General features: G+C 68.2%; 103 protein-coding genes (1 of these 103 running past the window's edge). 46 read left to right on the top strand and 57 right to left on the bottom strand.

What is annotated here, in order from left to right:
- Positions 1 to 218 precede the first annotated feature (218 nt).
- The 4 genes from NDI85_RS08650 to NDI85_RS08635 form a co-directional block, all read right to left on the bottom strand.
- Positions 219 to 356, bottom strand: a complete 138-nt coding sequence (locus NDI85_RS08650) for a hypothetical protein (RefSeq protein ID WP_166968190.1) — start codon at positions 354 to 356, stop codon at positions 219 to 221.
- A gap of 94 nt (positions 357 to 450) precedes the next feature.
- Positions 451 to 636, bottom strand: a complete 186-nt coding sequence (locus tag NDI85_RS08645) for a hypothetical protein (RefSeq protein ID WP_310915520.1) — start codon at positions 634 to 636, stop codon at positions 451 to 453.
- A 9-nt stretch (positions 637 to 645) separates the two neighbouring features.
- Positions 646 to 1485, bottom strand: coding sequence for an aldo/keto reductase (locus NDI85_RS08640; protein WP_310915519.1), 840 nt, complete (start codon positions 1483 to 1485; stop codon positions 646 to 648).
- 299 nt (positions 1486 to 1784) lie between these two features.
- Positions 1785 to 2072, bottom strand: a complete 288-nt coding sequence (locus tag NDI85_RS08635) for a zinc ribbon domain-containing protein (RefSeq protein ID WP_189000473.1) — start codon at positions 2070 to 2072, stop codon at positions 1785 to 1787.
- A gap of 164 nt (positions 2073 to 2236) precedes the next feature.
- Between NDI85_RS08635 and NDI85_RS08630 the strand changes: the two genes are divergently transcribed.
- Both NDI85_RS08630 and nucS read left to right on the top strand, forming a co-directional pair.
- Positions 2237 to 2668 carry a hypothetical protein gene (locus NDI85_RS08630; protein ID WP_310915518.1) on the top strand — a complete coding sequence of 144 codons (432 nt, stop codon included), beginning with the start codon at positions 2237 to 2239 and terminating at the stop codon, positions 2666 to 2668.
- Positions 2669 to 2677: 9 nt separating this feature from the next.
- Complete coding sequence (gene nucS, locus NDI85_RS08625; RefSeq protein ID WP_310915517.1) at positions 2678 to 3406, top strand: endonuclease NucS; 729 nt, start codon at positions 2678 to 2680, stop codon at positions 3404 to 3406.
- On the opposite strand, the gene NDI85_RS08620 is transcribed toward nucS, so the two are convergent.
- Together NDI85_RS08620 and mutS (NDI85_RS08615) are read right to left on the bottom strand one after the other, a co-directional pair.
- Entirely contained in the window at positions 3403 to 3666 is a 264-nt protein-coding gene (locus NDI85_RS08620) for a HalOD1 output domain-containing protein (RefSeq protein WP_189000482.1), read from the bottom strand. The genes nucS and NDI85_RS08620 overlap by 4 nt on opposite strands.
- Positions 3667 to 3739: 73 nt before the next feature.
- Entirely contained in the window at positions 3740 to 6466 is a 2727-nt protein-coding gene (gene mutS, locus NDI85_RS08615) for a DNA mismatch repair protein MutS (protein WP_310915516.1), read from the bottom strand.
- Positions 6467 to 6555: 89 nt separating this feature from the next.
- Between mutS (NDI85_RS08615) and NDI85_RS08610 the strand changes: the two genes are divergently transcribed.
- The gene (locus tag NDI85_RS08610; protein WP_189000486.1) at positions 6556 to 6888 is read left to right on the top strand and encodes a thioredoxin family protein; all 333 of its coding nucleotides are present in this window, start codon (positions 6556 to 6558) and stop codon (positions 6886 to 6888) included.
- A gap of 38 nt (positions 6889 to 6926) precedes the next feature.
- A complete protein-coding gene (locus NDI85_RS08605; RefSeq protein WP_310915515.1) occupies positions 6927 to 7682 on the top strand; it encodes a hypothetical protein in 756 nt (251 codons plus the stop codon).
- Here NDI85_RS08605 and NDI85_RS08600 read toward each other — a convergent pair.
- A complete protein-coding gene (locus NDI85_RS08600) occupies positions 7679 to 8119 on the bottom strand; it encodes a universal stress protein (protein ID WP_310915514.1) in 441 nt (146 codons plus the stop codon). The genes NDI85_RS08605 and NDI85_RS08600 overlap by 4 nt on opposite strands.
- A gap of 24 nt (positions 8120 to 8143) precedes the next feature.
- On the bottom strand, positions 8144 to 9235 hold the full coding sequence (locus tag NDI85_RS08595; protein WP_189000496.1) for a sulfite exporter TauE/SafE family protein: 1092 nt from the start codon (positions 9233 to 9235) through the stop codon (positions 8144 to 8146).
- 186 nt (positions 9236 to 9421) lie between these two features.
- Between NDI85_RS08595 and NDI85_RS08590 the strand changes: the two genes are divergently transcribed.
- The 3 genes from NDI85_RS08590 (at position 9422) to ddh (ending at position 11000) form a co-directional block, all read left to right on the top strand.
- Positions 9422 to 9604, top strand: coding sequence for a hypothetical protein (locus NDI85_RS08590; protein WP_189000500.1), 183 nt, complete (start codon positions 9422 to 9424; stop codon positions 9602 to 9604).
- Positions 9605 to 9708: 104 nt separating this feature from the next.
- Positions 9709 to 9963, top strand: a complete 255-nt coding sequence (locus NDI85_RS08585) for a hypothetical protein (RefSeq protein ID WP_189000502.1) — start codon at positions 9709 to 9711, stop codon at positions 9961 to 9963.
- A gap of 110 nt (positions 9964 to 10073) precedes the next feature.
- Entirely contained in the window at positions 10074 to 11000 is a 927-nt protein-coding gene (gene ddh / locus NDI85_RS08580) for a D-2-hydroxyacid dehydrogenase (protein WP_189000504.1), read from the top strand.
- On the opposite strand, the gene NDI85_RS08575 is transcribed toward ddh, so the two are convergent.
- The gene (locus tag NDI85_RS08575; protein ID WP_310915513.1) at positions 10997 to 11632 is read right to left on the bottom strand and encodes a DsbA family oxidoreductase; all 636 of its coding nucleotides are present in this window, start codon (positions 11630 to 11632) and stop codon (positions 10997 to 10999) included. The genes ddh and NDI85_RS08575 overlap by 4 nt on opposite strands.
- An 81-nt stretch (positions 11633 to 11713) precedes the next feature.
- Positions 11714 to 12424 carry a hypothetical protein gene (locus tag NDI85_RS08570; protein WP_310915512.1) on the bottom strand — a complete coding sequence of 237 codons (711 nt, stop codon included), beginning with the start codon at positions 12422 to 12424 and terminating at the stop codon, positions 11714 to 11716.
- Positions 12425 to 12622: 198 nt separating this feature from the next.
- Here NDI85_RS08570 and NDI85_RS08565 point away from each other — a divergent pair, with 198 nt between their 5' ends.
- Complete coding sequence (locus tag NDI85_RS08565) at positions 12623 to 13078, top strand: ferritin-like domain-containing protein (RefSeq protein ID WP_189000513.1); 456 nt, start codon at positions 12623 to 12625, stop codon at positions 13076 to 13078.
- A 100-nt stretch (positions 13079 to 13178) separates the two neighbouring features.
- Positions 13179 to 13424 (top strand): PRC-barrel domain containing protein, encoded by a 246-nt coding sequence (locus NDI85_RS08560; protein WP_189000516.1) that lies wholly within the window; start codon positions 13179 to 13181, stop codon positions 13422 to 13424.
- A gap of 67 nt (positions 13425 to 13491) precedes the next feature.
- On the opposite strand, the gene thiD is transcribed toward NDI85_RS08560, so the two are convergent.
- Positions 13492 to 14844, bottom strand: a complete 1353-nt coding sequence (thiD, locus tag NDI85_RS08555) for a bifunctional hydroxymethylpyrimidine kinase/phosphomethylpyrimidine kinase (RefSeq protein WP_310915511.1) — start codon at positions 14842 to 14844, stop codon at positions 13492 to 13494.
- A gap of 171 nt (positions 14845 to 15015) precedes the next feature.
- Here thiD and NDI85_RS08550 point away from each other — a divergent pair, with 171 nt between their 5' ends.
- On the top strand, positions 15016 to 15180 hold the full coding sequence (locus NDI85_RS08550; protein WP_189000523.1) for a hypothetical protein: 165 nt from the start codon (positions 15016 to 15018) through the stop codon (positions 15178 to 15180).
- Here the strand turns inward: NDI85_RS08550 and NDI85_RS08545 are convergent, their stop codons facing one another.
- The 4 genes from NDI85_RS08545 to NDI85_RS08530 form a co-directional block, all read right to left on the bottom strand.
- Positions 15181 to 16203, bottom strand: coding sequence for an AIR synthase family protein (locus tag NDI85_RS08545; RefSeq protein ID WP_310915510.1), 1023 nt, complete (start codon positions 16201 to 16203; stop codon positions 15181 to 15183).
- A 64-nt stretch (positions 16204 to 16267) separates the two neighbouring features.
- Positions 16268 to 18403, bottom strand: a complete 2136-nt coding sequence (locus NDI85_RS08540; RefSeq protein WP_310915509.1) for a peptidase — start codon at positions 18401 to 18403, stop codon at positions 16268 to 16270.
- 40 nt (positions 18404 to 18443) lie between these two features.
- Positions 18444 to 18866 carry a low molecular weight phosphatase family protein gene (locus NDI85_RS08535; protein ID WP_189000558.1) on the bottom strand — a complete coding sequence of 141 codons (423 nt, stop codon included), beginning with the start codon at positions 18864 to 18866 and terminating at the stop codon, positions 18444 to 18446.
- The gene (locus tag NDI85_RS08530) at positions 18863 to 19003 is read right to left on the bottom strand and encodes a hypothetical protein (RefSeq protein WP_189000560.1); all 141 of its coding nucleotides are present in this window, start codon (positions 19001 to 19003) and stop codon (positions 18863 to 18865) included. Before NDI85_RS08530 ends, NDI85_RS08535 begins: the two co-directional genes overlap by 4 nt.
- A 198-nt stretch (positions 19004 to 19201) precedes the next feature.
- Here NDI85_RS08530 and mutS (NDI85_RS08525) point away from each other — a divergent pair, with 198 nt between their 5' ends.
- Positions 19202 to 21904 (top strand): DNA mismatch repair protein MutS, encoded by a 2703-nt coding sequence (gene mutS, locus NDI85_RS08525; RefSeq protein WP_310915508.1) that lies wholly within the window; start codon positions 19202 to 19204, stop codon positions 21902 to 21904.
- Positions 21905 to 21967: 63 nt separating this feature from the next.
- On the opposite strand, the gene NDI85_RS08520 is transcribed toward mutS (NDI85_RS08525), so the two are convergent.
- The 13 genes from NDI85_RS08520 to NDI85_RS08460 all read right to left on the bottom strand — a co-directional run bounded on the left by NDI85_RS08520 (position 21968) and on the right by NDI85_RS08460 (position 30860).
- Complete coding sequence (locus NDI85_RS08520) at positions 21968 to 22384, bottom strand: hypothetical protein (RefSeq protein ID WP_310915507.1); 417 nt, start codon at positions 22382 to 22384, stop codon at positions 21968 to 21970.
- A 77-nt stretch (positions 22385 to 22461) separates the two neighbouring features.
- Positions 22462 to 22854, bottom strand: a complete 393-nt coding sequence (locus NDI85_RS08515) for a hypothetical protein (RefSeq protein WP_310915506.1) — start codon at positions 22852 to 22854, stop codon at positions 22462 to 22464.
- Between the two features lie 170 nt (positions 22855 to 23024).
- Positions 23025 to 23768: a 3-oxoacyl-ACP reductase family protein gene (locus NDI85_RS08510; RefSeq protein WP_310915505.1), complete on the bottom strand. Its 744-nt coding sequence runs from the start codon at positions 23766 to 23768 to the stop codon at positions 23025 to 23027.
- Positions 23768 to 24715, bottom strand: a complete 948-nt coding sequence (locus tag NDI85_RS08505; protein ID WP_310915504.1) for an ACP S-malonyltransferase — start codon at positions 24713 to 24715, stop codon at positions 23768 to 23770. Before NDI85_RS08505 ends, NDI85_RS08510 begins: the two co-directional genes overlap by 1 nt.
- Before the next feature lie 27 nt (positions 24716 to 24742).
- The gene (locus NDI85_RS08500) at positions 24743 to 25204 is read right to left on the bottom strand and encodes a 4'-phosphopantetheinyl transferase superfamily protein (protein WP_310915536.1); all 462 of its coding nucleotides are present in this window, start codon (positions 25202 to 25204) and stop codon (positions 24743 to 24745) included.
- Position 25205: 1 nt separating this feature from the next.
- A complete protein-coding gene (locus NDI85_RS08495) occupies positions 25206 to 26423 on the bottom strand; it encodes a beta-ketoacyl-[acyl-carrier-protein] synthase family protein (protein ID WP_310915503.1) in 1218 nt (405 codons plus the stop codon).
- Position 26424: 1 nt separating this feature from the next.
- Positions 26425 to 26670, bottom strand: coding sequence for an acyl carrier protein (locus NDI85_RS08490; protein WP_189000583.1), 246 nt, complete (start codon positions 26668 to 26670; stop codon positions 26425 to 26427).
- 250 nt (positions 26671 to 26920) lie between these two features.
- Positions 26921 to 27904 (bottom strand): NADPH:quinone oxidoreductase family protein, encoded by a 984-nt coding sequence (locus tag NDI85_RS08485; protein ID WP_310915502.1) that lies wholly within the window; start codon positions 27902 to 27904, stop codon positions 26921 to 26923.
- A complete protein-coding gene (locus NDI85_RS08480) occupies positions 27901 to 28761 on the bottom strand; it encodes a ribonucleoside-diphosphate reductase (RefSeq protein ID WP_310915501.1) in 861 nt (286 codons plus the stop codon). Before NDI85_RS08480 ends, NDI85_RS08485 begins: the two co-directional genes overlap by 4 nt.
- Positions 28762 to 28857: 96 nt before the next feature.
- A complete protein-coding gene (locus NDI85_RS08475) occupies positions 28858 to 29355 on the bottom strand; it encodes a hypothetical protein (protein WP_310915500.1) in 498 nt (165 codons plus the stop codon).
- A 77-nt stretch (positions 29356 to 29432) separates the two neighbouring features.
- A complete protein-coding gene (locus NDI85_RS08470) occupies positions 29433 to 29603 on the bottom strand; it encodes a hypothetical protein (RefSeq protein WP_310915499.1) in 171 nt (56 codons plus the stop codon).
- Positions 29604 to 29664: 61 nt separating this feature from the next.
- Positions 29665 to 30264 carry a class I SAM-dependent methyltransferase gene (locus NDI85_RS08465; protein ID WP_310915498.1) on the bottom strand — a complete coding sequence of 200 codons (600 nt, stop codon included), beginning with the start codon at positions 30262 to 30264 and terminating at the stop codon, positions 29665 to 29667.
- 86 nt (positions 30265 to 30350) lie between these two features.
- Positions 30351 to 30860: a hypothetical protein gene (locus NDI85_RS08460; RefSeq protein ID WP_166968226.1), complete on the bottom strand. Its 510-nt coding sequence runs from the start codon at positions 30858 to 30860 to the stop codon at positions 30351 to 30353.
- Between the two features lie 151 nt (positions 30861 to 31011).
- Between NDI85_RS08460 and NDI85_RS08455 the strand changes: the two genes are divergently transcribed.
- Positions 31012 to 31620: a DUF4397 domain-containing protein gene (locus tag NDI85_RS08455; protein ID WP_310915497.1), complete on the top strand. Its 609-nt coding sequence runs from the start codon at positions 31012 to 31014 to the stop codon at positions 31618 to 31620.
- A gap of 6 nt (positions 31621 to 31626) precedes the next feature.
- Here the strand turns inward: NDI85_RS08455 and NDI85_RS08450 are convergent, their stop codons facing one another.
- Together NDI85_RS08450 and NDI85_RS08445 are read right to left on the bottom strand one after the other, a co-directional pair.
- Positions 31627 to 32883 carry an HAD hydrolase family protein gene (locus NDI85_RS08450; RefSeq protein WP_189000605.1) on the bottom strand — a complete coding sequence of 419 codons (1257 nt, stop codon included), beginning with the start codon at positions 32881 to 32883 and terminating at the stop codon, positions 31627 to 31629.
- A 75-nt stretch (positions 32884 to 32958) separates the two neighbouring features.
- A complete protein-coding gene (locus tag NDI85_RS08445) occupies positions 32959 to 33123 on the bottom strand; it encodes a hypothetical protein (protein WP_189000608.1) in 165 nt (54 codons plus the stop codon).
- Positions 33124 to 33252: 129 nt separating this feature from the next.
- On the opposite strand from NDI85_RS08445, the gene mutL reads away from it, so the two are divergent.
- Positions 33253 to 35391: a DNA mismatch repair endonuclease MutL gene (gene mutL / locus NDI85_RS08440; RefSeq protein WP_310915496.1), complete on the top strand. Its 2139-nt coding sequence runs from the start codon at positions 33253 to 33255 to the stop codon at positions 35389 to 35391.
- Between the two features lie 23 nt (positions 35392 to 35414).
- Here the strand turns inward: mutL and NDI85_RS08435 are convergent, their stop codons facing one another.
- The gene (locus NDI85_RS08435; protein ID WP_310915495.1) at positions 35415 to 36353 is read right to left on the bottom strand and encodes a glycosyltransferase; all 939 of its coding nucleotides are present in this window, start codon (positions 36351 to 36353) and stop codon (positions 35415 to 35417) included.
- A gap of 231 nt (positions 36354 to 36584) precedes the next feature.
- On the opposite strand from NDI85_RS08435, the gene NDI85_RS08430 reads away from it, so the two are divergent.
- The 4 genes from NDI85_RS08430 to NDI85_RS08415 all read left to right on the top strand — a co-directional run bounded on the left by NDI85_RS08430 (position 36585) and on the right by NDI85_RS08415 (position 41181).
- Complete coding sequence (locus NDI85_RS08430; protein ID WP_310915494.1) at positions 36585 to 37712, top strand: ATP-grasp domain-containing protein; 1128 nt, start codon at positions 36585 to 36587, stop codon at positions 37710 to 37712.
- Between the two features lie 80 nt (positions 37713 to 37792).
- The gene (locus tag NDI85_RS08425) at positions 37793 to 38737 is read left to right on the top strand and encodes a sugar kinase (protein ID WP_189000620.1); all 945 of its coding nucleotides are present in this window, start codon (positions 37793 to 37795) and stop codon (positions 38735 to 38737) included.
- A gap of 78 nt (positions 38738 to 38815) precedes the next feature.
- The gene (locus NDI85_RS08420; RefSeq protein ID WP_310915493.1) at positions 38816 to 40057 is read left to right on the top strand and encodes a carboxypeptidase regulatory-like domain-containing protein; all 1242 of its coding nucleotides are present in this window, start codon (positions 38816 to 38818) and stop codon (positions 40055 to 40057) included.
- 38 nt (positions 40058 to 40095) lie between these two features.
- Positions 40096 to 41181 carry an aminomethyltransferase family protein gene (locus NDI85_RS08415; RefSeq protein WP_189000626.1) on the top strand — a complete coding sequence of 362 codons (1086 nt, stop codon included), beginning with the start codon at positions 40096 to 40098 and terminating at the stop codon, positions 41179 to 41181.
- 248 nt (positions 41182 to 41429) lie between these two features.
- Here the strand turns inward: NDI85_RS08415 and NDI85_RS08410 are convergent, their stop codons facing one another.
- A complete protein-coding gene (locus NDI85_RS08410) occupies positions 41430 to 41657 on the bottom strand; it encodes a hypothetical protein (protein WP_189000628.1) in 228 nt (75 codons plus the stop codon).
- Between the two features lie 83 nt (positions 41658 to 41740).
- On the opposite strand from NDI85_RS08410, the gene NDI85_RS08405 reads away from it, so the two are divergent.
- Positions 41741 to 41989 (top strand): hypothetical protein, encoded by a 249-nt coding sequence (locus NDI85_RS08405; protein ID WP_189000631.1) that lies wholly within the window; start codon positions 41741 to 41743, stop codon positions 41987 to 41989.
- Here NDI85_RS08405 and NDI85_RS08400 read toward each other — a convergent pair whose 3' ends face one another.
- Positions 41990 to 43117 carry a geranylgeranyl reductase family protein gene (locus NDI85_RS08400; protein ID WP_189000634.1) on the bottom strand — a complete coding sequence of 376 codons (1128 nt, stop codon included), beginning with the start codon at positions 43115 to 43117 and terminating at the stop codon, positions 41990 to 41992.
- A gap of 101 nt (positions 43118 to 43218) precedes the next feature.
- Positions 43219 to 43668 carry a DUF5518 domain-containing protein gene (locus NDI85_RS08395; protein ID WP_189000637.1) on the bottom strand — a complete coding sequence of 150 codons (450 nt, stop codon included), beginning with the start codon at positions 43666 to 43668 and terminating at the stop codon, positions 43219 to 43221.
- Between the two features lie 107 nt (positions 43669 to 43775).
- Here NDI85_RS08395 and NDI85_RS08390 point away from each other — a divergent pair, with 107 nt between their 5' ends.
- Positions 43776 to 44162 (top strand): hypothetical protein, encoded by a 387-nt coding sequence (locus tag NDI85_RS08390; RefSeq protein ID WP_189000640.1) that lies wholly within the window; start codon positions 43776 to 43778, stop codon positions 44160 to 44162.
- On the opposite strand, the gene NDI85_RS08385 is transcribed toward NDI85_RS08390, so the two are convergent.
- The 3 genes from NDI85_RS08385 to uvrA form a co-directional block, all read right to left on the bottom strand.
- The gene (locus NDI85_RS08385; protein ID WP_310915492.1) at positions 44159 to 45115 is read right to left on the bottom strand and encodes a hypothetical protein; all 957 of its coding nucleotides are present in this window, start codon (positions 45113 to 45115) and stop codon (positions 44159 to 44161) included. The two genes, NDI85_RS08390 and NDI85_RS08385, sit on opposite strands and share 4 nt — an antisense overlap.
- 201 nt (positions 45116 to 45316) lie before the next feature.
- Positions 45317 to 47230 carry a prolyl oligopeptidase family serine peptidase gene (locus NDI85_RS08380; RefSeq protein ID WP_310915491.1) on the bottom strand — a complete coding sequence of 638 codons (1914 nt, stop codon included), beginning with the start codon at positions 47228 to 47230 and terminating at the stop codon, positions 45317 to 45319.
- A gap of 73 nt (positions 47231 to 47303) precedes the next feature.
- Entirely contained in the window at positions 47304 to 50291 is a 2988-nt protein-coding gene (gene uvrA / locus NDI85_RS08375) for an excinuclease ABC subunit UvrA (RefSeq protein ID WP_310915490.1), read from the bottom strand.
- 117 nt (positions 50292 to 50408) lie between these two features.
- Between uvrA and NDI85_RS08370 the strand changes: the two genes are divergently transcribed.
- The gene (locus NDI85_RS08370) at positions 50409 to 50990 is read left to right on the top strand and encodes a hypothetical protein (RefSeq protein ID WP_310915489.1); all 582 of its coding nucleotides are present in this window, start codon (positions 50409 to 50411) and stop codon (positions 50988 to 50990) included.
- Between the two features lie 14 nt (positions 50991 to 51004).
- Here the strand turns inward: NDI85_RS08370 and NDI85_RS08365 are convergent, their stop codons facing one another.
- A complete protein-coding gene (locus NDI85_RS08365; RefSeq protein ID WP_189000652.1) occupies positions 51005 to 51742 on the bottom strand; it encodes an SDR family NAD(P)-dependent oxidoreductase in 738 nt (245 codons plus the stop codon).
- Between the two features lie 72 nt (positions 51743 to 51814).
- Here NDI85_RS08365 and NDI85_RS08360 point away from each other — a divergent pair, with 72 nt between their 5' ends.
- Positions 51815 to 53200 (top strand): hypothetical protein, encoded by a 1386-nt coding sequence (locus tag NDI85_RS08360; RefSeq protein WP_310915488.1) that lies wholly within the window; start codon positions 51815 to 51817, stop codon positions 53198 to 53200.
- Between the two features lie 25 nt (positions 53201 to 53225).
- Here NDI85_RS08360 and NDI85_RS08355 read toward each other — a convergent pair whose 3' ends face one another.
- The 3 genes from NDI85_RS08355 to NDI85_RS08345 are packed head-to-tail and all read right to left on the bottom strand — an operon-like array spanning position 53226 to position 55192.
- Complete coding sequence (locus NDI85_RS08355) at positions 53226 to 54626, bottom strand: DUF402 domain-containing protein (protein WP_310915487.1); 1401 nt, start codon at positions 54624 to 54626, stop codon at positions 53226 to 53228.
- Entirely contained in the window at positions 54623 to 54997 is a 375-nt protein-coding gene (locus NDI85_RS08350) for a hypothetical protein (RefSeq protein WP_189000659.1), read from the bottom strand. Before NDI85_RS08350 ends, NDI85_RS08355 begins: the two co-directional genes overlap by 4 nt.
- A gap of 39 nt (positions 54998 to 55036) precedes the next feature.
- A complete protein-coding gene (locus NDI85_RS08345; RefSeq protein ID WP_166968251.1) occupies positions 55037 to 55192 on the bottom strand; it encodes a preprotein translocase subunit Sec61beta in 156 nt (51 codons plus the stop codon).
- Positions 55193 to 55296: 104 nt separating this feature from the next.
- On the opposite strand from NDI85_RS08345, the gene NDI85_RS08340 reads away from it, so the two are divergent.
- On the top strand, positions 55297 to 55563 hold the full coding sequence (locus tag NDI85_RS08340; RefSeq protein ID WP_166968252.1) for a co-chaperone YbbN: 267 nt from the start codon (positions 55297 to 55299) through the stop codon (positions 55561 to 55563).
- Positions 55564 to 55611: 48 nt separating this feature from the next.
- Here NDI85_RS08340 and fer read toward each other — a convergent pair whose 3' ends face one another.
- The 5 genes from fer to NDI85_RS08315 are packed head-to-tail and all read right to left on the bottom strand — an operon-like array spanning position 55612 to position 58809.
- Positions 55612 to 56301, bottom strand: a complete 690-nt coding sequence (fer, locus tag NDI85_RS08335; protein WP_310915486.1) for a ferredoxin Fer — start codon at positions 56299 to 56301, stop codon at positions 55612 to 55614.
- A 46-nt stretch (positions 56302 to 56347) separates the two neighbouring features.
- A complete protein-coding gene (npdG, locus tag NDI85_RS08330) occupies positions 56348 to 57013 on the bottom strand; it encodes an NADPH-dependent F420 reductase (protein ID WP_310915485.1) in 666 nt (221 codons plus the stop codon).
- 54 nt (positions 57014 to 57067) lie between these two features.
- On the bottom strand, positions 57068 to 57457 hold the full coding sequence (locus NDI85_RS08325) for a hypothetical protein (protein ID WP_189000669.1): 390 nt from the start codon (positions 57455 to 57457) through the stop codon (positions 57068 to 57070).
- A gap of 51 nt (positions 57458 to 57508) precedes the next feature.
- Positions 57509 to 58375 carry a TIGR01548 family HAD-type hydrolase gene (locus tag NDI85_RS08320; protein ID WP_189000672.1) on the bottom strand — a complete coding sequence of 289 codons (867 nt, stop codon included), beginning with the start codon at positions 58373 to 58375 and terminating at the stop codon, positions 57509 to 57511.
- Between the two features lie 35 nt (positions 58376 to 58410).
- Positions 58411 to 58809, bottom strand: a complete 399-nt coding sequence (locus tag NDI85_RS08315) for a UPF0146 family protein (RefSeq protein ID WP_310915484.1) — start codon at positions 58807 to 58809, stop codon at positions 58411 to 58413.
- Positions 58810 to 58848: 39 nt separating this feature from the next.
- Between NDI85_RS08315 and NDI85_RS08310 the strand changes: the two genes are divergently transcribed.
- The gene (locus tag NDI85_RS08310; RefSeq protein ID WP_310915483.1) at positions 58849 to 59370 is read left to right on the top strand and encodes an archaemetzincin family Zn-dependent metalloprotease; all 522 of its coding nucleotides are present in this window, start codon (positions 58849 to 58851) and stop codon (positions 59368 to 59370) included.
- A gap of 82 nt (positions 59371 to 59452) precedes the next feature.
- On the top strand, positions 59453 to 59668 hold the full coding sequence (locus NDI85_RS08305; protein WP_310915482.1) for a hypothetical protein: 216 nt from the start codon (positions 59453 to 59455) through the stop codon (positions 59666 to 59668).
- 66 nt (positions 59669 to 59734) lie between these two features.
- Here the strand turns inward: NDI85_RS08305 and NDI85_RS08300 are convergent, their stop codons facing one another.
- From NDI85_RS08300 to NDI85_RS08290, 3 genes are read right to left on the bottom strand one after another with little or no spacing between them, the layout of a single operon-like run.
- Positions 59735 to 60112, bottom strand: coding sequence for a hypothetical protein (locus NDI85_RS08300; protein WP_189000683.1), 378 nt, complete (start codon positions 60110 to 60112; stop codon positions 59735 to 59737).
- A gap of 41 nt (positions 60113 to 60153) precedes the next feature.
- Complete coding sequence (locus NDI85_RS08295) at positions 60154 to 61992, bottom strand: ribosome biogenesis/translation initiation ATPase RLI (protein WP_189000686.1); 1839 nt, start codon at positions 61990 to 61992, stop codon at positions 60154 to 60156.
- Between the two features lie 2 nt (positions 61993 to 61994).
- Positions 61995 to 62291: a hypothetical protein gene (locus tag NDI85_RS08290; RefSeq protein WP_166968261.1), complete on the bottom strand. Its 297-nt coding sequence runs from the start codon at positions 62289 to 62291 to the stop codon at positions 61995 to 61997.
- 158 nt (positions 62292 to 62449) lie between these two features.
- Here NDI85_RS08290 and NDI85_RS08285 point away from each other — a divergent pair, with 158 nt between their 5' ends.
- Positions 62450 to 62716 (top strand): ArsR family transcriptional regulator, encoded by a 267-nt coding sequence (locus tag NDI85_RS08285; RefSeq protein WP_166968262.1) that lies wholly within the window; start codon positions 62450 to 62452, stop codon positions 62714 to 62716.
- Positions 62717 to 62862: 146 nt separating this feature from the next.
- Here NDI85_RS08285 and NDI85_RS08280 read toward each other — a convergent pair whose 3' ends face one another.
- A complete protein-coding gene (locus NDI85_RS08280; protein WP_310915481.1) occupies positions 62863 to 63027 on the bottom strand; it encodes a hypothetical protein in 165 nt (54 codons plus the stop codon).
- A gap of 276 nt (positions 63028 to 63303) precedes the next feature.
- On the opposite strand from NDI85_RS08280, the gene glp reads away from it, so the two are divergent.
- Positions 63304 to 64521, top strand: coding sequence for a gephyrin-like molybdotransferase Glp (gene glp / locus NDI85_RS08275; protein WP_189000691.1), 1218 nt, complete (start codon positions 63304 to 63306; stop codon positions 64519 to 64521).
- Positions 64518 to 66359, top strand: coding sequence for a molybdopterin biosynthesis protein (locus NDI85_RS08270; protein ID WP_310915480.1), 1842 nt, complete (start codon positions 64518 to 64520; stop codon positions 66357 to 66359). The genes glp and NDI85_RS08270 overlap by 4 nt, the downstream gene beginning before the upstream one ends.
- A gap of 1 nt (position 66360) precedes the next feature.
- On the opposite strand, the gene moaA is transcribed toward NDI85_RS08270, so the two are convergent.
- The gene (moaA, locus tag NDI85_RS08265) at positions 66361 to 67425 is read right to left on the bottom strand and encodes a GTP 3',8-cyclase MoaA (protein ID WP_189000697.1); all 1065 of its coding nucleotides are present in this window, start codon (positions 67423 to 67425) and stop codon (positions 66361 to 66363) included.
- A gap of 109 nt (positions 67426 to 67534) precedes the next feature.
- Here moaA and yqeC point away from each other — a divergent pair, with 109 nt between their 5' ends.
- The 7 genes from yqeC to NDI85_RS08230 all read left to right on the top strand — a co-directional run bounded on the left by yqeC (position 67535) and on the right by NDI85_RS08230 (position 71906).
- On the top strand, positions 67535 to 68254 hold the full coding sequence (gene yqeC, locus NDI85_RS08260) for a selenium cofactor biosynthesis protein YqeC (protein WP_310915479.1): 720 nt from the start codon (positions 67535 to 67537) through the stop codon (positions 68252 to 68254).
- Positions 68255 to 68368: 114 nt separating this feature from the next.
- Complete coding sequence (locus tag NDI85_RS08255) at positions 68369 to 70141, top strand: aldehyde ferredoxin oxidoreductase family protein (RefSeq protein ID WP_396275508.1); 1773 nt, start codon at positions 68369 to 68371, stop codon at positions 70139 to 70141.
- Positions 70138 to 70908 carry a hypothetical protein gene (locus NDI85_RS08250; protein ID WP_310915478.1) on the top strand — a complete coding sequence of 257 codons (771 nt, stop codon included), beginning with the start codon at positions 70138 to 70140 and terminating at the stop codon, positions 70906 to 70908. The genes NDI85_RS08255 and NDI85_RS08250 overlap by 4 nt, the downstream gene beginning before the upstream one ends.
- A gap of 51 nt (positions 70909 to 70959) precedes the next feature.
- Complete coding sequence (locus NDI85_RS08245) at positions 70960 to 71229, top strand: hypothetical protein (protein WP_166968269.1); 270 nt, start codon at positions 70960 to 70962, stop codon at positions 71227 to 71229.
- Positions 71226 to 71372: a hypothetical protein gene (locus NDI85_RS08240; RefSeq protein WP_189000706.1), complete on the top strand. Its 147-nt coding sequence runs from the start codon at positions 71226 to 71228 to the stop codon at positions 71370 to 71372. Before NDI85_RS08245 ends, NDI85_RS08240 begins: the two co-directional genes overlap by 4 nt.
- Entirely contained in the window at positions 71369 to 71716 is a 348-nt protein-coding gene (locus tag NDI85_RS08235; protein ID WP_189001374.1) for a hypothetical protein, read from the top strand. The genes NDI85_RS08240 and NDI85_RS08235 overlap by 4 nt, the downstream gene beginning before the upstream one ends.
- A gap of 46 nt (positions 71717 to 71762) precedes the next feature.
- Complete coding sequence (locus NDI85_RS08230) at positions 71763 to 71906, top strand: hypothetical protein (protein ID WP_189000708.1); 144 nt, start codon at positions 71763 to 71765, stop codon at positions 71904 to 71906.
- On the opposite strand, the gene NDI85_RS08225 is transcribed toward NDI85_RS08230, so the two are convergent.
- Positions 71907 to 73127, bottom strand: coding sequence for a hypothetical protein (locus NDI85_RS08225; protein ID WP_310915477.1), 1221 nt, complete (start codon positions 73125 to 73127; stop codon positions 71907 to 71909).
- A 90-nt stretch (positions 73128 to 73217) separates the two neighbouring features.
- Here NDI85_RS08225 and NDI85_RS08220 point away from each other — a divergent pair, with 90 nt between their 5' ends.
- The 3 genes from NDI85_RS08220 to NDI85_RS08210 are packed head-to-tail and all read left to right on the top strand — an operon-like array spanning position 73218 to position 73867.
- Positions 73218 to 73376 (top strand): hypothetical protein, encoded by a 159-nt coding sequence (locus tag NDI85_RS08220; protein ID WP_189000712.1) that lies wholly within the window; start codon positions 73218 to 73220, stop codon positions 73374 to 73376.
- On the top strand, positions 73366 to 73641 hold the full coding sequence (locus NDI85_RS08215; protein ID WP_189000714.1) for a hypothetical protein: 276 nt from the start codon (positions 73366 to 73368) through the stop codon (positions 73639 to 73641). Before NDI85_RS08220 ends, NDI85_RS08215 begins: the two co-directional genes overlap by 11 nt.
- Positions 73634 to 73867: a hypothetical protein gene (locus NDI85_RS08210; RefSeq protein ID WP_310915476.1), complete on the top strand. Its 234-nt coding sequence runs from the start codon at positions 73634 to 73636 to the stop codon at positions 73865 to 73867. Before NDI85_RS08215 ends, NDI85_RS08210 begins: the two co-directional genes overlap by 8 nt.
- On the opposite strand, the gene NDI85_RS08205 is transcribed toward NDI85_RS08210, so the two are convergent.
- Both NDI85_RS08205 and NDI85_RS08200 read right to left on the bottom strand, forming a co-directional pair.
- The gene (locus NDI85_RS08205) at positions 73868 to 74494 is read right to left on the bottom strand and encodes a molecular chaperone TorD family protein (RefSeq protein WP_310915475.1); all 627 of its coding nucleotides are present in this window, start codon (positions 74492 to 74494) and stop codon (positions 73868 to 73870) included.
- Complete coding sequence (locus tag NDI85_RS08200; RefSeq protein ID WP_310915474.1) at positions 74491 to 76632, bottom strand: hydrogenase iron-sulfur subunit; 2142 nt, start codon at positions 76630 to 76632, stop codon at positions 74491 to 74493. Before NDI85_RS08200 ends, NDI85_RS08205 begins: the two co-directional genes overlap by 4 nt.
- A gap of 243 nt (positions 76633 to 76875) precedes the next feature.
- On the opposite strand from NDI85_RS08200, the gene NDI85_RS08195 reads away from it, so the two are divergent.
- Genes NDI85_RS08195 through NDI85_RS08180 form a run of 4 tightly spaced genes read left to right on the top strand, consistent with a single transcriptional unit; the run spans position 76876 to position 82368 of the window.
- Positions 76876 to 80304, top strand: a complete 3429-nt coding sequence (locus NDI85_RS08195) for a molybdopterin-dependent oxidoreductase (protein ID WP_310915473.1) — start codon at positions 76876 to 76878, stop codon at positions 80302 to 80304.
- Positions 80305 to 80315: 11 nt separating this feature from the next.
- On the top strand, positions 80316 to 80978 hold the full coding sequence (locus tag NDI85_RS08190; RefSeq protein WP_189000728.1) for a 4Fe-4S dicluster domain-containing protein: 663 nt from the start codon (positions 80316 to 80318) through the stop codon (positions 80976 to 80978).
- Positions 80975 to 81355 (top strand): hypothetical protein, encoded by a 381-nt coding sequence (locus NDI85_RS08185; protein ID WP_189000731.1) that lies wholly within the window; start codon positions 80975 to 80977, stop codon positions 81353 to 81355. Before NDI85_RS08190 ends, NDI85_RS08185 begins: the two co-directional genes overlap by 4 nt.
- Positions 81352 to 82368, top strand: a complete 1017-nt coding sequence (locus NDI85_RS08180; protein WP_189000734.1) for a cytochrome b/b6 domain-containing protein — start codon at positions 81352 to 81354, stop codon at positions 82366 to 82368. The genes NDI85_RS08185 and NDI85_RS08180 overlap by 4 nt, the downstream gene beginning before the upstream one ends.
- A gap of 14 nt (positions 82369 to 82382) precedes the next feature.
- Here NDI85_RS08180 and NDI85_RS08175 read toward each other — a convergent pair whose 3' ends face one another.
- A complete protein-coding gene (locus NDI85_RS08175) occupies positions 82383 to 82781 on the bottom strand; it encodes a hypothetical protein (protein ID WP_166968283.1) in 399 nt (132 codons plus the stop codon).
- A gap of 163 nt (positions 82782 to 82944) precedes the next feature.
- On the opposite strand from NDI85_RS08175, the gene NDI85_RS08170 reads away from it, so the two are divergent.
- Positions 82945 to 83127, top strand: coding sequence for a hypothetical protein (locus tag NDI85_RS08170; protein WP_189000737.1), 183 nt, complete (start codon positions 82945 to 82947; stop codon positions 83125 to 83127).
- A 6-nt stretch (positions 83128 to 83133) separates the two neighbouring features.
- Here the strand turns inward: NDI85_RS08170 and NDI85_RS08165 are convergent, their stop codons facing one another.
- A complete protein-coding gene (locus NDI85_RS08165; protein WP_189000740.1) occupies positions 83134 to 84225 on the bottom strand; it encodes a putative sulfate/molybdate transporter in 1092 nt (363 codons plus the stop codon).
- 4 nt (positions 84226 to 84229) lie between these two features.
- The gene (locus NDI85_RS08160; RefSeq protein WP_189000742.1) at positions 84230 to 84937 is read right to left on the bottom strand and encodes a TOBE domain-containing protein; all 708 of its coding nucleotides are present in this window, start codon (positions 84935 to 84937) and stop codon (positions 84230 to 84232) included.
- A 65-nt stretch (positions 84938 to 85002) separates the two neighbouring features.
- On the opposite strand from NDI85_RS08160, the gene NDI85_RS08155 reads away from it, so the two are divergent.
- The 4 genes from NDI85_RS08155 to NDI85_RS08140 form a co-directional block, all read left to right on the top strand.
- The gene (locus tag NDI85_RS08155) at positions 85003 to 86073 is read left to right on the top strand and encodes a substrate-binding domain-containing protein (protein WP_310915472.1); all 1071 of its coding nucleotides are present in this window, start codon (positions 85003 to 85005) and stop codon (positions 86071 to 86073) included.
- Between the two features lie 44 nt (positions 86074 to 86117).
- Complete coding sequence (locus tag NDI85_RS08150) at positions 86118 to 87092, top strand: ABC transporter permease (RefSeq protein ID WP_189000748.1); 975 nt, start codon at positions 86118 to 86120, stop codon at positions 87090 to 87092.
- Entirely contained in the window at positions 87089 to 88057 is a 969-nt protein-coding gene (locus NDI85_RS08145; protein WP_229783173.1) for an ABC transporter ATP-binding protein, read from the top strand. Before NDI85_RS08150 ends, NDI85_RS08145 begins: the two co-directional genes overlap by 4 nt.
- A 102-nt stretch (positions 88058 to 88159) precedes the next feature.
- Positions 88160 to 89835 carry the 5' portion of an aldehyde ferredoxin oxidoreductase family protein gene (locus tag NDI85_RS08140; protein ID WP_189000751.1) on the top strand. 268 nt of this gene lie beyond the right edge of the window, so 1676 of the gene's 1944 nt are visible here — the first part of the coding sequence; its start codon is at positions 88160 to 88162; the stop codon falls past the right edge of the window.

Genomic DNA, 89835 nt, shown 5'->3' with positions numbered 1-89835 from the left:
TGGAGTGCGCGAGCCTCTGGGAAATCTGGTTCGCCGCCACCATTCATACTTTCATCGAGCCTCGCAGAGAGATATCTCTCTGCGGGGCTTTTTGCATGTATAGAGAGCGGCAGCGCTGTCGGCGGCGATGTGCGTCACTGAGTCGTCGCAGAGCGTCGTGCCCGCGACACAGCGACAGCTCGTCGGACGGACTGCGGCAGAATCAGTAGCGGGCGGCGCTATCGTCGGTCTGATTCGGGGTTGTGCTTGCGGCGGTAGGTACCGACCATTTTCCAGAGGGTGTCGTCGATTGTTTCGCCGTCGGCTTCGTCCTCGAGTTGCCGGTACAGGTTCTCCGAGACTTCGATGCGAGGCATCGGGTGTGTATAGCGACCGGGAGTAAATAAATTCTCGCTGACACGGAACCGAGTAAAAGCTTCACGTCTTGTGGTTTCGCGTGATGGCTGAGTGTCACTCGCCGTAGAGCCAGCGCGCGCCGAAGGCGACGAACCAGGCCATCCAGATACAGAAGACGAGGAGCCACGCGCTGTACTGGACCGTCGCGTCGGGGATGAGGACGTACGCGACGACGAGGAGAGCGGCGACGCTCGCGGCGGCCGCGGCGTCCCAGCGACCGGGCGCGGGAGGCGTCACCATCGACTCGGGTTACTGTGAGATGCCGTAGGTGTCGCCCGACCAGTCGCGGGCGGGGAAGTCATACACTGGCTGGTGGTGGTCGATGTCGTCGATGCGCTGGTGGTCCTCTGTGGCGAGGTCCCAGTCGAACAGGTCGCGGTTCGCCCGGACGTGGTCGGGTGAGGAGGACTTCGGAAGCGGGACGACGTCGTTCTCGACGGCCCACTTCAGGATAACCTGTGCCGGCGAGCGGTCGTAGGACTCGGCGATGGCCCGAATCGTCTCGTCGGCGAACACTTCTGTTCGGCCCAGCGGTGCGGCCGCCTCGACGACGGTGTTAGTCTCACGGCAGTACTGTACGACGTCGTCCTGGGTGTTCCACGGGTGGTACTCGATCTGGTTGACGGCGATAGGGACGTCGCTGACGTGGTGGGCGGCGCTGAGCTGGTAGGCGCTGAAGTTAGAGACGCCGACGTTTCGTATCTTTCCCTGGTCGTGGAGCGTAGCCATCGCGTTCAGCGTCTCCCGGAGGGAAATGGTCGGGTTAGGCCAGTGAATCAGGTACAGGTCGAGGTAGTCCGTTCCGAGGCGCTCTAGCGACGCCTCGCAGGACGCGACGACGGACTCGTAGTCGAGGTGTTTCGGCAGGACCTTCGAAGTGAGGAAGACGTCCTCGCGGTCGTAGTCGGCGAGTGCCTCGCCGATAGCGGCCTCGTTGTGGTATCCCTCGGCGGTGTCGACGTGCGCGTAGCCGGCATCTAAACCCGCTCGTACGGAGTCGCCGACGGTGTCGTCGTCGAGGTTCCACGTACCGACGCCGACCGTCGGGAGTTCGTCGCCACTGGGGAGTGTCGTCGTTGGGATGGACATGGTCGGTCGGAGGCCCGCCGACGCTAAAACCGTTTGGACCACGTTCAGTTCCACCCCGCACCCGCGGCTCGAGTTCGGGCTCGCTCGAAACGGTGGTGCCGTGGTATGCAGAACGCCACCGCTCGAACCGAACTCGTCTGCCCCGCCCGACCAGCGGACGGTGGGGCTGTCGCCCACCTCGTCGGTCAGCCGCCGAAGTGGTGTCCCCGCTCGGGGGGTCGCGGGCGACCGAGAAGTCCGACTGGGCGGATGCCGTTCTGGGTTCGGGACGAGAGAATCGCTCGGGTCGTGGCCGCCCGTCAGTAGGGTTGGCTGTGTTCGACCGACTGTCGCTGTGGCGCACCGCTGGAGAGGTCGGCGACGCACTCCCGACAGAACTGGTACCCACGCTCGTTGGTGGCCCCGCAGTGGGCACAGTCGATGGTCTCGACCGCGTCGTCACTGGGGGCCGGCGGCGTCGTTTCGGGGTCGGACTGCGTGGCGCCGGAAGCGGGGTCGCTCTGCCGTCGGTAGGCGTACAGCATCGTCAGTACGTGCAGGCCGACGAGCAGGGCGATGGCGCCGTACAGCCATTCGCTCCCCATCATACGTGATTATACGGTGACGTTATACTTGAGGGTTGTGCATAGTTCACATGCCTCGTCGTCTCTGGGTGCCGTGTGGTGAATGCGGGCCGGGGCGGAGCGCGAGCGTTGAAGTAGGGTGAGGGACCCACCCGCCGTATGTCCACGCTGGAGACCGGTGATCGCTGATGGGTCGTCGGACCCTCGTCCTCGTCGTCCGTGAGGACGGCCGCTTTGACTGCCGGGTCGCACACTGGGGCGTCGACGCCGACCCGTTCGCACAGTCGCGTCCGCTCGGCAGTGCGTGGTCGGCGGCTACCGTCCGAGAGCTGCTCGATGCGACGGTCGAGCAGGTGCTCGTCTGTGACGGCTCGGTCCGCCGGTACTGCGTCTGCTGGCTGGACCCGAGGCTCGCGGACCCCGGGGACGTCGCCCTCGCACGCACCGACGACCCGGCGGCCCTGCGAGCGTGGTGGGTCGAGGAGAAATCTCGGGCCTGTGAGGCCGTCCGCAGCGGCGCCGCCGAGACGGTCCGGGCCGAACTGCTGGCCGCCCTTCGCGAGCGGACCGACGCAGTTCACCTGCCCGACGACGCGCCCTTTTTACGGGGCGCCCGCTAACCGGCAGCCGTGACCGCCGACAGCGCCGTCGAGACACTCAGCTATCCGGCCCCCGACACCGTCTGTGACCTCGTCGAGCGGGCGATAGAGCGGGGGGCGATGGTGACGTTGTTCGGCCCCTGCACTGTCGAGTACGAAGGGCGAGCGGCCAGTTCGCTCGGCCCCGGCGACCGCCACGTGACGCTGAAGCCAGACGGGGCCGCACTGGTCCACACCGACGAGGGCCAGCAACCGGTCAACTGGCAACCGCCGGGGTGTGACCACAGCATCGCCGTCGCCGACGGCGCACTCGTGGTCCGGTCCGAACGGACGACGCCGGAGGAGGAACTCGAGATCGTCTTCGAGACGGTCGCGCACGCGGCGGCCTTCGACGTGAGCGACCCGGAGGAACTGGCCGTTACCGGCACCGAGGCCGACCTGAAAGAGCGGATTCTCGACGCACCGGACCTCGTCGAGTCCGGGTTCACGCCGCTCGCGACCGAACGGGAGACGCCCGCCGGCGCCGTCGACGTCTACGGCGAGGACGCGGCCGGCCGGACGGTCGTCGTAGAACTGAAGCGGCGTCGCGTCGGCCCCGACGCCGTCGGCCAACTCGACCGGTACGTCGAAGCGCTGTGCCGGGACCTACACGCGGACACCGAGGTCAGGGGTATCCTCGTCGCGCCGTCAGTGACCGACCGCGCACGGCAGTTACTGGCCGAGAAGGGGTTGGAGTTCGTCTCGCTGGAACCGCCCTAGTAGACGGCGATGTCGTCGGACGACGAGACGACGACGGTGTGACCGTAGTAGGTAAAGGAGACGTGGCCGACCGTCTCGCTCCCGAACAGCGCGGCTAGTGCGTCCGGGTCTACGGCCGTCGTCAGCGGGGGCAACGCCTCGATAGGGTCGTCTTCGACCGCCGCGACCGCTCGAACGACGGTTTCGGCGACCGAATCCGTCTTCTCGAGCGTCGTCGAGAGGTCCGGCGTGGTCGACGAGGCGTCTGGTGCTGTGTGCATACGTGTCACTAACTGCCAAAGAATAAAACGTGCCTACCTAACTAGTTAGTGGAATGTATTTTCTAACCAACTGTCATCCTCGCTCGACGCTGTGCTTGAGGTCTGCAAGCACGTTCAGCGCCTCGACGGGCGTCATCGTCGCGACGTCGACCTCGCGGAGGGCCCGTTCGAGGCCGTCAGCCGACTTCGTCCGAACCACCTCGGCCGTCTCCGCGCCTTCGTCTGTCGTCCCGTGGCCGTTCGTCGACGGGCGGGTCGCTGTCGGCGTCGAGTCCGGGTTTGCCGGTTCGTCGTCCGGTTCGTCGTCCGCGATGACGGACCGGGATCGCTCGACGACGCTCTCGGGGACGCCGGCCATCTCGGCGACTTCGACGCCGTAGGAGGCCGCCGCCGGGCCGGGTGCGAGTTCGTGGTCGAACACCACGTCGCCGTCCTCCCGACTCGTCTCGAAGTGGCGGTTCGCGACGCCGGCGAGGTCGCTGGCCGCCTCGGTCAGGTCGTGATGGTGGGTCGCAAAGAGGGTGTACGCACCCACTTCGTCGTGAAGGTACTCGGTGACGGCGCGGGCGATGGCCAGTCCGTCGGCCGTCGACGTCCCCCGACCCACCTCGTCAAGCAGGACCAGCGAGTCCGCCGTCGCCTCCCGGAGGATGGTGGCGAGTTCGGTCATCTCTATCATGAACGTCGAGCGCCCGCCCGCGATGTCGTCGCTGGCGCCGACGCGGGTGAACACGCGGTCCAGCACCGGGAGGTCGGCCGACGACGCGGGGACGAAACTGCCCGCCTGTGCCAGCAGACAGACGAGCGCGACCTGTCGCATGTAGGTGGACTTCCCGCTCATGTTGGGGCCGGTGAGGACGGCGAAGAAGGGGTCGAGTTCGTCTGCGTCGGCGTCCCCGAGGGGACCACTCCCGAGGTGGGTGTCGTTTGGGACGAACGCGTCCTCCGTCCGTTCGACGACGGGGTGGCGACCCCGTTCGATGTCGATGCCGTCGCCGCCGATGGTCGGCCGACAGTAGTCGTGACGGGCGGCCACCTCGGCGAAGGAGACGAGGACGTCCAGTCGAGCGAGGCGGTCGGCCAGTGCCTGTACGCGTTCGGCCTCGTCGGCGACGGCGTCCCGGACCCGACAGAACAGGTCGTACTCTAAGTCGTCGGCCTCGCTCTCGGCGCGCAGAATCTCCTCCTCGCGCTCCTTGAGTTCGGGGGTGTAGAACCGCTCGCTGTTCTTCAGCGTCTGGCGGCGCTGGTAGTCCTCTGGCACCGAATCGAGGTTGGCGTTGGTCACCTCGATGTAGTAGCCGTGGACGGAATTGTGGCCGACCTTCAGCGAGTCGATGCCGGTGCGTTCGCGCTCGTCGGCTTCGAGGCTGTCTATCCACTCCTTGCCCGACCGCTCCGTCGAGCGCAGGGCGTCGAGTTCGTCGTCGTACCCCTCGCGGACGACGCCGCCCTCCGTGACCGCCTGTGGCGGGTCGGGGCGAATCGCGGCCTCGATCTCCTCACGCGTCTCCGTCAGCGGGTCCAGCGTCGCGTGGAGGTCCGCCAGCAGGCGGGCGTCGGCGTCGTCGAGGGCGTCGCGCACGTCGGGCACCACCGACAGCGTCGACGCCAGCGAGCGCAGGTCCCGGGCGTTCGCCCGCCCCCGCGAGACTCGCGAGATGAGCCGTTCGAGGTCGTAGACGTCCGCCAGCAGGTCGTGCAGGCGCTCGCGGGTCGCGGGGTCGCGTTGGAGTTCGGCGACGGCCTCGTGGCGCGCGTCGATGCGGTCCACGTCCAGCAGCGGCCGGCGGAGCCAGTCGGTCAACTCCCGTCGGCCGAGCGCACACGCCGTCTCGTCCAGCGTGTCGACGAGCGTGAGGTTCTCGTGACCCCGCACGGAGCGGCGTTCGAACAGTTCGAGGCTCTCGACGGCCACCGCGTCCAGCAGCATGTACTCGCGGGGGTCGTACCGCGTGAGGTGGTTGAGGTAGTCCAGCGTGCGTTCGGGGTCCACGTCGGGGGCGACCGGTTCGCCGTCCGGTCCCACGGCACCCGAACTCCCGCGGGTGTACTCGGCGTAGGAGAGCAGGGCGCCACAGGCGCGTCGCTCGGCGTCGCCGGCCAGCAACCGCTCGGGCGGCCCGAAGTACCGCTCGATGCGGTCCTCGGCCCGTTCGCGCTCGAAGGCGGCGGCGTCGTACTCGGTGACGAGACAGGCCGGGCCGAACACCTCGTCGTCGGCCACGTCGACGTTCGGGCCGACGATGGCCTCGGCGGGGCCGAACCGACTCAGTTCGTCGGCGACGGCCGTCTCGCTGGCGACGCTCGTGGCGTAACAGTCGCCCGTCGAGACGTCGACGAGCGCGAGGCCGTAACCGTTGCCGGCGGCCAGCGCCGCGACGTAGTTGTTGTCGGCCCCGCCGAGCAGTTCCGACTCGGTGAGCGTCCCCGGCGTGACGATGCGGGTGACCGCTCGCTGGACGACGCCGCTGACCTCGTCGGGGTCCTCCACTTGGTCGGCGACGGCGACCCGGTAGCCGGCGTCCAACAGCGTCTCGATGTACGACTCGGCGTTGTCGATGGGGATGCCCGCCATCGGGTACTCCCCGGTGGAGTCGGTGCGCTGGGTGAGCGTTATCTCACAGAGCCGTGCGACTCGCTCGGCGGCGGCACAGAAGGCCTCGTAGAAGTCGCCGACCTGAAAGAGCACGAGTGCGTCGTCGTACTGCTCGCAGAGCTCGTAGTACTGTGCCATCATCGGCGTCAGGTCGTCGTCTAGCTCGGCCATCTGCTCTGGCGGGCCAAGCGCAGCGTCCATGCTCTCAAGGCGGGCCGGGCCGTAGAAATACCCCGCGGTCCGGCCACGCCGCTGTAACGCTTACCTGAATCCACTGCCTACACTCGGGCATGACCACATCCGACCCCGACCGGCCGGTGACGATCCGGACCCGCGCGGAACTGGACGAGTACCTGACCGAGAGCGACCGCGTGCTGGTGATGGTCCGGACCGAGGGCTGTGCCATCTGCCAGTCGATGGAGCCGATTCTCGACAACGTGGTGCGAGCGACAGACGCCACCGTCCTCGTGTTCAACCCTCGCGAGGACTTAGATGCCGTCGCGGCGTTCGACGTCCGTAGCACCCCGACGTTCCTGCTGTTCGTCGACGGTGAGTTGGTCGACCGGCGGGCCGACGGGTTCGTCCCGACGGCGGCCCTCGTCGAGTTCGTCGAGGACGGATGACGGTACGCTTTTAATTTCGCCGGCAGAGTCGGGTACTGATGTCCCTCCGCATCGGTGTCGCGCTCAGTGACGCGGCGACACACCTCGTTAGTCGAACCGGCGCAGTACTTCTCGCGGTGTCTCTCGTCGTCCAGATAGTCACTACGACGATCGTGTACTCGGCGCTCGCGTGGTGGTACGCCAGTCTCGGGCTGGCCGACGCGGCGCGGATGCTCCCGCTGACGGTGGACGTGGCGGCCCCGGTCCTCGGCGCTGGCTACCTCGTGGTGCTCGTCGTCTCGCTGTACAGTTCGGTCGTCGCCGTCCGGACGTTTGTCGCCGGAGCCGGAGCGACGTTCCCGGACGGTGCGTTCACCCGGAACGTCCCGCTGGCGATGGTGAACCTCCTCGTTGGCGGCCTCACGTACAGTCTCGTCGTCGCTGTCGGGTCGCTACTCGTCGTCCCCGGCATCGTCGCCTACGTCGCCTTCCTGTTTATGCTCCCCATCGTCGCCGTCGAGGACCGCAACTTCGTCGACGCGCTACGGGAGAGTTACCGCCGTACGAAGGGCCACTGGGTGCGCCTGTTCGCCCTGATGGTCGTCGTCGTGGCGCTGTCCGGTTTCCTCGGCGGCGTCATCGGCCTCGTCACCTCCCTGTTGCTCCCGTACGAGTTCGCGCTGCTGGCGATAGTGCTCGTACAGACCCCCGTCTCGCTGTATACCGTCGCCGTCATCGCGTCGGCCTACCGGCAGCTACAGGGCGGGACCACTCACTCGTTGGGTGGTCCGAGGGCCGGCGCCGGGCCGGCTTAGTCCTCGGCTGTGAGCCTGACCGTGACGACGGGCACCGGCGAGCGCCGGACTACCTTCTCGGCGACGCTGCCGATGAGGTAGTGGTCTAGCCCGGTTCGACCGTGCGTACCCATCACGACGAGGTCCGACCCCTCGTCCTCGACGTACGCCAGAATCTCCGAGCGCGGGACGCCCTCGACGACGGCCGTCTCGACGGGCACGCTCTCGGGCAGCGCCGAGACGGTGTCGTCGACGGCCTGCTCGGCCCGTTCGCGTTCGGCTTCCGTCCACGCCTCGGCGGAGAGGCCGGCGGTAGGACTCTCGAAGCGGTTGCGCGTGTCGACCACCGAGAGGACGTGGACCGTCGCGTCGAAGCGGTGGGCGAAGTTCCCGGCGTGTTCGGCGGCCGCGGCGATGCCGTCGCTCCCGTCGGTCGGAAGCAGGATGTCGTCGTACATACTCGAAGGGAGAACGTGCCGCGGTTAGAAGGCACCGGCTGCCATCAGGAACAGTGCGACGGCGATGATCGCGAACAGGGCGCCGACGCCCTTCTTGATGAGGCTGGTGTCGAGCGCCGCCGAGACGTAGGGCGCTATCTGGCCGCCGGTGACCGTCGCTGGGACCGTCCAGACGACCATGTTCCACGGCGTCGAGGCGAGATCCATCGTGTGGCCGCCCACGAGGCCGCCGCCGAAGACGTGGACGAGCGAGGCCAGCACTGCGGTCAGCGCGACGACGATGTGGTTCGTCCCGATGGCGACCCGGACCGGGACGTTCGTCCGGAGCATCGAGATGATACCCAGTTCGCCGATACCGAACCCGGCGAGGCCCTGGAAGACCCCACCGATGCTGTAGTTGGCGAAGCGTTCGAGGTAGCCGCCGTGTGAGTAGGTGTAGTCGTTCCCGTCCTTGTCGACGCGCGTGACGGTGCCGTTCTCGTCTTTCTCGACGCCGGCGGGACCGAGTTTGTCGGCGTCGTTCGGAAGGTTGGCGCCGGTGCCGCCGTCCGCGGAGACGCCGGCCTCTTCGTCGCCGGCGGCGCCGGGTTCCTCGTGCCCGAGGTCGGCCTTGAACAACAGGAACGATGCGGCGATGAGCGCGATACCCAGCAGCGCGTGGAACACCGGCGCGGGGATGACGAACGAGAGGAGCGCGCCCGCGACGACGAACGGGATGCCGCCGAGGACGAGGCTGAGCGCCAGCCGGCGGTCGACGAGGCCGTACTGGATGAACGCCAGCGCCGAACTGGAGAGGCCGAACGACTCGCTGATGAGACCGACTTTCACGAGCGTCTCCGGCGTGAGCGTCTCTCCGGCGACGACCGGGAAGACGAAAATGAGGAACGGCACGAACAGCGCCGACCCGCTTATCCCGACCGTGTTGACGATGGTGGCGCCGGTGATGAACGCGAGGAACAGCCACCAGTATTCGAGCCAGTAGCCGGTCCCCGAGCCACTGGTGGGTGCGAAGAAGTACACCCCGAGTACGAACGCCAGTGGTGCGAGGAACACGAAGACGTGCTGGTATTTGAGGAAAGTCTTCTGGATGTGTCCGGACGATGACGACGTGGTCATTGAATCGTGAAACCAGCGTAGAGAATCGGGACTTAAGAGCGTTGTCGTATAGTTCGACGTCTCGGGCGATGATTCGTGACAATTCGACGGTCTGAGTGGACAATAACCATCGTCTCGCTTGCGCTCGCGTGCGCGGTGATAAATCCCTAATGTTTATTGTACCGGGCCGTGTCACTGTGTGACGTAATGAGTTTTCCAGAGGGGCCCACGGAGGCAGAGCAGTCGTACGACGACAGTCACGACGCAGTCGATCGCGCCCCGACGGACGGACTCGTCGCGACGGTACTGCGGGCCATTCGAACCCACGTCGAGACGTGGTCGGACCGCTACGTCGAGATGCGCGTCGAAGCCCGTACCGACCGTCGCTAGCGGCGTCGGTCGACCGTTCTTGCCGACGCTACGCCCGTAGCATCGGGTGTGCCCGCCGCGACGACGGCGACACGACGGCTTTCAGGAACCGCGTAGCCGCTACCGTGACTGTCACCGACACGGTCGGCGGCCGAGATGTCGTCGTCTTCGAAGCCGACGGGTCGCTGTACGCCGACGAGAACGGCGGCTACGCGCTCGAACGAGTTCGCGAAGGGGAAACGAGGTTCGGAGCGGACGAGGCGGTTTGGAGCCCGCTCACGGGCGAGAGCGAGGACGCGCGCTCGCTGCCCCGGCTTCCAGCCCGGACGCTGTTGGCGTGGCAGGACGACCACGGCCCGGACGCGTTCTACGAACCATAACCGCCGTTCTTGGGTCGCTCGACGGCTGTTTCGAAGTCGGAGAGCGACTCTCCGGAGACGACGCTCGCTGGGCGCGAAACCACTAACACGATACTCCCCGAGAAGCCGGTATGGACATCGAGCGCATCGCGGTCCACGAGTCGGCCGGACAGGCGTTCCCCATCCCGGCGTTGGTCGAGTCGCTGTCGTCGCTGTCGGTACCTGTCGAACGGACCACGGACGGCGAGACGTACGGCCCCGGCGACTGCGTCGTCACCTTCTCGCCCCGCGAGGCGTTCCTCGATGCGGCGTGGATCCACGGGGTGCGGGCGGGATACGACGAGTTCGACACGGCGGCCTACGAGGCCAGCGGCACCGCCCTCACCAACAGCACGGGCATCCACGGCGACACGGTGCCGGAGACGGTGGTCGGCTACCTCACCATGTTCGCCCGCCGCCTCCACGTCTACCGGGACCAGCAACGCGAGCGCGTCTGGGACCACGAGGCCTACGAGGTCCCGTTCACCCTGACCGGCGAGCGCGTCTGCGTCGTCGGCCTCGGGACCATCGGACAGGGAGTCGCGCGGCGGGCCGACGCGCTGGGGATGGACGTGGTCGGCGTTCGGCGCTCGGGCGACCCCGTCGACGGCGTCGAGCGGGTGTACACGCCCGACGAACTGGGCGCGGCCGTCGATGACGCCCGGTTCGTCGTCCTCGCCGTCCCGCTGACCGACGCCACCGAGGGACTGGTCGACGCCGCCGTCCTCGACGCGATGCCCGCGGACGCCTACCTCGTCAACGTCGCTCGCGGTGACGTCGTCGTCGAGGAGGCCCTGCTGTCGGCGCTGGCCGACGAATCTATCGCCGGCGCCGCTATCGACGCCTACTGGGAGGAACCGCTCCCCGAGGACCACCCGCTGTGGGGCTACGAGAACGTCGTCATGTCACCGCACTGTGCGGCCTTTACGAACCACTACCACGAGGACATCGCCGGACTCGTCCGCGAGAACGTCGAGCGGGCGATGCGCGGCGAGTCACTCCGGAACCGCGTCGCCTAGGTCCCTTCGACCAGCCGTTCGAGCTGTTCCGGCGGTACCGCCCCGCGAGCGGCGTAGCCGTCGTAGGCGAACGTCGGGACGCCCGTGACGCCCTGTCGCTGTGCGGCGGTGAACTGCTCGCGGACCGTCGCCCGGAGACTGTCGTCGTCGAGCGCCGAGCGCACCTCGTCGGCGTCGACGCCGGCCTCCTCGGCGAGTTCGACCAGCACGTCCTCGTCGCCGATGTCGCGGCCCTCCTGCCAGAGCGCCTCGAAGACGGCCACGTCGAAGTCGAGCCACGTCTCGTAGTCGTAGTGCTCCTCGACGTAGTAGGAGACGACCTGCGCCGGCAGGGAGTCGACGTCGGTGGCGATGTCGAGGTCCATCTCCACGTCGTACTTCTCTTGGAGACGGCGGACGCCCTGCTTGGCCTGCTCGTAGTACTCGTCGTCTTTCCCGTCGTCGACGGAGTGATCGATGGTGCCGTCGGGATTGCGCTTCTGGCTCCGCAGGTCGAACGGGTGCCAGTCTATCTCCAGTTCGGACTCCCGCGTCGACTGGTACTGCCGCAGGGACTCGCGCCCGAGGTAACAGAACGGGCAGACGTAGTCCGAGTACACCGTGATACGCTCGCTCTCCTGTGTCTCGCTCATACCGACGAGGTACCCCCTCGCTCGGTAAGAGCGGGACCCGGTCGTGTCCGAACATCGCACAACCGTGGTGTCGCCCGTCGATCAGTCCCTGAGGTGTGCGGCGACGGCGTCTACGTGGCCCTGTCCGACGACGGCGACCACGTCCCCACGCGCCCGGAGCGTCGTCAGTCGGTCGGCCATGTGACGCTCGCGGGCCGTCGTGCGGACGTCGGCCGCAGGCGGCGGGTCGAACGCCGAGCGCATCGCCTCGGCCGTCTCCATCAGCGCTCGCTCGTCGGCGGCCTGTCGCTCGGCGTCGTCGCTCCACCCGGCGTCGTACACCGTCGGGACGTCGACGGTCACCTGCAACGCCGTCAGCGCGGTGAACGCGGCAGCCACCCGGCGGGTGAATGCCGTCTTCGTGAGTGAGAGAACCGATCGGGCCGTGCTTCTGACCGTCGCCAGCGATGCGCGCTCCCGGTGGAGGGCGGCCACGACGCGGCCCAGAAACGCCAGTGACGGGCCGTCGACACCGACGACTTCCGCGCCGTCGGCCGCCTGTATCGCGGCGCTCATCTCCCCGCCGAAGGTGGGCGGTGTCATCGCGTCGGTCGCGTGGTGTTCGAACAACGGCACCGCAAGCGGCGGGAGTTCGAGCGCCAGTACCGCCGGAGACTCGCGGTCGACCACCGATTGCACGCGGTGTGCGCTGGCCGGGTGGTCGTGGAGCGTCCCGACGAGGACGACGTCCCCGTCGGCGTCGCTACCGGGGACACGGTCGAGACACTCCTCACGGAGGCGGGGGTCGCTCATCGAGTCGTCGCTTGACTGCACTGCGGTAATACTGTAGTATCAGGCCGAACAGAGACATTAACGTTCCGCCACTGTCGTGCGTACTGATAGCAATCCGACCGTGTCTCGGTGGGCAGACGCATCACCGGTCGGTACGGAACGTGAACGTCGATTGTACCGACCCTGCCTTGTATATGCGTCCCGCTCGAAGCCGCCTGCATGGCAGACGACCGCGTCATCGAACTCCTCCGGCAGGCGTACAGCGACGAGATAGAGACGGTGATGAACTACCAGACGAACGCCATCGTCCTCGATGGCGTCCGCGCCGAAGAGATAAAGGAGAGCCTCAAGCAGGACATACAGGAGGAACTGGGCCACGCCGAGCGACTCGGCCAGCGACTCAAGCAACTCGACGCGCAACCGCCCGGCTCCGGCGAGTTCGTCGCGCGGCAGGACTCCCTCCAGCCACCGGCCGACTCGACGGACGTGCTGTCGGTCATCGAGGGCGTCCTCGACGCCGAGAACGACGCTATCGACACCTATCACGATCTCATCGACGCCGCCGAGGCGGCGAACGACCCCGTGACGGAGGACCTCGCGGTCACCCTGCTTGCCGACGAGGAGGCCCACCGGACGGAGTTCCGCGGGTTCCGCAAAGAGTACCGCAACGACTGAGCTAACGCCGCCTTAGGACACGGTAAGGGCGGGTGGTTCGTCTCGCCCGCGCAGTTCTCTCAGTATAACAATACCCGCTGTCTCGGCACAGGGTAGTGCAATGGCACGAAGCAACCTGACCGAACGAGACGAGGGGAAACGAGTCGTCAACGCGGAAGGCGAGGCCGTAGGCATGATATCTGGATTCCGCGGCGGCGATGCCTTCGTCGACCCTGACCCGGGGATCACAGACAAGATCATGTCGCGACTCGGCTGGGAGGACATCGACGAGGACGACTACAAACTCGACCCCTCGAAAGTCGACACCATCACCGACGACGAGGTCCGACTCAAGCCTAACCTGTAGTGGTTCTCACGGACGCCCCGAGGGGGGCGTGGTCCTTCGACCGTTTCTCACGCTCTTACGACCTCGATTATGCCTCCACGGCGTCCAGTAGCGTCTCGACTCGCTCTACTACCGTCTCGCTGTCGACCGCGAGCAGGGTGACGCTCCCGGCGACGCCGACCTCGCCCCGGTCGACGACGGCGACGGGCGAGTCCGCGCTCGCTTCGAACGCCTGCCCGACGCCCCATGCCGTCGCTGGCGTGGCGGCGACGTCGCTCGGTCGGTCGCTCGGGTCGTACCCCGAGACGGAGCCATCGAGGTCGTCGAGGGCCGTTTCCACGGCGTCGGTCAGGCGGCAGTTCACGGCGTATCGCAGGGCGGGGTCGTGTTCGCGAGCGGCAAGCAGGACCTGTGCGACGGTACTCCCTGCGCCGAAACGCACGCCCCGATTCGGCCGGACGCCGTCCATCGTCCGGGTGATGCGGCCCTCGACGGCGGCCACCTCGTCCGGCGTCTCGGCGTAGGGCGTCGCGCCGGCGACGGTCATCCCCACCTCGGGGACCAGCGGCGAGACGTCGCGGTCGACGAGCGCGGAGACGGCCCGCTCGACGGCCTCGCTGGTGTCGTTGCGGGCGGCCTCGTTGCGCGTCTCGACCATGTGGTGGACCGCGCCGGGGCCCTCGCCCACGTCGAGGTTGTACCGCACCGCCCGAGCGAGCAGGTCGATGCCGGCCGCGACGGCGTCGCCGAGGTCGTCGCCGTGGGCCAGTCTGGTGGCGATGGCCGAGGAGAGCGTACACCCCGACCCGTGAGTGGCCTCGGTGTCGACCCGGTCGTGGCGGAACGTCGTCACCGAGTCGTCGGTCACCAACACGTCGACCACCTCGTCGCCGGGGACGTGTCCGCCCTTGACGAGGGCGGCGTCGGCCCCCAGTTCGACGATGTCCCGGCCGGCCGCCTCGGCGTCGCCGGGGTCGTCGATGGTCCGGTCGGTCAGCACCTCGGCCTCGTCGGCGTTGGGCGTGACCAGCGCCGCCTCCGCGATGAGGTCCTCGTAGGCCGCCTCGGCCTCGGGTTCCAGCAGGCGGTCGCCCGACGTGGCGACCATCACCGGGTCGACGACGAGGTTCGGCAGGGGCGTCTCCTCGACCACGAGGTCGATTACGTCGCTCACCGCGAGCATCCCCGTCTTGACGGCGGCCACGTCGAAGTCCTCCCGGACCGCCCGAATCTGGGCCTCGATGGCGTCGGTCGGCAGGAGGTGGCTCCCCCGTACGCCGGTCGTGTTCTGTGCGGTGACGCTCGTGATGGCGCTGGTGCCGAAGGCCCCGCCGGCCTCGATGGTCTTCAGGTCCGCCTGGATGCCGGCGCCGCCGCCCGAGTCGCTCCCCGCGATGGTGAGTACGACCGGCGGCGTGACCGGTGCGTCCGCGCGTGTCATGTTCGAGGGCTGGACCGGCGGCCCCAAAGCGGTGCTGGTCTGGCAGGTCCGCGCGTGACAGCGAGCTGGCGAAACCACCACCCCGTACGCCGTCCTAGTATGCTAATAATACTTCATATCACACCCGAGAAACGCTTATGTATGAGAACCTCCCACACCCGGTGTACGACAATGGAACCGGCTCCGAACGACTCCGGCGAAAACGACGAGCAGTACGGCAGTTTCACGACCGGCGGCGGCGACGTCGTCGTCTACGACACCGACAACCCTGAAGCGTGGCTTCAGTCCAGCTATGCCGTCGAAGTAGGTACCTCGTCGGAGCGAACAAGCGCGTAACTATTCCTGCAGTTTCCCCATGTACTCCTCGAAGGTCCCCCAGAAGGGGTCGACCCCGGGGTGGTCCGTGGGTTCACCGTCGACCACTAACCCGCTTCCCGCAGTGACGACGCCGGCGTCGGCCGCCGGGATGCCCTCCGCGTCGAGTGCGTCCAGCACGTCGTCGACGCCGTCGGGGTCGACGGCCGCCAGCAGGGTCCCCTCGCTGATGGAAATCCACGGGTCGATGCCGAAGAACTCGCAGGCTTCGCGCACGCCCGGCTGGATCGGTACCTTCTCGGTCTCCAGTTCGACGCCCACGTCGGCGGCGCGGGCCATCTCGTAGAGGCCGCCGTAGATGCCACACTCGGTGGCGTCGTGCATCGCGTTCACCGGCCCGGCCGCGGCCGCGGTCAGCGCGTCTTTCACCGGGCTCATGTCGTAGAAGCGGTCGGTGGCGTCGGCGATGTCGTCGGCGTCCATCTCGGCGTCCATCAGCGACTCGAACTGGATCGAGAGCAGGCCCGTCGCCTCGATGGCCGGCCCCTTCGTGACGACGATACGGTCGCCGACCTGCGCGCCGTCCGGTCGGACCAACTGGTCGAACTCGCCGACCGAAATCGCGGTCGCCCCGCCGACCATCGGGTAGTTACATCCCGCGTAGCGGCCGGTGTGGCCGGTGACGACAGAGACGCCCAACTCGCGGGCCTCCGCGTCGAACGTCTCCCAGACCGTCTGGAACTCCTCGTTGGTGATCTCCGGCGGGAGGTTGAAGTCGACGGAGAGGTGCGTCGGCGGCAGGCCCGATACCGCGACGTCACTCATCAGGATGTGGAAGGCGAACCACGCCGCGCGCTCGAACCCGAGCGAGGGCATCACGAACACGGGGTCGGTCGCCATCGCGACGGCTTTCTCGCCCACGTCGACGACGCCGAAGTCGACGCCGTGTTGCGGGCCGAGCGTCACGTCCTCGCGGTCCGCACCGAGGTTCGGGTAGATGTACTCGCCGAAAAAGTCGCGGTCGACTTTACCTAGCTCTGGCATGACGCTGGCTACTACGCGGTGGTACTAAGGGGTGGCTATCGACTGAATCCCGACTGTACGGTCGCTACAGACGGCGACTGACGGCGGCCGCGAGTACCAGCAGGAACGCCACCAGCGACCCCACGACGGTAAAGCCGGGGGCGGACTCGCCGGTCGTGGTAGTGGTCGGCGTCTCCGTCGCCGTCGTGGTCGCGGCCGGCGCGGTCGATTCGTTGGCCGGCGTGACCGTCACCGCGACTGGCGGGGCCCCGTTCGCGGAGAGGAACACGTCGCCCGGCACCGGGAGGGAGACGCCGTTTGCCACACGGGTCGTGTTCTCGGGCGGGAGCGACACCTCGCGGGTCGCCACCGTCTCGTCGTCACGCGTGAACACCACCGTCCCGTCGGCGGGCACCCGCGCGTCGTTGACCACCGTCGCAGTGACGACGACGGACCCTCCCTGTGTGGCCGTGCGGGAACTGACTTCGACGCCGGTGACGCGGGCCTCGGCCGGCCGTTCGACGACGACCGTGACGTTGTCGCCGTCGACGCTCATCACGTACTGGCCGGGCGTGGTGAACGTGTGCGAGAGCGGCACGACCGTCTCGTTGCCGGGGCCGATGCGCCCGTCCTCGCTCGCCACGGTCGTCCCGTTGCGGTCGAGCGTCGCGTTGTAGGTGCCCTCGGTGCCGCCGGCGTTGCGCACTATCGCGTCGACGGTCAGCGTCTCGCCGGTCGCGAGCCGTATCGGCGTGGTGTTCGTGAGAGACGTGGTCCGGTAGGGGCCGCTGACGTGGTACCCGCTGTCGGCGGTCGCGTTGGGGAGGGCGTAGCCGATTCTGGCGGGCAACTGCCCGAACACGCGGGCGTGAACCGTTTGGTTCCACATCGTCACGCTACCCGTCGTCTCCGTGTAGTCGGCCGTCTCCGCCCGCGCGCGGTCGCCGCCGGCCCGTTCGACCGCGCTCAGGAGCGTCTCCTGTGTCACCGGCCGGTTCAGTCCGTTCAGCCGCCTGAACGTCGCCTGGAACGTCGACTCCTTGTCGGTCTGGCGGCGTACCTCCTCGTCGACGCGACCGGCCACCAGCGGGCCCTTGACGTAGTTGGCGTTGCGGTCCCACGTCGAGGGGTCGGAAAGCACCACGTCGGCGTAGACGGCACGCTGGCCGTCGTCCATGGCGTCGCGGAACGCCGCGAAGTCGATGCGGTCCTGTTCGAGCGTCAGGAGCGCCGCGTAGTACACTGCCGTCCCCTCGGTCAGCCAGCGCGTCTCGCGGGTCGTCGTGAACGCCTGCCGACTGTGGACGTACTCGTGAAGCCAGACGTTGTCCGGGGTGTCCAGTGACTCGGTGTCGCGCACCCAGAAGTCCGAGCCACCGGTCTCTAGTCCCCGGACGCCCCAGTCGACGCCGTCTGTCGGGGCGGCGACGACGAACACGTCCTCGTCGCGGTCGCCGACCTGCAGGGCGTCGGAGGCGTTCACGAGCGAGTCGAGTATCTCGGTCGGCGATGTCATCAGTTGGGCTCGCTCGGGCACCGCGAGGCGGAACGTCTGCCCGTTGTCGGTTCGCTCGAAGGTGGCGACCGGGCCGAGATACACCAGTTGCTCGCCGGCGGCGCCCGCCCCGGCCGTCGTCACGTTCTGTCGGAAGACGACGGGGTCGGTCCCGGTGTACCGCCACCGCGTCGGGGTCTGGGACCGGCTGATGAGCGCCCACTCGCCGGCGTCGACCGCGATGTACTGGCCGTCGGCGCCTTCGGGTCCGCTCTGCTCGATGGTCCGGTTGGGTTCGATGCGGTAGTCGATGGTCGCCGCGTCTGTCGTGCCGTCCCACTCGAAGGTGGTCTCGTTGACCCGCTCGAAGCCGTCGGCGTCGACGCTCGTCGCGTTGGCCGGGATCTTCGTCTCCAGAGAGACCACGCGGTCGGGTATCTCGTAGGTCAGTTCGACCGCCACCTCGCCGGGGGTGTCCGGGGTCAGCGCGTAGGTCTGGGTCTGGCGGATGGCGTCCTCGTCGGCGACCTGTGTCGTGGTGGCCGCCGCTCCCGCGGTCGGTGGCGAGACGCTCGCGGGATGCCGCTCCGGGTACTCGACGGCGGCGCTGTCCGGCGGACGCATCTGCTGGGACGCCTCGCCGGTCCCGGCCGCTGGCGCGACCGACGTGAGAACGAGTAGGAGTGCGACGGCGACGGCCACCCCGCCACGCTGCGCCACGCGCATTGTCTCTCTGTACCGTCTCCCCGTTGATATAGCTGACCGCTCAGGCGGTCTCTAACCGGGCTTCGATGTCGTCGAACACGTCGGCGACCCGTGTCTGGATATCGTCACGAATCGCCCGGACGGCCTCGGCGTCCTGCCCGTCGGGGTCGTCCAGCGCCCAGTCGCGGACCTCGACGTCGGCGTCCAGCGAGAGGGTCGAACACCCCATCGTGACGACGAGGTCGCAGGCCTCCAACTCCTCGGTCGAGACTTCGCGCGGGGTCCGCTCGGCGAGGTCGATGTCGAGTTCCCGCATGCTTTCGACGACCTCCGGGTGGACGTGGTCCGCGGGATGCGTGCCGCCGGTGACGACCTCGACGTGGTCGTCGAGGCCGCGCTTCTCGACTTCTCGCTCGGCGAAGGCCGTCGACATCTGGGAACGGCCGGCGTTCTGTACGCAGACGAAGGCGACCCGATAGGTCATCGGTCGCCTCCCGTGGCGACCCGCATCGAGGGTCGCATTCGGGTGCCGGTTCGAGCGAGACGAGACAGGGCTCGTCGCGCCGGCGGCGCGACGGCGTTCTGTACGCAGACGACGGCGACGCGGAACGTGTCGGTCATGATGGTGCCGCGGATTCTCTCCGCGATAGCCGAGGGTTGTTCGACTCGACATATGGCGATTTCGGTGCGCTCCGGTCTCTATACCGCTATCGAGAGCTATATTGTCTGTCCGCGGGTGTCGTCGGACTCGCTCACCCGAACGCCGTCTCCCCGTCCGTTCCCGCAATCCTTACGCCGGGGACGGACGGAGCATTGGCCATGACAGAGGCGACGGGTATCGTCGGGGAGTTCCTCTCGCTCAAGGAGGAGACCGACGCCGACATTCTGACGATGCAGTGCGGCGACTTCTACGAGTTCTTCGCCGAGGACGCCGAACTGGTCGCCGAGGAACTGGACCTGAAGGTGAGCCAGAAGTCCTCCCACGGCTCGTCGTACCCGATGGCCGGCGTCCCGGTCGACGATCTGACGCCGTACGTCTCCGCGCTGGTCGAACGGGGGTACCGCGTCGCCGTCGCCGACCAGCACGAGACGGCCGACGGCCACGCCCGCGAGATAACGCGCGTGGTGACGCCGGGCACGCACCTCGAAACCGGCGACGCCGCCGCCCAGTACCTCGCCGCCGTGGTCCGCCAGTCCGGCCGGGACGGCGACAGCTACGGACTGGCCTTCGCCGACGTGACCACCGGCCAGTTTCAGGTGACCCAACTCGACGACGCCGACCCCGGCGCCGTCCTCACCGAACTGTACACGTTCGCCCCGGCGGAGGTCCTGCCCGGCCCCGACCTGCGGAACGACGACGACTTTCTGGACGCCCTCTCGGAGCGCTCGGACGCCGCCGTCTCGCTGCACGCCTCGGAGGCGTTCGCGCCCGGCCGCGCCCGCCACCGGGTGCGCGAGCAGTTCGGCGCCGAGACGCTGTCGAGCGTGGGCATCGCCGACGACGACGCGGCCATCGCCGCCGCCGGCGCCGTCCTCTCGTACGTCGAGGAGACCGGCGTCGGGACGCTCGCGGCCGTCACCCGGTTGCAGGCCTACGGCGCCCGCGAACACGTCGCGCTGGACGCGACTACCCAGCGGAACCTCGAACTCACCGAGACGATGCAGGGCGGGAAATCGGGGTCGCTGTTCGACACCGTCGACCACACGACGACGGCCGCCGGCGGGCGACTCCTCCGGCGGTGGCTCCAGCGCCCCCGTCGGGACCGCGGCGAACTCCACCGCCGCCAGTCCTCGGTGGCGGCGCTGACCCGCGAGGCGATGGCCCGCGAGACGATTCGGGAGACCCTGTCGGACGCCTACGACCTCGAACGACTGGCCTCCCGTGCCACCTCCGGCAGCGCCGACGCCCGTGACCTCCGGGCCGCCCAGGAGACGCTGGCACTCCTTCCGCAGGTGGCCGACGCCGTCGAACAGACCGAGCGACTGGCCGAGTCGCCGCTGGCCGACGCGCTCTCGGGCGCTGACCGCGAGGCCGCCGCCGAACTGGCTGCGGAACTGGACGAAGCCCTCGTGGAGGACCCGCCGGGCACGGTCACGCAGGGCGGCCTGTTCCGCCGCGGCTACGACGACAGTCTGGACGAGATTATCGACGACCACGAGAGCGCGCTGGAGTGGCTGGAGACGCTCCCCGACCGCGAGAAAGAGCGCACCGGCATCACCCACCTCTCGGTCGACCGTAACAAGACCGACGGCTACTACATCCAGGTGGGGAAGTCCGAGACGGACAGCGTCCCCGAGGCGTACGAGGAGATAAAGACGCTGAAGAACTCCAAGCGCTACACCATCCCCGAACTCGACGAGAAGGAGCGGGCGGTCCTGCGACTGGAGGAGCGCCGCCACGACATGGAGTACGACCTGTTCGAGGACCTCCGTGAGCGGGTCGCCGAGCGCGCGACACTCATGCAGGACGTGGGTCGGACGCTCGCCGAAATCGACGCGCTGGCGTCGCTAGCGGTCCACGCCGTCGAGAACGACTGGACGCGGCCGGACGTGACCGACGGCGAGGAACTGTCCATCGAGGCCGGTCGCCACCCCGTCGTCGAGCAGACCACCGAGTTCGTCCCCAACGACCTCTTCTTGGACCGCGACCGACAGTTCCTCGTCGTCACCGGCCCCAACATGAGCGGGAAGTCCACCTACATGCGACAAGCCGCACTCATCACCCTGCTCGCGCAGGCGGGGAGTTTCGTCCCCGCGCGGGACGCCACCGTCGGCCTCGTGGACGGCATCTACACCCGCGTCGGCGCACTCGACGAACTCGCGCAGGGCCGTTCGACGTTCATGGTCGAGATGCAGGAACTGTCGAACATCCTCCACTCCGCGACCGAGGACTCGCTGGTGATTCTGGACGAAGTCGGCCGGGGGACGGCGACGTTCGACGGCATCAGCATCGCGTGGGCGGCGACGGAGTACCTCCACAACGAGGTGCGCGCGAAGACGCTCTTTGCCACACACTACCACGAACTGACGACGCTCGCGGACCACTTAGAACGCGTCGAGAACGTCCACGTCGCCGTCGCCGGCGAACCGGAGTCGGCGGGCGAGGACGGCGTGACGTTCCTCCGGACCGTCAGGGACGGCCCGACCGATCGGAGCTACGGGATTCACGTCGCCGACATGGCCGGCGTCCCCGGCCCGGTGGTCGACCGCTCGCAGGAGGTGCTGGACCGCCTGCGCGAGGAGAAGGCCATCGAAGCGCGCGGGAGCGGCGGCGGCGGTGGCACGAAACAGGCCGTCTTCGACCTCTCCTCGGGGACGTTCGGCGGGGGGGCTGGCGGCGAACCGACGAGCGCCGACGGCGGCGCGGCCGAGACAGTCGACGAGGACACGCTCACGGACCGATTCGGCGAGGACGCCGAGGAGGTGCTCTCGGCTCTCTCCGCCCTCGACGTCACCGAGACGCCGCCGGTCGAACTGATGGCGACAGTCCAGCAGTGGCAGGACGAGCTAGACGAGGCGTGAGATAGTCTCCGACGCCCCTCTCGACGAGCATTCTTCGGACGCTCCGCGTGTCGCCGTCGGCCGCTACGACCCCAGTTCACGCCGAAGCAGGAGGACGCCGCCACCGGTCAACAGTGCCCCCATACTGCCGTACCAGAACCACTGGGCCAGTCCGATGGGAGCAGTTTGGAGCGACTGGCGGCGCTGCTGTCGGTACTCCTCGTCGGTCGTGTTCTCACACCGCCTGACGTGCGTCTCGTTCAGCGTTATCTCGCGTATCCCGAGGCCGCCATCGACGAGGCGGGTCTGCCCGGCGAGGTCAGCACACCCCGCGCGGTAGTCCTCGTAGGCCACTCTCGTGACCGTCGTTGTCACCTCTGCGTACACGAGGCCGGCGAGGGCCCCGACGCCGAGCAGCGTAACGGCCACGGCGATCGCCAGCGACGCGCGGGGGGAGTGTCCGGCCCCGTCTCGCTCGCCGTCGCCGGTCCGGGGGTACATGTGCGACTGTTACCGTGGCACACGAGTCACTCTTGCGGTGACTTGCCCTCACGTCCCGCCGTTGCACTCGGGGTGCTCTACGGTGTCTCGTCGCTCCCGTCGTCGAACGTCTCGGTCTCGGCCTGCAAGAGGTCCCCGATGTCGGCCGTCAGGTGCCGTTCGAGAACGGCCTCGACGCGGTTTCGCGGAGGGTCCGTTGCCCAGTCGACCGTGTCCGCCTCCTGCCGATAGTCGACGACGTCAGCCTCGACCAGTGGCGGGAGATGGTCGTGATAGAGGGACATGTAGATTCGGAGTCGTCCGTCCGGTCGGTCGTCGGGAGGGTCGCCCGTCTCCCAGACCGTTAGCTGGTCGGCGACGCCGGCCAGCGGCAGTGGTGTCGAAGACAGACAGAGACAGTAGAGCAGGTGTCGTCGTCGCTGGTACTCTACTATCTCCGGTATCTCGTCGTTCCCGTTGTCTCCGCCCATTGTAACGACCGATTGCCTCACTGGTAATTATAATCTACGAATATAACTGGGTGATGGACGTATCCGGTTTTCGAGTGAGGGGTATCCTGCGACAGCAGTCGTTTCCGTGGCAGTCGAGTCGTCGTCGCTCCGCCGGATGTCTGAGCGACCCGCGAATGCGGGCGGTCACCTCACAGCGCCAGTCCGTCGTCGACCCGAACGACTTCGCCGTTGACGTAGGACGCTGCCTCGCTGGCGAGGAACGCGACGACGGCCGCGACCTCCTCGGGCGTGGCGAGACGGCCGCTCGCGGTGTCCTCGGCGACCGACTCCGCGTACCCGCTCGTCTCCGCCAGCAGGTCAGTGTCGGTGTAGCCCGGCGCGACGGCGTTGACGCGGACGCCCTTCCCGCCGAGTTCGCGCGCCGCCGCGCGGGTGAACCCGAGGACGCCGGCCTTGCTCGCGGCGTAGTTGGCCTGTCCCGGCCACCCTCGTTGGGCCGCGACGCTGGCGACGTTGACGACGCGGCCGCCGTCGCCCTCGCGCAACATCCCGCTGGCCGCTTCTCGGGTGCAGTAGAACGTCCCGGAGAGGTTCACGTCGAGGACGCGGCGCCACTGCTCGGGGTCCATCCGGACGAGCAGTCCGTTGGCGGCCGTCCCGGCGTTGTTGACGAGTATCGTCGGCGTGCCGTACCGCTCCGTGACCGTCTCGAAGGCCGCGGCCACCGCGTCGTGGTCCGCGACGTCGAACCGCTCGACGGCCGTTTCGGCGTCGTAGTCCGCTAGGGAGCGTTCGGTCGCCTCGGCATCGGCGTCGTCCGCGTGGTAGGTCGCGACGACCGTCGCACCGCCCGCGGCCAGTCGCTCGGCCACCGCGCGGCCGATGCCGCGCGTGCCGCCGGTGACGACCGCAACCTCTCCCTCGAAGTCCATCACGCGAACGCCTCCCGGGCGTCGGCGGGCGTCTCCAGCGCGACGCAGTCGGCCTCGGGCGCGATGCGGTCGACGAGCGAGGCGAGGACCCCGGCCGGCGGGAACTCGACGAACCGCTCGATACCCCGGTCACGGAGCGTCTCCACGACGGTGACCCAGTCGACCGGCGACGTCACCTGTGTCGTCAGGTCCCGGCGTGCGACGGCCGGGTCGGTGTACGTCTCGCCGGAGACGTCCGAGACGACCGGAATCTCGGCCTCTGTCAGCGTCACCGCCGCCATCGCGTCCTCGACGCAGTCGACCGCCGACGCCATCACCGGCGAGTGAAACGCCGCGCCGACGTCGAGTTCGCGGAACCGGGCGCGCGTCCGCCCGTCGAGCGTCTCCCGAACCGCCGCGACGGCCTCGCGGGTGCCGCTGACGACGGTCTGTCGGGGTGCGTTGTACAGCGCGACTCCCACGTCCTCGCGTCTCGCACAGACGTCGGTGACCTCGTCCGGGTCGGCCAGCAGGACCGCCACCATCGTCCCCGGGCCGTCGGCGTCGGCCGCCGCTTCCATGCATCGGCCGCGCTCGCGGGTGAGCGCAACTGTGGCTTCGGGGGCTATCGCACCCGCCGCCGCCAGCGCGGTGAAGTGTCCGAGACTGTGGCCGGCGACGGCCGCCGGTTCGACGCCGAATCGCGCCGTGATGCCCTCGTAGGTCGCGATACCGGTCGCGAGCAACAGCGGTTGCGTGACGCTCGGCTGGCGAATCGCCTCGGCGGTGCCGTCGAAACACAGGTCCCGGAGGTCGGCGTCGACCGCCGCGTCGACTTCGTCGAACGTCGACCGCATCGCCGGCCACGCGTCGTCGAATGCCCGGCCCATCCCGGGTCGCTGACTGCCCTGCCCGGGGAAGACGAACGCGGTCCGGTCGAGCGTCGTCGGTGACTCGTCGCTGTCCATCGTATCGGAGCGAGTCGAAGCGGCCGCTTAGTCGTGTCGGCTCGCTGTCGCCACGACGGTCACAGACCCGACGGCGTAGCCCGCCGACTGGTCGTGACTGAGGCTGACGGCGATATCCGCCGATTCGAACGAACGGTCCCGCTCCGCCAACGTCGCGTCGAGTGCCGCCCGCGCGACGGGGGCAAGCGAGAGGTGTGGCCCGTCGTCGCGCCGTTTCACCTCGACGGCGGCCGTCGGGACGCCCGGCGAGGGGTCCGCGAGCGTCTTCGTGAACGCCTCTTTGGCCGCCCAGCGCGCCGCGTAGTGCTGTGGCGGGTCGGCCCGTGCCTCGCAGTAGGCCCGCTCTGCGTCGGTGAACGCCCGCCCGCGAACGGAGTCGCCGAACTCCGAGAGCAGGTCGGCGACGCGGGCGATGGACACCACGTCGACGCCGTGGAGGACGGTGGGTCCGGCCGCGTCGTGCTGTTCGGGAACGTCCCCGTCTCTCATCTCAGACACGTTCGAACACGAGCGCACCGTTGGTCCCGCCGAACCCCGCCGACGTGCTCACGGCGACGTCTGTCGCCGTCTCGCGCGGGTCCGTGACGACGGGGAGGGCACACTCGGGGTCCCGCGTCTCGTAGTTCAGCGTCGGGGGAATCGTCCCCTCGGCGATGCTTCGCGCGACGACGGCCGCTTCGATGGCGCCTGCGGCGCCCAGCGCGTGCCCGAGGTGGCCCTTCACGCTCGTCACCGGCGGCGGGTCGTCGAACACCGACCGGAGCGCGGCGGCCTCCCGGGCGTCGCCGACGGGTGTGCTCGTGGCGTGGGCGTTCACGTGGTCGACGCTCGCCGGGTCCCGTCCCGCGTCCGACAGCGCTCGTTCGACACAGCGGCGGAGTCCCGTCCCGTCTTCGGCCGGGCGCGTGACGTGGTGGGCGTCGCCGGTCCGACCGACGCCCGTGACTGCGGCGTAGGGCGTCGCGTCGCGCTCTCGGGCGTGGTCGCGGGCTTCGAGGACGACGACGCCGCTCCCCTCGCCGAGGACCAGTCCGTCCCGGTCGGCGTCGAACGGCCGACTCGCCGCCGCGGGGTCGTCGTCGCGCCCGCTGAGCGCCCGCATCGAGTCGAAACTGCCGACCCCGAGCGGCGATATCGCGGCGTCGGTCCCGCCGGCCACGACCACGTCGGCCCGCCCGTGTCGGACGTCTTCGACTGCGGCGGCGATGGCGTGGGTCCCCGCCGAGCACGCGGTCCCCGGTGCGCGGTTCGGGCCGCGCGCGTCGACGCACATGCTGACGTGCCCGGCCGCGAGGTTCGTCAGCGCGCTCACGAGAAAGGAGGGCGAGGGCCGCTCCCCGGCGGCAGACTCGATCTCGGCGAGGCCCGCCAGCCCCGACCCGATGCTGGTTCCGACACGTTCCGGGGTCCAGTCCGGGTCGGCGGGGTCGTAGCCGGCGTCGGCGACCGCCTCAGCGGCCGCGGCGACGGCGAACTGTGCGTACCGCCCCATCACGCGGTCGTCGACCCGGTCGTCCGGCGGGACGGTCGCGGGGTCGACCGGCACTTCGCAGGCCACGTTCGAGCGGATGCCAGCGGCTTCCGGGTCGAACCGGGTTATCGGCCCCGCCCCGCTGGTCCCGTCGCGGAGGCCCTGCCACGTCGCCTCGACCGTCTCCCCGAGCGCCGTCACCAGTCCCAGTCCCGTGACGACGACGTCCCGGCCCATCTCAGGCGCGGTCGGCGACGTAATCGGTCAGGTCGCCCACGGTCGAGACGGTTTCGAGGGCCTCGTCGGGGACGTGGACGCCCACGTCTGCCTCGATGGCCTCGGCTATCTCGACCATGTCAAGCGACTCGGCGTCGAGCGTCTCGCCGCCGAACGGCGTCTCGGGGTCGACTGCGTCGGGGTCCGCTCGCAGTCGGTCGGCGACGATTCGCTGTACGCGCCCGCGTATCTCTTGGGTGTCAGACATATGTGGCCATTCCTGACCCCTCCTCAAAACCGTCTCGGTTCCGGCGACAGGTGGTGTTTCGCTCCGCGTTCGGAGCTGTGAACAGCCGGAAAGCCACCCACAGTCGGCGTCTCAACCGGGCTGGGTTGGACTGAACGGGGCGGCTGGCTGCGCAACGGCGGGCACGGACCGCAACACGCCCCGAGGACGCGGTCGGGGCTCGCTGTCTCTCGCCAAGACACAGCCAGACGACGTATCGTCGGCGCCGTCGTCAGGGTTCGAGGACGACCTTCCCGACCGTCTCGCGGTTCGCCAGCGCCTCGTGTGCCGTCGCGGCCCGTTCCAGCGGCACGCGCTCGTCGACGACGACCTCGACCCGTCCCGTCGAGAGGTGGTCGAGCAGCGAGGGGACCGCCCCGAGGACGCGGTCGGGGACGTGTTCGAGCGCGTGGTCGAGGTGGTAGCCGACGACCGACTGGTTCTCGAAGAACAGGCGCGGCGTCGCCACCGTGGGGACGGACCCGCTCGCCATCCCGAACGAGACGACCCGACCCGCCGGTGCCAGTGCCTCGACGGACGCGGAGAAGGCCTCGCCACCGACGCCGTCGACGACGAGGTCCACGCCCCGACCGTCGGTCTCGGCCAGTACCGCGTCGGCGACGTCCGTCGTCGTGTAGTCGATAGTGACGCCGGCCCCGAGCGTCGACGCGAGGTCCCGCTTGGCGGCGGTGCTGGCGGTCGCAAACACCGTCGCGCCCGCCGCGTCGGCCAGTTGGACGGCCAGCGATCCGACGCCGCCGGCCCCGGCGTGGACCAACACTCGCTCGCCGGCCGAGAGGTCGACCCACTCGTGGAGAACGTTGTGCGCGGTCAGTCCCTGTACGGGGAGGGCCGTCGCCGCCGGCATCGAGAGCGAGTCGGGAACCGGGAACGTCGTCTCGACCGGGGCCGTCGCGAACGCCGCGTAGCCACCGCTCGACGTGAGCGCCGCGACGCGGTCGCCGACCGAGAGGTCGGTGTCGCCCGCCCGTTCGACCGACGTGACGGTGCCTGCCACTTCGAGGCCGGGGACGAAGGGGGGCGTCGGTCCCTCGGGGTAGTTCCCCCGCCGTTGCTCGACGTCCGCGAAGTTGACGCCCGCGGCCTCGACCGCGATGCCGACTTCGCCGGGCGCGGGTTCGGGCTCCGGTCGCTCCCTCGGCGTCAGCACGCCGCTGTCGCCGTACTCGGTGACTTCGACCGCTCGGACGGTCATGGAGAGGACCCCGCGTCCCCGGCGTCCGCCGTCGCCTCCTCGTCCAGCAACTGGTCGAGGCGGTTCTCCCGCTGTTCGGCAACGAACGCGGTGAGGTCGTCGGCGTCGGGGCCGGGGAGGTGTTTCCATCCCATCTCCGCGACGACGGCGTCGACGGGGTCCGCGAGACTCGCGACCGTCTCCCGGACGAGCGAGGGGTCGACCGCGCCGCGCTCAAGAAGGTCACCGAGTCGCGTTACACCGTAGCCGACGTGCCGTCCCTCGTCCCGTCGTACGGACGCGAACCCGGAGACGAGACCCGGAAGCGACGGGCCGTCGGTGTCCGGGCCGAAGGTCGCTTCGACCGCGTGGAACCCGGTCTGGCCGAAGACCCCCTCGACGGTCAGGTGGTAGTGACAGTACGCCCGGGCGCGGCTTTCGGGCGTGTCGTCGGTCTGCAGGCGTTCCATCGCCGCCGTCGTCCGGTCGAACACCGTCTCGTAGGCCGGCGTGAACCACCGGTCGGCGGTCGGGTCCGTCGGGTCGAGTCCCCGCGCCTCCTCGGCCGGTCGGACCACGTCGGTCCAGTAGCGGTCGAAGAAGGCGGCGTGTTTTGCTTCTTCGTAGATGTGGCTGGCGACGAACCGCTGGTCCGCGCTCCCGTCGACGGTCCCCGCCAACGGGAGGAGGTCCTCGGTGACTCGCTCCTCGCCAGCGCCGAACATCGCGACGGTCGCACGCAACTGGGTGAACGCGCGCCGTCCGAGGCCGTCGAGTGTCGCCCGGTCGGCCGAGCAGTCGATGTCGTAGGGACTCCAGTGGTGTTCGACCGCGTGTCGGAAGTACCGCTCCGGGGTCGACTGTTCCGCTGTTGTCATGGGCCGGGGTTCGACCGACGGGCGAAAAAACGTGCCCGTTCCCGTCGCCGGCGGTGTGGGCGTCGGCCCGCCGGACCGCGCCGCCGGTCGTCGCCGCTACGGACTGTCGCCCGACTGCTCCCGGTCGTCGTAGTCGAACGTCTCCTCGGGCGCATCGTCATCGAAGAAGCCGAACGTCTCGTCGTCCCGCAGGAGGTAGTCGTTCTCCAGCATCTCCGAGACGACGCGGCCGAGCGCGTCCAGCTCCGACTCTATCTCGTCCACGTCCTCGGCGTCGAGTTCCCCGCGGGCCTCGTCGGGCAGGGCCGGCGCCCGGTACCCCACCTCGTCGGTGGCGGGGTCCCAGTAGAAGTCGAACGCCTCTACGAGGTCGTGTTCGACGACGACCTCGAAGTCGGCCGCTGTCAGGCCGGTCTGTGTCGTCCACTCCTCGAAGGCGTCGTGCCACGCGCCGTCGGCGAGAATGCGTTCGACCTCCTCGCGTCGGTAATCGTCCTCGACTTCCTCCTCCGGGTCGTTGATGGCTTGGTACTCACCGCGTGGCTGTGGACCGTGGAGCGACGGCGGGTCCGGAACCGAGACGTCGAGGGCCATACTGTCGTGTAGGGCGTTCGACTAGAAATACGCACCGCTGGTTCGGGGCGTCACGGCCGGCGGGGACGACGCCCGATTCAGGCCTTCGCACCGGCGACGCCGCTGCCGATGGCGGCGCCACACTCGGTGCAGGCGACGAGGTAGAACCGTTTGGAGGCGGCGAAGAAACCGGTGGTGGCGTCCATCTCGACGAACTCCACGTCGCTCTCGTCGGCGAGGGCCGTCTCGCAGTCGGGGCAGTGGACCATGGCCGTCGCATCGAACGCCTCGGGTAAATGCCTTGTCCGGACTCGACCCCCGCGAGCGCCGTCAGGTCCCGAGTCGAGCGAACGCGAACGCCGTCGACGTGCCCAGCGGGTCGTCGGCCGTCTCGGTCCACACCTCGTCGAACCCCGCCTCGCGCAACTGGTCCAGTGTCGCCTGCCGGCCGGGGGCGGAGAAGAACATCGACCCGCCCATCCAGCCCCGGCGAACGGTCTCGAACCGGCCGCTGGGGAGTGTCATCAGGACGAGACCGCCCGGACGGAGGACGCGGGCGAACTCCCGATACACCTCGGGGTGGCGCTCACGCGGCACGTGGAAGACGGCGTGGTAGGCGGTGATACCGTCGACGCTGTCGTCGGCAATCGGGAGCGCGGTCATGTCGCCCTGTACCAGTCGCGCCGCCGGGACCGTCTCGGCCGCCAACTCCAACCCTCGGCGGGAGAAGTCGAGGCCGACGCTCCCCTGCGGGAGGTTCGCCAGCGTGCGCGCGCCGTCGCCACAGCCGACGTCCAGTACGGTCGGGTTCGGCGGCAGTTCGGCCAGCAGGTCGTCGACGAGCGCAGCGTCGGACCCGCCCGGGTCCCGCCGCTGTGCGTACGTCTCGGCGACGCCGTCCCACGCCCGCCGTATCTCCTCGGGGTCCATACCGACGCTTGGGACGCAAGCGGTATCAGCGCCCCGGGGACTGCCGACGACGGACCGCTCTTCGTGTCTCGCCCGACCGTCGAGCGCTAGCTCTCCAGTACGGACTTCGGGCGCTTGAGGTAGAACTCCTGTTCGCTCACGCGCTCGTAGACGTCGTACAGCGTTTGGACGGCGTCCGCGTCGGGGTCAAACCGGAGGTGCGGTGCGACGTGGTAGGCCTTGCAACTGGTCAGGAAGAAATACAGCGTCCGGTGGTGGGCCGGCGTGGCGTCGACGACGCCCATGGACTGCCCGCCGAGGTCGTCCGAGAAGTCGTTGAGCATCGCGGCGATGTCGTCGTGTAACTGTTCGTCTGGCCGTTTGAGCGTCGTCCCGAACGTCTGTTCGAGGAAGCTACTCGTCGCCCGGAGGAACGGGTTCGACTCGACGCCGCTGGGGTCTACGGCAGCGAACTGCTCGTACAGCGAGAGCAACACCGACAGTTCCTCGTCGGTAACCGCCACCGGCCGTACCGGGTCGCCCTGACTGAGCGTGTACTCCGGAAACGAGTGAGACGTCGGGTCCGGAACCTGCCCGAACACCTGTTCGAGGCTCATGGTCGGGCTACGGCGGCGAGCCGTCTAACTGTTCTGTGGTAGCGTGTGTCACGGTAGGTTCGGGGTGTGTTCGGTTTCCCGGCCTTACCGCGGACCTATCAGCCTCATAACGAAACTCGCCGATAGCGTCGGCCCAGCCGGTGTGGATACAATGGCAGACAGTACGCTACTGCGCATCGGGCACTGCTGTCCGGACGCGCCGAACGTCGACGTCAGCGTCGACGGCACGACGCGGTTCACGGAGGTCGAGTACGCGACACTGAGCGACTACGCGACCGTCGACTCCGGCGATCACGAGGTTGCCATCGCGCCCGCGGGGAGTGTCGCTACCGTCGTCGAGACGACCGTCACGCTGTCGCCGGACGCCGCGTACACGGTGCTGGCGACGGGGCTGATAACCGACATCGAAGCCACCGCGTTGCGTGACGACAGCAGCGAGATCCCCCCGAACGTGGCACACGTCCGACTCGTCCACACGTCGCCGGACGCGCCGAGTATCTCGCTCGACGTCGGCGAGACGTCGTCGGTGGCCGAGGCCGTCGACTTCCGCGAGGCCAGCGAGTACCGCCCGGTCGAGGCGGGCACCTACGACCTCTCGTTCCGGCCGACGGACCGCGGCCGGGTCGACTTCGAACTCGACGGCATCACCTTCGACGGCGGGACCGCGTACTCGGCCATCGCCCTCGGGCAGTTAGAAGCCGGGACGTTCGCCGCCGTCGTCGAGGCGGACGCGGTCGAACTGGTCGCGCCCGAGGAGTGAGCGGGTTCAGGACCGTCGTTCGTTCAGCCGTGCGATGAGGTCCAGTCCGTAGACGATGTTGAGTACCGAACTCGCCTCGCCGGCCTCGTAGACGAGGTCGTCGTGGGCCCGGACGTGGTCTAAGACCGCTTTCGAGGCGTGGTCCGGGGCGGCGGCGATACCCGCGTCGTTCTCGGCGATCCACTCCATCACCCGCAGGTCGCTCTTGCTGTCGCCCATCACCAGCGCGAACGGGTCGTCGATGCCCAGCACCTCGAAGGCCTGTTCGACGCCGGCGGACTTATCGAGTTCCAGACTGACGAGTTCGGCGGCGTCGCCCTCGTAGTAGCCGAGGTCGACGCGTTCGAAGAGGTCGAGCAGTGCCGACGGCGCGTCGTCGAGGTCGGCGTCGGTCGAGAGCCCCGCCGTCTCGAAGACCGCCTGAATCTCCGGGTCCCGCGAGAAGTACGTGCGAGCGAGCGCGGCGGGGTCGGCGACGTCGACGCCGACGGCTTCGGCGACGCACTCACCGACCAGTCCACAGAGGTAACAGAGCGCCTCGTCGATGATTTCCACGGCGGCGTCGCTGCCCACCTCGGCGTTTGGCTTGAGCGTGACGTTGAACTCGTTGCCCTGCAGGTGCGTCCCGTGGCTCACGTCGTCCGGGGCTTCCGAGAGGACGCGTCCGCGGACGGCGTCGAAGACGTCGACCACCTCGTCGTCGAGTCGTTCGTACAGCAACTGCTTGGTCTGTGCGCCGTGTTTCGGCGTGAAGACGCCGTTGCCCGACTCGTAGACGATAGACAGCGACCCCGAGGAGACCACTTCGTTACCGAGTCCCTGAATCATGAACCCCTTGACGTTCTCTAAGGTCTGGCCCGTACAGACGACGATGGGGATGCCGCGCTCCTGAAACTCGGTGAGGAGGTACAAGGTGTCGCGTGGAATCTCGTTGTCCGTGTCGCCGGCCGACCGGAGCGTCTCGTCGACGTCTAAGACGAGGACGTTCACCGACCGGTCGTACTTCGAGAAGAGGTCGAGCGCGGTAAAGGCCTCCTCGCGGGTCAGCCGGGCGGCCAAGTCGGCGTACGTCTCCCCGGTGGCGGGGAACTCTTCGGCGATGTTCCTCTTCCGTTCGTCCAGTTCGTCGCGAGCGTCGTCCCACTGGTCCAGTGCAACGGGGGAGCTGAGCGGTGGCAAGAGGTCCACGAACTCCTGATAGGCCCGCAGCGTCTCGGTGTCTGCAGTCTCGTACAGGCGATAGAGCTGGTCGTACTGTTCCATCTGTCTCTGTCGACCGGCCTGTCGCTGCCCGTCCACTTGACTGTACGGTTCGCCGTCTTCGAAAAACGGTGTGTGCTATGGCTCTTCGTCGCCGCCGTCGGTCAGCACCTCGACGTCTGTCTCCTCGTCGTTGAGGAACGACGGTATCTCCGCTTCTTCCGACGGCTCCTCGTCCGGGCCGGTCCTCTCGTCAGCGCGGTCACGGCTCCAATCCGGGCTGTATCCTCTGTGGTGGCACATTGGGGCTCACCGGACGAGGATGGGGGCTGTGGAGTGTTAACTATTTCCATATGCTAGCCGACACTCGCTGGAGACAGTCTCAAGTCGCCCCGTCCGTTACCGCAGGGCAACGACAATGCGGGGGACGCCATGACCGACATTCAGCAACTCGACGAGCGCACCGTCGAACGCATCGCGGCCGGCGAGGTGGTCGAACGACCCGCCTCCGTGGTCAAGGAACTCGTCGAGAACGCCGTCGACGCCGACGCGAACCGCGTCACGGTGGCCGTCGAAGGGGGCGGCACCGAGGGCATCCGCGTGACCGACGACGGCGTCGGGATGGACCGCGAGAGCGTCCAGCGCGCCGTCGAACAACACACCACCTCGAAGATTCGGGACATCGCCGACTTGGAGGGCGGGGTCGGGACGCTGGGCTTCCGCGGCGAGGCCCTCCACGCCATCGGGGCCGTCTCGCGCCTGACGATTACGACCCGGCCACGCGGGGGCGACGTCGGCACCGAACTCGTCGTCGAGGGCGGTGAGGTGACCGCGGTGAATCCCGCCGGATGCCCCGAGGGGACGACCATCGCGGTCGACGACCTGTTCTACAACGTCCCCGCCCGCCGGAAGTACCTCAAGCAGGCCTCGACGGAGTTCGCCCACGTCAACACCATCGCGACGAGTTACGCGCTGGCGAACCCGGACGTGGCCGTCACCCTCGAACACGACGGCCGCGAGACGTTCGCCACGACGGGGCAGGGCGACCTGCGCGAGACGGTGCTGTCCGTCTACGGGCGGGAGGTGGCACAAGCCATGATAGCGGTCCGCGCGGGCGCCAGCCCCGGGAACCGGCGAAGCGGGGAGCAAAGCGACCCGCAGAGCGGCGGCGACGACCTGCCGGACGGGCCACTCGACGGCGTCTCCGGCCTCGTCTCCCACCCCGAGACCAACCGCGCCGGCCGGGAGTACCTCTCGACGTACGTCAACGGCCGCTACGTGCGCGCGAAGACGGCCCACGACGCCGTCGTCGACGCCTACGGCACCCAGATAGCGCCGGACCGCTACCCCTTCGCCGTCCTCTTTCTGGACGTGCCGGCGGGCGACGTGGACGTCAACGTCCACCCGCGGAAGATGGAGGTCCGGTTCGCCGACGACGAGGGGGTCCGCGAGCAGGTCCGTACCGCCGTCGAAGACGCGCTGTTGCGCGAGGGACTGCTCCGCTCGTCGGCCCCGCGCGGCCGCTCACAGCCCGAGCAGACGGAGATATCGCCGTCGCGGTCGAGCAGTGCCGACGCGTCCACCTCGGCGGGACAGTCTCGCGGTGGACCGGACGACCGGTCGGACGGGGCGACGGCGGCGGGCGACGCGGTCAGTACGCCCGCCGACGCGGGGGCGACGGAGCGTGACGGCACCACCTCGACGGCCGGCGACACCACCGCTTCGGGTCGAACGGCCGGGGACGACGGCTCGACCGCCGACGAGCGTGCCGAGACGAGCGGCGGCGAGACGGGTACGGCGACGCCGCCGTCCGACGACCGATCCCGCTCGACAGGTGAGGCGGCCGGCGGGTCCGGCACGCCCGGCGGTTCGCCGACCGAAGACGTACCGCCCGCCCGGAAGTTCTCCGGGGGCCACGAGCAGGCCCGACTCGGCGAGAAACCCGAGACGAACCACGAGACGCTCCCGTCGATGCGGGTGCTGGGGCAGTTACACGAGACGTACGTCGTCGCCGAGACCGACGACGGCCTCGTCCTGATAGACCAGCACGCGGCCGACGAGCGCGTGAACTACGAGCGCCTGCAGGCCGAGTTCGCCGGCGAGACGACGACACAGGCGCTGGCGGACCCGGTCGACCTCGAACTCACCGCCCGCGAGGCCGCCGTGTTCGAAGAACGAAGCGACGCGCTGGCGAGTCTGGGTTTCCACACTGCCCGGACCGGCGAGCGAACCGTCGAGGTGCGCACGCTGCCGGGCGTCATCGCCGACGCCGCCGGGCCGGACATCGTCCGGGACGTGCTGGGCGCGTTCGTCGGCGGCGAGAGCGAGGCCGCGACCACCGTCGAGGAAGCGGCCGACGAACTCCTCGGTGACCTCGCGTGTTACCCGTCGGTTACCGGCAACACGTCGCTCACCGAGGGGTCGGTTCGGGACCTGCTGGCGGCGCTGGACGACTGCGACAACCCCTACGCGTGCCCGCACGGCCGGCCGACGGTCATCGAACTCGACCGGAGCGAACTCGAAGACCGATTCGAGCGGGACTACCCCGGCCACGGCGGCCGGCGCGAGTGACGACGCGGGGGTGTGAATCCCTCTCACTCACCCAGCGCCCGCCGATACACGTCTTCTAGCCGCACTGCCATCTGGTCGACGCCCAACGACCGGACGGCCGACCGGCCGTTCGACCGTTCCTCACGGTCGAGGACGCGCCTGAGCGCCGTGGTGAGGGCGGATTCGTCGGCACAGACCGCCGACGGCGTCACTCCGTCCAGCCGGTCCCGCACGTCGCCGACGTCGGTTGCGACCACCGGGAGGTTACACGCGAGCGCCTCCTTGACGGTGTTCGGCGACCCCTCCCGACGCGAGGTCAACAGCAACGCGTCGGCCGCGTTCATGTAGGTCGGGACGGCCGCCTGTTCCACCTCGTAGACGGCGTGGAGGCGGACCTCACGGTCGAGGCGTGAGCGGACGCCGTCGACGACGCGCTCGGCCAGCGGGTAGTTCTTGACCGCCCGGTCGGGCGTGTACGGGAACAGGACGTGTGCGGCGTCGGGGTCCCACCCCACCTCGCGGCGGGCTCTCGCCCGGTCCATCGGCCGGAACAGGTCGAGGTCCACTCCGTGCGGGACGACGGTCGCGTCGCCGTCGAGGCTGGTCGCCATCTCGTCGCTCATGACGACCGTCTCGTCGACCAGTCGGGCACAGCGCTCGCTGACCCACCCGAACTCCCCCATGAGGTCCGACCCCCAGAGGGTGAGGACGACGGGTCGACGTGGCTGGGCCAGCGCGAACGGTGCCGTGAGGCCGTAGTGAGCGTGGACGAGGTCGTAGTCGTCCCGGGCCGCAGAGAGCACCCGGCCGTAGAACCGAAGATAGTGGTGGACGGAGCGACGCGCCGCCTTGCGCTCGGCCCGGTCGTCGCTGTCACGGCCCGGAACGGGCACGACGTCGCAGGCGTGTCCTCGCTCGCGGAGACGCTCGATGCGCCGGTCGAAGAAGGGCGAACGGTGCGTCACGAGGTGGAGGACCCGCATCGGTGGCGTCCTTCCGTCGGCGGCGCAAAGTAATGGTGTCCCGATTGTCGGCCGTGTCGTGGTAGTAGTGCCCTTATTGGGCAGGTTCACCACCGTCGGCGTGCGAACCGGTGCGGTGTCCGGTCCGATTCGGCCGGTCGACGCGCCAGTCGCGTCCGCAGAGCGGTCTGAAACCGGTTACCCGACGTAAGTTTGTAATTACAATCACGCTACTGTGAGAGGCATAGTCGTATGGACGTGTTGGTTACCGACGGCTTCGAGAAGAAGTCGCTGACGGTGGTTAGGGCCGTCCAGTCCGTCGCCGACGAAGTCGGGGTGGTCGCACAGTTTCCGTTCTCGCTGACGGCCGCCTCCCGGTACACCGCTCGGGACCACCGCATCGAGGCCGACGACGCCGCCGACTACGCGGCCCAACTCGCCGCTGTCGTCGAGGAGTACGGCTACGAGTACGTCATTCCGGTCAGCGGACGCACGACGGAAATCGTCTCGGAACACCGCGAGACGATTCCCGCCCCGCTCGACCCGATTCTCCCGCCGAAACCGTCGTTTCGTCGGGCCATCGACAAGCACGACCTGCACTCGCTGGCCGGCGAGTTCGACATCCCGACGCCCACGTCGGTCCGTATCCGGTCGTCGTCGGACGTCACACGCGCTGTCGAGACTGTCGGCCCGTCGGGCGTGTTCAAGACGGGGAGCGAGACGGAGCCTCGCTTCCTCCGGTACGTCGGGTCCCCGGCGGAACTCCGGTCCACGTACCGGACCTACACGGAGACCCACGACTCCGACCCCGTCTATCAGGCCTACCTGAACGGCCGGGGCCGGGGCTTCTTCGGTCTCTACGTCGACGGGGAGTGCCGCGGCCACTACGCCCACCGGCGTATCCGCGAGTCGCCGCCGTCGGGTGGCAAGAGCGTCTGTGCCGAGTCCCTCTCGGACCCGGAACTGTACGCGTACGCCGACCCCCTGCTGTCGGCACTCGACTGGAGCGGCGTCGTGATGCTGGAGTTCAAGAACGACGCCGACGGAACCCCTCGACTGCTCGAGTGCAACCCGAAGTTCTGGGGGTCGATGGGGCTGGGGGTCGCCTCGGGGATGAACTTCCCGTGCGCGCTGCTGGAGTACCTCTCCGAGGGGACGGTGCCGGCGTTCGAATTCACGCCGGCCCGGTACCACTGGCCGCTCTCCGGCGACCTCCTGCACGCCGTGAAACGTCCGCGGAGCGCTCCGGCGGTCGCCACCGATCTGCTCTCGCGGTCGACCCAGTCGAACCTCCAACTCACGGACCCGCTCCCTCACGTCGTCGAGGGCGCTCGCGCGATGGCGTCGGCCGTCGTCAGCGTCGACGGCCCGGTCAACTGACTGTCGGTGGCCCGGTACGGCCCGAACCGTACGCCGAGTCGGCCGGTTGAACTAAGCCCCAGTCTCTCGATACGCTGGGTATGTCACTGGTTACTTTCGGCGAGACGGCGCTCCGCTTCGCCCCGCCGGACGGACAGCGCTTCGAGACGGCCCGCGAGGTACGGATGCGGGCCGACGGCACGGCGAGCACCGTCGCGGCGACGGCGAGCAGACTCGGCGGCGACGCCGTCTGGCTCTCGAAACTGCCGGACACGCCGCTGGGCCGTCGCGTCGTCGCCGAACTCCACGAGCACGGACTGGAGACGGACGTGGTGTGGGCCGACGCCGACGACGGACGGCAGGGCCTGACCTTCTACGAGGACGCCGCAGCGCCCCGGGCGGACCGCCTCCTGCAGGACCGCGGCGACACCGCGATGGCGACGCTCACGCCCGGCGAGATACCGATGGGACGGATTCAGAACGCCGACGTCGTGTTCACTGCCGGGTCGATGGCCGCCCTCTCGGCGACGGCGGCGGAGACGGCCGGAGCGCTCCTCCGCGCCGCGCCGGGGATGCGGGCGTTAGACCTCGATTACCACCCGGGGCTCTGGAGCGCCGAGGCCGCCCACGACACGCTCTCGGATCTGTTCGACGCGGTGGACTTGCTGTTCGCGAGCGAGGATCAGGCGAAGGCCGTCTTCGACAAGACGGGGCGGCCCCGCGAACTCGTCCATACCCTCGCGGCCGAGTACGACTTCTCTCGGGTCATCCTCACGCGCAGCGAACACGGCGTCGTCGCCTACCACGACACCGTCGTCCACGAACAGGACGCCTTCGAGACGGCCGCCGTCGATAGCTCCGGGCAACACGCCGCGCTGGTCGGGGCCGTCCTCCAGCGACTCGCCGACGGCGCGCCGACCGACGACGCACTCGCGTACGGGAGTGCCGCGGCGGCGCTGACCCGGACGATGCCCGGGCCGCTCACACCGCTCGAACAGGCCGAAGTCGAACGCCTCGTCGAGTCACAGTCCGACCGCGGTCGGTGATCGGAGACTGGCTGGAAACCCCTCTCTGACCGGAATAAGTCGACTATACTGTTAACGCGGGCTCCCTTACCACCGCGTATGTCCTCGTTTCGCTCGGCGCTCGTCCTCGCCGTCGTCCTCGCCGTGGTCGCTCCCGTCGGCGTCGGTGCCGCGCAGAGTGACCGGGTGACGCTTACGGTCACCGTCGTCGACCAGAACGGCGACCCACTGAGCGACGTCGACGTCTACGCCACGTGGAACGACGGAGCGGGCGGCCCGGTCAACGAGACGACGCGGGCCAACGGACAGGCGCTCCTCGACGTTCCCGAGGGTGCCGACGTGCGGATTCACGTAGACGACGACAGGTACATCCGCAACTCGCCGTACCTCGTCGCCGACGCGACCGCCCGGTCGGTCGAGGTGCCGGTCTCGAAGAGCGCCAGTGCGACGCTGACGGTGCGTGACACCGAGGGAGCCCCGGTCGAGAACGCACGGGTCCAACTCTATCGGTCGGGCCAGTTCGTCACGGACCAGCGCACGGACGCCGACGGCGTGGTCGAGACGCCCACAGTCGAGGCGGGCGAGTACCGCGTCCTCACGTCGAAGGACGGCTACTTCCGGAACTCCACGCGACTGGCGGTCACCGGTGAGACTGCGGCGACGCTGACGCTCGAAGAGGGGTCGGTGCTTGTCACCGTCACCGTCACCGACGACCACTTCCGGAGTCCCCGACCGCTTCGAAACGCCTCCGTCGCCGTCCCGTCGGTCGGCACCGTCCAGACGCTCTCGGACGGCGAGGCGACCATCAGCGTCCCGGTCAACGGCCAGTACACGCTCGAAGTGACCAAGGAGGGCTACGAAACCAGTCGACGGCAGGTTCGGGTCCGCGAGTCGCCCACGTCGGTCGACGTGGCCATCCGGCGGACGCCCCGGATCGAACTCGCGCCCGCCAACGAACGGGTCGTCGTCGGCGAGACGGTCCGTCTCGAAGCGACCGACGAGTACGGCGACCCCGTGGTGAACGCGACCGTCACGCGGAACGGGGAGACTGTCGGCACGACCGACGACGCAGGCGTCGCGACGGTCCCGGTCGACGCCGCGGGGAACGTGACCTTCACCGCGACGGCGGGCGACCTCTCGGCGACGGCCAGCGTCGAGGGTATCGACCCGGACGCGACGGACACGTCGACCGAGACGGCTACCGAGACGACGACGCCGACGGACACCGAGACGCCGACCGACGGCGGCGGACTGGTCGGCGAGAGCGGGCCCGGATTCACGCCGGTGACGGTCGTCGTCGCACTCGCCTTGCTCGTGGTGCTGGCGCTCCGGCGGCGGTAGCGGGACCCTTTTGGGCGCGAGGCACCCATCCGTAAGCAATGACTGTCCTCGAGGAAGTACACGCTGCCCACGAGGCGACGTTCCGTGAGGTCGGCGGCCGCCGCGTCGTCGACACCTACGGCCGTCCCGAGCGAACCCACCGCGCGGTTCGGAACGTCGTCGGGGTCTGTGAGTTCGGCTACGGCGTCCTCGTCGTCACCGGCGCGGACCGGGTCGAGTACGTCGACAACGCCGTCTCGAACCGCGTCCCCGACGCAGACGGGCAGGGCTGTTACGCGCTCTTACTCGACCCGCAGGGACGCGTCGAGACGGACATGTACGTCTACAACGCTGGCGAGCGCTTGCTCGTCTTTACCCCGCCACAGGAAGCTACAGCGCTGGCCGAGGAGTGGCAAGAGAAGACGTTCATCCAGGACGTCGACGTCCGGGTCGCGACCGACGACTTCGCCACCTTCGGCGTTCACGGCCCGAAGGCCACCGAGAAGATTGCGAGCGTCCTCCATCAGGCCGCCTCGCCCGAGGCACCCCTCTCGTTCAACCGGGGCGAACTCGGCGACGTGGGCGTCTCGGTCATCCGCACCGACAACCTCGCCGGCGAGGAGAGCTACGACGTGGTGTGTGCGGCCGAGGACGCCGAACCGGTGTTCGATACGCTCGTCAACCGCGGACTGAACGCCGTCCCCTTTGGCTACCGGACGTGGGAGACGCTCACCATGGAGGCCGGGTCGCCGCTGTTCGACACCGAAATCGAGGGGCACGTCCCGAACGAACTCGGTCTGCGCAACGCCTTAGACTTCGATAAAGGGTGTTACGTCGGGCAGGAAGTCGTCTCCCGCATCGAGAACCGTGGCCATCCTCCGTCCCGGCTGGTCGGCCTCGCCGTCGACGAACTGCCCGACGCCGGTGCCGCCGTCTTCGCCGGGGACGAACACGTCGGCGAGGTCACCCGCGCCACCAACAGTCCGATGCGCGAGGCACCCATCGCGATGGCGGCGGTCGACTGGGACCTGCCAGACGCGGCCCTGACGGTCCGCGTCGACGGCGAGGGCGTCGAGGCGACGCGGACCGACCTGCCGTTCGTCGAGGGCTCCGCGGTGTCGGCGCGACTCCCCAGTTACGAGTAGCCCACGTCGTCTTCCGCGAACGCCGGTTCGCTCGGATAGTACTCGACGGTCACCAGCGCCGTGTACGTCGAGAGCGCGGCGAGACACGTCCCGCCGACCTGCGTCACCGCCGTCGGCGGGACTCCGACGGTCTGGAACTGGTGCGGTGCGAGGCTGTGCCAGAGCCCGAGGACCGTCCCCGCGACTGCCGCCGCGAATCGCGGGCGGCCACGCTGGCGACGGTAGCTACGTTGGACCGAGTCGCCGCTTCACTCGATGAGCGGGAGGACGATGCCGAACACGAGCGGCGAGAGCAGGCCCAGCAGGATGCCGAGCGCCACCATGTCGGTCAACAGTACGTTACTCCACGCCGGGAACGGGCCGAGGAGCGTGTGGCCGAGAAGTTCGCCGAGCGCGCCGAACGCGAAGAGGCCGACACCGAGGAAGAAGCCCCGTTTCGCCAACAGTCCGTGGTCCATATCGCGGTACTGTGTCATACTCGCCGGGTCGCTGTGGACCCACTAACCGCTTGCGCTTTGCGGGGAAAGGGTTATAATTCACATCGGCATACGCATCGCTGATGAACGGACTCGCCTCTGAATCGCTGGCTGAACTGCTCGGCCTCCTGCTCTCTGCGCTGGTCGCCGGCCTACTGACCGTCGTCGGCGCCCTCACGGAGAGCGCCGGGCTCTCGAACCTGCTCGCCGGCCAGTCGGTGTTCGGCCTCTGGGAACTGTGGATGGGCGCCGTCTTGCTGTATGCCGGCCTCTACATGCTCGGCTACAAGCGGGTGTGGCTGGGACTTCGGCAGACGGTGGCGGCGAACTGATCACGACCGAGACAGCAGCGCCTTCAGTTGCTCGCGGGAGAACAGCGTCGTCGGCCGGTCCATGTGGACGCCGATTTCGCCTTCGAACGCCTTCAGGCCCGCCTTCTGAACCACTTTCGGTACCGAGTAGCCCGCCCGAACGGCGTGGCCAAGTCGTATCTCCTGTCGCAGGTCGTCGCGCCACGCGCGTTCGTAATCGCCCAGCGTCGCCGGGTCCTCGGGGTCGATTTCGCGGGCCGCGTGGTCCGCGGCGGTCATGCCGTAGAGGATGCCGCCGCCGGTGAACGGTTTCGTCTGGGCGGCGGCGTCGCCGATAAGGAACGACCGCCTGCCCGTGACGCGTTTCGGCGGGCCGATGGGGATGAGGCCCGAACAGCGCCGTGTCACGTTTGCGTCGTAACCGTCCGTAAACGTCTCGAAGCGCTCCCGGGCGTCGTCGCCCGGCGGCACCGCCAGTCCGTACTCGACGCCCGCCTCGCCGCGGGGGATGCGCCACGCGAAGAACTTCGGGACGGTGAGGTGGACGTCGACGAAGTCACCGTGGTCGGCCGTCTCGTCGAACCCGAGGACCCCGTGGAGCAGTTCGTCGGGTTCGGGGAGGCCCAGTTCCCGCCGGACGCGGCTCTTGGGGCCGTCACACCCGGCGACCATCCTCGCGCGGTGGGTCTCGATACCGTCCGGGCCTTTCACCTCGACGGTGACGTGGTCCGCTCGCGGGTCGTGTTCCTCCCCGCTCGCGTTTCCGAGGGTCTCGCGACCCTCGCTAACCCCGACGACGGTGTGTTCCTCGCGGACGTCGGCCCCGGCCTCGCGAGCGAGTTCGGCGAGGTGGCGGTCCAGTCCGACGCGGTCGATGACGTTCGAGATGACCTCGTCCTTGTAGAAGGGGTGGGCGTCGCTGCCCGGCCCGTCGGTGTGGAAACGCGCGCCGGACACCTCGTTCTGGAGCAGTTCGTCGCGGGCGTCGTCGGTGTAGGCCCAGACGTCGGTACTGACGTGGCCCGAACAGGCCAACGGTTCCCCCACCGTCCCCTGTTCGAAGGCGAGAACGTCGTATCCCTGCTCGGCGGCCCGCCGGGCGTAGCGGGCGCCAGCGGGGCCGACACCGACGACGACGACATCGTGCATACGTGTCGCGTCGGCGCCGCGAGACAAGTACTTTCTCGATTCGTGTCGGAAACGGCCGGGACGCTCTCGTCTCGAACAGGCAAACGGCGTGCTGGCTCGTCTCAGTTACCGATCGCGGGCGGCCGTGCGTGGCTGTTTCGTTCCGCGAGCCAGCCGCCGAGTCGCCCGCCCGCCCAGCCCAACAGCACGGAGAGCCCGACGACCAGTCCGAGTATCGCCACCAGAAAGCCGGCCGTCAAGACGCTCGCCGCCGCGATGAACGGCAGCGAACCGCCCAGTGCGGTGGCGGCGCCGAGGACCTCCGCCAGTAGCAAGGCGACCGGCAGAGCGCCGACGAGTCCGGTCCGGACGCCGACGGGGCTACTCTCGAGGCCGTGTCGCTTCGCGAGGTAGCCGGTGGCCACTGCGGCGACGAACACCGACGAGAACGCCATCGATTCGCCGCTGCTCCAGTAACTGGCCACGGTGAACGGAATCGTCGCTAGACCGCCGAGGATGGCGTACGTCCAGCTCACACTCAGTTCGGGGTGGAGGGAACCAATCCGGGTCACAACCAATTATTCTCGACCGACCTACATAAATTCAACCTAGGCGCCACGACTGAGGGCCGGTGGTCGGGTCCTGACGATATTTGTCGCTTCAGCCCGTCTCGATCGGTATGGCAGCGTATCAGCCAGGGGTGTGTAACATCGGCTCGACACAGCGGCGCGCCCGGCGACAGGCCGGTATCGGGTCGTTCGGCGTCGCCGCGGCTATCGTCCTCGCGGTCGTCCTCTCGGTACTCCCGACCAGCACGCTTTGGGCCACCGCGCCGTTCCTCTTTGGCGGGTGGCTCGGCGTCTTACAGGACTACTTCCAATTTTGCGTCGCCTTCGGGGCGCTGGCCCGGTACGACCTCTCGGGGTCCGGCGGGGCCGCCGGGTCGGTCGCCGAACGCGAGGCCGTCGCCGCCGACCGGAAGCGGGCCGCGACAATTCTCGGCATCGCGGCCGTCCTGACCGTCGTCTCGACGGCGCTCGTCGTCGCGTTGGGCTCGTTCCTCTAGACGACGGCGAGGCCGCGTGGCACCTGCTCGTACGCCGCCTCCCACGACCCGACCCGGTCCCACTCCGCACCCTCGACCGACCGGAACAGGCCGTGGTTCGTCACCGCGCATATCGCCCCGTCGGGATCCGGGGCCAGCACGGCCCGCGCGAGGCCGTCCGGGCCCGGCAGGCCGTCCATCGCCGCCGTCCACCCGTCGCCGGTCCAGCGGTAGACGTAGCTCTCGCCGGTCGTCACGTGGGCCGACCGGGGACCGCGGGCGGCCGAGACGACCACGCAGTCGGGGTCGTCGGGGTGGACCGCCAGCCCCCACACGTAGCGGTGGTCGAGGCCGTCTTGCGGGTACTGCCACGTCTCGCCGCGGTCTTCTGACTGGGCGTAGCCGTCGCCGGCGGCCGTGTACACTCTCGCCGGAGCGTCCGGATGGACCGCCAGCGTGTGATTGTCGCGTCGCCCGCCAGCGGGGTGGTCGTCCCACGTCTCGCCGCCGTCTTCGGTCCGGACGAACGCCCCGGCCTCGATGGCGACGTACACCCGGTCGGGGTCGTCCGGGGCGACGGCCAGCCACCGGACGTGGTGGGTGTGGGGCCGCGGCGGGAACGACCACCGTGAGGCGGAACCGAGGTCCGTGAGCCCCCCGCACTCTGTCCACGTCTCGCCGCCGTCCGTCGACCGATAGACGGCGCTCGGTTCGGTGCCGGCCCACACTCCGTCAGGGTCGCGTGGACTGACGGTGACGCTCGTGACGCGGTCCCCCGCGTCCAGCACGCGCTCCCACGTCTCCCCGCCGTCCGTCGTCCGCTGGAGTCCGGCGTCGACCGTCCCGACGAAGGCCCGGTCGGGCGCTCGCTCGTCGGCGGCGACGCATTCGAGCGTGTGGTCGCGCAGGCGCTCGGTCCACTCGCCCGACCCGACGAGCAACCGGTCAGAGAGAGCGGCGTAGCAGGTGTCCATACCACGCCTACGTCGGCGAGGGGCAGAAAGATTGCGCGCTCACCGGCTGACCGACCGGGTCAGCGCGACCACGTACAGCGCGATGAAGCAGGCCCCGAGGAACTGCTTCGACCGGCGGCGCGCTGTCCGGTCGCCGTCCGCACCCGACCAGACCATCAGTACTCGAACCCGTCGGCAGGGACCGTAATACGTGCTGTCCGCTCAGTCGTCGGCGGCGACGGCCTCGGTGCCGATGCGCCGGTCGAGGAAGTCGTCGAGCAGTTCGAACAGCCGAATCTTCTGGTCGATGTCCGAGGAGGCGTGACCCTCCTCGCCGAGTTCCTCGTACTCGTAGTCGCCGCCGACGGCGCTGCCGTCTCCTCGCGCGCTCTCCGCCCCCTCTGTATAGCCGACATCGTCTAAGGCGTCGCGGAACAGGCGGGCCTGCGAGACGGGGACGCGGCGGTCGTTGACGCCGTGGAGCACGAACAGCGGCGCCGAGAGGTTCTCGACGTACTCGACGGGCGAGCGCTCCCGGTAGAGGTCCGGATTGTCCTCGGGTGTCCCGATGTTCTTCTCCATCAGTTCCGTGCGGTAGTGGGGCATCGTGTTCTCGTACTGGTCTTCGAGGTCGGTCAGGCCTATCCACGCCACGCCGGCGTCGTAGAGGTCGGGATACTGGACCAGCTGCCAGTACGCCGAGTAGCCGCCGTAGGACCCGCCGAAGACGGCCACGCGCTCGTCGTCGACCCACTCGCGCGTGTCGAGGACGTGTTCGGCGGCCGTCGCCACGTCGCCCTGTTCGGCCCCGCCCCAGTCGTCGTACAGTCGCTGGACGAACTCGCGGCCGCGGCCGGTCGACCCCCGGTAGTTCACCTGCAACACCGAGAACCCCCGCTGGACGAGGAACTGGGTGTAGAGACCGAAGGACTTCGTGTCCATCGCCCGCGGGCCGCCGTGGGGGTTGACGACGAGCGGCGACGGTCGCTCGCCGGAGTCGTACAGGAGCGCGCCGACGTCGAGCGTCTCGTAGGGGTCGTGTTCGACGGCGGCCTGTCGGGTCTCGGGGACGCCGTCGGACGCGACGGTGAAGAACTCGGCCTCGGCGAAGTCCTCGGGCGAGAACGGACCGTACTCGGCCTCGTGGAGCGTCTCGTACTCGTCGGCCGCGAGGTCGTAGGCCAGCAGATCCGGTCGGTGTGTCGGCGTCGTGTGGATCAGCAGGACTCGGCCGTCGGCGAGCGTCGAGTCGCCGGCGAACGTGGCGACGCCCTCGGGGAGGTCGAGTTCGCGGGCCTCGCCCGAGTCGACGTCGTAGACGACGGGCATCTTCGCGGCCTCGCGGGTCCGGGTGGCGAGGAACCGTTCCCCGTCGGGCGTGAAGCCGTGTGGCTCCTCCTCGAACTCGCCGCCGAACCACGCAACCTCGTCGGTTTCGAGGTCGTAGACGCCGGCCCGCGTCAGGTCGGCGCTGTTGTCCGAGACCAGCAGGCGGTCACCGTCCGGGCCCCAGTCGACGGGGGCCGCCTCCGCGCCCGTCTCGCCGACGCCGAGGGTCCGGGGGTTCGAGCCGTCGGCGTCGGCCAGATACACGTCCATGTTCTCGAAGTCGTCGGCCTCGTTGGTCGTGTAGGCGACTCGGTCCCCGTCGGGCGAGAGCAGGCCGGTCCAGACCGCCCGCTCGTAGTCGGTCAGCTTCGCCGTCTCGCCGCTCGATAGGTCGTGAGCGTAGAGATTCATCTGCCCGTCGCGTGTCGACCCGACTAACAGCGTCTCGCCGTCCGCGCCGACGTCCTGTACGACGACCTGCCCGTCCATCTCGACGACCGGTTCGACGGTCCCGTCGCGGTCGATGGCGTACACGTCGTTCTGTTCGTCGCCGGCGTCGTCCAGGTGGAAGAACACGCGCTCGCCGTCGGCGCTCCACTCGACGTGCCAGCGGGCGTTCCGGGGCACCTCGCCGTCGCTCCACTGTTCGGACTCGCCGCTGTCTGGGTCGAGGACGTGCAGTTCGTTGCGGCCGGTGCCGTCGTAGTAGAGGGCGACGGACTCGCCGTCGGGGGACGCAGTCGGATGTGCCAGTGTGGGCAGACTGGCCAGTGCTTCGAGTGTCTCCGAACTGTCAGGGTCAGACATTCAGCCCGACACAGGACCGGTCCGCATGTAGAAGTTCTGCCCGGATACGGCAGGACCGGTCCGGGCCCTGTCGTCAGTCGTCGTCGGCCTTCGCCGCGGCGTCGTCGCCCTCGACGGGGTCGCGGTCGGCGCGCGGCCCTTCCAGTTCGATGTCGGGGAGGTGGTCACGCAGGTACTGGCCGGTGAACGACGCTTCGGTCCGCGCGACTGCCTCGGGGGTGCCCTCGGCGACGAGTTCGCCGCCGTTCTCCCCGCCTTCGGGGCCGAGGTCGACGATGTGGTCCGCGTTCTTCACGAGGTCGAGTTCGTGCTCGATGACGACCACGGTGTTGCCGTCGTCGGTCAGGCGGTGGAGGACGTCGATGAGCTTCCGTTCGTCCTCGGGGTGGAGCCCGGTCGTGGGTTCGTCCAGCAGGTACAGCGTCTCGCCGGAGTCTTTCTTGCCCAGTTCCTCGGCGAGTTTGACCCGTTGGGCCTCCCCGCCCGAGAGCGTGGTCGAGGGCTGACCCAGCGTCATGTAGTCCAGTCCCACGTCCTTTAGGAGCTGGAGGCGACGGCGGATGCCGGGGTGGCTCTCGAAGAAGTCGTAGGCCTCCTCGACGCTCATCTCCAGTACGTCGGCGATGGTCGCGTCCTTGTAGGTCACGTCCAGCGTCTCGTCGTTGTAGCGGGCGCCGCCGCACTCCTCGCAGGGCACCTCCACGTCCGAGAGGAAGTTCATGTCGATGGTGACGGTCCCCTGCCCGCCACAGGCCTCACACCGACCGCCCTTGACGTTGAAGGAGAACCGCCCCTTCTCGTAGCCGCGCTGTTTGGCGAGGTTGGTCTCGGCGAACAGTTCGCGGATGTGGTCGAAGACGTTCGTGTAGGTCGCGGGGTTCGACCGCGGCGTGCGGCCGATGGGCGACTGGTCGATGAGGCGTACCGTCTCGATGGCGTCGATGCCTTCGATGGCGTCGTGTTCGCCGGGGTTGACGTCGGTGTCGTTCATCCGGCGGACCAGCCCCTTATACAGCACGTCGTGCATCAGCGTCGACTTGCCGGACCCGGAGACGCCGGTGATGGCTGTGAACGTCCCCAGCGGGAACTGTACGTCGAGGTCCGCGAGGTTGTGCTGGCGGGCGCCCTTCACGGTGAGGTGGCCGTCGCCCTCGCGGCGTTCGTCGGGCACCGGAATCACCCGGTCGCCGGCCAGATAGTCGCCGGTGACGGACGCCTCGGTGGTCATCAGTTCCTCCTGCGGACCGTTGACGACGACCTCGCCGCCGCGCTTGCCCGGCCCCGGCCCCATGTCGATTATCTGGTCGGCCCGGCGCATCGTCTCGGTGTCGTGTTCGACGACGAGCAGGGTGTTGCCCAGATCGCGCAGTTCCTCTAAGGTGTTCAGCAGGCGGTCGTTGTCCCGCTGGTGGAGGCCGATGGAGGGTTCGTCCAAGACGTACAGCACGCCGACGAGGCCCGACCCGATTTGGGTCGCGAGGCGGATGCGCTGACTCTCGCCGCCCGAAAGAGTGGAGGCCTCGCGGTCCAGCGTCAGATATTCGAGGCCGACCTCCTGCATGAAGCCAAGCCGGGCGCGAATCTCCTTCAGAATCTCCTCGGCGATCTTCGTGTCCCGCGCCGAGAGGTTCGCCTCCAGTCCCTCGAAGTGCGCTAAGGCGTCCCCGATGGACATCCTGTTTACCTCGGTGATGGCCGTGCCGTCGACGAGGACGGCCCGCGATTCGGCCTTCAGGCGGGTCCCCTCACAGGCGGGACACGTCGTCGTCGCCATGAACTCCTCTATGTGTTCGCGGGCGCGGTCGGAGTCCGTCTCGACGTGGCGGCGTTCGAGGTTCGGGATGACGCCTTCGAAGCGCTCGGTCTTCTCTCGCGTCCCGTTCTTCGTGCGCCACTGGAAGTGGACGACGCCGTCGGTACCGTAGAGGAACTGCCGCTGAACGGCCTCGTCTAGCTCCTCGAACGGCGTCGAGAGGTCGACGCCGAAGTGGTCGGCGACGTTGTCGAGTTGCCGGGAGTAGTAGGTCCGGTCGTAGCTCCACGGTTCGAAGACGTGTTTGAGTGGCTTCGAGCGGTCCCGAATCACGAGGTCCTCGCTGACCTCTTTGGTCTCGCCCAGCCCCTCACACTCGGGACAGGCGCCGTGGGGCGAGTTGAAGGAGAACGAGCGGGTCTCGACCTCCGAGATGTCGATGCCACAGTGCGTGCAGGCGAGATCTTCCGAGAGTTCGACGACGAGGCGGTCCTCGGTTGCTTCCTCGTCCGCTTCGGCGTCGGCAAGGTCACCGGTCGCGCGAGCGGTCGACCCGCCCAGTGCGTCGGCCGCGCCCTCGGGCGGGTCCGGGAGGACGACCTTCAGCGTGCCGTCGGCTTCGGTCAGGGCCGTCTCGACGGAGTCGTTGATGCGCGAGCGAGCGTCCGCGGAGACCTTCACGCGGTCGACCACCACGTCGACGGTGTGGTCGTAGTTCTCGTCGAGTTCGGGCCGGTCGAGGGTGAGGTCGTACTCCTCGCCGTCGACTTCGACGCGCGAGTAGCCGTCACTCACGAGGTCGTCGAACAGGTCCTCGAAGGCCCCCTTCTGGTCGCGGACGACCGGGGCACACAGTTTCGCACGGGTCCCCTCGGGGAGTTCGAGGATGCGCGAGACCATGTTCTGGGCGGACTGTTCGCCCACCTCGCGGCCACACTCCGGGCAGTGTGGCACGCCGACGCGGGCGTACAGCAGCCGGAGGTAGTCGTGGAGTTCCGTGACCGTCCCCACCGTCGACCGGGGGTTGTTGGCGGCGTTCTTCTGGTCGATGGAGATGGCCGGTGAGAGGCCTTCGACGTTCTCGACCTGTGGCTTGTCCATCTGCCCGAGGAAGTTGCGGGCGTAGGCCGACAGCGACTCGATGTAGCGCCGCTGGCCCTCGGCGTACACCGTCTCGAAGGCGAGCGACGACTTCCCCGACCCCGATAGCCCCGTGACGACGGTGAGTTCCTCGCGGGGAATCTCCACGTCGACGTCCTTGAGGTTGTGTTCCTCTGCACCCCTGACCTCGATGACGTCCTTGCTCATCTATGGGTTCCCCAGGGACGGGACTCGTGAAACCCTGTCGGTTGCTCGCGAACCCCCTGTCCGTCTGAGAGGAACCACCACGAAAAGTTTCAAGTTGTGGCTGTATAATTCAAGCACATGAGTACGACCGGCAAGTACGACATACAGGGAATCGAACTCACAGACGACACGTACACCGTCGAGCAGAGCCTCGTCCGGAACAAGTACAAGGCGATGGACGCCGCCGGCAACGTCGTCCTGCGGGGCAAGCAGCAGATGTTCAAACTCAAAGAGAAGTTCCCGTTCGTGGACGCCGACGACAACGAGGTGTTCGAGGTCAACGCCGGCGGCATCATCGACGTGGCCGGCAACTACGTCCTGACCGACTCCCAGACGGGCGAGGACGTCGTCGTCCTCGACAACGACTACTCCATCCTGCAGGACACGTGGAAGGTTCGCGACGCCCAGACCGAGGAGAAACTCGCCGAGATAAACTCCCGTGGCGCGATGGTGACGCTGGCCCGGAACGTCCTTCCCTTCGGTCACTGGATCCCCCACAAGTACGAGATCACCGACCAGAACGGCGACCACGTCGGCAACATCGACGGGCAGTTCTCGCTGAAGGACCGCTACGAGATAACCATCGACGACGCCAGTTCCGTCCCGAAAGAACCCATCATCGCCGCGGCGATGGTCATCGACGCGATTCAGGGCAACTGAGCGGCCGACCCGGCCTACAACCGCTCTGGCACCAGTCCGCCGTCGACTTCGACGTTCTCCCCGGAGATGTAGTCCGAGTCCTCGTCGAGGAAAAAGAGGAGCGCCTGTTGCATGTCCTCGAAGGAGGCCGGTCGCCCGCGCGGCAGGTCCTCGGGGAACTCCTCGGAGTTCTCGACGGTGTAGGGGGAGACGGCGTTGACCGTGATGCCGTCGTCTTGGGTCTCGGCGGCGAGCATCCGCGTGAACATGATGACGCCGGCCTTCGCGACGTAGTACGGGAAGTTCACCGGGTCGACGTACGTTCGCTCGGCGGTGGCGTAGCCGACGTTGACGATGCGGCCCCACGACCCCTCGCGCATCGCCGGGAGGGCACGCTTCGAACAGAGACAGGTGGCGTCGAAGTTCGTCGTCATTACCGTCCGCCACGTCTCGTAGTCGATGTCCTCCCAGTACGAGGGGGCGAACGCGCCGACGTTGTTGACCAGCACGTCGACGTGCCCGAGGTCGGCCGCCACGCGCTCGAAGATGGCGTCGACGGCGTCGGGGTCGGTCACGTCGCCCTGTACCGTCGTCGCCGTCGCGCCCCGTTCGCGGGCCGCCTCGGCCACCTCGGCGGCGGCGTCGGCGCTCGTGTTGTAGTGGACGGCCACGTCGGCGCCGTGGTCGGCAATAGCGAGCAGGAGTTCGCGGCCGACGCCCTTCGCGCTCCCGGTCACGAGTGCGGTGCGGCCGTCGAGGTCCGGTGTGAGCATACCATCGCTAAGGAGCGCCCGGATGAAAACCCCCACCGGAAGGCTTCTTGCCGTTCCACCCCGAGGCCGGGTATGTATCGGCGGACGTTCCTCCGGCGCGTCGGCGCCGCCGGCGTCGGGGCCGCCGCGGTCACTGGCGCTGCCAGCGGCCATCCCACGCCGACGGACGACGGCACCGCCCGAACGCCCGCGGGGACGCCGACCGGCCGCGACACACTCGGGACGCTCGACCTGCCGGGTGCCCACGAACTGGTCACCAGTCCGGACGGCCACACCGCCTACGTCGCCACCGGGACGGGGGTCGCCGTCGTCGATGTCACCACTCCCACGAACCCGCGCCGTATCACTCACCGGACAGACCTACTGGCCGACAGCGCCGAGGGACCGATGGAGGAAGTGCAGGACCTCGCGCTCCGCGGGGATCGACTCCTCGTCGCCGGCCCGGCCCACCCCGCAGAGGGCGCTCACGGCCTCGTCGTCTTCGACGTGACCGACCGTCAGTCCCCCGACCGGGTCGTCGGCTACGAGGTCGACACCGTCGTCCACAACTGCGACTTCGACGGCCGGTACGCTTACCTCACGGCCAACAGTCGCGCGGGGAACCCCCTGCTGGTCGTCGACACCGAGACGGAACGGGAGGCCGGGACGTGGTCGCTGTTCGACGCCGACGAGGCGTGGCGGGACGTGCCCGGAAGCCTCCGCCCCCTGCACGACGTGTGGGTCCACGGTGACCGGGCCTATCTCGCGTACTGGGACGCCGGGACGTGGATTCTGGACGTCTCGGACCCGGCCGACGTCTCGCTCGTTTCGCGGGTTCGCGGGCGCGACCCGGCGGCACTGGCCGACGTCGAATCACCGTCCGTCGAGCGGAGCGAGCCGCCGGGCAACGACCACTTCGTCACGGTGAACGAGGACGCGACGCTGCTGGGCGTCGGGAGCGAGTCGTGGGACCTCGACGACGACGGCTCTGGCGGCCCGAGCGGCATCGAACTGTTCGACGTTACCGACGAGACGGCCCCCGAGTCCGTCGCCACTATCGGCCCGCCGCCGACGAGCGACCCGACGCCCGGCGGCGTGTTGACGACGGCGCACAACTTCGAACTCACCGACGGCCGCTGCTACGCGGCGTGGTACAACGGCGGCGTCACCGTCCACGACGTGCGCGACCCCGCCTCTCCGCGCGAGGTGTTCGCGTGGCGGGACTCCGAGACCACGTCGTTTTGGACGGCCCAGCGCGGTGCCGGGTGCTTCCTCGCGGCCAACACGAACGCCAACGCCGGGTCGGCGGTCACCCCCGGCGTCTACGCCTTCCCGGACCCGCGTCTCGGGGCACCCACCGACGAGACTGATTCGGCCACGGGCGGCGGGGTTCCCATCGTCGGGGCCGCCGGCGACGGGTTCGGCGTGGCCGCGGCGCTCGCGGCCGTCGGTCTCGCGGCGTGGCGACTTCGGCGCTGAGGCGTCTGGCCCGGCAAAGCGTCGCTCAGGCGAGCGCGCTCGCAACCGCGGCGGCGACGCTGCGGGCGCGTTCGGCCAGTTCCTCGGGGACGGTCCCGGCCTCGACGGCCGCGTCGAGTTCGTCGTCGTCGACGCGTTCGACGGTGCCGTCGACGTGCTTGACGACGTCGACGTGCAGGTCCACGTACCGGGCGGTGTCCGGGAATATCTCGACTGGCGTACAGACGTTGACGTAGGTCCCCTTCGTCTCGCCGTCGCCGTCCCGGTAGGTCGTCGGGTACCACCACCGGCCCTCCTTCAGTTTCGTCTCCGCGACGTCGCCGGCCTCTTTCGGGGTGCCGAGGGCGTCGTACTCGCCGCCGGCACGCATCTCTCGCTCGACGGTGACCGTCCCGTCGGCGTCGACCGACTGTACGTCGGCCCGGCCCAGCGTGATGAGTCGGCCGTCCGGTTTGCCGTGGCCGAGCGTGAGCGACCCGCCGGCCTGCGGGCCGAACTGCCGTGCGGTCACGGCGAAGGGGAAGTCCGTCCCGCCGCCGCTTCCGGGGTCAGAACACAGAGCCTCCACGTAGTCGACGGCGGCGCTGGCGGCGCTGGACCCGGCTTTCACGCGATGGTGGCCCTGCATCGTCGTCGTCACTTCGCGTCGCTGCTCGTCCAGCGCGAAGCGGCTTTCCCGGCCGAACCACACCCACGTCGTCGCGCCGCCGTCGTGGTAGCGGTGGGGCGCGACCTCGGCGGCCGGCTCGGTGCCGTCGAGGGCAGTATCGACGGCTTCGGCCCGGTCGTTGGCCGCCGAGAGCGCGTCGGCTAGCGCGTCGAACGACGCGTCGTCGCTCTCGCGCTCCCACGAGACGCCCCATCCCTCACGGGGGTCGGCCGCGACGACGTCCAGCATGGCCGGGCCGCCCGCCGTCGTCGAGTTCGACCCGCCGCGTTCCAGCGTGAGGACGTCGCCGCGGATAGCGATCGTCCCGTCGAGGACCGGTCGCCCGTCGGTCCACGGGGCGCTCCCCTCGACGACCTGCACGCGCAGGCGGTCGCCGGTCTCTACCCGGCCCTCGGCGTTCGAGTACGGGAGGAAGCCCTCGCCGTCGCCGCAGTCCACGACCGCGCCGCTTCCGAGCGTCTCCGTCACTTCGCCGGCGTACACTGCGCCCTCGGGGAGCGGGTCGGCCCACCAGAGCGCGTCCCGACCGAGGTCGGCGAGCAGGTCGACGACCCGGTCGACCGTCTCGGCGTCCCCGCTGACGCCGACGCCCTGCCGGTCGTCGGTCGTCTCGACGGTCGCCGCCGCTCGCTCGGCCGCGAACTCGGCGTCGAAGCGGTCCTCGATAGGGCCCGACGCCTGCACCACGTCGACGTTCGCCCCGTCCAGCAGGTGGGTCAGCGCCGTCGTGTAGATGCCCCTGATGCGGACGCTCATAGCGCGTCTCGCTCGGTCGCGAAGCGGACCCGACCGTCCACGGTCGGGCCCAGCGTCAGTTCGACCACGTCCTCGTTCAGCACCCGCCCGCCCTCGACCGGGACGCCCCACGAGTCGAAGCGGACGTAACCGCGGATGTCGTCGGCGTGCGTGTAGAGGTCGACGTACTCGACGGTGTGTGTCTGGACGTCCGCGGAGCTATGGGCGATGTCCATGTCCGAGTGGACCGTCTCCAGATCGGCGAAGAACGCTTCGAGGTCCTCGGCGGCCGCGTCGGTGGCGGCGACGACGGCCTCGGAGGCGGCTTCGATGGTCGCCTGTTCGACGCCGGCCTGCCGGAGCGCGCGCTGTTCGCGCTGTGTGAAGTGCATACCCGCTCTTGTCGGCGGGGGATAGAAAACGTCGCGGACTCAGGCCATCGCGTTCAGCACCAGGATGAGGGCGCCAAACAGGATGCCGAAGGCCACGATGGTTCGCGGGTCGATACGGATGGTGTTCTGGTCCTCGGCGTCGAAGTACCGGACCAGCCCGGCACTCGACATCAGCCCGCCGCTGTCGCTGCTCATACCACAGACTGTCCACTCCCCGGGAGTAAGCCTTTCGGGTTCGCCCCCGCCGCACCCACATGGACAATCCTTATCTGGCACCACAGGTTACATCGAAGAGAACCATGACGGTCACGCTCAAGGACTTCTACGCCGATTGGTGCGGCCCCTGCAAGACTCAAGACCCTATCCTCGAAGATCTAGAGGAGGAGTGGACTGACGTCGAGTTCGAGAAGATCAACGTCGACGAAGAACAGGACGTCGCCAACGAGTATCAGGTACGCTCCCTGCCGACGCTCATCGTCGAGAACGACGACGGCATCGTCGAGCGCTTCGTCGGCGTCACGCAGGCCGAGGACCTCGAAGACGCGCTCTCGCAGGCCGGCGCGTAAGCACAGCGCCGCCACTTTTCACGGTCCAACCGACGCCCCAGCGACCGCTCAGTCCGTCGAGGACGACGCCTGCTCGAACCGACTCGCCGGGAGCAACAGGTCGTGGACCTCGGGCAGGTGCTTGACGTTGTAGACGATTTTCGCGTCCGACTCGGGCGCGACGATACAGGAGAGGCGAATCCCCTTGTCGTGGAGTTCTTGGGGCAGGATGTGACTCGCCGGTGAGGGCATCTCGCCCTCGACGACGGCGACGGCACAGTTCGTACAGGCGCCACCGCGGCAGGCGAAGGGCCACGCGTACCCCTCGTTTTCGGCGGCTTCGAGCAAAGACTCGTTCTCCGCGACGTGGAACCGGCCGTAGTCCGCCGGGTCGAACCCGCCGTCGGCGGCCTTCTCGAAGAGGTCGTCGTCGTCGAGGTTCCACCCCTCGTCCGCGACGACTTCGTAGTTTAGGTACTCGACCTCGATGCCCTCGGGTTCAGGGGGGTCGGGCTCCGGTTCGGGGTCCGCCTCGGTGGCGGTGGGGCCGGGCGCTGGCCCGGTCGGCGGATACCGTGGCTCGTCGCCTGGTTCGTAGCCGTTCTCGATGCGCTCGTAGGCGTCTTGGACGGCCTGAAACGCCTCGGCCGACCCGCCCTGGTCGGGGTGGGTCTCCTTGACTCGCTCCCGGTACGCGTCGACGATGTCGGCCTCGTCTGCGTCCGGGTCGACACCGAGTATCTCGAATGGGGAGGCCACACCGGGAAGTAGGACTGCGGGGTGAAAAGTCTCTCTTCGCCGGTCGCTACTGGAATCGGACGCCGAGGTCGTGCATACCGTCGTTGTGGCGGGCGACGTTGATGAGCAGCGGCGTCACCGCCTCGACTTCGGCGGCGTTCGAGAGGGGGCCGCCGTCTAGAGCGCGCAGGCCGACGATGCCCTCCGCGAGTTCACAAACCGTGTCTTTCGCGTCCGTGTCGTCGCCGACGACGACCGTGTCCCAGTCGAGGTCGGCGTCTAAGTTCGCCAGCCGACCGGCGGCGAGGTTGTGGAACGCGCCGACGACGGGCGTCTCCTCGGGGGCGGCCTTCGCGGCCAGTTGCGTGACGCTGCCGACGCCGGGACGGTTGTAGTGGAAGCCGTCTTCGTCCCGCTTCATCCCGACGGCCGGCGCGACGAGGGTGGCGTCACCGAGTTCGTCGGCGATGCTCTCGACGGTGTCCGTGAGGTGGTAGGCCGGGACGGCCGTGACGACCACGTCCGCGCGAGCGGTCGCGTCCTCGTTTGCCAGTCCCTCGATGGTGACGTCCTCGCCGCGACTGTCCAGTTCGGTCTCGTACTCCTCGGCTTTCGTCTCGGCCCTCTCGGCCTCACGTGACCCGACGATGACCGTGTGGTTCGTGTCGTACGCCCAGCGGAGGGCGAGACCCTCGCCGATGTCGCCGGTCCCGCCGAGTAGCGCGATATCCATATCTACGCGGTAGGCCGACCTCCGAATAAGCGTTGTGCGACCGGTGGGACTTGCCTACGTGTACTCGTTCCAGAGATAGTCGACGCCGCCGCCGTAGGCCGCATACAGCGCCGCCGCGAGACCGACCACGTAGGCCACCAACTGGGCGACGATACCGAGGGGGCTGGTGTTGCCCAGCAGAAACACGAACACCGTCGCCAGCGCTACCGTGACGACGAAGATGACGAGGATGAACACGGCGACTCGGCCGGGCCGGTGCGCGGTCCGGAAAATCTGCTGGTGGGTCGAAATCGTCCAGTACGCCGCCGGGAACGCGACCAGCGCGAAGCCGATGGCGTACAACTGGACGTACTGGAGCCCCGGCTCGAACACCGCGGCGCCGCCGACGAGGCCGGCCCAGATACTCACTAACAGCGACCAACCGATTCGCCCCCGTCGTCCCATACCCGTCAGTTCCGACCCATCGTTGAAATCCCTGCCGTTCGCCGGAGCCCGTTACTCCAGCAGGTCCGGGAGATCGTTGATGGTCTCTACGACCGCGCTCGCGCCCGCGTTGGCGTACTTCCGTCGACCGGTCTCGCCGGTCAGGCCGCCGGTCAGGACGCCGACGCCGTAGTACACGCGGTCGCCGTCGGCGTCGTCGGCGTTGACCGCCGTCTTCACGTCGTCGAGCGTGTCGCCAGCGAACGCCACGCGCTCGGCACCGAAGCGCTCGGCCAGCGTCGTCAGTGCGCGTGGGTGTGGCTTGCCCTCCTCCCAGTCGTCCATCGTGAACCGATGCTCGTCGGGAATGTCCAGTCCGACGCGCGCCATCGCGATGTCGGCCTCCGCCGCGGGTCGGCCGGTGACGACGCCGACGGCGTAGCGCTCTCGCAGGGTCGCGAGCGTCTCGGGGTCGACCAGCACGGGTTCGTCGTTGATGTACCCCGGCGCGTCGAAGGGCGGGTCCCCGCCCTCTAACTCGCGGTACAGGTCGCTCCCGAGATACAGCGTCTGAAACACGTCCCGGAGTTCGTCGGGGTCCCACGCCGAGATGACTCGCTCGGCGGCCGCCTCGTCCAGCAGGTCACCGACGACGGCTTCGGCCGCCTCGATGCCACCGCCGCGTTCGGCGATAGCGTCGGTAAATGCCGCGAGGTCCGCCACGTCGGCCTCGCGGGCCGAGAGGACGAACAGCGCCGCCGCGTCGGTCACTTCCCAGTCGTTGTTGAATCCGCCCGCATCCTTGAACTGTTGGATGGCTGCCTTCTCGATGGTGTCGCCGTACACGCGCTCGACGGACTCGACGACCGCGCGTCGGTAGGAGTCGGCCACGTCCACGAGGACGCCGTCGATGTCGAGGACCACCGCGTCGACTTGCATATCGGGTGGGTCGCGGCCCTCGTTCAAGCCGCTTGCTATCCCGGCCCCTCGCTGACGCGATACAGCGTCTCCCCGCCCGGCAGTTGCTCGCGTTCGACGGGGACCGTCGGCTGATCGCCGCCCAGCGTCGTGAACCAGCAGGCGGCGTCGACCCGGCGAGCCACGTCCCGGAGCGGGCGATGGAGTTCCGGCGGGACGTTCCGGGCGAAGACGACGTCCGCCCCCTCGTACACCGAGAGCGTCGGCTCGGTCACGTCGTCGACGACGAACGTCACGCCCTCGGGAACCCGCCGCGGTCGAACGTCGGTCGCCGTCACGGTCACGCCGCGCTCGACCAGTCCAGCAGCCACGGCCGGGTGGTTGCCGACGCCGACTTCGACGACCGTCTCGGCGGCGGCCAACCGGTCGACGAGGGCACGGTCGGAGTCGCTCATGGCGGGATGTTTAAGCGGTGCCGTCCCATATGGATTCGCATGCACGTCGACATCGTACCGGTGGGCGAAGTCTCCGCCCAGGTGAAGCGGGAGGCCTCCGACGGCCTCCGTGCCACCTACGACTGCGAGGTCTCCATGCACGAGCCACAGTCGGTGCCCGCCGGTGCGTACGATGGCGACCGCGACCAGTACCGCGCCGAGGAGTTCATCGACCTCGCTCGACGGATCGGTTCCGGGAGCAAGAACATCGCAATCACGCCGAAAGACCTCTTCTATCGCCGCCGAAACTACGTGTTCGGACTCGCCTACCTCGGCGGCTCCGGAAGCGTCATCTCCACGTATCGGCTCCAGACGTCCTCGGACGGCGGGTTCTCCAACCGCTCGGCCGGCGAGATTTTCTCCGCACGCGTCCGCAAAGAGGTCGTCCACGAGATCGGCCACACCCTCGGACTGGAACACTGTGACAACAAGCGCTGTGTGATGAACTTCTCACCGACGGTCCGACAGGTCGACGTCAAGGAGGCGTCGCTGTGTGGCTCCTGCCAGCGGAACGTCCTCTGACCGCGGTAACCGCCGGACTGCGACGGTCCTAACGAGTTAGGTAGACCGCCTAATTCCCTCTGGCTCTTCCTCCCGAACGCGAATGAGCAAGAGTCAGTCCAGCGACCGAGTGGCGGAGCTAGGTGACATCTTCGTCTCGGTCACCGGCGATGAATCGGTCACCGAACAACAGGCCGGCGACTCCCCCGACCGCGAACTCCGGCCGGACGAGGAGTTCGACCCCGAGGAAGTCGCGGACGGACTCGACGACGCCGTCGCCGGGTCCGAAACCGGCGACACCTCAGACCCCGCGACGTAGCCCGACCACCGCACACCGGCGCGGCCCCACGTGTTCTCCGCCCCTCCTCGAAACGCCCCCGAATGGCTACGTCAGGTTTTCCCGTCGCAGACACGCCTCCGGCAGCGGATAGACGACGCCGAACAGCAGGCGGTTCGCGGCCGTCCCGATGCCCAGTCCGAACAGCAGCGGCGGGAGCACTGCGAGCGGTGTTCCGGGGCCGAGCCACCACAGCACCGCGGCAAATGCGACGATACTACCCGACAGTCCGACTGTGAGTCCCCAGGTCCCGGCGGCACTCCGGTCGACCGCCGCGAAGAGGACACTGCCGAACGCGACAGCGACGGCACCGAGCGGCCACGCCGTCGGCCCGTCGAGCGAATACGCTATCAGTGTCGCGGTCACGACGTTCGACGCACCGACGAACAGGTCTCGGGCGACGACCGCGCGTTCGCTACGTGCCATGCTGTCGGGATGTCGGGGCCGGCTCTAAAATAAGTAGCCGTTCAGGTGTCGTCGGGCGAGTAGTAGTACTCGCCCGCGTTCTTCTGCTTGCGGTCGAGTTGGGACCCGGGCTTGTTGATGCGCGGCCGGGAGGTCCGTTCGTCGCGGCGGAACGTGATGTCGAGGTTCGAGAGGAACTCGTTCATCCCCTCGCGCATCCCCTGTGGCGGTGCGGCGCGCCCGTTCTTCGCGGGTTCGCCCTCGAAGACGAGCAAGCGGTCCGCGAGCAGGTCGATCATGTAGATGTCGTGGTCGATGACCATCGCCGTCGCGTCGTGGTTCTCGGCGTAGCGCCGAATCGCGGAGGTGGCCAGCACCCGCTGTTCGACGTCGAGGTGGGCCGACGGTTCGTCCAGCAGGTAGAGGTCGGCGTCCTTCGAGAGACACGCCGCGATGGCGACGCGCTGGCGCTCACCGCCCGAGAGATCGGTCAACTGCTGCTCCATCACCGCGTCCAGTTGGAGGGGCTGGGCGATTTCGGTGTTCCAGTAGGAGGTGCCGAAGTCGTCCGTGATCGAGGCGAGGAACGCGTCGACGCGCATCGGCTGGTCGATCTCGATGTACTGGGGTTTGTAGGCGATGTCGAGGCTCGTGTCGACCGACCCCGTGCTTGGTTCGAGGCGCCCGGCGAGCATCTTCGCGAACGTCGACTTCCCGATGCCGTTCGGGCCGACGACGCCCAGTACTTCGCTCTCGCGGATGGTGCCGGCGTCGACCGACAGCGAGAACTCGCCCTCGCCGTAGCTCTTCTGGAGGTCCGGGTACTCGATGACCACGTCGCCGGTCGAGGCGGTCCGCGGAGCGTGTTCCTCGAACTCGATTTCGGTCTGCCGGATGCGCATGTTCTCGTTCTCCAGATACCCGGAGAGGTACTCGTTGATGCCGTTCTTCGTGGATTTCGGCGAGGTGATGATACCGAACGCGCCGGGCGACCCGTAGGCGACGTTGATGTTGTCTGCCAGCAGGTCGAGGATGGCGAGGTCGTGTTCGACGACGAGCATCGAGCGGTCGCCCTCCTCGGCGAGTTCCCGGATGAGGCGCGCGGCGGTCATCCGCTGGCCGATGTCCAGATACGGCGTAATCTCGTCGAGGAAGTAGAAGTCCGCATCGCGGGCGAGCGTCGCCACCAGCGCCACTCGCTGGAGTTCACCGCCCGAGAGGTCGCCGATGTGGTTGTCGACGACGGGGCCGATACCTGTGCGCTCGACGAGGTAGTCCAGTTCGCCGCGCTCGTCGGTCTGTTCGAGCAGTTCGCGGGCCTTCCCGTCGAACTGGTCGGGGATGCGGTCGACGTACTGTGGCTTGCGAGCCACGTCGACGTCGCCGTCGCGCATGTCCTCTAGATAGTCCTGCAGGGCGGTCCCGCGGTACTCGTCGAGAATCTCGTCCCAGCCGGGCTCTTGGCCGTACTGCCCGAGGTTGGGTGCCATCTCGTCGGCGAGGATGCGAACGGCGGTGGTCTTCCCGATGCCGTTCGGGCCGAGAATCCCGGTGACCTGCCCCTCCTGTGGCGTGGGCAGGCCGTACAGGGCGAAGGCGTTCTCGCCGTAGCGGTGGACCGGGTCGTCGGTCAGTTCCTGCGGGAGGTTGATGATCTCGATAGCGTCGAACGGGCACTTGTTGACGCAGATACCGCAGGACTCACCGAGACAGATCTCCTCGGAGATGCGGACCTGGTCGGGTTTCCCCTCGAACTCCTCGTCTTCCTCGTAGGCCTCGCCACGCTTGACGATGCACTCTTTCCCGCTCCGGTTGGGCGGGCAGTAGTTCATACACTCGTAGTTACAGCGGTCGGGCTGACACCTATCTAAGTCGACGACCGCGATGCTGTCCTCCGCCATCGTTACACTCCGGCGGTCAGCAGAATACCCCACGAGACGAACCAGAGCGCGAAGGTCATGAACGCGACGTAGAGGACGTCCTTCGTCGAGAGGTCGTCCGGTCCGATACCGATCACCCGGAGTACCGGGAACTGTGCGAGGACGGCGGCCGCCACGACGAGGACGCCGGTGACGTCCGTCGCGCTTGCCGCGACAGCGTTCGAGACGAACGCCGCCGCGATGCCCGCAACGGCCGTGATGGTTGTGACGGTGAGTCCCCGCATGTGGGAACTCATGCCGTCCGCCGTATCCGTAGCCATACCCAGTACTGGACTACGCTTCACCAAAAGGGGCGCGGTTCCAGTACCGCTCGGTCCCGATGGAGCCACGCCGACCGAGTCGACAGTTCCGCCGTGAGCGCCGGTCTGGCGAACGGACTCCTCAATCTTTATGCATCCGGCGCCACTCGGTGCAGGTAATGACGGAATCCGATGGGGAGGCCATCGCAGACCTTCCACCGAGCGCGAAGCTCGTCTACAAGGTGCTGGAATACGACGGGCCGCTCACCCAGAAGGGCATCGTGGAGGAGTCGATGCTCTCCGCGCGTACGGTCCGCTACGCTCTCGAACGACTCGACGAAGTCGGTGTCATCGAAGAGGACGTCTACTTCGCCGACGCCCGACAGAACCTCTACGAAATAACCGACCAACCGGCCGAACAGGCCGACGCCGCCGTCTCGGACTGACTCACCGACTGGCTTCTCTCACCCCGTATCCACAGGCCGGGCAGTTCTGACGCTCGTCGTCGAAGGTGAGGCCACACAGCCCACACTCGTAGGTCGCCCGCCGCCGAAATCGTGATTGTAGCCGCTGTCGGATGCTCATCGTGGCTTCACGCGAGTTCACCGCAGGTCCGACAGCGGGGCCGACCCGCGGCCGGGTCGAACGCCAGCGCTATCTCCCGACAGTACCGGCAGTATCTGTCCTCGACGCCGAACTGCGCGTCGTCAGTCGTCTCGTGACGGGTCGTCGCTGTCTGTCCGTTGCTCAGTTCCATGTCAACACGAAGCACGAACGTCTACTAAAGCGCTATGGGCATACGTCCCGTAATATCCTTATATTCTACCACACCTTCTTCTATCTGGCATTTGGGGTGGGCCAATAACCTTGAAAATGAGGGAATAATTAGCTGTATGTGGTATTTGCATATCGTCTTCTACACCGGCCGTCGACGCACCACGCCCGGCGCGACCGCTCGACAGTCAGATACGGGACGGGTACCGACCCCGTATCCACGCGGAGGTTTTTGGTCGCCAGCGGCATAGCGACGGACATGAGCGACGAGGCCCGGCGGACGGAGGGATTCAAACAGCGCACACGAGTCGAGTCGGCCCGGGAGACGCTACTGGACGCCGTGACACCGCACGACAGGACCGAGCGCGTCCCGCTCAGGGACGCCGACGAACGTGTCATCGCGACAGACGTGGGGGCCGCACGCCCAGTCCCGCACTACCAGCGGGCGGCGATGGACGGCTACGCGGTCCGGGCCGCGGACACGTTCGGCGCCAGCGACCGCTCGCCCGAGCAGTTGCGCGTCGCCGAGGACGTGGGGCCGGGCACCGCCAGTCGGGTCCACACCGGGAGCGAACTGCCGGCCGGTGCCGACGCCGTCGTGATGGTCGAGGACACCGACCGGCAGGGCGAGTCGCTGACCGTCTTCGACGCCGTTGCGGGCGGCGAGAACGTCGCGCCCGTCGGCGAGGACGTCGAGGCGGACCAGACGCTGTACGAGGCCGGCCACCGTCTCAGGCCCTCGGACCTCGGCCTGCTGAAGTCCGTCGGACTGGACGCCGTCGAGGTGTACGAGCGACCGCGGGTCAGCGTGATTCCGACCGGCGAAGAACTCGTACAGGACGACCCCGACCCCGGCGAAGTCGTCGAGACGAACGGCCAGACGGTCACCCAGTACGTCGAGCGCTGGGGCGGCGAGGCCACCTATCGCGACGTGGTCTCTGACGACGAAGACGCCCTCAGAGCGGCCGTCGAGGGCGACCTCGACCACGACGTGGTGGTGACCACCGGCGGGTCCTCGGTGGGCGAACGCGACCTCATCCCCGAGGTGGTCGACGAGTTGGGCGAGGTGCTGGTCCACGGCGTCGCGCTGAAGCCCGGTCACCCGGTCGCGCTGGGCCGCGTCGCGGACACGCCGGTCCTCATGCTCCCGGGGTATCCCGTCGCGTGCATCGTCAACGCCGTCCAGTTCCTCCGGCCGACGCTCGAACGCGCGGGCCACCTCCCGACGAGGGGCCCGCCGACGACCGACGCGCGGTTGACGCGCAAGGTGGTCAGCGGCCCGGGCACCCGGACGTACGTGCGCGTCCAGTTGGGCGAGGACGACGAGGGCGTCACGGCGACGCCGACACGTGCCAGTGGCTCCGGCGTCCTCTCCAGCGTCGCCCTCGCAGACGGCTGGGTCGTCGTCCCCGAGCGCCGGGAGGGGTACGACGCCGGTGAGACGGTCCCCGTCGAGAACTGGGAGGCCTCGCGATGAGCGACCGACGGGAGTTCCGCGACCTCGCGCCGCCCGAGGAGGCCCACGAGACGCTGGCGGGTCTCGACCTCACGCCCGACCCGGAGCGCGTGCCGCTCGCCGAGGCCCGCGACCGCGTCCTCGCGGAGCGCGTCGACGCCGAACTGGACGTGCCGGGGTTCGACCGCGCGAGCATGGACGGCTACGCGGTCCGGGCGGCCGACACCTTCGGCGCGGACGAGGCCGACCCGGTGACGATGCCTCTCGTCGGCGCGGTCCACGCCGGTGAGGAACCCGAGGTGACCGTCGAGGAGGGGACCGTCGTCGAGATCTCTACCGGCGCGGTGATGCCCGAGGGCGCCGACGCCGTGGTGATGGTCGAACGCACCACCGAAGTCGAGGACGGCGTCGAGATTCGGACCGCCGTCGCGCCCGGCGACAACGTGATGTTGGCGGGCGCGGACATCGCCGCCGGCGCGCGGGCGCTCGGCCCCGGCACCAGAATCACGCCCCGAGAGATCGGCCTGCTGTCGGCGCTGGGCGTCGACGAGGTACCGGTCCGCGGGACGCCCACCGTCGGCATCGTCTCGACGGGCGACGAACTGGTCCGGCCGGGCGAGTCGCTGGACAGCGCGGCCGGCGAGATATACGACGTCAACAGCTACACGCTCGCCGCGGCCGTCGAGGAGGCCGGCGGCGACCCGGTGCTGTACCCCCACGCCGGCGACGACTACGAGGAGATGGAGCGGTTGCTCCACGAGGCCGCCGACGAGTGTGACCTCGTCCTCTCCTCCGGGTCGACGAGCGCCAGTGCCGTCGACGTCATCTACCGCGTCATCGAGGACCGCGGCGAACTCCTCTTACACGGCGTGGCGGTCAAGCCCGGCAAGCCGATGCTCGTCGGCACCGTCGGCGAGTCGGCCTACGTCGGTCTTCCGGGATATCCCATCTCGGCGCTGACCATCTTCCGGGTGTTCGTCGCGCCGGTGATTCGCGAGGCGGCCGGGCGCGAGGCACCCGCGACGGCGACGGTCACGGGCGAGATGGCCGTCACCGAACGGTACAGCGAGGGTCGCCACCGCCTCATGCCCGTCGGCCTCGTCGAGGACGGCGACGGGAACCTGCTCGTCTACCCGGTCGACAAGGGGAGCGGCGCGACCACCAGCCTCGTGGACGCCGACGGCACCGTCACCGTCCCCGCGGACACCGACTACCTCGGCGCGGGCGAGACGGTCGAAGTGGACCTCTTCTCCCCGGACGTGCGCCCGCCGACCCTGCTCGGCGTCGGCGAAGACGACCCCACCCTCGCCCGACTACTGGACGACGTGGACCGCCCGCGCTACCTCCCGGTCGGGACGACGGAGGGACTGCGCCGTCTCGGGGACGGCACGCCGGACATCGCTGTCGCGGCCGGCCCGGCCGAACCGCCGAAGGCAGCCGTCAACGTCGGCGACTGGGAGCGCGACTGGGGCCTCGTCGTCGCCCCCGACGCCGACGTGGACTCGCTTGCGACCCTCGTCGACGGCGAGTGGCGGTTCGTCAACCGCGATACGGCGTCGGGTCTGCGGCGGAGTTTCGACGACGCGCTGGCCGCCCTCGCCGAGGAGCGCGACACGGACCGCGCGACGGTCGCCGAGGCTATCGACGGCTACGAACTGACGACGAAGGCCCACGAGAGCCCCGCCCGGAAGGTCGCCGCCGGGCAGGCGGACGCGGGGCTGGGACTCCGGTCGACCGCCGAGAAACTCGGGCTGGAGTACGTCTCACTGGGGACTCAGCAGGTCCGGGTCCTCGCCAACGCCGACCGGACGGAGAAAGAGGGCGTCCTCGCGCTCGGGCGCGCCATCGAGGGCCTGTAGCTCAGTCCTCGTCGGCGTACTCGTAGGGTGCGCGGTCCCCCTCGCTGTCCATGTAGGCCTCGTTGAACTCCCAGTCGCCGTCCTCGCCCTCTATCATGTACTCGCCGTAGTAGGGGACCCGCTCGGCGACGGTCTTGCGGAAGGCCTCGCGCATCGATTCTCTGGTCTCGCCGATGGCGACGAGGTCGTCGTTCCGGTTCAGACAGCCCTTGAGGTAGCCGTCGTGGGTGAGCCGGACCCGGTGGCAGTTCGCACAGAACTCGGCGTTGCCGACGGGGTCGACGATTTCGACCATCCCGAGGCCGCTGCCGTCGGTGGCCGCGCGTGCGGCGCCGGTCTCTTCGACCGTCGCGTCCTCGTCTGCCTCGCTGCTGACGAAGTAGCGCCGGCGGTCGTGCATTTCGCGCGTCTCGACGTGGTCGGCCCGGTCTTCGAGCCAGTCGTGGACGCGTTGGATGTCGATGGCCCACTCGGGGTGGCCCGCCAGTTCCGGCATGTACTCGATGAGTTGCAGTTGGAGGCCGTCGTTCTCGGCGACGTGGTCGACCATCCCCGGGACGTATCCCGCGGTCGGTTCGAACACGACCATGTTGAGTTTTACCGGGGCGAGACCGGCGTCCAGCGCCGCCTCGACCCCCTCTAAGACCCGCTCGTAGGCCCCGCTCTGGGTCAGTTCGGCGAACGCGTCCCTGTCCAGCGCGTCCTGTGAGACGTTGACCCGTTCGAGGCCCGCTTCGACGAGCCCCTCGGCACGACCCGGGAGGAAGGTGCCGTTGGTCGTCATCGACACCTCCATCTCGTCTGGCGCGCGCCGGACTATCTCCTCTAGGTCGTCCCGGAGCATCGGCTCTCCGCCGGTGAGCTTCACGGCCTCGACGTCGAACTCCCTGGCGACTTCGAGGAACTGCACGACGTGGTCCGTCGACAGTTCGTCGTCCTGCGGGTCCATCGGACCGCGGGTGTCGCCGAGTCCCTCGTTGTGACAGTAGACGCAGTCGAAGTTACACCGGTCGGTCAGCGAGACGCGGACCCCCGAGACCTCGCGACCGAACTCGTCTTCGAGCATTTGCTTGTCGAGTGTTCACACTCCGCGGATTTAAAGGGTCGTTTTGTAGGCCGAACCTAGCGACGGCGACGGGGGAAGCGTTTTCAGCCACGACCTCGCCTGCTAGGGCATGGACATCGTCGGCGCGCTCGGTGCCCACGAGGGAACGACTTGTTTCGTCGGCGCGGGCGGGAAGAAGACGACGATGGCGACGCTCGCCGCCCGACTGGACCGCGCCGTCGTCACGGCCACAGTCCGCATCCCCATCTTCGACGACTGGGTCGCCCGCGTCGCGGTGACCGACGACCCCGCCGCGGCCGTCGCGGCGACCGACGACTGGCCGCTGGGCGTCGTCCCGGAACGGGAACGCGAGGACCGGTATCTGGGCTACGACCGCGAGACGGTGGCTGTGCTTTCCGACTGCGGCGTCCCGGTCCTCGTGAAAGCCGACGGCGCGCGGATGCGCCGGTTCAAGGCCCCGAGCGACCGCGAACCACAGGTTCCGTCGAGTGCCGACACCGTCGTTCCCATCGCCAGCGCGCACGTGGTCGGGCAGCCACTCACCGACGAGCGCGTCCACCGGGTCGACCGTGTGGCCGCCCTCACCGGCCTCGACCCGGGCGACACCATCCGCGCGGCGGACGTGGCGACGGTGCTCGCGAGCGACCGGGGCGGCCGGAAGGGCGTGCCCGACGGCGCGACGGTGATTCCGCTCGTGAACATGGTCGACGACGACGAACTGACGGCTACCGCGCGCGAGATCGCACGGGAGATCCACGACCGGACGGACGTGCCGCGGGTGGTTCTCGCGGAGATGCGCGCACCCGACCCGCTGGTCGAGGTCGTCTAGGCGGGGGTTACCGGCGTCGTCGCCGCCTCCGGTGACCGACGGTGCCCGATGGGCCGGAACCACCGGCGGGCACCGGAACAACGCTTTTGTCGCCCGCCAGCCGTATGATATATCATGACACTCGACACGCCCGGGCGTCTCCTTCGGGTCGACCTCTCGGGCGGGGCCGCCGAGAGCGTTCGGGTGCCCGACGAATGGCGGCGGAAGTACGTCGGGGGGAAGGGACTGGGGGCTAGATACCTCTACGACGAACTGACCGCCGGGACGGACCCGCTCGGGCCGGGAAACGCCCTGTTGTTCATGCTCGGCCCGCTCTCGGGGTACCTGCCCGGCGAGTCCCGCTACGCGGCGGTCACGAAGTCGCCGCTGACCGGCGGGTTCCTCGACTCCTACGCCGGCGGCGAGTTCCCCGACGCCCTCGCCGGGGCGCTGGGCGAGAACGTCGGTCTGCTGGTCACCGGGCGGGCCGACGCCCCGGTCCGAATCGTCGTCGAGGGCGGGTCCGCGACGGTCGAACCCGCCCGGACGTGGGGCGACGACACCGTCGAGACGGCGGCGGCGTTCCCGGACGCGGCGGTGGCCTGCATCGGCCCGGCGGGCGAACAGCGGGTCGCCTTCGCCTCCATCGCCTCGGACGCCGGCGACCACCACGCGGGCCGGGGCGGTGCCGGCGCGGTGATGGGGTCGAAGCGGTTGAAAGCCGTCGTCGCGCGCGGCGACCCGCCCGAAGGACTGGACGCCCTGCGGGAGTCCTACGCGGAGGCGTACCGCGAGACGGCGACGGGCCGCTGGCTCGAATCCAGCGGCACCGTCGAGAGCGTCGACTTCGCCAACGAGGTCGGGGCGCTCTCGACCCGCGGCTGGACCGACGGCCAGTTCGAGGGGGCCGACGCGGTGGGCATCAGCGCCGTCGAGGCGCTGGCGGCGGGCCGGGAGTACGACGACGACGAGAACCCCGGCGGGTTCCGGGTCGAGACCGACGAGGGCGACCACGTCCCCCGCGGCGCGTCGGCGATGAGTCTGGGGGCCGCGCTCGGCATCGACGAGTTCGACGCCGTCGCGGCGCTGGGCCAGACCTGCGACCGCCTCGGGATGGACCTCATCAGCGCCGGGAGCGCCGTCGCGTGGGCCATCAAGGCCGCCGACGCCGGCCACGTCGACCGGGACCTCGCCTTCGGCGACCCCGACGGCGCCCGCACGCTCCTCCGAGAGATCGCCGCCCGTGAGACCGACCTCGGGGACGCACTCGCGGGCGGGGTCGACGCGGCCGCCGAGCGTTACGGCGGGGCCGGCCTCGTCCCGACGGTCAAGGCGATGGAATTGCCGGCCTACGACCCGCGGGGCGCACAGAGCATGGCGCTGGCCTACGCGACGAGCGACCGGGGGGCCTGCCACCGGCGCGCCCGGACCGTCGAGCGCGAGGCGTTCGACGAGGACTGGTCGCCCGAGCGAGCGGCCGCCGCCGTCGTCCGCGAACAGGACCAGCGCTCCGTGCTGTGGTGTCTCGTCGTGGACGACTTCGTCGGCGACGTGTTCGACGATTTGGGCGCCGAGTGGGTCGAGGCCGTCGGTCTCGACGTCGACGGCGACCTGCGGACCGTCGGCGAACGGGTGTGGAACCTCACGCGCCTGTTCAACGTCCGCGAGGGCGTCTCCCGGGCCGACGACGAACTGCCCGCCGTCCTGCGCGACCCGCTCGAATCGGGACCGAACGCCGGGGCGGCCGTCGAGCCAGCACGGTTCGAGGCGATGCTCGACGCCTACTACCGCCGCCGGGGCTGGGGGGCCGACGGCCGGCCCGCCCGTGCGACGGTCGCCCGCCTCGGACTGGACGAGGCCGTCGACGACGAGACGTCGCTCGCCGAGACACCGCTCTCAGAGCCATGACAGACGAAATCGACCTCGACGAACTGGACGTGAAATCGGACGACGAGGACGGCCCGAACCGCGGCGACTGGTTCTGGCGCGGCGAGGGCGACCCGAGCGAGGAACCCGACGCCGGAGCGGTCGAGACGCCCTCGACCGTGACGCCGGACGCCGGCGAGAGCGCGGTGGACGGGGCCGGAGCGACGGACGTCGACGGGCCGGACGACCCAGACGCCGCGGACGCGAGCGCCGGCCCCGTCCCGCACGTCCCGCGGGAGAACAAGGACAAGCCGGCGGGTATCCCGGTCGAGAGCGGCGGCGCGGGCGGCGGGGCCGCCGCCGACGCCGGCACGCCGGCGGACGCCCCCGAACACCCGGACGCAGCCGACGAACAGGCCGCGAGCGGTCCGCACGGCGGCGGTATCGACGACATGACGATGGCGCTGACCTACGCGGCGGCCCAGCGACTCGCGGACCCGCAACTGGCCATCCGGGACGCGAAGACGTGGACCGACTGGCTCGGCATCGTCGGCGACGTCGAGACGTTCGTCATCAGCAAGTTCCAGCGCGACCACGGCGTCGACGTGGACTTCTTCAGCGGGTCGGGCCAGTCGCCCGGCGAGCGACTCGCGGACATCGACGAACACTCCATGTTCTTCGCCGAGCGGATGGTCGTCGTCGGCCTCCCCGAGGAAGCATCGATAGCCGAGCAAGCAGACTGGGAGTTCGTGCCGCTTTCGACGGCGGCCCAGAAGGCCGACTGGGGCCTCACCGAGGACCCCGAGTGACGGGTGACCTTTTTGGTAACGCACCGCATGGTAATACCTAGAGGCCGACACATGACCCTCAGAACTGCACTGCAACAGTCGAAGATACTCACGTTCGTCGTCATGGGGGCCTTCGTGTGGCTCCTGTTGTCGCTGCTGAACGTGATGGGGACGTTCGATTGGGCCGCGATCAACACGGGCGACTTCGTGGGACAGACCGCCGTCGGCGGCATCGCCGGCGTCGTCGTACTGGCCGTCCTTCTGGGCGTGCTGGTGGTGCTGTACTCCGAGGTGTCCGAGACGAGTCCGGGGCCGGAAGCGTGGCCGCCGTCCGAGCGATGACGTACTACAGTTGCGAGGAGTGTGGCCAACTCATCGATCTCTCGACGCTCGACGAACAGCCCCGTCGCGAGCACTGTCCGGTGTGTGAGGAGACGACGCGCTGGACGCCCGAGTTCACCGCGGACGAGGGGGTGTCGTTCTGATGTACACCTTCGAGGTCAGCGACCGCCTCTACGAGGCCGCCGAACGCTGGGGCGAGAAGATGATGCAGGACATCGACGAGGCGCTCGAGACGAAAGTCGAGCAGTCGTTACTGGAGATAGAACATCTCGTCTCACAGTCCCACGAGGTCGAGTTCGACCTCGAGGGCCGGGCCGTGACGTACGACCCGACCGACGAACTGGCCGCGTTCCTCGAACGGCAAGCCGACGGGCGGGACGTCGACGAGAGCGACGTGCTGAAGATGCACGTCGACCTCTACGCCAACGCCTTCCTCGAAGAGGCGGCGTCCGAGGAACGCCCGCCGAACGCACCGCCGACCGAGTGACGCGGGGAAACGTTAACTCACTGGACGCACAATGGTGTGATATACCATGGCTCACGAAGACAATGACTGGCGCCCGAAAGGAGCCACAGACACGTTCAAGGGGTACGAAGTCTGGGACCACGGCGTCTGGCCCATCGACGTCAACGAGGGCGAAGTCGACGGCGAGATATCGCTGACCGACGAGGAGTAATCAGGCGTCGGGGAACGCCCGCCGGTCACGCGGCGGGACGTAGAAGTTCGCCCGCGACAGCACCTCGATGAACTCCAGGATGCCGTTGTGCTGTTCGTCCTGGATGTCGGGGTGTTCGTCCTGTAACCACCACCCGTTCATAGCGTCGCGTGTCTCCTCGAAGTGGGCCAGTTTCCGCTGGAGCGAGAGGAACTGCACCGCGGCGTGGCCGCCGTCGACGCTGTTGAAGTCTCGACGTAACAGGAGCGGTTCGCCGTCCTTGCGCGCCCGTGCCACCTTCTCCCAGTGGCCGACCCGCCCCGTCTCGCTCGCGTGTTCGGTGACAGCGTCGGCGAAGTCGAGCGGTCCGTGCCCGGCTACGTCCTCGGGCGAGAACTCGCTAGAGAACATCTGCGTGACGCGGTCGGCTTCCGCCATCGCCCACCAGCTATCCAGCGACTCCCGCAGGTGCGAGAGGTGCATCGTGGTCCCGCCGGCGTAGCGACCGTCCGAGATGGTGACGCGCTCTTCGGAGGCCTGCGTGCCAGCACGCCCGGAGAAGAAGCCCGTGAAGTTCGGGACGTCGCTGGGGATGTCGTTCGGGACGCCCTCCGCGTTGGCGTGCTGGGCCGGGAGCCCCTCGCCGAAAAAGCCTGTCCGCCGTTCGCCGACGGTGAACACGTCACCCAGTCGCTCTTCGACCGTGACGCCGCCGAGACTGGACCGCGCACCGAACATCGCCGACTCGGTGGCCTCCAGTTGTGAGGGGACGTCGCTCGCGAGGACGAGGATGGCGTCGTACGAGAGGAGTTCGGGGTCGTCGGTCCGGGAGACGACCGTCGGGTGGCGAATCGGCGAGTCGCCGAGTCGCCCGAGGCGCTCGAAGTACGCCGTCCCCCACCCGAGCATGTGGAGGAGCCCGTCGCTTCGGAACTCGTAGGCCTCTTCGAGGGTCCGCATCGCCAGTTCGACGGTGCGGGCGGCCTCCTCCGTCGGGTCGGCGTCGAGGTCCAACAGGAACAGTCGGAAGTGTTCGGGCAACAGCGGGTTGTCCTCGCTGTCGGTCCTGAGGCGGTCGTTCCACGTGTGCTGGCTCTGTGGGAGGGACCCGGCCCGCGGATTCGGCGGGAGGTCGGCGGTCGGGGACGCCGCACGGCGGGCGAGGAAGTTCGAGCAGCCGCTGAGGCCGGCCGCGCCGGTGATCGTCGCGAGGCGATAGAGCAGGTCCCGACGGGATGGCATGTCACCCCGAGGAAGGGGCCTGCCGAAGAAAAACCTTACCGACCCAATACGTTCGCAACCGTTTTGCCGCTCGTGCCGTACTTGGTGTGTATGGGGCTCACACCCATACACTCTCGGACGGGGATAGACCTCCCGCTATCCCCGGATACCGGTGCCGTGTTCCTCGCGATAGGGGTCGTCGTCGTCGCCGTCATCACCTACGATATATATAGACAACACTACCGTTCGGAGGTGGACCGTGGCGACTGAGCAGTCCGGGGAGCGGTTCGACGCCGCCACGCTCCTCGGCTACGTCCGTATCACCGTGTACGTGCTGGCGGCCCTGTTGGCGCTGTCGTTGCTCGTCGTCGGGACTGTCGGCCTCCTCGCCGAGATAAAGGGCACGTGGCACTGGGCCATCCACCTCGAGTCGACCATCAGTTTCGTCGGCCTGTTCGTCAGCCGGTTGCTGGTCGTACTGATACCACTGTTCGTCGTCCTCGTCGTCGGTCGGCGGGTGATTCCCGATGCGTGAGCGCTTGCAGGGCAACCTGCTCGGCCTGACCGCGGCCGCTTCGGTGACCCTGCTCTGTATCCTCGTCGCCGGCGCGGGCGCTATTGCTATCTACGCCGAGACGGTCGGGACCTGGCGCTCGCTTTTTCTCATGGAACAGGCGCTCGCCTTGCTCGTCCCGACGGTGAAGGCCCTGCTTGCGGTCGCTTTCGTCTCCGGCGTCGGCCTCGTCGCCGGGGCTCGGTAGCTACCCTATCTGGCCGACGATGTCGTTCTCGAACTCGACCAGCCCCTGACAGACCAGCGCCGCCGCGAGGAACAGGCCGTCGTCGGCCTCCCCGCGCATCTCCGCGACGAAGTCGTCTATCCACGCGTTCAGGTGTTCGTTCAGGAACACCCGCTCGAAGCCGACCGTCTCCTCCCGTCCCGCTCGTTGTGCGTCGACGAGGTAGCGGAGGAACGCCATCTCGACGGCGATGAAGTCGTCCTCCTCGGGGTACTCCTCCGGCGAGGACCACCCGGCGGCGCCGTAACTGGCTTCGACCTCCGCCAGCCCTTCGCCGATGAACTCGGTGTCGTCCCGGTAGTGCGTCTCGTGAGGCAACACCGGCGGGCGCGGTCCCACGAGGAGGTCGGTGTACTCTCGCTCCAGTTCCGTCTGGACGACCGACGGGTCGCGGCCCGCCTGTTCGTCCAACCACGTCTGTAGCATCTCGAATCCCTCGTCCATCGGGTCGTTGATCGACTCCTCGGGCAACGCCACTTCGTCGCCGAGCAACTTCTCGACGAACGCCTCGCTGGGCGTGTCCCAGAACACTTCGATGACGAAGTCTATCAGTTCGAGGCGCGCCTCGTAGACGGCCGCGTCGTTCATCGTCGACCCCCCTGATCGAACAGCAGGTGGCTCCGACAGTCGCCACAGTACTCGAAGACGCTGTGTTCGGACTCGGGTGCCAGTCCCGCGACCACCTCGCCGACTTCCTCCGCTATCTTCTCCGCGGAGGCGACGCTCGTGAACGCTTTGCCACAGCGGACACACTCCATCATCTCGTCCTCGTGGACGGTCTGCCACGACTCGCCGTCGCGGTTCTCCGGGAGGAGACCGAGGTTCAGCCCCGTCTCCATCGTGATGGCCGTCTCCGGACACCCCTCCTCGCAGAGGCCACAGTTGACACACCGCTCGTGGTTGAACTGCAACTCACCCTCGCCGGTCCGCCGGATGGCGTCGGTGGGACAGAGATTCGTACACGTCGGCGTGAGCGTACAGGCGTCGTTCACCTCCATCAGGCCGAAGTCTTTCAGACCGCGAATCACCTCCCGGTCGGGGTCGACGTGGTCGAGGATGGTCCGCACACTTTCGAGGGTCCAGCCGTGACTGTCGAAGGATGGGTTGGCCCGCTCTGTCCCCCAGTCGGCGTCGATGCGCCCGGTCGCCTCGTAGTCGCCAGCGGGCACCGGCGTCTCGTCTAACCCGAACTCGACGAACCCGGAGATGGCCTCGACGAACGCCGCTGGGTTCCCGGCTTCGGGGGCGAAGAAGCCGACGCGCTTCCCGAGGCCGAGGTCCTGCGTCGCTCGGTTGAGTCGGTCGACGAGGTCCCGTTTCGGGTCCGGCCCGGAGTGGAGACACGAGCCACCACACCCGACGATAGCGACGCCGTCGGCCCCCGCCGCCAGCGCGTGCATGACGTGGGCCTCGCCGACGGTGTCGGTGCAGTTGACTCGGACCGGCAGAATGGGCGGGTAGTCGAGGTCGTCGTCGCTGCGGGCGGCACGGCGTCCGTGCGCGCGGAGGCGTTCGGCCGCGTACTCCGAACAGACGAACGCGACGACCTGCGTGTCGATGGCCGGTGCCGTGCCCCGGGAGAGCAGGCCGCCGTCGGCCTCGTCGCCCTCCAGTAGCGCCTCCACCTCGCGCGCGATGCGCTCGTTGGAGGGCTCTCGGAGCATCGTCGCGCCGGTGGGACAGGCACTCGTACACGCCCCGCAGTCCTGACAGGCCGTCTGGTCGAACTCGACCGAGTCGATGGTGGGCCGGTCTACCGCGCCGTGCGGGCAGGCGTCGACACAGGCCGTACACCCCTCCTGACTCGACGCGCCGGCCGCACAGACGTCCATCTCCAAATCGAGGAACTGCGGTTTCTCGATGCCGCCGAGTTGGGACTCGACGGCGGCGATAGTCCCTGCGTCCACTGGGCCGGTGTAGTAGCCGAGTCGCCCGCCCCGCGCGTCGTCGCGGCCGCCGGGATAGAGTATCTGGTCGAACTCGACAGTGCGTGTCACCCCGTCGAGGTCGATGGCGTCGGTCGGACAGCAGTCGGGCCACTCGCCCTCCGGGGCGTCAGGGTGGATGTCGACGGGGTACTCGGTGACCATCCCGTCGGGGCCCTCGTGGACGCACGCCATGCAGTCGATGCAGTCGTCGGTGACTCGGGCTTCGAGCGTGAGTTCGAACTCGCCGAACGAGCCGTCGACGCCGACGACGCGGCCGCGTTCGACGGTCACGTCGCCGAGTCCTTCGACCTCGGCGAACTCGCGCCCGTCGGCGATGAGTGTCACGTCGGCCGCCTCGGTGAGCGATGTCGCGGCGTCGGCGTCACCGACGACGGCCACGCGGTTGCCCGCGTCTTTCGAGACGCTCCGGGTGATGGCCTCGTGCTGGAGGCCCGCCTGCTTGGCGTTGATGAGTCGGGCCGTCTTCTCCGTCGCTTCGGCCTCGCCGTGGACCCACGCGTTGGTCTCTCTGTGGTCGACGAACTGTGTCGCGTCCGGGTGGAGTCCGTGGTCGTCGGCCAGCGACCGGATTCGGTCCTGGCACGACGGTTCGGGCGTCGTCACGATGAGTTGGTCCAGGTCGTAGCCGTCGATGACTTTCGACATCGCGTCGCGCCCGTCCTGACAGAGCAACTCGGAACTCGCGACTACGTCGACCCCTGAGACGCCCTCGCGGACCGTCTCCAGGTCGATGTCGCACGAGCCCCCACACGAACACACGAAGGCACCTGTGTTCATTATACATGAAAAAACATGGCAAAGTGATATCGTTTGCGGGTGATTTCACCGCCTAACTGCCTGTAAGGGCCGGGTTACCGTCTTCTGGTTTAGGTTTGCCAAAAAATGCCGCCAGAGCGACATGAAATGTTCACGATGTTTTATTATAGATTGCTGGTAACTATTGACAAGGTAGGAGTTGACAATGTATATAGTCCCGATGGCGTCGTACCGCGGTGAAAGAAAAGCGGGGGAGAACATACCATGAGTACACAGCAAGAACCAGTTTCGTTAGACCTCGACAGACGGTCGTTCATGAAGGCGAGCGCACTCGCAGGTGCGGTCGCACTCGGGGTCAGTGGCGCCGGACAGGCGCTTCAGAGTACAGGTGACGAGCCGGAGGGTGCGGATACGGGCACGGAGCTTTCGAAGACCATCTGCAACTACTGTTCGGTCGGGTGCGGGTTCCACGGCGAACGTGAGGGCGACTCGTTCGTCGGCATGGAACCGTGGAAGGAACACCCGGTAAACGCCGGGTCGCTCTGTTCGAAGGGCGCCGGCATCTACGAGACCGAACACTCAGAGAAGCGCCTGAAACACCCGATGATTCAGGAGAACGGCGAGTGGCGCAAGATCGGGTGGAACGAGGCCTACGACCGCCTCGCCACCGACATTCGTGCGCTCTGGCCGGATTCGGATGTCTCGCCCAGCGATGCGGTGGACGTAGACGAAGAACACAGCAGAGAGAGCGTGATGTTGCTCGGCAGCGCCCACCACTCCAACGAGGAGTCCTACGCCATCAGGAAACTGGCGGCGTTCATGGGCACGAACAACGTCGACCATCAGGCGCGTATCTGCCACTCGACGACGGTGGCCGGCCTCGCGAACACGTGGGGCTACGGGGCGATGACCAACACGGTCAACGACTACCGGAACTTCGACCTCGACATCATCGTCGGGCAGAACCCGGCCGAGGCCCACCCCATCGCGATGCAGCATATCCTCGAGGGGCAGAAGCGGGGCGGGGACATCCTCGTCCTCGACCCGCGGTTCACGAAGACGGCGGCTCACGCCGACGAGTTCGTCCGGTTCCGGCCCGGCACCGACGTGGCGCTGATGATGGGGGTCATCAAGGACCTCCGCGACCGCCACGGCCTCGCGATGGACCCGGACGCCGACGACACCGGGCAGAACATGCTCACAGACCGGGTACAGGGCTGGGAAGACGTCGCGGCAGAACTCGACCAGTACGACTTAGAGACGGTCTCGGAAATCACGTGGGTCGACGTCGAGGACATCCAGCGCATCAGTGACATGATACACGAGGCCCGCCCGCACGTCCAGATAGAGTGGGCGATGGGCGGGACCCAGCACAACAACGGGACCCAGAACATCCGCTCGTACGCCGAACTGAGTCTGGCCTCCGGGTCGGCGGCCCGGAGCGGCGGCGGTCTGCAGGTGATGCGTGGCCACGCCAACGTGCAGGGAGCGACCGACCTCGCCGTCGCGAGCCACATCCTGCCGGGGTACTACGGCCTGAGCCCCGGTGGCTGGTCGTGGTGGGCCGACGTGTGGGACAAGAGCCCCTACACGAGCGGGTCCACCTCGTTCCGCGAGCTGTACGACAAGTTCGAGTTGATGCCGGAGGACCTCTACGTCCGGCAGAGCGCCGTCGCGGAGGGCAACGAGGACATCGACGCCTCGTTCCCGGCGGACAACTCGATGATGTTCCAGAACGGGCTGACGGTCGCCCGGTGGTTCGAGGCCGCACTGCCGCAGGACATACGGTATCAGGAGACGCCTATCTACCAGCCAGATCAGGTGAAGATAGCGTTCTTCTGGGGGCACTCCGCGAACTCCATCAGCGAGATGGAGCAGATGAAAGAGGGGATGGAGAACCTCGACTTGCTGGTCGTCTGCGACGTGTTCCCCTCGGTGGCGAGCGTCCTCCCGAGTTTCGAGGAGGGCCCGCCAATCCTCCTGTTGCCGGCCTCCAGTCAGTACGAACACTACCGCTCGCTGACCAACACGCACCGGGCGACCCAGTGGTCACAACCGGTGCGCCCGCCGGCCCACAACTCCAAGCCGGACCTGCAGATAATGCAGGAACTGGCCGCCGCGCTGGGCTTCGGCGAGCACTTCGACTGGGGCGAGGGCGAGGAGATCCACAACGGAAAGGCGAGTTACGAGGCCGTCGTCCGGGAGTTCAACCTCGGCACGATGACTATCGGCTACCGGCAGGACCCCGAACGCCTCCAGCAGCATCTGGAGTACGACTACGCGTTCTCCAGTGAGACCCTGCGTGGCGCGAAAGGGACGCCCGTCGAGGGCGAGTACTGGATGCTCCCGTGGCCCTGCTGGGGCGAGGGCCATCCGGGCACGCCCATCATCTGGAACGACGACCTGAACCCCAACAACGGGGGACAGGACTTCCGGACCAGATGGGGCGTGCAGGCGCCGACGCCCGAGGAGTGGGACGCGATGCCCACGGAGGACCCGTATCCGTTCGAGGCGACGCTGGACGCGGTCGGGGACCGCTACGAGAGTCAGGAAGCGGCGCTCGACCTGACTCGCGCCCCGTACGACCCCGAGTGGGCGGGCCCGCGTGACTCCGCCGAGGACGGCCTGCTCCACGGCGTCCCGGAGTACCCCGGATGGAAGACGACGTTCCCCGAGAGCCTGCTGGATCCCGGCAAACAGACCCGGGCCGACCAACTCACTATCCCACAGCAACACGCGCTGTCGAAGAACGGGTCGGTGTACACCGCCGCGTTGCATCTGAACGACCCGCTGGGATACGGAAGCGGCCAGAACGAACCGGCCCTCGAAATCGACAACCCCGAGTTCGAGTGGACCGGGACGACCAGCGAGGAGTTCACCCAGTACGTCCAGGAGACCCAGGACATCGACGCGTCCTTCTACGAGCAGTACGACTTCCGGCAGGTCGACGCGCCGACCGGTCGTGGCCGCGCGCGCGGCGTCGTCTGGAACTTCCTCGACAAGGTGCCGGTCCACCGCGAACCCATCGAGAGTCCGTTCCCCGAACTGGTCGAAGAGTGGCCCGCGAACGGCCAACAGCGGAACTTCTACCGCTTAGACCAGAACAACGCCGAGGAACAGCAGCGCGCGATGGACATCATCCACAACCAGAGCGACGGGCCGGACTTAGACACCATCATGACCACCGGCCGGCAGGTCGAACATCAGGGTGGTGGCTCGGAGACGCGGTCGAACATCCACACGGCCGACCTCCAGCCCCACATGTACGCCGAGATAACGCCGAACATGGCCGAGGACCTCGGCGTCGACGGGGGCGACCTCATCGTCATCTCCTCGACGGACCGTGGCTCGGTGCTCGTCAAGGCCCGGGTCACGAACCGGCCCAACGACCGGGAGGTGTTCCTCCCGTTCCACTGGGCCGGCGTCTTCAAGGGCAACAGTCTGGAGGACAAGTACCCCGACGGAACCGTCCCCTACGCTATCGGGGACTCGGCGAACGCCATCACGTCGCGTGGCTACGACGTCGAGACCCAGATGCAGGAGACGAAAGTGGCGATGGTCGCCGTCAGACCGGCCACACAGAGCCTGCTGAACGACCTCAACATGGACGTCGACCTACAGTTCCCGCAGGACCGCAACGACATCGGCACGCAGAAAGACTTCGACGTCCGCGACAACTCGACGGTGCAATGAGGTGATATGACATGTCAACAGGAAACGAAGTGATGCGCGACGGCGTCATGAGTACGGGCGAGGACGCCCGTATCTTCCCGGACGTCGAAGCGTGTATCGACTGTGGCGGCTGTGTCGTCACGTGTAAGCGGACGTGGGATGTCCCCCGCGACGAGCAACGTATCAGCATCGCCACGATGCTCGAAGGACAGGAGGGCGCCCCCGGGTTCAACGCCAGTAGCGGCCGGGCGATGGAGCAGGGCGAGAACCCCGGCGAGACGGCCATCCCGATGCAGTGTTACCACTGCGAGAACGCGCCGTGTGTCTCGGTCTGTCCGACCGACTCCCTCATCAAGAAGGACAACGGCTTCGTCCGCGTCCGGGACGATCTCTGTATCGGCTGTCAGTACTGCCTCTCGGCGTGCCCGTTCGGCGCCCCGCAGTTCCCCGACCAGGGGACCGGTGCCGCGAACCTCGTCGGCGGCGGCAACACGATGGACAAGTGTACCATGTGCGAGGAACGGCAGGACGTCGGCAAGGGGCCGGCCTGCGCCGAGGAGTGTTCGACCGACGCCATCCTCGTCGGGACGCCGAGCGAGATCGCCGACGAACTGGAACACCGTGACAGCGGGGTGTTCTTCAACGACCAGGCGATGAACATCATCTTCGGCGAAGAGTCGGGTGAGTTCCAATGAGCGGGCGACAGGAGACGCCGGAGGTGTCTGGCTACGCCCGGTCACACGTGGCCATCAGTGCCGTCGTCGGCCTCCTCGTCGCGGGGCTGTCGGTCTGGTGGGCACAGGGGTTCGACGTCTTCTACGAGTCGCTGTACCGGGTCAACCCGAGCGTCGAGGGCGGCGGCATCGGATCGGACTGGGTGTTCGGCAACACCATCCCGGCGCTCGACTTCCTCATCGCGCTCGTCCACGCCGCCGACGTGCTGATGGGGGCGTTCATCCTCGTGATGGTGTTCCTCCACTGGGCGGCGTTCCGTCGGCTGGCCGACCGGATGCGCCAGCCGGGCGAGGAGCGCGGCGAGGCCGTCGCCGCCGACGGGGGTGAGCAAGGATGAGCAATCTCGACCACGGGAAGTTCACGCGGGTGACGACGCTGTTCCACTCGCTACTCGGGCTAGACGTGTTCCTGCTGTTTTTCACCGGCTACGCCATCATGTTCAACGACGAACTGTGGTGGCTGCTCGCGGCGATGGGCGGCGCCAGCGGCGTCACGGCTATCCACCGTCTCACCGGTATCGCCCTCATCGCGCTCATCGTGTTCTGGGTCGTCCTGCAGATAATCTCGCCGACCGGGCGGGGGAACTTCAGCCAGATACTCCCGAACAAGGACGACGTCGACGCGTTCGTACAGGACGTCCAGTTCATGCTGGGCCGGGCCGACGAACGTCACCCCAACGCCCGGCAGTTCGCCGGCTACAAGGCCGACGAGGTGCCGCTCCTGTCCTACATCGGGAAGGGCGTCGTGTTCATCTTCTCTATCGAACTGACGCTGCTTGCCATCTCCGGCCTGCTCATCTGGAGCAAGACGGGGCTGGCGGCGATGTTCCAGACGAAGGCCGCCGCGATGGCGTTCGTCACGTTCCACGGTCTGCTCGGGGTCATCATGCTGATGGGGGTCATGTTCCACGTCTTCGAACACGGGTTCCATCCCGCGTTCTACCCCGTCGAGACGAAGGCGTTCATCCCCCGGAGTATGGTGCCCGAGTACCACGCCGACGAGGACGAGGAACCGGAGACGACCGGTATCGAGCGCCTGTCGCTCTCGCCCTCGTGGCGGACGATGTCCTCGATATTCGGTGCGCTGACCGTCATCGGTATCGTCTCGGTGCTCGTCGGGAGCATCTTCGACGAGGGCTATCCGGTGCCCCGTGAACTCGCCATCGGCGGCGGGCCGACGAGCGTCCTGCTGACCATCGGTATCAACGTCGGCATCCTCGTGCTCGGCGTCGGGCTCGTCCTCTCGATGTACGGCAACGTCCTGCGCATCCGCTGGGAGCGCCAGATGGAGGAAGAACGCGAAGGACCCGCCGCCACCGACGGCGGACGCGAGGACCCATCGGACGACTGAGGCCGCGCGTCTCTTCAGGAGACGATAGCTTTCCCTTCCGGCGAGAGGTCGACGCCGACGTCCTGCCGTGTCTGTTCCTGTATCTGGTCTAGGTTCCGTGTCAGCACCTGCAGGATGTCCTTCGGTTCGGGGTAGACGAGCATGTTCCCGTCGCCGTCTTCCATCACGAGTTGTGTATCGGACAGCGCCACTTGGTCGCCCTCGATGCTGGCGACGATGACGTTCAGGGCCTCGGCGCCGCCGGGGTCGCCCTCCTCGACCATCGTGACGTAGACGCCGTCGAGGCCGACGAGGTCCTTGTACTCCCGGACCTGCCGGGCGCAGGCGACCATGTCCTGTGTGACGGCCGTCTTCTGCTCGTTGCCGTGGTCTCCCTCGAAACAGTGCTTACAGACCCGCAGTTCCAGCCGCATGTCGAGACCGTACGGTGTACTGCGGTATGACTGTTGTGCAGGCTGGTAGCACACTCCGCACCAGCCACCGAACCCGCTGAAGTCGGTCCGTGGGTGCTGACGGCCGGCCGGAGCTGTCGGGCGGGGGAAAATTTGTTACCGATGCTACGTGTACTGTCAACACATGGCGGGAATACTCGACGCGATATACCTCGTCCTCGCCGTCGGCGTCGCCGTCGTCGGGCTGGGGGCGCTCGCGAAGGTGGTATCGGACACGGAAGAGACCGGGTCGCGGTGGCTCCAAGTGTCGGCGATGCTCGTCGCACTGGTGTTCTTGCTCGCACTGGGCGTGGAGTTCCTCGCGTAGCGGGCGTCACCGCTCGCCGAGCGCGTGGTAGCCGACGATACCGACGACGAAGGCGACGCCGAGGTTGGTCAGGACGCCGAGGACGCCGATAGCGACGACTGGGAGCGTCGAATCCGCCTCGCCGAGGCCCGTCCGACCGAGTTGTACTGCGACGAGCGCCAGAATGACGCCGAGGACGCTAGTCGGGTACGCGGCGACCAGTCCCACCGTGAGCACCGCGACGAGCGCGTAGCCGACGCCGAGGACGACGTTCGCACCCGGCGTCCGCGCGCCGAAAGCGTACTTTCCGGCGACGCCGCCGCTCCCGTGACACATCGGAAAGCCGCCCAGCGGTACCGCAAGCAGGTTCATCGCGCCCATGCTCGTCGATAGCTGGTCGGCCGAGACGTCGCCGTCGAAGTAGTCCCCGAGCAACACCGACGTCGCCAGCGCCGCGTTCCCGACGGTCATCGCCAGTTGCGCCAGCGTGGCCTCGACGCTTCTGACCGTCAGGTCCGCCGCCGGGAGCGTGAGCATCGCGTCGGGCAACGGGAGCGCCGGTGTGGGCATCCCACTCGACAGGAGGGCGACGACCCCGCCGACGGCAAACACGGCGAGGGCGCTCACCGAGCGGTAGCCGCCGACGGTCAACGCGACGGCGACCCCGACCGCGAGTGCCGCCAGTCGCAGGTCCCCGCCCGCCAGTCCGAGGCCCGTCTCGAACAGGACGAGCGCGACGCCGAACTGGACGCCCCGGACGACGACAGTCCCCACGTATCGCTCGACGGTTTCGAGGGTCCGGGTCCACCCGAGGCCGAGCAGGACGACGCCGAGCAACAGGCCGGCGACGACCAGTTCCCCGGTCGAGACGGCCCCGGCGACGACGAGCGCCGCGAGTGCCTTCATCGGTTCGACGGAGACGGGCATCCCGTAGTACAGCCCCCAAACCACCTGCATGGCACCGAACCACAGCAACATCACCGGCAGCGAGAGGTCGGTCAGCATCGCGACGGCGACGACCACCGGCAGGACCGTCGCGGAGTCGCCGACGGCGCCGGTGACCTCGTGCCACGCCACGTCGAACCGAGTGTCCTCGCGGTAGTCGATAGAGAAGGCCATCGACTCAGTCGGCCGCTATCGCACGGGTGGCGGTCGCTTTGAACGAGGCCACGACGCGACTCCCCGGGCGGAGGTCGAGTCGGTCGAGGCTCTCGTGCGTGAGCAGTGCCGACAGCGAGTCGGGCGTCCGGATATCGATGGTCGCACAGACGATAGTCTCGCCCGCGTCGACGCCGACGACGGTCCCTTCGAACCGGTTTCGCGCGCTCGTACCCCCGGCGGCAGGCGCGTCCGTTGGCGCGTGCAGCGTCACCGCGTCCGACCGGACGCTGACCTGTACCGGCGAGTCCACCTCAGGCACGTCGCCGCCGTCCCGCGCTACCAGTCGGGCCCGCAGGTCGCCGGCATCGGTAGCGACGACGCCGAGTTCGCCGTCCCGTTCGGTCACCCGACCCGGAATCACGCACTCCTCGACGCTGGCTGTCCCCGCGAGCGTCGCTTGCAGGCGGGCCAACCGCGAGAGGAGCGACGCGGCCGTCTCGGTCAGGTCGCTCCCGCCGCCGGTCGCACCGCCGCGTCGTCGCTCGACGAGCGGGCCGTAGGCCTCCTCCAGCGTTTCGATGCGGTCCAGTGCCCGCGCTCTAGAGCGACCGAGGGCCTCGCTCGCTCCGGCGACCGACCCGGCGTCTCGGATGGCCCGGAGCAACTCGGCGTCGGCCGCGGTGAAGGCGACGCCGTCAGACTGTAACTGTGCGTCGACGCTGGCGTCCATACAACCAATTGTCACGCCGTCCGGGAAAACCATTATGAACGATTGGTAACAATACCGATGTATCCATGTCGAAACAGCGACGCAGTAGACGCACCTTCCTCGGGAGCGTCGGGGCGACAGTTGCCCTCGGCCTCGCAGGGTGTAGCGGCGACGGCGGGAGCGGTGACACCGACGGCGAGAGCGATGGCGGGGAAGGCGGCACGACATCCACCACGTCCGGCGGCGGGATGGCCGACTCGATGACTATCTTCCACGCCGGGTCGCTCGCGCCGCCGTTCAGCGAGGCCGAACCTGGGTTCGAGGAGGAGTTCGGCGTCGACGTGAACCGCGAACCGAAGGGATCGGTCGCTTCGACGCAGAAGATAACCCAGCAGGGCCGGACGGCGGACGTGCTGGGGGTCTCCGACTTCCGACTCATCCGTAACCGCATCCTGCCGGACTACGGCAGTTGGTACGCCATCTTCACGACGAACTCGATGTCGATACAGTACCGCGAGGACTCGCCCGGGGCGGACGAGATCTCGGCGGACAACTGGTGGGAGATTCTCACCCGGGACGACGTGACAGTCGGCCATGCGGACCCGGCAGTCGACCCCGGCGGCTACCGCGCGGTGATGACCCAGCAACTCGGGAAGGAGACGCTGGACGGCGAACGACTGTACGACGAGGCAACCTTCGAGAAGATGCGAGAGAACTCGACGGTGCCGACTGGGACCGAGACCAAACTCAAGGGCCAGCTCCAGAGCGGCGCGCTCGACTACGCCTTCTACTACCAGTCCATCTCCAGCACCGCCGACATGCCCTACGTCGACCTCCAACCCGAGGTCGACCTCTCGAAGGCGACGAGCAAGTACGCCGAACACTACGCGAAGGCCGAGGTCGAGACCGACTCGGGGACCTTCACTGGCGCGCCCATCGCGTACGGGCTCACGGTACCCGACGTCGCCGAGGCCCCGGGCCGCGGCGCACAGTGGATAGAGTCCTTCGCCACCGAATCCGGCCGGGAGATTCTCCAGAACAAGGGGCTGGTCCCCGTCGACCCCATCGTCGTGCCCGAGAGCGGGCAGGACGCAGTACCCGATTCCGTGATGGACGTCGCCAGCGCCAAGTCCACTCTCGGCCCCTTGGAGCTGTAGATCCCGGCGACGACTCATGAACGAGCTACCCAGCACGACCCACGATGGCAACTGAGACAGAACGACGCTTCGACGGCAAGCGGCTCGGTCGGACACCGCAGGTACTGGCGTTCATCCTCGTTCAGGCGGTGGCGTTCGCTGCCACCTACACCGCGGGCCATCCGACGTGGTACGCCTACTTCATGATCGGGAGCACGGCGGTGACTGCGTACCTGCTGGACGGCTCGTCGTTCGCGGTCGCCTCGGCCACCATCAGTAGCGTGCTACTGGTCGCGCTCGGGCTGCCGCTGTTCCTCTTCGTCGCCCGCCAGCAGCCGTCGATAATCGCCGAGAAGGCGGTCAGCCCGGACGTCCACCGGATGCTGTATCTGGGCGTGTACGGCCCGCTGCTGGCGGCGATCGTGAGTCTCCTGCTCGGCATCCCGCTGGCACACCTGCTGGCCGAGGGCTTTGCCGGCCAACCGCTGGTCGAGAGCCTCGTCGACCTCCCGCTGGTGGTGCCCCACTCCGTCGCCGGGATCCTCATCCTCTTCGGGTTCGGTAAGGGCGGAGCCTTCCCGCAGCTATCGATACTCGGTACGATGGTCGGCGTCGTGCTGGCGATGGTGTTCGTCTCGGCCCCTTACGCGGTCAACGCCACCCGCGAGGCGTTCGAGGCCATCGACGACCGGCTCTCATACGCCTCCCGAATCCACGGGGCCAACCGCTGGGAGACGTTCCGCCGGGTCACCGGCCCGCTGGCGGTCCGTGGCATGGTCACCGGCGGCGTGCTGGCGTGGGCCCGTGCTGTCTCCGAGTTCGGGGCCGTCGCCGTCGTCGCCTACAGCGTGGAGTTCTTCTATCTCCCCGCCGGGGAGAAGGTGACCACCCAGCACGCGCCCGTGTTCGTCTACAGCACCTACCTACAGGGCGGCTTAGCCGAGAGCGGCGCGGTCGCGTTCATCCTGTTGGGCGTGTCCGCGCTCATCTTCCTCGTCGTCAGGTACCTGACCAACGACACCTCGGGGGGAATCGCGTGAGTCTCTTGCAGGCCGACGTCGCGTCGACGTTCACCGCCGACGGGGCCGAGGCGTTCACCGTCGACGCGAGCCTCGAAGTCGACAGCGGCGAGACGCTCGTCGTGTTGGGGCCCAGCGGCAGCGGCAAGACGCTTCTCTTGGAGACTATCGCGGGCTTCCACGACCACGAGGGGGTCGTCACCCGCGACGGCGACCCGCTGCACGACCGGCCGCCGGAACAGCGAGGATTCGGCTTCGTGTTCCAGGACTACGCGCTCTTTCCGCACATGACCGTCCGCGAGAACGTCGAGTACGGGGCTCGCTACCACGAGGGGACGCCCGACGCGGCGGCCCTCCTGACCGACCTCGGCGTCGGCGACCTGCTCGACCGGTACCCGCCGACGTTGTCGGGCGGCGAGCGACAACGGGTCGCGCTTGCCCGCTCGCTGGCCGTCGAACCCGACGTGATGCTGCTGGACGAGCCACTGGCCGCGCTTGACGTGCCGACTCGACAGTCGCTGCGCGACGACCTCGCCGACATTCTGGCCGACGTGACGGCGCTCTACGTCACCCACAACCGAACGACTGCTCGGGCCATCGCGGACCGCATCGCCGTGATGCGTGACGGACGGGTCGTCCAGCGAGGGTCCCCCGAGGAGATATTCGAACGGCCCGAGTCGCCGACCGTGGCGAACTTCACGGGCTCGAACGTCGTCGACCTGTCGGCCGCCCCGTCGCTGGCCGCGCTGCTGAACGGCGACGGCTCGCTGGACAGTCACGTCGCTGTCCGCCCAGAGGCGGTCCGACTCAACGGCGGCAGCGGCGACCTGGAAGCGACCGTCGAACGGGTCGTCCGCGAGGACGCGACCAGCCGCGTGACGCTCGCTTTCGACGGCGTGACCGTCGAGGCGTTCGCCGACGAACCGCCTGACGAGGGAGCGACGGTCGGCGTCTCGTTCCCCCGCGACCGACTCCACGTCTGCTGATAGCCGCCCGCCAGCGTCCGGCGGGCATCGAATAGCCACGGCTGTAGCCAAACTAGTGTAAACCGTTAAGTGTAGTCGGCGCCCGATTTAACATAGATATTCATGACTGACCTCGGCGGCTTTCAGGACCACGTGGCGCGAATCGACCTCGGCGAGGGTGATGTCGCCTACGAAGGCATAGACGAGGAGGACGCGAAGAAGTACATCGGCGCGCGCGGCTTGGGTGTAAAGTACGTCTTCGACCAAGGGCCGGACGTCGACCCTCTCGGTCCGGACAACTTGCTGGCGTTCGTGAACGGGCCGCTGACGGGGACACAGGTGACGATGAGCGGCCGTATCGCCATCTGTACGAAGTCGCCGTTGACGGGCACCGTCACCGACTCACACCACGGCGGCTGGTCGGGCGCGCGCCTGAAGTGGGCCGGGTTCGACGGCCTCCTGTTCGAGGGGCAGGCCGACCATCCGGTGTACGCCGTCGTCGAGGACGGCGAAGTCGAACTCCGCGACGCCTCACACATGTGGGGCTGGGGCATCCACGACACCATCGAGGAGATCGAAGACGAGGTGGAGGGGGCCTACGGCAAGAACCTCTCGACGATGGCCATCGGGCCGGCCGGCGAGAACGAGGTGAAGTACGCCTGTATCATCAACGAGGACGACCGGGCCTCCGGACGGGGCGGCACTGGCTGTGTGATGGGCAACAAGAACCTCAAAGCCGTCGTCGTCAAGTCCCCGACGAAGATGCCCAAACCGAAGGACAAGGAGACGTTCCAGGAGGGCCACAAGCAGGCGATGCAGGTCATCCAGGAGTCCGACATCACCGGCCCGAACGAGGGGGGCCTCTCGCTGTACGGCACCAACGTCCTGATGAACCTCACCGAGGAGATAGACGGGCTCCCGACGAAGAACGCGAAGTACTCCTCGACCCGGTCGATGTCCGAGACGGAGGGCAACGGCGAGCGCATCATCGACTCCGAGGACGTCTCCGGTGAGAACGTCCGGGAGAACATCCTCGTCGACGAGCCGACCTGTCACTCCTGTCCGGTCGCCTGCAAGAAGGAAGTCGAGGTGCAGGCGATGCACAAGGGCGAGGAGATGAACGTCCGCACCGAGTCCTACGAGTACGAGTCGGCGTGGGCGCTCGGCCCGAACTCCGGGCACGTCGAGCGCGATAAGATCGCCGTGATGCTCGAACGGTGTAACGACGTCGGCGTCGACACCATCGACGTGGGCAACACCATGGCGATGACCATGGAGATGACCGAGCAGGGCAAACTCGACGGCCTCGGGGACGGCTTGGATTGGGGCGACGCCGACACCATGATAGACATGATCGACGCCATCGGCCACCGCGACGGCGAACTCGCGGACCACCTCGCCGAGGGCCCCAGCCACCTCGCCGAGGAGTTCGACGCCAGCGAGAACTCCTTGGCGGTGAAGGGCCAGACGATGGCCGCCTACGACCCCCGCTGCATGAAGGGGATGGCCATCGGCTACGCCACCTCGAATCGCGGGGCCTGCCACCTCCGGGGCTACACCCCGGCTGCCGAGATTCTCGGCGTCCCCGAGAAGGTCGACCCGCGCGAGTGGGAGGGGAAGGGCGAACTGTGTGCCACCTTCCAGGACCTCCACGCCATCAGCGACTCGTTCGACATCTGCAAGTTCAACGCCTTCGCGGAGGGCATCGAGGAGTACGTCCTCCAGTACAACGGCATGACCGGACTGGACGTCGGCGAGGAGGACCTGATGGAGGCCGGCGAGCGCATCTACAACCTCGA

Source organism: Haloarcula sp. S1AR25-4 (genome assembly GCF_031624555.1).
GTDB lineage: Archaea > Halobacteriota > Halobacteria > Halobacteriales > Haloarculaceae > Haloarcula > Haloarcula pellucida.
Note: the sequence above shows the minus strand (reverse complement) of the source record. Positions and strands in the feature narration are given on the sequence as shown.

Excerpts from the sequence above, each read along its gene's own strand:
- NDI85_RS08650 (WP_166968190.1), bottom strand. The coding sequence starts at position 356 with ATGCCTCGCATCGAAGTCTCGGAGAACCTGTACCGGCAACTCGAGGAC.
- NDI85_RS08645 (WP_310915520.1), bottom strand. The coding sequence starts at position 636 with ATGGTGACGCCTCCCGCGCCCGGTCGCTGGGACGCCGCGGCCGCCGCG.
- NDI85_RS08640 (WP_310915519.1), bottom strand. The coding sequence starts at position 1,485 with ATGTCCATCCCAACGACGACACTCCCCAGTGGCGACGAACTCCCGACG.
- NDI85_RS08635 (WP_189000473.1), bottom strand. The coding sequence starts at position 2,072 with ATGATGGGGAGCGAATGGCTGTACGGCGCCATCGCCCTGCTCGTCGGC.
- NDI85_RS08630 (WP_310915518.1), top strand. The coding sequence starts at position 2,237 with ATGGGTCGTCGGACCCTCGTCCTCGTCGTCCGTGAGGACGGCCGCTTT.
- NDI85_RS08620 (WP_189000482.1), bottom strand. The coding sequence starts at position 3,666 with ATGCACACAGCACCAGACGCCTCGTCGACCACGCCGGACCTCTCGACG.
- mutS (WP_310915516.1), bottom strand. The coding sequence starts at position 6,466 with ATGGACGCTGCGCTTGGCCCGCCAGAGCAGATGGCCGAGCTAGACGAC.
- NDI85_RS08610 (WP_189000486.1), top strand. The coding sequence starts at position 6,556 with ATGACCACATCCGACCCCGACCGGCCGGTGACGATCCGGACCCGCGCG.
- NDI85_RS08605 (WP_310915515.1), top strand. The coding sequence starts at position 6,927 with ATGTCCCTCCGCATCGGTGTCGCGCTCAGTGACGCGGCGACACACCTC.
- NDI85_RS08600 (WP_310915514.1), bottom strand. The coding sequence starts at position 8,119 with ATGTACGACGACATCCTGCTTCCGACCGACGGGAGCGACGGCATCGCC.
- NDI85_RS08595 (WP_189000496.1), bottom strand. The coding sequence starts at position 9,235 with ATGACCACGTCGTCATCGTCCGGACACATCCAGAAGACTTTCCTCAAA.
- NDI85_RS08590 (WP_189000500.1), top strand. The coding sequence starts at position 9,422 with ATGAGTTTTCCAGAGGGGCCCACGGAGGCAGAGCAGTCGTACGACGAC.
- ddh (WP_189000504.1), top strand. The coding sequence starts at position 10,074 with ATGGACATCGAGCGCATCGCGGTCCACGAGTCGGCCGGACAGGCGTTC.
- NDI85_RS08575 (WP_310915513.1), bottom strand. The coding sequence starts at position 11,632 with ATGAGCGAGACACAGGAGAGCGAGCGTATCACGGTGTACTCGGACTAC.
- NDI85_RS08570 (WP_310915512.1), bottom strand. The coding sequence starts at position 12,424 with ATGAGCGACCCCCGCCTCCGTGAGGAGTGTCTCGACCGTGTCCCCGGT.
- NDI85_RS08565 (WP_189000513.1), top strand. The coding sequence starts at position 12,623 with ATGGCAGACGACCGCGTCATCGAACTCCTCCGGCAGGCGTACAGCGAC.
- NDI85_RS08560 (WP_189000516.1), top strand. The coding sequence starts at position 13,179 with ATGGCACGAAGCAACCTGACCGAACGAGACGAGGGGAAACGAGTCGTC.
- thiD (WP_310915511.1), bottom strand. The coding sequence starts at position 14,844 with ATGACACGCGCGGACGCACCGGTCACGCCGCCGGTCGTACTCACCATC.
- NDI85_RS08550 (WP_189000523.1), top strand. The coding sequence starts at position 15,016 with ATGGAACCGGCTCCGAACGACTCCGGCGAAAACGACGAGCAGTACGGC.
- NDI85_RS08545 (WP_310915510.1), bottom strand. The coding sequence starts at position 16,203 with ATGCCAGAGCTAGGTAAAGTCGACCGCGACTTTTTCGGCGAGTACATC.
- NDI85_RS08540 (WP_310915509.1), bottom strand. The coding sequence starts at position 18,403 with ATGCGCGTGGCGCAGCGTGGCGGGGTGGCCGTCGCCGTCGCACTCCTA.
- NDI85_RS08535 (WP_189000558.1), bottom strand. The coding sequence starts at position 18,866 with ATGACCTATCGGGTCGCCTTCGTCTGCGTACAGAACGCCGGCCGTTCC.
- NDI85_RS08530 (WP_189000560.1), bottom strand. The coding sequence starts at position 19,003 with ATGACCGACACGTTCCGCGTCGCCGTCGTCTGCGTACAGAACGCCGTC.
- mutS (WP_310915508.1), top strand. The coding sequence starts at position 19,202 with ATGACAGAGGCGACGGGTATCGTCGGGGAGTTCCTCTCGCTCAAGGAG.
- NDI85_RS08520 (WP_310915507.1), bottom strand. The coding sequence starts at position 22,384 with ATGTACCCCCGGACCGGCGACGGCGAGCGAGACGGGGCCGGACACTCC.
- NDI85_RS08515 (WP_310915506.1), bottom strand. The coding sequence starts at position 22,854 with ATGGGCGGAGACAACGGGAACGACGAGATACCGGAGATAGTAGAGTAC.
- NDI85_RS08510 (WP_310915505.1), bottom strand. The coding sequence starts at position 23,768 with ATGGACTTCGAGGGAGAGGTTGCGGTCGTCACCGGCGGCACGCGCGGC.
- NDI85_RS08505 (WP_310915504.1), bottom strand. The coding sequence starts at position 24,715 with ATGGACAGCGACGAGTCACCGACGACGCTCGACCGGACCGCGTTCGTC.
- NDI85_RS08500 (WP_310915536.1), bottom strand. The coding sequence starts at position 25,204 with ATGAGAGACGGGGACGTTCCCGAACAGCACGACGCGGCCGGACCCACC.
- NDI85_RS08495 (WP_310915503.1), bottom strand. The coding sequence starts at position 26,423 with ATGGGCCGGGACGTCGTCGTCACGGGACTGGGACTGGTGACGGCGCTC.
- NDI85_RS08490 (WP_189000583.1), bottom strand. The coding sequence starts at position 26,670 with ATGTCTGACACCCAAGAGATACGCGGGCGCGTACAGCGAATCGTCGCC.
- NDI85_RS08485 (WP_310915502.1), bottom strand. The coding sequence starts at position 27,904 with ATGACCGTCCGAGCGGTCGAAGTCACCGAGTACGGCGACAGCGGCGTG.
- NDI85_RS08480 (WP_310915501.1), bottom strand. The coding sequence starts at position 28,761 with ATGACAACAGCGGAACAGTCGACCCCGGAGCGGTACTTCCGACACGCG.
- NDI85_RS08475 (WP_310915500.1), bottom strand. The coding sequence starts at position 29,355 with ATGGCCCTCGACGTCTCGGTTCCGGACCCGCCGTCGCTCCACGGTCCA.
- NDI85_RS08470 (WP_310915499.1), bottom strand. The coding sequence starts at position 29,603 with ATGGTCCACTGCCCCGACTGCGAGACGGCCCTCGCCGACGAGAGCGAC.
- NDI85_RS08465 (WP_310915498.1), bottom strand. The coding sequence starts at position 30,264 with ATGGACCCCGAGGAGATACGGCGGGCGTGGGACGGCGTCGCCGAGACG.
- NDI85_RS08460 (WP_166968226.1), bottom strand. The coding sequence starts at position 30,860 with ATGAGCCTCGAACAGGTGTTCGGGCAGGTTCCGGACCCGACGTCTCAC.
- NDI85_RS08455 (WP_310915497.1), top strand. The coding sequence starts at position 31,012 with ATGGCAGACAGTACGCTACTGCGCATCGGGCACTGCTGTCCGGACGCG.
- NDI85_RS08450 (WP_189000605.1), bottom strand. The coding sequence starts at position 32,883 with ATGGAACAGTACGACCAGCTCTATCGCCTGTACGAGACTGCAGACACC.
- NDI85_RS08445 (WP_189000608.1), bottom strand. The coding sequence starts at position 33,123 with ATGTGCCACCACAGAGGATACAGCCCGGATTGGAGCCGTGACCGCGCT.
- mutL (WP_310915496.1), top strand. The coding sequence starts at position 33,253 with ATGACCGACATTCAGCAACTCGACGAGCGCACCGTCGAACGCATCGCG.
- NDI85_RS08435 (WP_310915495.1), bottom strand. The coding sequence starts at position 36,353 with ATGCGGGTCCTCCACCTCGTGACGCACCGTTCGCCCTTCTTCGACCGG.
- NDI85_RS08430 (WP_310915494.1), top strand. The coding sequence starts at position 36,585 with ATGGACGTGTTGGTTACCGACGGCTTCGAGAAGAAGTCGCTGACGGTG.
- NDI85_RS08425 (WP_189000620.1), top strand. The coding sequence starts at position 37,793 with ATGTCACTGGTTACTTTCGGCGAGACGGCGCTCCGCTTCGCCCCGCCG.
- NDI85_RS08420 (WP_310915493.1), top strand. The coding sequence starts at position 38,816 with ATGTCCTCGTTTCGCTCGGCGCTCGTCCTCGCCGTCGTCCTCGCCGTG.
- NDI85_RS08415 (WP_189000626.1), top strand. The coding sequence starts at position 40,096 with ATGACTGTCCTCGAGGAAGTACACGCTGCCCACGAGGCGACGTTCCGT.
- NDI85_RS08410 (WP_189000628.1), bottom strand. The coding sequence starts at position 41,657 with ATGACACAGTACCGCGATATGGACCACGGACTGTTGGCGAAACGGGGC.
- NDI85_RS08405 (WP_189000631.1), top strand. The coding sequence starts at position 41,741 with ATGAACGGACTCGCCTCTGAATCGCTGGCTGAACTGCTCGGCCTCCTG.
- NDI85_RS08400 (WP_189000634.1), bottom strand. The coding sequence starts at position 43,117 with ATGCACGATGTCGTCGTCGTCGGTGTCGGCCCCGCTGGCGCCCGCTAC.
- NDI85_RS08390 (WP_189000640.1), top strand. The coding sequence starts at position 43,776 with ATGGCAGCGTATCAGCCAGGGGTGTGTAACATCGGCTCGACACAGCGG.
- NDI85_RS08385 (WP_310915492.1), bottom strand. The coding sequence starts at position 45,115 with ATGGACACCTGCTACGCCGCTCTCTCTGACCGGTTGCTCGTCGGGTCG.
- NDI85_RS08380 (WP_310915491.1), bottom strand. The coding sequence starts at position 47,230 with ATGTCTGACCCTGACAGTTCGGAGACACTCGAAGCACTGGCCAGTCTG.
- uvrA (WP_310915490.1), bottom strand. The coding sequence starts at position 50,291 with ATGAGCAAGGACGTCATCGAGGTCAGGGGTGCAGAGGAACACAACCTC.
- NDI85_RS08370 (WP_310915489.1), top strand. The coding sequence starts at position 50,409 with ATGAGTACGACCGGCAAGTACGACATACAGGGAATCGAACTCACAGAC.
- NDI85_RS08365 (WP_189000652.1), bottom strand. The coding sequence starts at position 51,742 with ATGCTCACACCGGACCTCGACGGCCGCACCGCACTCGTGACCGGGAGC.
- NDI85_RS08360 (WP_310915488.1), top strand. The coding sequence starts at position 51,815 with ATGTATCGGCGGACGTTCCTCCGGCGCGTCGGCGCCGCCGGCGTCGGG.
- NDI85_RS08355 (WP_310915487.1), bottom strand. The coding sequence starts at position 54,626 with ATGAGCGTCCGCATCAGGGGCATCTACACGACGGCGCTGACCCACCTG.
- NDI85_RS08350 (WP_189000659.1), bottom strand. The coding sequence starts at position 54,997 with ATGCACTTCACACAGCGCGAACAGCGCGCGCTCCGGCAGGCCGGCGTC.
- NDI85_RS08345 (WP_166968251.1), bottom strand. The coding sequence starts at position 55,192 with ATGAGCAGCGACAGCGGCGGGCTGATGTCGAGTGCCGGGCTGGTCCGG.
- NDI85_RS08340 (WP_166968252.1), top strand. The coding sequence starts at position 55,297 with ATGACGGTCACGCTCAAGGACTTCTACGCCGATTGGTGCGGCCCCTGC.
- npdG (WP_310915485.1), bottom strand. The coding sequence starts at position 57,013 with ATGGATATCGCGCTACTCGGCGGGACCGGCGACATCGGCGAGGGTCTC.
- NDI85_RS08325 (WP_189000669.1), bottom strand. The coding sequence starts at position 57,457 with ATGGGACGACGGGGGCGAATCGGTTGGTCGCTGTTAGTGAGTATCTGG.
- NDI85_RS08320 (WP_189000672.1), bottom strand. The coding sequence starts at position 58,375 with ATGCAAGTCGACGCGGTGGTCCTCGACATCGACGGCGTCCTCGTGGAC.
- NDI85_RS08315 (WP_310915484.1), bottom strand. The coding sequence starts at position 58,809 with ATGAGCGACTCCGACCGTGCCCTCGTCGACCGGTTGGCCGCCGCCGAG.
- NDI85_RS08310 (WP_310915483.1), top strand. The coding sequence starts at position 58,849 with ATGCACGTCGACATCGTACCGGTGGGCGAAGTCTCCGCCCAGGTGAAG.
- NDI85_RS08305 (WP_310915482.1), top strand. The coding sequence starts at position 59,453 with ATGAGCAAGAGTCAGTCCAGCGACCGAGTGGCGGAGCTAGGTGACATC.
- NDI85_RS08300 (WP_189000683.1), bottom strand. The coding sequence starts at position 60,112 with ATGGCACGTAGCGAACGCGCGGTCGTCGCCCGAGACCTGTTCGTCGGT.
- NDI85_RS08295 (WP_189000686.1), bottom strand. The coding sequence starts at position 61,992 with ATGGCGGAGGACAGCATCGCGGTCGTCGACTTAGATAGGTGTCAGCCC.
- NDI85_RS08290 (WP_166968261.1), bottom strand. The coding sequence starts at position 62,291 with ATGGCTACGGATACGGCGGACGGCATGAGTTCCCACATGCGGGGACTC.
- NDI85_RS08285 (WP_166968262.1), top strand. The coding sequence starts at position 62,450 with ATGACGGAATCCGATGGGGAGGCCATCGCAGACCTTCCACCGAGCGCG.
- NDI85_RS08280 (WP_310915481.1), bottom strand. The coding sequence starts at position 63,027 with ATGGAACTGAGCAACGGACAGACAGCGACGACCCGTCACGAGACGACT.
- glp (WP_189000691.1), top strand. The coding sequence starts at position 63,304 with ATGAGCGACGAGGCCCGGCGGACGGAGGGATTCAAACAGCGCACACGA.
- NDI85_RS08270 (WP_310915480.1), top strand. The coding sequence starts at position 64,518 with ATGAGCGACCGACGGGAGTTCCGCGACCTCGCGCCGCCCGAGGAGGCC.
- moaA (WP_189000697.1), bottom strand. The coding sequence starts at position 67,425 with ATGCTCGAAGACGAGTTCGGTCGCGAGGTCTCGGGGGTCCGCGTCTCG.
- yqeC (WP_310915479.1), top strand. The coding sequence starts at position 67,535 with ATGGACATCGTCGGCGCGCTCGGTGCCCACGAGGGAACGACTTGTTTC.
- NDI85_RS08255 (WP_396275508.1), top strand. The coding sequence starts at position 68,369 with ATGACACTCGACACGCCCGGGCGTCTCCTTCGGGTCGACCTCTCGGGC.
- NDI85_RS08250 (WP_310915478.1), top strand. The coding sequence starts at position 70,138 with ATGACAGACGAAATCGACCTCGACGAACTGGACGTGAAATCGGACGAC.
- NDI85_RS08245 (WP_166968269.1), top strand. The coding sequence starts at position 70,960 with ATGACCCTCAGAACTGCACTGCAACAGTCGAAGATACTCACGTTCGTC.
- NDI85_RS08240 (WP_189000706.1), top strand. The coding sequence starts at position 71,226 with ATGACGTACTACAGTTGCGAGGAGTGTGGCCAACTCATCGATCTCTCG.
- NDI85_RS08230 (WP_189000708.1), top strand. The coding sequence starts at position 71,763 with ATGGCTCACGAAGACAATGACTGGCGCCCGAAAGGAGCCACAGACACG.
- NDI85_RS08225 (WP_310915477.1), bottom strand. The coding sequence starts at position 73,127 with ATGCCATCCCGTCGGGACCTGCTCTATCGCCTCGCGACGATCACCGGC.
- NDI85_RS08220 (WP_189000712.1), top strand. The coding sequence starts at position 73,218 with ATGGGGCTCACACCCATACACTCTCGGACGGGGATAGACCTCCCGCTA.
- NDI85_RS08210 (WP_310915476.1), top strand. The coding sequence starts at position 73,634 with ATGCGTGAGCGCTTGCAGGGCAACCTGCTCGGCCTGACCGCGGCCGCT.
- NDI85_RS08205 (WP_310915475.1), bottom strand. The coding sequence starts at position 74,494 with ATGAACGACGCGGCCGTCTACGAGGCGCGCCTCGAACTGATAGACTTC.
- NDI85_RS08200 (WP_310915474.1), bottom strand. The coding sequence starts at position 76,632 with ATGAACACAGGTGCCTTCGTGTGTTCGTGTGGGGGCTCGTGCGACATC.
- NDI85_RS08195 (WP_310915473.1), top strand. The coding sequence starts at position 76,876 with ATGAGTACACAGCAAGAACCAGTTTCGTTAGACCTCGACAGACGGTCG.
- NDI85_RS08190 (WP_189000728.1), top strand. The coding sequence starts at position 80,316 with ATGTCAACAGGAAACGAAGTGATGCGCGACGGCGTCATGAGTACGGGC.
- NDI85_RS08185 (WP_189000731.1), top strand. The coding sequence starts at position 80,975 with ATGAGCGGGCGACAGGAGACGCCGGAGGTGTCTGGCTACGCCCGGTCA.
- NDI85_RS08180 (WP_189000734.1), top strand. The coding sequence starts at position 81,352 with ATGAGCAATCTCGACCACGGGAAGTTCACGCGGGTGACGACGCTGTTC.
- NDI85_RS08175 (WP_166968283.1), bottom strand. The coding sequence starts at position 82,781 with ATGCGGCTGGAACTGCGGGTCTGTAAGCACTGTTTCGAGGGAGACCAC.
- NDI85_RS08170 (WP_189000737.1), top strand. The coding sequence starts at position 82,945 with ATGGCGGGAATACTCGACGCGATATACCTCGTCCTCGCCGTCGGCGTC.
- NDI85_RS08165 (WP_189000740.1), bottom strand. The coding sequence starts at position 84,225 with ATGGCCTTCTCTATCGACTACCGCGAGGACACTCGGTTCGACGTGGCG.
- NDI85_RS08160 (WP_189000742.1), bottom strand. The coding sequence starts at position 84,937 with ATGGACGCCAGCGTCGACGCACAGTTACAGTCTGACGGCGTCGCCTTC.
- NDI85_RS08155 (WP_310915472.1), top strand. The coding sequence starts at position 85,003 with ATGTCGAAACAGCGACGCAGTAGACGCACCTTCCTCGGGAGCGTCGGG.
- NDI85_RS08150 (WP_189000748.1), top strand. The coding sequence starts at position 86,118 with ATGGCAACTGAGACAGAACGACGCTTCGACGGCAAGCGGCTCGGTCGG.